The organism is Paenibacillus castaneae, assembly GCF_002884445.1.
Lineage (GTDB): Bacteria > Bacillota > Bacilli > Paenibacillales > Paenibacillaceae > Pristimantibacillus > Pristimantibacillus castaneae.
In genome coordinates this window covers 3,441,108-3,556,450 of the sequence record NZ_KZ614144.1, presented here as the reverse complement: position 1 = coordinate 3,556,450, position 115,343 = coordinate 3,441,108, and the positions used below count along the sequence as shown (strand labels likewise).

At 43.5% G+C, this 115,343-nt stretch carries 120 protein-coding genes, 1 riboswitch and 1 other annotated feature (2 of these 122 cut by a window edge); of the genes, 98 read left to right on the top strand and 22 right to left on the bottom strand.

Annotation, left to right across the window (positions count from 1 at the left end; all coding sequences use genetic code 11):
• Window positions 1-819 carry the 5' portion of an MFS transporter gene (locus CEF13_RS16125; RefSeq protein ID WP_243864333.1) on the bottom strand. 414 nt of this gene lie to the left of the window's left edge, so 819 of the gene's 1,233 nt are visible here — the first part of the coding sequence; its start codon is at window positions 817-819; its stop codon lies beyond the left edge, outside the window.
• 114 nt (window positions 820-933) lie between these two features.
• Between CEF13_RS16125 and CEF13_RS16120 the strand changes: the two genes are divergently transcribed.
• The 12 genes from CEF13_RS16120 (at window position 934) to CEF13_RS16065 (ending at window position 14,538) form a co-directional block, all read left to right on the top strand.
• Window positions 934-2,721, top strand: coding sequence for an ABC transporter substrate-binding protein (locus CEF13_RS16120; protein ID WP_102711967.1), 1,788 nt, complete (start codon window positions 934-936; stop codon window positions 2,719-2,721).
• A gap of 75 nt (window positions 2,722-2,796) precedes the next feature.
• Window positions 2,797-3,930 carry a WD40/YVTN/BNR-like repeat-containing protein gene (locus CEF13_RS16115; protein WP_102711965.1) on the top strand — a complete coding sequence of 378 codons (1,134 nt, stop codon included), beginning with the start codon at window positions 2,797-2,799 and terminating at the stop codon, window positions 3,928-3,930.
• A 147-nt stretch (window positions 3,931-4,077) separates the two neighbouring features.
• Window positions 4,078-4,500 carry a VOC family protein gene (locus CEF13_RS16110; RefSeq protein ID WP_102711963.1) on the top strand — a complete coding sequence of 141 codons (423 nt, stop codon included), beginning with the start codon at window positions 4,078-4,080 and terminating at the stop codon, window positions 4,498-4,500.
• A 36-nt stretch (window positions 4,501-4,536) separates the two neighbouring features.
• Complete coding sequence (locus CEF13_RS16105) at window positions 4,537-5,133, top strand: DUF3885 domain-containing protein (protein WP_102711961.1); 597 nt, start codon at window positions 4,537-4,539, stop codon at window positions 5,131-5,133.
• A gap of 55 nt (window positions 5,134-5,188) precedes the next feature.
• Entirely contained in the window at window positions 5,189-6,025 is an 837-nt protein-coding gene (locus tag CEF13_RS16100) for a copper amine oxidase N-terminal domain-containing protein (RefSeq protein ID WP_102711959.1), read from the top strand.
• A 485-nt stretch (window positions 6,026-6,510) separates the two neighbouring features.
• Window positions 6,511-8,808, top strand: coding sequence for an ABC transporter ATP-binding protein (locus tag CEF13_RS16095; protein WP_102711957.1), 2,298 nt, complete (start codon window positions 6,511-6,513; stop codon window positions 8,806-8,808).
• A gap of 7 nt (window positions 8,809-8,815) precedes the next feature.
• Window positions 8,816-9,367 carry a DUF1854 domain-containing protein gene (locus tag CEF13_RS16090; protein WP_244917163.1) on the top strand — a complete coding sequence of 184 codons (552 nt, stop codon included), beginning with the start codon at window positions 8,816-8,818 and terminating at the stop codon, window positions 9,365-9,367.
• A gap of 25 nt (window positions 9,368-9,392) precedes the next feature.
• Complete coding sequence (locus tag CEF13_RS16085; RefSeq protein ID WP_102711955.1) at window positions 9,393-11,627, top strand: ABC transporter ATP-binding protein; 2,235 nt, start codon at window positions 9,393-9,395, stop codon at window positions 11,625-11,627.
• Between the two features lie 96 nt (window positions 11,628-11,723).
• Window positions 11,724-12,323: a GNAT family N-acetyltransferase gene (locus tag CEF13_RS16080; RefSeq protein ID WP_102711953.1), complete on the top strand. Its 600-nt coding sequence runs from the start codon at window positions 11,724-11,726 to the stop codon at window positions 12,321-12,323.
• A gap of 134 nt (window positions 12,324-12,457) precedes the next feature.
• Complete coding sequence (locus tag CEF13_RS16075) at window positions 12,458-13,504, top strand: hypothetical protein (protein ID WP_102711951.1); 1,047 nt, start codon at window positions 12,458-12,460, stop codon at window positions 13,502-13,504.
• Window positions 13,505-13,521: 17 nt separating this feature from the next.
• Complete coding sequence (locus CEF13_RS16070; RefSeq protein ID WP_102711949.1) at window positions 13,522-13,848, top strand: DUF6054 family protein; 327 nt, start codon at window positions 13,522-13,524, stop codon at window positions 13,846-13,848.
• A gap of 111 nt (window positions 13,849-13,959) precedes the next feature.
• Window positions 13,960-14,538: a kinase gene (locus CEF13_RS16065; protein ID WP_243864354.1), complete on the top strand. Its 579-nt coding sequence runs from the start codon at window positions 13,960-13,962 to the stop codon at window positions 14,536-14,538.
• 419 nt (window positions 14,539-14,957) lie between these two features.
• Here CEF13_RS16065 and CEF13_RS16055 read toward each other — a convergent pair whose 3' ends face one another.
• On the bottom strand, window positions 14,958-15,626 hold the full coding sequence (locus CEF13_RS16055; RefSeq protein WP_102711943.1) for an AAA family ATPase: 669 nt from the start codon (window positions 15,624-15,626) through the stop codon (window positions 14,958-14,960).
• Between the two features lie 242 nt (window positions 15,627-15,868).
• Between CEF13_RS16055 and CEF13_RS16050 the strand changes: the two genes are divergently transcribed.
• Both CEF13_RS16050 and CEF13_RS16045 read left to right on the top strand, forming a co-directional pair.
• Window positions 15,869-16,294 (top strand): cupin domain-containing protein, encoded by a 426-nt coding sequence (locus CEF13_RS16050; protein WP_243864331.1) that lies wholly within the window; start codon window positions 15,869-15,871, stop codon window positions 16,292-16,294.
• A gap of 103 nt (window positions 16,295-16,397) precedes the next feature.
• Window positions 16,398-17,564: a purple acid phosphatase family protein gene (locus CEF13_RS16045; RefSeq protein ID WP_102711941.1), complete on the top strand. Its 1,167-nt coding sequence runs from the start codon at window positions 16,398-16,400 to the stop codon at window positions 17,562-17,564.
• Window positions 17,565-17,576: 12 nt separating this feature from the next.
• On the opposite strand, the gene CEF13_RS16040 is transcribed toward CEF13_RS16045, so the two are convergent.
• Window positions 17,577-17,903: a YnfA family protein gene (locus tag CEF13_RS16040; RefSeq protein WP_102711939.1), complete on the bottom strand. Its 327-nt coding sequence runs from the start codon at window positions 17,901-17,903 to the stop codon at window positions 17,577-17,579.
• Window positions 17,904-17,940: 37 nt separating this feature from the next.
• The gene (locus CEF13_RS16035) at window positions 17,941-18,738 is read right to left on the bottom strand and encodes a lipid II flippase Amj family protein (RefSeq protein ID WP_102711937.1); all 798 of its coding nucleotides are present in this window, start codon (window positions 18,736-18,738) and stop codon (window positions 17,941-17,943) included.
• A gap of 284 nt (window positions 18,739-19,022) precedes the next feature.
• Here CEF13_RS16035 and CEF13_RS16030 point away from each other — a divergent pair, with 284 nt between their 5' ends.
• From CEF13_RS16030 to CEF13_RS15960, 15 genes are all read left to right on the top strand, one after another.
• A complete protein-coding gene (locus tag CEF13_RS16030) occupies window positions 19,023-19,493 on the top strand; it encodes a hypothetical protein (protein ID WP_102711935.1) in 471 nt (156 codons plus the stop codon).
• 30 nt (window positions 19,494-19,523) lie between these two features.
• Window positions 19,524-20,333 carry a VanW family protein gene (locus CEF13_RS16025; protein WP_102716399.1) on the top strand — a complete coding sequence of 270 codons (810 nt, stop codon included), beginning with the start codon at window positions 19,524-19,526 and terminating at the stop codon, window positions 20,331-20,333.
• 67 nt (window positions 20,334-20,400) lie between these two features.
• Complete coding sequence (locus CEF13_RS16020; RefSeq protein ID WP_102711933.1) at window positions 20,401-20,739, top strand: DUF3889 domain-containing protein; 339 nt, start codon at window positions 20,401-20,403, stop codon at window positions 20,737-20,739.
• Between the two features lie 81 nt (window positions 20,740-20,820).
• Entirely contained in the window at window positions 20,821-21,132 is a 312-nt protein-coding gene (locus CEF13_RS16015) for a YbjQ family protein (RefSeq protein WP_102711931.1), read from the top strand.
• Window positions 21,133-21,323: 191 nt separating this feature from the next.
• On the top strand, window positions 21,324-23,717 hold the full coding sequence (locus tag CEF13_RS16010) for a hypothetical protein (RefSeq protein WP_102711929.1): 2,394 nt from the start codon (window positions 21,324-21,326) through the stop codon (window positions 23,715-23,717).
• A 140-nt stretch (window positions 23,718-23,857) separates the two neighbouring features.
• Complete coding sequence (locus tag CEF13_RS16005; RefSeq protein WP_102716398.1) at window positions 23,858-24,790, top strand: ABC transporter ATP-binding protein; 933 nt, start codon at window positions 23,858-23,860, stop codon at window positions 24,788-24,790.
• Window positions 24,787-25,701: an ABC transporter permease gene (locus CEF13_RS16000; RefSeq protein ID WP_243864330.1), complete on the top strand. Its 915-nt coding sequence runs from the start codon at window positions 24,787-24,789 to the stop codon at window positions 25,699-25,701. Before CEF13_RS16005 ends, CEF13_RS16000 begins: the two co-directional genes overlap by 4 nt.
• Window positions 25,702-25,768: 67 nt before the next feature.
• Window positions 25,769-27,544, top strand: coding sequence for a hypothetical protein (locus tag CEF13_RS28835; protein ID WP_166742712.1), 1,776 nt, complete (start codon window positions 25,769-25,771; stop codon window positions 27,542-27,544).
• A complete protein-coding gene (locus CEF13_RS15990) occupies window positions 27,544-28,548 on the top strand; it encodes an AAA family ATPase (protein ID WP_102711927.1) in 1,005 nt (334 codons plus the stop codon). Before CEF13_RS28835 ends, CEF13_RS15990 begins: the two co-directional genes overlap by 1 nt.
• Window positions 28,545-29,555 carry a DUF58 domain-containing protein gene (locus CEF13_RS15985; protein WP_102711925.1) on the top strand — a complete coding sequence of 337 codons (1,011 nt, stop codon included), beginning with the start codon at window positions 28,545-28,547 and terminating at the stop codon, window positions 29,553-29,555. Before CEF13_RS15990 ends, CEF13_RS15985 begins: the two co-directional genes overlap by 4 nt.
• A 122-nt stretch (window positions 29,556-29,677) precedes the next feature.
• On the top strand, window positions 29,678-31,684 hold the full coding sequence (locus CEF13_RS15980) for a vWA domain-containing protein (protein ID WP_102711923.1): 2,007 nt from the start codon (window positions 29,678-29,680) through the stop codon (window positions 31,682-31,684).
• Window positions 31,668-34,613, top strand: a complete 2,946-nt coding sequence (locus CEF13_RS15975; protein WP_166742711.1) for a VWA domain-containing protein — start codon at window positions 31,668-31,670, stop codon at window positions 34,611-34,613. Before CEF13_RS15980 ends, CEF13_RS15975 begins: the two co-directional genes overlap by 17 nt.
• A 93-nt stretch (window positions 34,614-34,706) precedes the next feature.
• Entirely contained in the window at window positions 34,707-35,219 is a 513-nt protein-coding gene (locus CEF13_RS15970; RefSeq protein ID WP_102711919.1) for a DinB family protein, read from the top strand.
• Between the two features lie 490 nt (window positions 35,220-35,709).
• Window positions 35,710-36,021, top strand: coding sequence for a rhodanese-like domain-containing protein (locus tag CEF13_RS15965; protein WP_424991946.1), 312 nt, complete (start codon window positions 35,710-35,712; stop codon window positions 36,019-36,021).
• Window positions 36,022-36,055: 34 nt separating this feature from the next.
• A complete protein-coding gene (locus CEF13_RS15960; protein WP_102711915.1) occupies window positions 36,056-36,838 on the top strand; it encodes an arylamine N-acetyltransferase family protein in 783 nt (260 codons plus the stop codon).
• 133 nt (window positions 36,839-36,971) lie between these two features.
• On the opposite strand, the gene CEF13_RS15955 is transcribed toward CEF13_RS15960, so the two are convergent.
• The 3 genes from CEF13_RS15955 to CEF13_RS15945 all read right to left on the bottom strand — a co-directional run bounded on the left by CEF13_RS15955 (window position 36,972) and on the right by CEF13_RS15945 (window position 39,091).
• Complete coding sequence (locus tag CEF13_RS15955) at window positions 36,972-37,574, bottom strand: cysteine hydrolase family protein (RefSeq protein ID WP_102711913.1); 603 nt, start codon at window positions 37,572-37,574, stop codon at window positions 36,972-36,974.
• Between the two features lie 84 nt (window positions 37,575-37,658).
• Window positions 37,659-38,624, bottom strand: a complete 966-nt coding sequence (locus CEF13_RS15950; RefSeq protein WP_166742710.1) for a Gfo/Idh/MocA family protein — start codon at window positions 38,622-38,624, stop codon at window positions 37,659-37,661.
• 257 nt (window positions 38,625-38,881) lie between these two features.
• Complete coding sequence (locus tag CEF13_RS15945) at window positions 38,882-39,091, bottom strand: hypothetical protein (RefSeq protein ID WP_102711909.1); 210 nt, start codon at window positions 39,089-39,091, stop codon at window positions 38,882-38,884.
• Between the two features lie 193 nt (window positions 39,092-39,284).
• Window positions 39,285-39,522, top strand: a binding site (T-box leader).
• Window positions 39,523-39,573: 51 nt separating this feature from the next.
• Between CEF13_RS15945 and CEF13_RS15940 the strand changes: the two genes are divergently transcribed.
• The 3 genes from CEF13_RS15940 to CEF13_RS15930 all read left to right on the top strand — a co-directional run bounded on the left by CEF13_RS15940 (window position 39,574) and on the right by CEF13_RS15930 (window position 44,503).
• Entirely contained in the window at window positions 39,574-41,454 is a 1,881-nt protein-coding gene (locus CEF13_RS15940) for an arginine--tRNA ligase (RefSeq protein WP_102711907.1), read from the top strand.
• A gap of 95 nt (window positions 41,455-41,549) precedes the next feature.
• The gene (locus CEF13_RS15935) at window positions 41,550-43,820 is read left to right on the top strand and encodes a heavy metal translocating P-type ATPase (RefSeq protein ID WP_166742709.1); all 2,271 of its coding nucleotides are present in this window, start codon (window positions 41,550-41,552) and stop codon (window positions 43,818-43,820) included.
• Window positions 43,817-44,503, top strand: a complete 687-nt coding sequence (locus CEF13_RS15930) for a sulfite exporter TauE/SafE family protein (protein WP_102711903.1) — start codon at window positions 43,817-43,819, stop codon at window positions 44,501-44,503. Before CEF13_RS15935 ends, CEF13_RS15930 begins: the two co-directional genes overlap by 4 nt.
• Window positions 44,504-44,509: 6 nt before the next feature.
• Here the strand turns inward: CEF13_RS15930 and CEF13_RS15925 are convergent, their stop codons facing one another.
• On the bottom strand, window positions 44,510-44,953 hold the full coding sequence (locus CEF13_RS15925; protein ID WP_146022723.1) for a FixH family protein: 444 nt from the start codon (window positions 44,951-44,953) through the stop codon (window positions 44,510-44,512).
• Window positions 44,954-45,166: 213 nt separating this feature from the next.
• Window positions 45,167-45,290: riboswitch (cobalamin riboswitch) on the top strand.
• Window positions 45,291-45,435: 145 nt separating this feature from the next.
• Here CEF13_RS15925 and CEF13_RS15920 point away from each other — a divergent pair.
• Genes CEF13_RS15920 through CEF13_RS15880 form a run of 9 tightly spaced genes read left to right on the top strand, consistent with a single transcriptional unit; the run spans window position 45,436 to window position 53,561 of the window.
• Window positions 45,436-46,413 (top strand): ABC transporter substrate-binding protein, encoded by a 978-nt coding sequence (locus CEF13_RS15920; protein ID WP_102711899.1) that lies wholly within the window; start codon window positions 45,436-45,438, stop codon window positions 46,411-46,413.
• Window positions 46,414-46,417: 4 nt separating this feature from the next.
• A complete protein-coding gene (locus CEF13_RS15915) occupies window positions 46,418-47,455 on the top strand; it encodes a FecCD family ABC transporter permease (RefSeq protein WP_102711897.1) in 1,038 nt (345 codons plus the stop codon).
• On the top strand, window positions 47,452-48,231 hold the full coding sequence (locus CEF13_RS15910) for an ABC transporter ATP-binding protein (RefSeq protein WP_102711895.1): 780 nt from the start codon (window positions 47,452-47,454) through the stop codon (window positions 48,229-48,231). The genes CEF13_RS15915 and CEF13_RS15910 overlap by 4 nt, the downstream gene beginning before the upstream one ends.
• A 37-nt stretch (window positions 48,232-48,268) precedes the next feature.
• Complete coding sequence (cobT, locus tag CEF13_RS15905; RefSeq protein WP_102711893.1) at window positions 48,269-49,333, top strand: nicotinate-nucleotide--dimethylbenzimidazole phosphoribosyltransferase; 1,065 nt, start codon at window positions 48,269-48,271, stop codon at window positions 49,331-49,333.
• Between the two features lie 10 nt (window positions 49,334-49,343).
• The gene (gene cobU, locus CEF13_RS15900) at window positions 49,344-49,934 is read left to right on the top strand and encodes a bifunctional adenosylcobinamide kinase/adenosylcobinamide-phosphate guanylyltransferase (protein WP_102711890.1); all 591 of its coding nucleotides are present in this window, start codon (window positions 49,344-49,346) and stop codon (window positions 49,932-49,934) included.
• Window positions 49,931-50,911, top strand: a complete 981-nt coding sequence (cbiB, locus tag CEF13_RS15895) for an adenosylcobinamide-phosphate synthase CbiB (RefSeq protein ID WP_102711888.1) — start codon at window positions 49,931-49,933, stop codon at window positions 50,909-50,911. Before cobU ends, cbiB begins: the two co-directional genes overlap by 4 nt.
• Window positions 50,893-51,705, top strand: a complete 813-nt coding sequence (gene cobS / locus CEF13_RS15890; RefSeq protein ID WP_102711886.1) for an adenosylcobinamide-GDP ribazoletransferase — start codon at window positions 50,893-50,895, stop codon at window positions 51,703-51,705. Before cbiB ends, cobS begins: the two co-directional genes overlap by 19 nt.
• A 20-nt stretch (window positions 51,706-51,725) precedes the next feature.
• Window positions 51,726-52,826 (top strand): threonine-phosphate decarboxylase CobD, encoded by a 1,101-nt coding sequence (gene cobD, locus CEF13_RS15885; RefSeq protein WP_102711884.1) that lies wholly within the window; start codon window positions 51,726-51,728, stop codon window positions 52,824-52,826.
• A 24-nt stretch (window positions 52,827-52,850) separates the two neighbouring features.
• Window positions 52,851-53,561, top strand: coding sequence for an adenosylcobinamide amidohydrolase (locus tag CEF13_RS15880; RefSeq protein WP_102711882.1), 711 nt, complete (start codon window positions 52,851-52,853; stop codon window positions 53,559-53,561).
• Between the two features lie 29 nt (window positions 53,562-53,590).
• On the opposite strand, the gene CEF13_RS15875 is transcribed toward CEF13_RS15880, so the two are convergent.
• The 3 genes from CEF13_RS15875 to CEF13_RS15865 all read right to left on the bottom strand — a co-directional run bounded on the left by CEF13_RS15875 (window position 53,591) and on the right by CEF13_RS15865 (window position 55,262).
• Complete coding sequence (locus CEF13_RS15875; RefSeq protein WP_102711880.1) at window positions 53,591-54,100, bottom strand: cupin domain-containing protein; 510 nt, start codon at window positions 54,098-54,100, stop codon at window positions 53,591-53,593.
• A 133-nt stretch (window positions 54,101-54,233) separates the two neighbouring features.
• Window positions 54,234-54,881 (bottom strand): class F sortase, encoded by a 648-nt coding sequence (locus tag CEF13_RS15870; RefSeq protein ID WP_166742708.1) that lies wholly within the window; start codon window positions 54,879-54,881, stop codon window positions 54,234-54,236.
• Between the two features lie 57 nt (window positions 54,882-54,938).
• The gene (locus CEF13_RS15865) at window positions 54,939-55,262 is read right to left on the bottom strand and encodes a hypothetical protein (RefSeq protein ID WP_102711876.1); all 324 of its coding nucleotides are present in this window, start codon (window positions 55,260-55,262) and stop codon (window positions 54,939-54,941) included.
• Window positions 55,263-55,562: 300 nt separating this feature from the next.
• Here CEF13_RS15865 and CEF13_RS15860 point away from each other — a divergent pair, with 300 nt between their 5' ends.
• From CEF13_RS15860 to CEF13_RS15850, 3 genes are all read left to right on the top strand, one after another.
• On the top strand, window positions 55,563-56,675 hold the full coding sequence (locus CEF13_RS15860) for an amidase domain-containing protein (RefSeq protein WP_102711874.1): 1,113 nt from the start codon (window positions 55,563-55,565) through the stop codon (window positions 56,673-56,675).
• Between the two features lie 95 nt (window positions 56,676-56,770).
• A complete protein-coding gene (locus CEF13_RS15855; RefSeq protein ID WP_102711872.1) occupies window positions 56,771-58,279 on the top strand; it encodes an oligosaccharide flippase family protein in 1,509 nt (502 codons plus the stop codon).
• Between the two features lie 235 nt (window positions 58,280-58,514).
• Window positions 58,515-59,450, top strand: coding sequence for a GNAT family N-acetyltransferase (locus CEF13_RS15850; protein WP_102711870.1), 936 nt, complete (start codon window positions 58,515-58,517; stop codon window positions 59,448-59,450).
• A gap of 181 nt (window positions 59,451-59,631) precedes the next feature.
• Here CEF13_RS15850 and CEF13_RS28830 read toward each other — a convergent pair whose 3' ends face one another.
• On the bottom strand, window positions 59,632-59,781 hold the full coding sequence (locus tag CEF13_RS28830; RefSeq protein ID WP_166742707.1) for a hypothetical protein: 150 nt from the start codon (window positions 59,779-59,781) through the stop codon (window positions 59,632-59,634).
• Between the two features lie 108 nt (window positions 59,782-59,889).
• Entirely contained in the window at window positions 59,890-60,783 is an 894-nt protein-coding gene (locus tag CEF13_RS15845) for an immunoglobulin-like domain-containing protein (protein WP_102711868.1), read from the bottom strand.
• Window positions 60,784-60,943: 160 nt separating this feature from the next.
• Between CEF13_RS15845 and corA the strand changes: the two genes are divergently transcribed.
• The 6 genes from corA (at window position 60,944) to CEF13_RS15815 (ending at window position 69,033) form a co-directional block, all read left to right on the top strand.
• Complete coding sequence (gene corA, locus CEF13_RS15840; protein WP_102711866.1) at window positions 60,944-61,894, top strand: magnesium/cobalt transporter CorA; 951 nt, start codon at window positions 60,944-60,946, stop codon at window positions 61,892-61,894.
• Window positions 61,895-61,919: 25 nt separating this feature from the next.
• On the top strand, window positions 61,920-62,744 hold the full coding sequence (locus CEF13_RS15835) for a hypothetical protein (RefSeq protein WP_102711864.1): 825 nt from the start codon (window positions 61,920-61,922) through the stop codon (window positions 62,742-62,744).
• Between the two features lie 39 nt (window positions 62,745-62,783).
• Complete coding sequence (gene hrpB, locus CEF13_RS15830) at window positions 62,784-65,318, top strand: ATP-dependent helicase HrpB (RefSeq protein WP_425320557.1); 2,535 nt, start codon at window positions 62,784-62,786, stop codon at window positions 65,316-65,318.
• A 62-nt stretch (window positions 65,319-65,380) separates the two neighbouring features.
• Entirely contained in the window at window positions 65,381-65,671 is a 291-nt protein-coding gene (locus CEF13_RS15825) for a DUF1294 domain-containing protein (protein WP_102711860.1), read from the top strand.
• A 77-nt stretch (window positions 65,672-65,748) separates the two neighbouring features.
• A complete protein-coding gene (locus CEF13_RS15820; RefSeq protein ID WP_102711858.1) occupies window positions 65,749-67,830 on the top strand; it encodes a HelD family protein in 2,082 nt (693 codons plus the stop codon).
• Between the two features lie 84 nt (window positions 67,831-67,914).
• Window positions 67,915-69,033: a nitric oxide synthase oxygenase gene (locus CEF13_RS15815; RefSeq protein WP_102711856.1), complete on the top strand. Its 1,119-nt coding sequence runs from the start codon at window positions 67,915-67,917 to the stop codon at window positions 69,031-69,033.
• Here the strand turns inward: CEF13_RS15815 and CEF13_RS15810 are convergent.
• A complete protein-coding gene (locus tag CEF13_RS15810; protein ID WP_102711854.1) occupies window positions 69,010-70,506 on the bottom strand; it encodes a phytoene desaturase family protein in 1,497 nt (498 codons plus the stop codon). The two genes, CEF13_RS15815 and CEF13_RS15810, sit on opposite strands and share 24 nt — an antisense overlap.
• Before the next feature lie 263 nt (window positions 70,507-70,769).
• Between CEF13_RS15810 and CEF13_RS15805 the strand changes: the two genes are divergently transcribed.
• From CEF13_RS15805 to CEF13_RS15770, 8 genes are all read left to right on the top strand, one after another.
• Window positions 70,770-71,804, top strand: a complete 1,035-nt coding sequence (locus CEF13_RS15805) for a glycosyltransferase family 2 protein (RefSeq protein WP_166742706.1) — start codon at window positions 70,770-70,772, stop codon at window positions 71,802-71,804.
• A gap of 49 nt (window positions 71,805-71,853) precedes the next feature.
• On the top strand, window positions 71,854-72,318 hold the full coding sequence (locus tag CEF13_RS15800; RefSeq protein WP_146022722.1) for a glycosyl-4,4'-diaponeurosporenoate acyltransferase CrtO family protein: 465 nt from the start codon (window positions 71,854-71,856) through the stop codon (window positions 72,316-72,318).
• A gap of 5 nt (window positions 72,319-72,323) precedes the next feature.
• Window positions 72,324-73,478, top strand: coding sequence for a DUF3900 domain-containing protein (locus CEF13_RS15795; RefSeq protein ID WP_244917083.1), 1,155 nt, complete (start codon window positions 72,324-72,326; stop codon window positions 73,476-73,478).
• A gap of 47 nt (window positions 73,479-73,525) precedes the next feature.
• Window positions 73,526-73,885 carry a Lin0512 family protein gene (locus CEF13_RS15790; protein ID WP_102711848.1) on the top strand — a complete coding sequence of 120 codons (360 nt, stop codon included), beginning with the start codon at window positions 73,526-73,528 and terminating at the stop codon, window positions 73,883-73,885.
• Between the two features lie 32 nt (window positions 73,886-73,917).
• The gene (locus CEF13_RS15785) at window positions 73,918-75,231 is read left to right on the top strand and encodes a hemolysin family protein (RefSeq protein ID WP_102711846.1); all 1,314 of its coding nucleotides are present in this window, start codon (window positions 73,918-73,920) and stop codon (window positions 75,229-75,231) included.
• 49 nt (window positions 75,232-75,280) lie between these two features.
• Window positions 75,281-76,069 (top strand): undecaprenyl-diphosphate phosphatase, encoded by a 789-nt coding sequence (locus CEF13_RS15780; RefSeq protein ID WP_102711844.1) that lies wholly within the window; start codon window positions 75,281-75,283, stop codon window positions 76,067-76,069.
• A 167-nt stretch (window positions 76,070-76,236) separates the two neighbouring features.
• Window positions 76,237-76,560 carry a transposase gene (locus CEF13_RS15775; protein ID WP_102709321.1) on the top strand — a complete coding sequence of 108 codons (324 nt, stop codon included), beginning with the start codon at window positions 76,237-76,239 and terminating at the stop codon, window positions 76,558-76,560.
• A 2-nt stretch (window positions 76,561-76,562) separates the two neighbouring features.
• Entirely contained in the window at window positions 76,563-77,477 is a 915-nt protein-coding gene (locus CEF13_RS15770) for an IS3 family transposase (RefSeq protein ID WP_102709800.1), read from the top strand.
• Between the two features lie 330 nt (window positions 77,478-77,807).
• Here the strand turns inward: CEF13_RS15770 and CEF13_RS15765 are convergent, their stop codons facing one another.
• The gene (locus CEF13_RS15765; protein ID WP_166742973.1) at window positions 77,808-78,428 is read right to left on the bottom strand and encodes a TetR/AcrR family transcriptional regulator; all 621 of its coding nucleotides are present in this window, start codon (window positions 78,426-78,428) and stop codon (window positions 77,808-77,810) included.
• Between the two features lie 132 nt (window positions 78,429-78,560).
• On the opposite strand from CEF13_RS15765, the gene CEF13_RS15760 reads away from it, so the two are divergent.
• From CEF13_RS15760 to CEF13_RS15745, 4 genes are all read left to right on the top strand, one after another.
• Complete coding sequence (locus CEF13_RS15760; protein ID WP_102711840.1) at window positions 78,561-80,783, top strand: MMPL family transporter; 2,223 nt, start codon at window positions 78,561-78,563, stop codon at window positions 80,781-80,783.
• Between the two features lie 439 nt (window positions 80,784-81,222).
• The gene (locus CEF13_RS15755) at window positions 81,223-81,672 is read left to right on the top strand and encodes a DUF1569 domain-containing protein (protein ID WP_102711838.1); all 450 of its coding nucleotides are present in this window, start codon (window positions 81,223-81,225) and stop codon (window positions 81,670-81,672) included.
• Between the two features lie 136 nt (window positions 81,673-81,808).
• Complete coding sequence (locus tag CEF13_RS15750; RefSeq protein ID WP_102711836.1) at window positions 81,809-82,297, top strand: NUDIX hydrolase; 489 nt, start codon at window positions 81,809-81,811, stop codon at window positions 82,295-82,297.
• Window positions 82,298-82,680: 383 nt separating this feature from the next.
• Window positions 82,681-83,331, top strand: a complete 651-nt coding sequence (locus tag CEF13_RS15745) for a hypothetical protein (RefSeq protein ID WP_102711834.1) — start codon at window positions 82,681-82,683, stop codon at window positions 83,329-83,331.
• 2 nt (window positions 83,332-83,333) lie between these two features.
• Here the strand turns inward: CEF13_RS15745 and CEF13_RS15740 are convergent, their stop codons facing one another.
• A complete protein-coding gene (locus tag CEF13_RS15740) occupies window positions 83,334-83,600 on the bottom strand; it encodes a translation initiation factor 2 (protein ID WP_102711832.1) in 267 nt (88 codons plus the stop codon).
• A gap of 804 nt (window positions 83,601-84,404) precedes the next feature.
• Here CEF13_RS15740 and CEF13_RS15730 point away from each other — a divergent pair.
• The 3 genes from CEF13_RS15730 to CEF13_RS15715 all read left to right on the top strand — a co-directional run bounded on the left by CEF13_RS15730 (window position 84,405) and on the right by CEF13_RS15715 (window position 86,390).
• Complete coding sequence (locus tag CEF13_RS15730; protein WP_102711821.1) at window positions 84,405-84,986, top strand: GNAT family N-acetyltransferase; 582 nt, start codon at window positions 84,405-84,407, stop codon at window positions 84,984-84,986.
• Between the two features lie 479 nt (window positions 84,987-85,465).
• Window positions 85,466-86,041, top strand: coding sequence for a hypothetical protein (locus tag CEF13_RS15720; protein WP_102711817.1), 576 nt, complete (start codon window positions 85,466-85,468; stop codon window positions 86,039-86,041).
• A gap of 79 nt (window positions 86,042-86,120) precedes the next feature.
• Window positions 86,121-86,390, top strand: coding sequence for a hypothetical protein (locus tag CEF13_RS15715; RefSeq protein ID WP_341806433.1), 270 nt, complete (start codon window positions 86,121-86,123; stop codon window positions 86,388-86,390).
• Window positions 86,391-86,460: 70 nt separating this feature from the next.
• On the opposite strand, the gene CEF13_RS15710 is transcribed toward CEF13_RS15715, so the two are convergent.
• Both CEF13_RS15710 and CEF13_RS15705 read right to left on the bottom strand, forming a co-directional pair.
• Window positions 86,461-87,912, bottom strand: coding sequence for a SulP family inorganic anion transporter (locus CEF13_RS15710; protein ID WP_102711813.1), 1,452 nt, complete (start codon window positions 87,910-87,912; stop codon window positions 86,461-86,463).
• 175 nt (window positions 87,913-88,087) lie between these two features.
• Window positions 88,088-88,705 (bottom strand): DedA family protein, encoded by a 618-nt coding sequence (locus CEF13_RS15705; protein ID WP_102711811.1) that lies wholly within the window; start codon window positions 88,703-88,705, stop codon window positions 88,088-88,090.
• A 247-nt stretch (window positions 88,706-88,952) separates the two neighbouring features.
• Between CEF13_RS15705 and CEF13_RS15700 the strand changes: the two genes are divergently transcribed.
• The 7 genes from CEF13_RS15700 (at window position 88,953) to CEF13_RS15670 (ending at window position 95,851) form a co-directional block, all read left to right on the top strand.
• Window positions 88,953-89,183 carry a hypothetical protein gene (locus CEF13_RS15700; RefSeq protein ID WP_102711809.1) on the top strand — a complete coding sequence of 77 codons (231 nt, stop codon included), beginning with the start codon at window positions 88,953-88,955 and terminating at the stop codon, window positions 89,181-89,183.
• A gap of 78 nt (window positions 89,184-89,261) precedes the next feature.
• Window positions 89,262-90,665: an MDR family MFS transporter gene (locus CEF13_RS15695; RefSeq protein ID WP_102711807.1), complete on the top strand. Its 1,404-nt coding sequence runs from the start codon at window positions 89,262-89,264 to the stop codon at window positions 90,663-90,665.
• Between the two features lie 17 nt (window positions 90,666-90,682).
• Window positions 90,683-91,612 carry a serine hydrolase domain-containing protein gene (locus tag CEF13_RS15690; RefSeq protein ID WP_102711805.1) on the top strand — a complete coding sequence of 310 codons (930 nt, stop codon included), beginning with the start codon at window positions 90,683-90,685 and terminating at the stop codon, window positions 91,610-91,612.
• A gap of 95 nt (window positions 91,613-91,707) precedes the next feature.
• Complete coding sequence (locus CEF13_RS15685; protein ID WP_102711803.1) at window positions 91,708-92,235, top strand: hypothetical protein; 528 nt, start codon at window positions 91,708-91,710, stop codon at window positions 92,233-92,235.
• A 34-nt stretch (window positions 92,236-92,269) separates the two neighbouring features.
• The gene (locus CEF13_RS15680) at window positions 92,270-92,815 is read left to right on the top strand and encodes a histidine phosphatase family protein (RefSeq protein ID WP_102711801.1); all 546 of its coding nucleotides are present in this window, start codon (window positions 92,270-92,272) and stop codon (window positions 92,813-92,815) included.
• A 1,006-nt stretch (window positions 92,816-93,821) separates the two neighbouring features.
• Window positions 93,822-95,114, top strand: coding sequence for a hypothetical protein (locus CEF13_RS29285; protein WP_102711799.1), 1,293 nt, complete (start codon window positions 93,822-93,824; stop codon window positions 95,112-95,114).
• 242 nt (window positions 95,115-95,356) lie between these two features.
• Window positions 95,357-95,851 carry a hypothetical protein gene (locus tag CEF13_RS15670; RefSeq protein ID WP_243864909.1) on the top strand — a complete coding sequence of 165 codons (495 nt, stop codon included), beginning with the start codon at window positions 95,357-95,359 and terminating at the stop codon, window positions 95,849-95,851.
• Window positions 95,852-95,947: 96 nt separating this feature from the next.
• Here CEF13_RS15670 and CEF13_RS15665 read toward each other — a convergent pair whose 3' ends face one another.
• Window positions 95,948-96,376 (bottom strand): S-Ena type endospore appendage, encoded by a 429-nt coding sequence (locus tag CEF13_RS15665; RefSeq protein WP_102711797.1) that lies wholly within the window; start codon window positions 96,374-96,376, stop codon window positions 95,948-95,950.
• Between the two features lie 199 nt (window positions 96,377-96,575).
• Here CEF13_RS15665 and CEF13_RS15660 point away from each other — a divergent pair, with 199 nt between their 5' ends.
• The 7 genes from CEF13_RS15660 to fabI all read left to right on the top strand — a co-directional run bounded on the left by CEF13_RS15660 (window position 96,576) and on the right by fabI (window position 101,309).
• Complete coding sequence (locus tag CEF13_RS15660) at window positions 96,576-96,965, top strand: DUF3992 domain-containing protein (protein ID WP_102711795.1); 390 nt, start codon at window positions 96,576-96,578, stop codon at window positions 96,963-96,965.
• A 116-nt stretch (window positions 96,966-97,081) separates the two neighbouring features.
• Window positions 97,082-97,465, top strand: coding sequence for a DUF3992 domain-containing protein (locus CEF13_RS15655; RefSeq protein ID WP_102711793.1), 384 nt, complete (start codon window positions 97,082-97,084; stop codon window positions 97,463-97,465).
• A 116-nt stretch (window positions 97,466-97,581) separates the two neighbouring features.
• Window positions 97,582-97,974: a DUF3992 domain-containing protein gene (locus CEF13_RS15650; protein ID WP_102711791.1), complete on the top strand. Its 393-nt coding sequence runs from the start codon at window positions 97,582-97,584 to the stop codon at window positions 97,972-97,974.
• Between the two features lie 270 nt (window positions 97,975-98,244).
• Complete coding sequence (locus tag CEF13_RS15645) at window positions 98,245-98,751, top strand: GNAT family N-acetyltransferase (RefSeq protein ID WP_102711789.1); 507 nt, start codon at window positions 98,245-98,247, stop codon at window positions 98,749-98,751.
• Window positions 98,741-99,484: a class I SAM-dependent methyltransferase gene (locus CEF13_RS15640; RefSeq protein WP_102711787.1), complete on the top strand. Its 744-nt coding sequence runs from the start codon at window positions 98,741-98,743 to the stop codon at window positions 99,482-99,484. Before CEF13_RS15645 ends, CEF13_RS15640 begins: the two co-directional genes overlap by 11 nt.
• A gap of 147 nt (window positions 99,485-99,631) precedes the next feature.
• Window positions 99,632-100,429: a GNAT family N-acetyltransferase gene (locus tag CEF13_RS15635; RefSeq protein ID WP_166742971.1), complete on the top strand. Its 798-nt coding sequence runs from the start codon at window positions 99,632-99,634 to the stop codon at window positions 100,427-100,429.
• A 103-nt stretch (window positions 100,430-100,532) separates the two neighbouring features.
• Window positions 100,533-101,309, top strand: coding sequence for an enoyl-ACP reductase FabI (gene fabI / locus CEF13_RS15630; protein ID WP_102711783.1), 777 nt, complete (start codon window positions 100,533-100,535; stop codon window positions 101,307-101,309).
• Window positions 101,310-101,408: 99 nt separating this feature from the next.
• On the opposite strand, the gene nagZ is transcribed toward fabI, so the two are convergent.
• Window positions 101,409-102,653 carry a beta-N-acetylhexosaminidase gene (nagZ, locus tag CEF13_RS15625; RefSeq protein WP_102711781.1) on the bottom strand — a complete coding sequence of 415 codons (1,245 nt, stop codon included), beginning with the start codon at window positions 102,651-102,653 and terminating at the stop codon, window positions 101,409-101,411.
• 314 nt (window positions 102,654-102,967) lie between these two features.
• Here nagZ and CEF13_RS15620 point away from each other — a divergent pair, with 314 nt between their 5' ends.
• Window positions 102,968-103,168 (top strand): cold-shock protein, encoded by a 201-nt coding sequence (locus CEF13_RS15620; RefSeq protein ID WP_102711779.1) that lies wholly within the window; start codon window positions 102,968-102,970, stop codon window positions 103,166-103,168.
• A gap of 68 nt (window positions 103,169-103,236) precedes the next feature.
• Window positions 103,237-103,467, top strand: a complete 231-nt coding sequence (locus CEF13_RS15615; protein WP_102711777.1) for a cold-shock protein — start codon at window positions 103,237-103,239, stop codon at window positions 103,465-103,467.
• 122 nt (window positions 103,468-103,589) lie between these two features.
• Here the strand turns inward: CEF13_RS15615 and CEF13_RS15610 are convergent, their stop codons facing one another.
• The gene (locus tag CEF13_RS15610; RefSeq protein WP_102711775.1) at window positions 103,590-104,528 is read right to left on the bottom strand and encodes a hypothetical protein; all 939 of its coding nucleotides are present in this window, start codon (window positions 104,526-104,528) and stop codon (window positions 103,590-103,592) included.
• A gap of 215 nt (window positions 104,529-104,743) precedes the next feature.
• Here CEF13_RS15610 and CEF13_RS15605 point away from each other — a divergent pair, with 215 nt between their 5' ends.
• Window positions 104,744-105,595 carry an aldo/keto reductase gene (locus CEF13_RS15605; RefSeq protein WP_102711773.1) on the top strand — a complete coding sequence of 284 codons (852 nt, stop codon included), beginning with the start codon at window positions 104,744-104,746 and terminating at the stop codon, window positions 105,593-105,595.
• Window positions 105,596-105,758: 163 nt separating this feature from the next.
• On the opposite strand, the gene CEF13_RS15600 is transcribed toward CEF13_RS15605, so the two are convergent.
• Entirely contained in the window at window positions 105,759-106,736 is a 978-nt protein-coding gene (locus CEF13_RS15600; RefSeq protein ID WP_166742970.1) for a phosphotransferase enzyme family protein, read from the bottom strand.
• Window positions 106,737-106,910: 174 nt separating this feature from the next.
• On the opposite strand from CEF13_RS15600, the gene CEF13_RS15595 reads away from it, so the two are divergent.
• The 16 genes from CEF13_RS15595 to CEF13_RS15525 form a co-directional block, all read left to right on the top strand.
• Window positions 106,911-107,387, top strand: a complete 477-nt coding sequence (locus CEF13_RS15595; protein ID WP_102711769.1) for an NUDIX hydrolase — start codon at window positions 106,911-106,913, stop codon at window positions 107,385-107,387.
• Window positions 107,388-107,423: 36 nt separating this feature from the next.
• Complete coding sequence (locus CEF13_RS28825; protein WP_166742965.1) at window positions 107,424-107,600, top strand: hypothetical protein; 177 nt, start codon at window positions 107,424-107,426, stop codon at window positions 107,598-107,600.
• Window positions 107,525-107,917 (top strand): HD domain-containing protein, encoded by a 393-nt coding sequence (locus tag CEF13_RS15590; protein WP_166742969.1) that lies wholly within the window; start codon window positions 107,525-107,527, stop codon window positions 107,915-107,917. Before CEF13_RS28825 ends, CEF13_RS15590 begins: the two co-directional genes overlap by 76 nt.
• Before the next feature lie 147 nt (window positions 107,918-108,064).
• Window positions 108,065-108,574 carry a hypothetical protein gene (locus CEF13_RS15585; protein ID WP_102711765.1) on the top strand — a complete coding sequence of 170 codons (510 nt, stop codon included), beginning with the start codon at window positions 108,065-108,067 and terminating at the stop codon, window positions 108,572-108,574.
• 28 nt (window positions 108,575-108,602) lie between these two features.
• Window positions 108,603-109,025 (top strand): HIT family protein, encoded by a 423-nt coding sequence (locus CEF13_RS15580; RefSeq protein ID WP_102711763.1) that lies wholly within the window; start codon window positions 108,603-108,605, stop codon window positions 109,023-109,025.
• A gap of 23 nt (window positions 109,026-109,048) precedes the next feature.
• Window positions 109,049-109,483, top strand: coding sequence for a GNAT family N-acetyltransferase (locus tag CEF13_RS15575; protein ID WP_102711761.1), 435 nt, complete (start codon window positions 109,049-109,051; stop codon window positions 109,481-109,483).
• Between the two features lie 85 nt (window positions 109,484-109,568).
• Window positions 109,569-110,324, top strand: coding sequence for a phosphoribosylformimino-5-aminoimidazole carboxamide ribotide isomerase (hisA, locus tag CEF13_RS15570; protein WP_102711759.1), 756 nt, complete (start codon window positions 109,569-109,571; stop codon window positions 110,322-110,324).
• Window positions 110,325-110,370: 46 nt separating this feature from the next.
• On the top strand, window positions 110,371-111,072 hold the full coding sequence (locus tag CEF13_RS15565) for a GH25 family lysozyme (RefSeq protein WP_102711756.1): 702 nt from the start codon (window positions 110,371-110,373) through the stop codon (window positions 111,070-111,072).
• A gap of 202 nt (window positions 111,073-111,274) precedes the next feature.
• Window positions 111,275-111,694, top strand: a complete 420-nt coding sequence (locus CEF13_RS15560) for a hypothetical protein (protein ID WP_102711754.1) — start codon at window positions 111,275-111,277, stop codon at window positions 111,692-111,694.
• A gap of 168 nt (window positions 111,695-111,862) precedes the next feature.
• On the top strand, window positions 111,863-112,486 hold the full coding sequence (locus CEF13_RS15555; protein ID WP_102711752.1) for a hypothetical protein: 624 nt from the start codon (window positions 111,863-111,865) through the stop codon (window positions 112,484-112,486).
• A gap of 211 nt (window positions 112,487-112,697) precedes the next feature.
• Window positions 112,698-113,147, top strand: coding sequence for a copper amine oxidase N-terminal domain-containing protein (locus CEF13_RS15550; protein ID WP_102711750.1), 450 nt, complete (start codon window positions 112,698-112,700; stop codon window positions 113,145-113,147).
• The gene (locus CEF13_RS15545) at window positions 113,134-113,625 is read left to right on the top strand and encodes a hypothetical protein (protein WP_102711748.1); all 492 of its coding nucleotides are present in this window, start codon (window positions 113,134-113,136) and stop codon (window positions 113,623-113,625) included. Before CEF13_RS15550 ends, CEF13_RS15545 begins: the two co-directional genes overlap by 14 nt.
• Before the next feature lie 90 nt (window positions 113,626-113,715).
• Window positions 113,716-113,904 carry a hypothetical protein gene (locus CEF13_RS15540; RefSeq protein WP_102711746.1) on the top strand — a complete coding sequence of 63 codons (189 nt, stop codon included), beginning with the start codon at window positions 113,716-113,718 and terminating at the stop codon, window positions 113,902-113,904.
• Window positions 113,905-113,928: 24 nt separating this feature from the next.
• Window positions 113,929-114,360: a hypothetical protein gene (locus CEF13_RS15535; RefSeq protein WP_102711744.1), complete on the top strand. Its 432-nt coding sequence runs from the start codon at window positions 113,929-113,931 to the stop codon at window positions 114,358-114,360.
• A 46-nt stretch (window positions 114,361-114,406) separates the two neighbouring features.
• Window positions 114,407-114,934 carry a cysteine hydrolase family protein gene (locus tag CEF13_RS15530; protein ID WP_102711742.1) on the top strand — a complete coding sequence of 176 codons (528 nt, stop codon included), beginning with the start codon at window positions 114,407-114,409 and terminating at the stop codon, window positions 114,932-114,934.
• 59 nt (window positions 114,935-114,993) lie between these two features.
• Window positions 114,994-115,343: the 5' end (the start) of an aminoglycoside phosphotransferase family protein gene (locus CEF13_RS15525; protein ID WP_102711740.1), read on the top strand. 568 nt of this gene lie beyond the right edge of the window; 350 of the gene's 918 nt are visible here — the first part of the coding sequence; the start codon lies at window positions 114,994-114,996; its stop codon lies off the right edge, out of view.

Genomic DNA, 115,343 nt, shown 5'->3' with positions numbered 1-115,343 from the left:
TGCTAGTACTAAGCCAAGCTCGGCATTATCTAGTTTGAGGGAATGCTTGGCAAAGAAAATAATCGTCGTATCGGCCATGCCGGAAGTTGCATTTAAGAAGATTACAGCTATGGTCATCTGGAAGAGAACCCGATTGCTGCGGAATTGTATCCAACCCTCGCTCAGCTCTCTCCAGAAGCCATTTTGACGAGCAGATTTCGGAGGCTCCTCGGTTCGCAGGAAGAGAAGCATAATGAAAGCAATGGTGAAGGCGAATGCGGTTAGAAATAAAGCATCATACAATTTAGGGAGCATGAGCAGCAGTCCTGTAAGAACCGGGCCCATAATGCCGATCAGAGTCGACATGAAATTGAAAGCGGCATTAGCCGGAGTCAGCATCGCTATGGGGAGAGAATATTTGACGATTCCTACCCTGGCATTATTGAATGCATAACCGAACAGCATGAGCAAGAACCCGCAAACATAAAGCGCAAAAATAGAAGGATTGCCGTAGGCAATGACCAGACACAAGCCGAGAAGCACAACAATTTGCATGCCAATAGCCCATAAGGACCAGCGTTTCTTATGAACACGATCTACAAGCACTCCGATAAACATAGCTAAAAGCAGATTCGGCAGAAATTCGATAGCCCGCATAGTAGACATAACAACCGCGGAATCGGTGAGATCGTAAAGGATGAGCGGCAGGGCCAGCTCATAAATTTTGTTGCCAAAACTGATGATGCCGCCCGTCAGAAACAGAATAAGAAATCCCGGATGGAACCATAGAGATGGAGAGGGCAGCGCAGTTGAGTTTGTTTTTTCTGTAATCATTTTCATGATGTAGTTCTCCTCTTTACGTTTGTAATGAAGATCATTATACTTTTGCAAAAGAAGAATAAAAAGCGAAATAAGCTTTGAACCTATTTCACCTTTTAGGAAAGGAGAGAGGGCATGGATAATGAGGTATATTACGAGCGGCTTAGGGACCGCTACTCATCCATTCCAGATCGGCAGCCCTTCAAGCTGCCGATCGACCAGCTTGCAGATGTATTACGATGTACGCGCAGAAATGCACAGCTTGTTCTGAAAAAACTTTGTGCGGAAGGTTATATTGATTGGACGTCGGGCAGAGGGAGAGGACATCAATCCGAGCTCACCTTTTTAATATCGCGGAGAGAACTGCTGTTCAAAAGGGCACAAAACCTTGTATTACGCGAAAATATTCGAGAAGCATGGCAGCTGCTGGGCTCTTTAGAGGAGCAAGCACCACTAAGAGAACAATTTGCGGCTTGGCTTACGGAGAAATTCGGTGTCTCAACGGATAAACAAGAGAAGGATATTTTGCGATTTCCCTTCTATCGCCCGGTATACCATTTGGATCCGGCCCATGTTCATCGTCGGACTGAGGCGCATTGGATCAAACAGGTGATGAACACGCTAGTTGATTATTCACAGCAGGATCAACAGCTTCGTCCTCAGCTGGCACATCTCTGGGAGGCGAATGATGATTATACGGAGTGGACCTTTTATTTGCGAAAAGGAGTTCGGTTTCATAATGGAAAGCTCTTATCGGCACAGGACATCGTTTATACCTTTAACCGAATCTTATTAGAGTCATCTTCTGGTTGGATGAAATCTATTATTAGAAATTTGTATGTTTCCAGCAAACTCGGCATCACATTTCAACTGACGGAGTCAAACCGGATTTTTCCGAATCTTATTTGTACCGAGCGATATTCCATCGTACCAGAGGGCTGGACAGGTGAGAATAACGCTATGCCAATCGGGACTGGCCCTTTTCAAATTGTGAAAAATAACGATTCGATGCTCACCCTGGAGGCTAACGAGTATTATTTCGACGGTCGACCGTATTTGGATCGAATTGAAATGTGGGTATGGCCTAATTATGATGGCGAGATGTTTGCTGTGACACCAGATAAGGATGTGCAGCTACTTTATTCGGAAGGACAAATGGATAATGGGATTAACCCAACCTTGTCTCAATTGGAACAGGGGAGTGTTTATTTAAGCATAAACAGGCGGAAAAACAATATACTGCAGGATGAAAGAATAAGGCGTGCAATTCATCTCGGCATTGACCGGGAGCGCATGATTGAGGAGCTCGGAGGTATTAGGCAGCAGCCTTCCAATGGGTTTATTCCATCCATTAATGAGCACGTGGAGCATGGAACTGATCAAAGAGATAAGGATCGACTGGACTTAGCAAGGCATCTGATTACGTCTTCAGCCTACGCAGGAGAAACGCTTACCTTATATACGTACGAAATGCGAAGCAACGAGGAAAATGCGATTTGGGTGCGAGAGGCTTGTGAGAAGTTGGGATTACGAATTGAGATTGTTGTTCTTCCAATTGAACAATTATCTAGAATAGAAAATAGGATGGAGGCGGATATGATTTTGGCTGGGGAGGTATTAGGCGAGCAGCCAGATATTACACTTATTGAGATGTACAGAGACAGCAATGGCTATATACGAAATCATCTAAGTGCTGATCAGAAGAAAGCATTGGATGAAAGAATTTCTTACTGTTTACGAATTGCAGACGCTAGTAACAGAATGGCCATTCTGACAGAAGTGCAAGAACAATTAAAAAGCAGCTATAGCCTGCTGTTCCTCCATCATAATTTACAAGTAGTGGGTCATCACCGATCACTAGACGGTATTACAATGAATGCATGGGGGAAAATTAATTATAAGAATGTGTGGGTGCGCCCTTAAGATTCATATGGATCCAAAAAGGGTATTTTCTCATATGCAGTTTTATTACAGCTTAGAGGCAGGAGGGTGAAGAGAATGAAATCATTGAAACTTAAGAGCGGGCTTGCAGCTGCGGCGCTGATTATTGGGCTTACCGCGATAGCACCGTTTACGCAGGCGGATGAAGGCTCGGCAGCTAAGGGGCTTTTCAATGGAACTCCGGCTGGTGATTCTGCTTACCATTTCAGCAATATTCAGTTTTTAACCAAGACAACCGGACGGGCTGCAGGAAACGGATTCCTAATTGGAACTTCGGACGCTGGGTCATCCTGGCAGTCGATCTACAAGGGAACCTGGCAGTTTACACAGCTTGATTTCATATCCAATACAACGGGATGGGCATTGGCGAAGTCTTCAAGTGCGGGAACGAATGCGCTTATTCATTCGACAGACGGTGGAAAAAGCTTTACAAAAATAGGAACCGGTTCAATTGCCTTAGAGCGGATCCATTTTGCAGATACAAAAAACGGCTTCGGATATACAAGAGCTTTTGCCTATAAAACAGCCGATGGTGGGATGACTTGGACGAAAATTAATACACCTGCTAATACTCGTTACGCGGAATTTACGGATGTGAAGCATGGCTGGGCACTTATTATAGTACCTAGATATGGCTATAAATTGTTTAGAACAACGGATGGCGGCGAGACTTGGTCATCGAAGTTGAACGTGAAATCAAGTGAGATAAGCGGCGGACAGATTTACACAAAAGGCAGTCAGGTATGGGTAGAATTAAATGGTGGCGCAGGTATGTCACAGCAATCCTATTCCCTATATGCTTCGTCTGATAATGGATCAAGCTGGCAGAAAGTGATTGATCAAGATACAGCAGGAGGCGGCGAGGCACCGGGCCAAGCTGTAGGAGTTGTGCAGGAAGGTCCTGCTTCACCGGGTGGTCATCCTAGCAATATGGTACTAGTGGAAGGAGCGGCTATTCTTGGTGGATTCTCCCCTGCAGGTGAAAGTATTGGAGTAGGTCGTTCACTCGATGCAGGTAAATCTTGGACCAATCTTCCGAGTATTAAAGGCTATCAGAGTGTGATTTCATTTACAAGCAAGGAAAACGGCTGGATGGCGGATACAAGCTTAATAGATCCTGCAATTTATAGAACAACGGATGGCGGTAAGACATGGTCAAAGAAAATTAGCATTCCTAGCCTTAACAACTAATTGAATAATATCCATTAAGACTAGTTTCCGAATGGGGATTAGTCTTCTTGCTTTGCAATAGCATAAGATTCCAATTGATGCAGAGGAATTATTTGTTAGTTGTCGAAATTGAAGTGAGATGACATTTTCTAGAGGGGAGGTATTATGATGAGACCACGAATTACGCTCATTACATTGGGAGTAGATGATTTGGAAAGATCGCTTCAGTTCTATCGGGATGGATTGGGATTGCCCACAGACGGCATAGTAGGCCAAGAGTTTGAGCATGGAGCGGTTGCTTTTTTTGAATTGCAAGCAGGCTTGAAGCTAGCTATATGGAATCGCAAGGATATCGCTTATGATACTAAGCTTAATAAGACGAGCCCAAGCCCTACCGAATTTACTCTGGGTCATAATGTAGGCAGTAAAGCAGAAGTTGACCAGGTTCTGGAACAGGCTGAGAGTGCGGGTGCTGTTATAACAATCCCGGGACACGACACTTTTTGGGGCGGATATTCCGGTTATTTCCAAGACCCAGACGGCCATTTATGGGAAGTGGCTTGGAATCCGGAGTGGGAGTTCATAGATTAGCTTATCTGATGGATAAAACGAAAGCGGGATAATTAGATGGAATTACCTATTGATAAGTATCTTAATGATGAATTTCCGGATTTGAAAATCGAATCACCTTTATTTTATAATGCTGATATAGGAATTCGGTTTGAGATAGGTGATACCGATCCCTATGTTTCTGATGAGAGATACAGAGAACAAGTCCATTATCGGTCTACTCAATTGTTCAAAGCAACACATTACGAAAATGATGACATTTATATTATTCTTTACTTAGACATTAAGCGAAAGCATAATAAAACTCATAAATTAAAAGTATTCAGAAATGGAGTAAAAGACAAAAATATTTTGCGAAATCTAAGTTGTAAAAGTATAATGCAGTCAGACGAAGATTACGTAGGTTGGGAATCCTATCGTTTTGTTCTGATGTGTAAAGTTTCAGAAATAAGATATATCACTTTTCTCCATTCGGACTATAACATTTTTATCATCAACAAAACGAAACATACCATTTTTCATTTTTATGATAGTAGAGGCCTTGATGTAGTCTCTAATTCTAAAGATGCGTTGCAACAATTATTTCTAAAATATAATGATTGGATACTAGATTATGATAGAGAAATAATAAATTCGGTGTTTGAGAACAAATAAACGATGTACTTTGACTATCGTACATTGATTTAGTCATCTGAAAGGATGGTCATTAATGAAAAAGAAGTGGTTGATATTTATCGCTGCGCTGCTGGTTTTCGCTCAAATCCCAACGCAAGCGCAAGCGGAGGAGACCGAACCATATCGAAATGTCCTAATTAGTATTGATCATAATAAAGTTGTAAACGGCCGCACACTCGTACCCATTCGAGCCATCACAGAAGCAATAGGTGCGCAGGTACAGTGGAATCAAGCTGATAACCGTATCGCCATTACACGAGACGATACGCAAATTATGCTGCAGACCAACTCCAAGCAGGTACAGGTAAACGGGCAATTACAGATGCTGGATGCAGCGGCAATCGTAGATAAAGGGACAACCTTTGTACCGCTTCGTTTTGTTGCTGAGACTATGGGAATGGAAATAAACGTGGCACCAAAAGCTCGATACATTTATGTCCGAGATACGCGTTCTAAGGTAGAAGTGATAATTGAGGTTAAACCACCGTTATCGATCGAGGAAGCTATTAAATTGCTTAACCATGCCGAGCTAGCTCATGATTTATCTGCTATTAAACAAAAACGGGAGTATCTTCGTCCCTATTTCACAGATGAATATATTAATTTGATCATCCGTGATGGCGGCCTTAATCAGTATAAACCAGGTCAGTCCAATAGGTTTAAAGATCCTTCCTTCCGATCGTTTAAGGATGCCAAGTATCCCAATTACACGTATGTAAATGACCACACCATGCTGCTTTCACGAAGCATTCCTATTAGTAACGGGCCGCTTGGTGCCTCCGGTTCTCTGGATGAACACGGTACGCTGGTTCAAACGGCGAACGGCTGGCGTATAGCATCCATTCAATGGGTTTTTTATGAGGCTTATTAAGTTATCTATTGAAGATTACATTAATTAGATAAAACCATTCTGAAGTATAAAGTATTTGATCTTGGAGATCAGATACTTTTTTTTTGTGATTATTTCCATAGTTGATAATTGATGTTTGCGAACGTTTGTTCTATAATTAGGTGACATCTGGGTTCGGCGATGATTTGCATAAGGATATAATGGAGTTGAAGAGGCTTGCTGATGTATTGGACGATCGTGATAAACGAGAGCTAATATACGATTTGCAATCCTGTACGAAGGAAATGGGGCGGTGGTATACTTTGTTCCAAAATCTACATTGAGATGTAACATAGCCTGATGACTAGGCGAAACATCAATAAGAGGGAGCTAGCATTGCTTGCCCTAAATCAATTTCGACAACCAAGAACAACTATAAAAAAAAATTACCTTTATATTTATGTGTTCCTTGGATTACAATAATAGAACTGGTAAATTATCCAAATACAATTGATCTCGGAGGGAATATGCCTCAAATACCTACAGGTATTGAAAGCGCTTTACAAGAAAATGGCTGTTTGCAGGAAAATGTGCTCATCGTTTTACCCTGCGATCGGAATGTAGAAGGAGGCTACGCAGAGTCTTATCTTCTTCTAGACAGGGAGCATCTATTTATCGCGACAAGTGATCAAGTGGTCCGTCACAAAACCTTCAAAGGATTCATGAACCCTTTCGGAAGAAAGAAGAGTCTTAAGCTTCCACCTGGAGCAACGAATAGCAAGTGGACATTTGAGAAAGTAAGCATCGAGATGATCGAATCTATTTCCATCGTAAATCTTGTTGCTTCAGGTTTAGTTGTGTTGAAGTCAACGGAGGAACGCGCTATTGCTGCCTTTACGAATGGGCATATGGCACAAGCGGTAAAGCTGACGGAGCTCTTCAACAAGCTGAAGAAGAACGAAGACATTGATCCGTTGGAATTTAGGGAGGATCAAGAGCATTCTTCTTGTCCCAAATGCGGGATGATTTATCCGGAGGAAGGCAGGAAAATTTGTCCCAAATGCATGAAGAAGCATGCGGTGTTTGCTAGGCTGCTGTCTTATGCTGGAAAGTATAAGCTGTCGATTACCTTCATTATATTGTTCATGTTTCTCAATTCTGCGACCGGACTTGTAATCCCTTATTTGCAAGGGACCGTATTATTTGATCAGGCGCTAGGAGAGAAGGGCAATTTTGCAGGGAAAATTGGGCTCGTCATTCTTCTTATCGTTATCTTCCGAACCTTATCCATGGTATTTGGGGTAATCTTCGGGGTCATTAATGCGAAGATGGCTGCGAACGTAGCTTTTGATCTGAAATCTAGTGTTTTTGAGGCGATGCAGCGCTTGTCCCTCAGCTTTTTTCAGAAGAAACAAACCGGTCAGCTTATGACGCGTGTCAATAATGACTCTGCAGAGCTGCAGTACTTTTTTGTAGACGGCATTCCGTACTTCATCGTTAATTTCATGAATATTATTGGAATTACAGGTATATTGTTATATCTGGATTGGAAGTTAACCCTTATCTGTTATTTGCCGCTGCCGTTCGTGCTGCTGCTCATGCGGGTATCTTTCCCTAAATTGTGGAGGCTTTCTTGGAGAAAGCATAGAGGCGTAAGCCGAATGAACGCCGTTATTAGTGACTCGGTAACCGGAACGCGTGTCGTCAAAGCCTTCGGCAAGGAAAAACTGGAGATCAAGCGGTTTGACAAGGCCAATCGTTCTTTCTCGGGAGCGGAGCAATCCTTTAATAAAACAGGCAGTACTATATTTCCGATTTTGACGATTCTGACTCAGATCGGCGGCATTATTATATGGGCATTTGGCGGCTGGAAGGTGATGCAGGGTGATTTCACTTTCGGAAAAATCATGACCTTCATCAACTATATTTATTTGTTATATGGGCCTGTTCAATTCATGAACAATATAGTGAACTGGTGGTCTTATTGCATGTCGGCAGCTCAGCGTATATTTGAAATTCAGGATGCTGTGCCAGAGGTGGCGGAGAAGCCAGGGGCGATTCACCTTGAGAAGGTAAAGGGCGAGATTAAAGTCAACCATATCACCTTCGGATACGAGCCGAACAAGTCTATTTTGAAAGGTGTTACGATGACTGCTAAGCCCGGTCAAATGATCGGGGTAGTGGGACATTCCGGTGCAGGCAAGTCAACGCTCGTGAATCTCATCTCCCGACTCTATGATGTGAATGCTGGGGAAATTCAAATCGACGGTGTTGGAGTGAAGGAACTAACGACCCGTACGTTAAGAGACAATATTGGAATTGTTTCTCAAGAGGTTTATGTGTTCATGGGAACCATCGCGGAAAATATTGCGTATGCCAATCCAGAATGTACAGTGGATGATATCGTCCAGGCTGCGAAGATCGCCAATGCACATGATTTTATTGAGAAGCTGCCGGACGGCTACGATACGATTGTAGGTACTGGAGGCCATAACTTATCCGGAGGAGAGAAGCAGCGGATTTCCATCGCTCGGGCCGTTCTTCACAATCCGCGTATTCTCATTCTGGACGAAGCTACAGCATCTCTTGATACCGAGACAGAGCTTCAAATTCAAGAAGCGCTAGAAACTTTGATCCGTGGAAGAACGACTATTGCAATTGCCCATCGCTTATCCACGCTTCGAAATGCCGATTATCTCATCGTCATGGATGCTGGCAAGGTTGTAGAATCCGGTACACATGATGAGCTAATGGCAAAGGACGGCATGTATAAAGACTTGGTAAGAAAGCATGATGAGGCACTGCAGTTGAAAGGGGTAGGCTAAGTTGACAGTGGACAATGGCATTCAAACGGTCCAAGAGGAAAAGGCAGAAGAGCAGACAGATATGGCTGATGCAACAAAGATCGTATACCTGACTACGCAGAATTGTAAATTTAGCAATACGGATGGCAATATGCTGGCAGTACAGGTAGAAGAGCAGGAACATCCGGTGGTGTATGTTCATTGCTCTTTCCCACATACCAATCGAAGAAATTATCTTTCCATTCGTACAATTGATAACAAAGAAATCGGGATCATCAAATCGTTAGATGACTTTCCTCCTGATATTATTGCCCTATTGGAAAAACATCTTGAGCTGCGATATTTTGCACCCGAAATTTCGAAAGTAATAGGAATTAAGGAAGAGTACGGGTATTCCTTCTGGGATACGGAAACGACTGCAGGCAGCTGTCGATTCACCGTCCATAGCGGCCGCACCAATGTAAGACTTGTAACCGAGAAAAAATTGCTCATTACCGATGTGGATGGGAATCGTTTTCTCATCCAGGACATCGAACAGCTAAGCGACAAAGAATACCGTATGGTTGAGATGTGCATGTAGGGAGAGAGAGAAAGGTAGGTGAAGCATGAATCTAAGTTTTGAATTAGTTGGGCCTAATAAGCTCGCCGCACATCAAGCGGTTGGAGAGTCCATCGCCTACTGTGTACCCGCCGATCTGACACTATGGGGTCATCGAACATCTGCATATTTGGTCATAGGAGCAGAGAAATGGGCATGTATTCATGAAGGAGAAGCAGTAGAAGTCGGATTGATTTCCGATTATAAGGAATACAAGATGATTCCGCTTATTGGCAATGCCATTCTAGAAGCAGTTGATATGACTGACCAAGCAAGACGAATTATTGTCCGTGTATCCATGCAGCATGCGGCTCGTCTTGCTTATATCGCACAAATCCTGAATAGTATAGCGGAAAGTAAACCGATTCGTATTTATAACAGCGAGGAAGAACATGTCTGCTCAAAGTGCGGAGGACCTCCTATTCATGGAACTACGATGTGTTCGAAGTGCATGGATAAGAAAGCGTCCATTAAGAGGCTTGTTAATATAGCAATGAGTCACTGGCGCAAAATAACAGTCGGACTACTGGTCATTATCTTGATGGCAGGTATTTCGTTGACAGGGCCTTTCTTCATGAAACTGCTTATCAATTCTGCCATTCAACCACCAGCAGGAAAAAGCCCGAGCCAGTCCATGTTTTTTGTTGCTTTGGCGGGGATGTTCTTTGGTCTTGTTGGAACGGAGATGCTTGGCATGGCACGGGGACGGATCATGGCGGTAGTAAGCTCAATGATCTCAGCTGATCTGCGCAAAATGGTATTCGATAAGATTCAGACCTTGTCCCTTGGGTATCTCAGTTCACAAAGAGCGGGCGACTTGATGAATCGGATATCACAAGATACCGACCAAATCAGAGAATTGATCCAAGAGCTTTGTACAACTGCTATTTATCAGTTCTTGGTGCTAACATCGGTTGCTGTTCTGCTGTTCACCTTCGACTGGAAGCTGGCGCTGCTCGTTGTGCTGCCAGCTCCGTTGGTTGCTTACATTCACGTGTATGTATGGCGAAGTGTGCTTAGAAAGCTTCTTCACAAGCAGTGGCGTATTTATGATAAAGCGAACTCATTCCTACATGATATTTTGAGCGGCATACGTGTTGTCAAATCTTTCGGCAAGGAAGAACGAGAAATTAAAAGATTTCGGAAATACAATAGTGAATTCGCAACAGCTACAATCAAAACGGAGGTTGTATATAACGTTCTTGCGCCAATCTCCAACTATCTGATTCAAATCGGACAATATTTAGTTCTGCTGCTTTGCTGCGCGATGATTGCTAAGGGATCGATGAGCATTGGTGAAATGGTTCAATTCACAGGCTTTGCCACAATGATCTACGGTCCACTGACTTGGCTTATGTTCATGCCAAGGTGGATGGCAAAGGCAGCTATTTCTATGGAACGTGTATTTTCTGTCATTGATCAAGATCCCGAAATTGCAGATTCCAAAGATGTAGTGAAGCTGCAGATCAAAGGTGCAGTCAGCTTTCAAAATGCGACATTTGGTTATAAGTCCTACGAGCCTGTCATAACGGATGTTACAATCGACGTAAAGCCAGGAGAAATGCTGGGGCTAGTGGGCCATTCAGGTGCAGGCAAGTCAACATTTATTAATCTCGTTTCCCGTTTTTATGATGTGAACGAAGGCGCGATTCTCATTGACGGGGTCGATATCCGAAACATCCAGCAGGAGGACTTACGCTCTCAGATTGGAGTAGTGCTCCAGGAGACATTCTTATTCAGCGGAACAATTCTAGAAAATATTTGTTACTCCAAACCAGACGCAACAATGGAGGAAGTGATTGTTGCGGCGAAGATTGCCAATGCTCATGATTTCATTGTTAAATTCCCGGACGGGTATGATACGAAGCTGGAGGAGAACGGAAATAACGTCTCCGGTGGGGAAAGGCAGCGGATTGCTATCGGTCGAGCTATCCTTAATAATCCGCGTATTCTGATTCTAGATGAAGCAACCGCATCGCTGGATATTGATACGGAAGCGGCCATTCAAGAAGCACTCAAACGAGTAACGAAAAATCGTACGACCATCGCCATTGCCCATCGTTTATCCACACTGAGCAATGCTGATCGCCTGCTTGTACTAGAGAAGGGCAAGGTGGCGGAGGTTGGTACACATAACGAGCTGTTGGAGCGCAAAGGAATCTATTACCGCCTCGTCATGGCACAGCGAAATATGGCTAAGCAAAAGAATGAACAAGAGCAAGTGTTGGAACTAGTAAAGTAAGTCAGAGAAAAGGCTGTCCGTTAGGCTTAACATGCTGATGGATTGCCTTTGTTTGTTATACGAAATATTATTACACTTTTTTGAAGGAGATTTATTATGAACACTAATACTCGTTCCGTTTCAGAACAAAATATGTTTAGCATTGACTGTAAGGACGTAATTCTAAGAGAATTCATAGTTACTGATTTGGATAAATTCCATTCACTCACCTGGCAGCCTGAAATATATGAATTTTTGCCAGGTTGGAATGTACCAATAGAGCAAAGGAAAGATTGGTTTATTAACTATGAAATTCCAGATAATGAACAGTTCTTCAATACAGTATCGAAAGGTGAAGGTATTGGTGATCTCCGTCTGCGATTGGGAATTATTTTGAAAGAGACAGGCGAATTAATCGGTTGGTGCTGCACAGGGATAAAAGATGAATTGCCGCCGCCAAACCGAGAAATCATGTATGCAATCTCAAAAGATTATAGAGGTAAAGGTTATACAACCCAAGCCTCACAAGGAATGATCAATTATTTATTTGAGAATACGAACGTTGAAGTACTTAGTGCTATTGCTCTTTTAAGTAATGTCCCGTCAAATAAAGTCATTCAAAAAAGCGGTTTTAACTTTCAAGATATTATCGAAATTGATGAAGAAAAATATAATTATTATAAGCTTGATAAGAAGGATTGGGCAGCCAAACGTTAAAAGTAGGGTTTTGAATTGATGCTGTTTTCAATAATTTTCATTCCAATGAAATTTCATTCGACCTGTAACATTCTTCCTTTGAATTGAGTCTATACAATAAATACCAATCATGAGATGAGGAGCTAGTGAACGGGATGAAAAAGAATTGGAAGCTGTTAATTGCTGTATGTGCAGGTTTCATGATTTTATCCGGATCGGTTTTGGCTTCACCTGGTCTACGGATTTATATCGATAATTCAGAATTTGCCGGCAGCGCTTTTAAGCTCAAGATGGACAATGGAACAGCCATGGTATCCTTGAGATCCATAGTGGAGCAGTTTCGTGGGAAATTGATTTATAAGGACAATAGTATCTATGTTACTATGCCTGAAGCAGCCCATTTGTCTAACCAAAACCGCAGCTTGGAGAATGCGTTAAGAGCTGAATCTCCTGAGGAAGCCGTTCAAACTTGGATCCGTGGGGTACAGAAGAGAAGCGGAGCATTGCAATATGCTGTCTTATCTCCTACACTTCGGCAGAAAACGGTTGATGAATTCGAAGAAAACTTTTGGGTAACGGGCGGTTCAAGCCCACATATGGGAAAGGTTGATAAACTGATTGCTAAGGAAATAACGTCTGATAAGGTTCAATTGTCATTTGATTATCCGCTTGTTGTGATGAATGAGGTCATTGAATCCGGTCATGCCACTATCGTAGTTGAGAAGATAAAACAGGAGTCATTTGATTACTGGGCTATTACCGATATTATTTTGAAGGATCCGGGAGATACAGGATTAATGATTGGAGCTAATTCTGAAAGCGAAGCAAATCGTATCCCATATGAAAATACGAAATATACGTTTACTCTTAAGCTTCCCCAGAGCTGGGAAGGGAAATATGAAGTGAAAGAGCGTATTAGCGCTAAAGGAAACAATTTTGATTTCATTAATAAAGCAACTAAATATGGTATCTTATTTACGATTTCGATATGGGATAAACAATCTTGGATTTCCAGTGAAGAAGAGATCAGAGGACAAATACCTATCACAGAACTTGGGGAGAAGGGTGATGTCGTCTATTTGTTCCATACGCCAACAGATGTACAATATGATCCAAGTGATGATAAGTCAACAGCTGATTACCAATCCATGTTCAATGATGTTAAAACTATTATTAAATCCTTTGAGATCAAAAAAAAGTAGAAAGTGGGAGCGGAAAAATGAGTAAAGACAGTTTTAATATTAGCATTGCGCCCATTGAAGCACTGCATTTGGTGAGAGATCAGCAAAACGCTGATCTGGTACATGAAGAATATAATGAACTAGGTGAAGGTAGGTTTATTGGTACTCAAATTTATGAGAAGTATTATATCCGTTCCAAAAATCGCGCTGCATTAATTGTTATTATCGACAACATTAATGGTGTAACGAATGTTAGAGCCATCTCAACAGGAAGCTCAGAAGGAATTATTTTCAATTTTGATTGGGGCGCAGCAGACAATTTCGTTTCCTCTGTGGAAAAAATTTTAGGGGAATATATCATTTAGTGAGCATTTGAATGATTAGCTCTAGAATAACCGCGCCCTGCGCGGTTTTTTTAGCATGTTTGCAATATACTCATAATATCCATGGGAGAGGTAGCTTTGGAACATAATGTAATGGTTTTATTGAAATCTATCCCGACAATAGAAAAGGGAAATCGACTTATTATCGGCATAGATGGATTAAGTCGTTCCGGAAAAACGACATTTACAAATAAGCTGAGTCACTTATTTCATAAGGAAAATAGTAATGTATGCGTTCTTCATATGGATGATTACATTGTTGAACGGAATAAACGATATAACACCGGTCATGAGGCATGGTATGAATATTACACCTTACAGTGGGACGTGGGATGGCTAAAAGAAAATTTGTTTGAGAAACTGAAGGAGGCAAGTATGCTAGTCCTTCCATGTTATGATAATGAATCTGATAGTCATAGCATGCAGAACATCAAAATGGCTGACAGCTGCGTTTTGCTAATTGAAGGAGTATTTCTACAACGCAAAGAGTGGAGAAATTTCTATGATTATGTAGTATATTTGGATTGTCCTAGAGAAGAAAGGTTCGCTCGTGAAAGCGTTTCCGCTCAAGATGAAATTAAAAAATTTATGAATAGATATTGGAAAGCAGAAGATTATTATTTAGCGACTGAAGCCCCGGCAAAACAGGCTAATATCGTATTAAAGAATTAAGTAATCACTACATTTTACTTGAAATTCGATGGAACAATAAGGGGAGAAGGAGGAATAATTATGGGGAAATACAGGAAAATGGCAATCATTATTCCAATCGTATTATTCATAGTGATTATCTTACATCAGTTCACCTTCGTACAACATGTCACTGCACGTTTTACAACTTCAACTTACATCGCATTTAAACATAAAACTATGGGTTTTAAATATCAAAGCATCGAATTTTCTCCTCAGTTCGGAAGTTATTTCGTAGCATACAAAGCCGAGAATCAAAAGATTTACAATTTCGAAGTAAAACCTAAAATGATTCCATTTATAGTAATGTATAATCCTGTGAATCCATAATTTTTGATGCCTAACCGGCTGTAGAGCAGCCGGTTAGCTAGTTTGCAAAATAAGAGATAAGATTTCAGAGATTAATTGTTTTTGTTAATACGTACACAATCATCAACAAAATGATTGATACGCTGGTTGTAATCATCCCAATGGTAGTCATTATTTTCGATGATTAATTTTGGTATATTCCATTGGTCAACAACAGCGCGGACAAATGTCTGACTTTTGTCCCATACTTCACCTGCTTGTTTAAAGTCTTCATCCGAATGAAGGGAGACAGGTCCCCAATCGTTTCCTCGAACACTGCATATGAAACGCCATTGACCCTCCACATCCATATGATAATAGTAAATGAGGATTGGGTTCAAAGGCTCCAATATCGTCTGTAGTCTTGAACAAAGCTCAAGCAGCTTCGGATGGCTCATTCCCATAAGATGAGACACATTAATCGCGTCTTGCAGCAAAACGCTTTCTATGATGATGACTTCATGAATGCTATTTAATTGATGCTGAACAAAATGACTAAAGCGTGAAGTAAGCAAATGAATGAACTGATCTGCTTCTTCCTCATTTTCAAAGGAGTCAAATTTTGGTTCAGCAATCAAAAGGGGATGCGATTCTTCTTGCTCTAAATAACACCTAGTATTTATTTGTTGAGCTTCCAATCGCTCCAGAATGCTGCTGGCAGTTGTCGTTTTTCCCGAGCCTGGTATTCCATCGATAATAATCAATCTTTTTTGTTTATTCACTACGAGTTCCTCCCCTGTTTTTTTATTAAGTTAGGGATTAACTCTCGGTTTCAGACATGAAAAATTAAAATTCGCATTAATCATCATGTGTAAGACCTCCTCGGATTTGTTTAACATCATTATTCGCGAAAAACATTCCTTTTACCTCTTTTTTGGTGTAATTTGTAATTAAAGTTATTTCGTTAATGGCAGATTTGAGAGTGAAAACTTGGATCATATAAAAGCAAAGGGGTGGATTGAGAATGTCTAATTCATATAAACATAATTTCCTCTCTTCTTTACTTCATGGGCAAACGCTTGAACCTACTGGAGCAAACATGGCAATTGCAGAGTGGACAGCCCCAGGTACTTCTGTAGGCAATAAGCCTGAATGGATTGCGCCATTGCATATCCATCATCATGATGATGAAGCTTGGTATGTCTTAAAAGGTACGCTAGGTTTCAAAGTAGGGGAAGAAATGTTTGAGGCAAACGCACATGACGCAGTCATAGTCCCGCGCGGAACTCCCCACACATTCTGGAACCCAAAACAGGATTCAGCACATTATCTTATTATTATGACTACAAGAATCAAATCATTGATCGATGCTATTCATGCGTCTGAACTACGTGACTCTGAAACGATGAAGGAACTATTTAAGAGATATGACTCCGAATTGCTTGGATAGTTAATTGCATGTAACCAAAAAAGAATAACTTCTTTTTATATTGATAAGGTGGAATTAGTAGACGAAGAAAAATAACTATTAAATGGAAAAGAGGCTGACTAATATGCTAACAATTGTGAAGGGACCGTACTTGCAATGGCCAACTGGAAATTCGATAACTATCATGTGGGAAACATCAGGGCCTGCATCATCTTATGTGGAAATTTTGTTGACTGAAAGAATACATAGCGGCTATCACGGAAATTACAAGAAACCGGAACATGTACGGGCAACTGTTAGTAAAGAGGAGTATTCAACGATCCATCAAATTAAGGTCGAGCAATTGGAGCCAAGCACTGTTTATTTTTATAAAATACGTTCGGAGAATGAGCAGGATGAGACCGAAGCTGGTCCTCATTTCCTCAAGACTGCTGTGCGAGAGGGTGAGTCGTTTTCTTTTACGGTGACGAGTGAAACAGGCGGATATAGCGGTTTTGATCAATCCAACGGGCAAATTAATCGGAATATATTCAGTCAAATGCAAAAATATCGCCCTGATTTTTCCTTATTTGTTGGAGATATTGTTAACGACGGCCATCAATACGAAGATTGGGAAAAGTATTTCTTCGGCCCGGGAAAGGAGTTTTTGACGAATACTCCTTTTTATAGCTGCTTAGGCAATCATGAGGATAATGCTTCGTTTTACTATGACTTTTTTGCGTTCGATTTCCCCAAAAATTATTACTCCTTCGATTATGGAGATGCTCACTTTATTTGCTTGGACAGTACACAATTTGTTAATCGTGAAACGTATCCAAATAGTTCAGGTAAGATGGCAGCTGGAAATGATCAATATGATTTTTTAGTTCGTGATTTACAAGCAACCTCTGCAAAATGGAAAATCGTTTTTTTTCATTATCCTCCATATGTATCGGGTGGTTATCAGGTGGAGGATTTGCGACAATTAAGCCCTTTATTTGAGCAGTATGGTGTTGATTTGATTATTAACTCTCACACCATTGTGTACGAACGAAGCCACCCGATCCATAATGGGAAGATCGATTTGGATAATGGAGTCATTTATGTAGTTGCAGGCGGTGCAGGCGCTATGCCGGAATGGCTATTGCCGAAAAGAGAGTGGCATACCGCACAATCGTTAGCTGTACCCCATTTTCTTCAAGTCGTTACGACTGCTAATTCGATGGAACTGCAGGCAATAGACGAGCAGGGAAGACTATTTGATAAATTCCGCATGTTAAAGGATTCTTTGGGCAAAAGAATACACGTTTAATGACGATTATGCTTAACTTCTAGGTGCCCAAAGCATAATCGATACTCCGACAACACAAACAGCGGCTCCGATCCAATCATACATATCAGGTGTTCGTTTATCTACCAACCATCCCCAAAACACAGCTAGAACGATGAATACACCACCATAGGCTGCATAAACTCTTCCAAATGATGGGAAGCTCTGAAATGTCGGGATAATCCCGTATAGTACGAGGATTACACTCCCTGTAATACCATACCAAAAGGGCTTGGATTCTCTCAGCCAAAGCCAAACGAGATATCCCCCGCCAATTTCAGCAAGCCCTGCTATTAAAAAAATAAGTATAGATAACAACAATTGCGTTTGCTCCTTTCAAATCACCTTCATGAACATATTATAGTCTAGAAACAACCCACAAAATCATATAAGCAGCTGGAACAAGAAATAGTTGTGCAACAATCGTTCCTAGCAGTCGAGACAGCATGAGGAGAGCAAATATTTTATTCAAGGCTGCAAGCTTTTTTTCTCCTTGTATAACTTTATCGGTCAGAAGACCGATGTGGGGATCGATAAGTAGAGCAAGCATGACAGTCGCTATCCCATTAATTAGACCAGATGCCTGATCAGCCGCAATCGAGTGTTCTTTAGTTAGAGAGGAAGCTAGCAAAGCCGCTAGTACTCCAATAGTATAGATCGCCGTAACGATTACGTTCAATAGAAATAATCGTTTCGGAACACCGCCAATTCTCAAACGTGAGAGCATCTCCAATTTCGGAAGACGGAAGTGAGAGCGTGAATTTTTTATTTTCTGAATGGATACCGTCGTGCGAAGCAGACCAGGGATAGAGCCTGCTGCTTCCAAGTGGACAATAACTCTTCTAGCGAGCAGCACTGCGGAAGGAAACGCTAGAATGGCCGCCAGTGTTCCTAGTCCAGCGCATATGATTATTGTGCGAAGCTGCTCAATCAGAGAATTGTCCATAGAGTGTCTAGCAGAATCGATGAGTGTTCCCATCAGCGGCGCTTGCACCATGTTGGCGGTTCGAGATATCAGCAAAATAATACCAGTCAGCGATATAGCAATGGCCAGTTTCCCAAAACGTACCCCCGCCAATCGAAGTGAGTAAGTAATGGTCTCTGCAAAATGAATGATAAATGTGAAGCTGCTGATTAGGAAGATTTGTTGGAGCATCGTCGCACCTCATTTTTTTTATAATGATACGAATTAACCTTCTTCCATTTAAGAGGAAATGCAGCGATAGATAAAGTGAAACTATCATTTGGGTAATTTCTTATTTAATGCAATGTGAAAATTAGAACCAGCTGAATGAGCATATTTTAGCTCAACATGTTTGACAGAAATGATATCGGTTTGCAACTAATAAGGTTGGATAAGCGTCTAATTTGAAAAATACATAAATGGTAATGTAAGTAAAAATGAAGACTGGAATCAATTTGAATTGCAGAGGTGTTTTCGTGGAAATAGGTATGAAGGTATTAATATTTATGTTCATTATAAGTTTAAGTGCTCTTATGTCCTGCAATCATGATGATGCTCAGCGAGTAACAACTGAGAAAAAAGTAGAACAACTGAGTGAAGGGCCTTTAGCATTAAAACAAAATATGCAGCTCCTCTTTAGTAAGAAAGAGAGAAAATCTTATACGGCTTTTAAAAAAATAACAGATGATGAAATTGCAACTCAATTGTTGAGCTGCTTTGCAAAAGTAGAGTGGATAGATGCCAAAGCAGACATGGCAAGGGAACCCGACTATAAGTTAAAAATAATCAATACGGACCCAACTATTTCTTTTGAGCCGATCACCTATGCTTTGTGGCGTACTCCGATAACAAAAAGCTTTGAAGTGATCATGGAAGGCCATAATAAGTACGGTAAATTATCGGAGAGCGATAGCGAAATAATGTTCGCTATATTATCTTCACTTTAATTAAAGGAGTGAATGTCAGTGCTGAAGCAAATGCGTCATCGTCCGGTTAAGCGCTCGAAGGCGAGGCTGATAGCAGGCAAATGGTGGTTTACTTCTAAACGATATGCGAGATGGTGGCTGCTAACCCGTAAAGGAATGGCTAAGGAAAGGAAAAGCGATCATCTTCCTTATGTCATTTTCACTCACGCTACACCGCTAATTCGAAAGCTGCTTAATGTGGACATGTGGCTGCACATGAACAAGGTCATTAATCTGAAAGCAGCAGCGGGTCAGCTTGACGGTATTATTTTGAAGCCGGGAGAAACCTTTTCTTATTGGCGCACGATTGGTAAACCGACCAAAAGAAAGGGCTATGTAGATGGAATGGTACTCTATTATGGGAACTTTAAGACGGGGATTGGAGGCGGACTTTGTCAGATGTCCAATTTAATTTATTGGATGACCTTGCATACGCCACTTATCGTTTCAGAACGTCATCGTCATAGCTATGATGTGTTCCCGGATGCAGGAAGAACACAGCCTTTCGGCAGCGGAGCAACCTGTGTATATAATTACTTGGATTTGCAAATCCACAATACAACTCCTCATACCTACCAGCTTCGAGTACGTGTGACTGACGATGAATTAATAGGAGAATGGCGTTCCACTGCTTCTTCTGATCTCCAGTATGAAGTATATGAGAAAGAACACCATATAGCATCCCAGCCTTGGGGCGGTTATTTGCGGAGCAATGTTATTCATAGGTATATTCGAAATAGTGAGAATGAGATTATTTTGGACGAATATGTGACCGAAAATCAAGCGTTGATGATGTATGCTCCACTGCTTGAGCAGTCCTAAACGAATAGGACGGATTAGATTAGGCGACCCTATTGCTATCAAATAGTGGAAGACAGGTGGTCGTATCATGCTGCGTCATATTGTGATGAAGGTTGTTCTCGTTTTGCTAAGTCTTACACACACTGAAGTTATGGCATCCGAGGCAACAGCTAAGCATGCCGAACCTTCGTATGCGAAGTGGGGGAAGCTGGCTTTGCAGGAAGCTTCCAACGCATACCAGGATGCGTCAATATTGGATTATAAGTATGAAGGCAGACATAAGCTTGATCATGGACAAGCAGAGGAACGTTTCGTGCTTTGGGTTCGCAAGGACTCACGTGAATTTGGCGTAGAAGTCCGTATTAAAATAAATGCCAGTTCGGATGAGCTCATTCAAGTTGGCATGAAGGAACTGACACAGAAATAATTTGAAACAAGAGCATAGGCTTCTCCGTATGAGCTATAAATGAAATCATAGGCTTCAAGTTGAAGCGAGAGGAGAATGAATATGTTAATTTCGACAACGCCGACGATTGAAGGACGTCCAATTCAGGAATATGTAGGAGTAGTTACCGGCGAAGCCATTATGGGGGCCAACGTTGTTCGTGATTTTTTAGCATCGATTACTGACATTATTGGCGGACGCTCCGGCGCTTATGAAAGCAAGCTGAAGGAAGCGCGCGATGTCGCGATTAGTGAAATGAAGGATCAAGCATCAAGACTGGGAGCAAACGCGATTGTTGCTATTGATATTGATTATGAGGTTATTCGGGAAGGTATGCTGATGGTTGCGGTAAGCGGTACGGCTGTTCGGTTATAGGCTGAATATAGAAATAACAAAAAAACGGGAAACTTTCGTAATTTATGGGCTTCGCTCATGATCTCGAGCGTTTCTCATTTTTTTGTATCTTTCTGAATCAATTGGAAAATAAAGCAACCTTTCACTCGCGAAATTCGTTAAAATAAGGATGATCTGTAATATGCATACCAAAACGAGAGAGGGGTCAGAAGGTGAACCGATTATATCCAATAAGAAGTCGAGTCGTCGCATTAGCGGTCGCACTCTTCGTACTAGCCGCTCTAATGCTGCTGCCTTGGAAAGCGCAGGCTGCTCCACAAGGAAATGGAATTAAAGTGGAGTCGAAGGCAGGCTTTCAGGGCTACATGAAACAGAATGAATGGTTTCCGATTAGACTATCATTAACGAATATGACCGATAAAGATTTAAAAGGAGATCTAGTCATTTCTGTCGTTTCCGGCAATAACGGAAGTGTGACGGATTATTTGGTTTCTGTGGAGCTGCCAATAGGGACAGCGGTGAAGACAACGGTTGGTGTTCCAGGTGATGTGCTCAATAAGGACAATAATAAAATAACTTTTTATAAAAATTCATTTAATGATAAGGAAACGATTCCGCTTATTGGCAATGATTACATAGATATAAAACAAACAGGCAGCTATACGATAGGTGTCATTTCAAGAGATCCGGATACGCTTAATTTCATGCCTACTCTAAATCAACGCGGCTATGATATTAATGTCATTCCGATTACAGAAGAAGAGCTGCCGGAAGACCCGCTATTGCTTGATATGTTAGACACACTTGTTATTAATGACACCGCTACCTCTGGCTGGAGTGAACGAAAGGTGAAGGCCATTAATGAATGGGTTCATCTGGGCGGTTCTCTGGTTCTGTCCGGCGGAGCTGGTTACAGTAAAACCGCAGAAGCCTTCCAGTCCTTAGTTCCTGTTCAAGCAGGAGGCGTGTCAGAAATCAGTTCTGCGTCGGCGCTCTCTAATTTCAGCGGGAGCGACATGGATTTGAAGCTGACTAAACCTATCACTATATCAACCGGAAACCTAATAGATGGACAAATAGAGCTGGCTGAGGATGGTGTGCCATTAGCTGTCACTCGCAAGATAGGATTCGGAAAAGTTGTATTTGCCGCATTCGATCCATCATTAGAGCCTTTATCCACATGGTCTGGCAGCGCTATGCTCTGGGCCAAGCTGCTTCAGCAGCATGCCAATCCGATCAATGGAGGCATGATGTACCGCTCCGGCAATATGTATTGGAATATGCAAAATATTATCGATCAATTTCCATCCATCAAGCCTCCTCATTTTTCACTGCTGCTACTTATGTTTGTTGGTTACATGGTTGTTGTCGCACCTGTGCTTTATATCATTTTGGCGAAAACAGATCGCAGAGAATGGGCGTGGTGGGTTATTCCTTCTCTATCTGTCATAACGGCTGTTTCCATCTTTTACTTTGGCGCTGAGGATAAGCGCACTTTGTCTGCACATACGGTTGAAGTAATAGAACTGACTGGCCAGGGCGACGGCGTTCGATCAGGTGCGACCGGAATATTCGTACCCACTGGCGGTAAAATCAGTATGAATTTTGATGAAAAAAGGGGCTTAATAACCTATTCATCTGACTTACAGCAAGGTGGTTTGACACTATCGGGAAAAACGCAGGTTGTTTCGGAAGAAGATTCCACTACCGTTGTATGGCGTTCTGTACCGTATTGGTCCACTCGCAAAACGTGGTTGGAAAAAAGGCTCATAGAAGGTGGAGCAGGACAGTTTGCGGTTGTCTATAAGCAGGTTCAAGGCTCCGGCTCCGTACAACTAACGATTAAAAATGAAACCAAGTCAGATTTAACAAATGTCTCTGTGCTTATAGACGGTCAATCTAAATCGATGGGTGATTTAAAGGTTGGAGAATCCGGCCAAGTCGTAATTGCAAGCACTCAAGCACAGCCGTTTGGTTATAATTCTTATGGACAAGGGGTATTCCCCTATTCATCCAATCGGTCAAATGATGTCTACAGCAGGCAGCGAGAACTGGTAGATAATTATATGAATATGAATAATAACGGTATTGTAGCTCCTTCTCCTCTTATTGTTGGATTTAGCATCGATCATGAGGCGGGCTATACGGTGAATGGAAATGATGTGAAAACAGACCATTTGATCATGTGGACTCAGAAGCTAAGTGAATCGTATATAGACGGCAATAGAGCAATCATTTCAGTCGGTTCTCTTAAACCTATCATTATCGAGAACAAATTGCAGAGAATGGACAACTATGGAAACGGCGTTATTTCTATGGGCGCGGGAGAGCTCATCTTCGAATACGAAATTCCGAACACTCAGGATGTAGCCTATGACAAGCTAGATATTAGGCTTGATAACGGCTTTAATAATCAAAATCTGGCTTGGAGCGTTTGGAATGATGCAAGCGGTGAATGGATGGATACAGCATCAGTCGATGTTGATCATGACCCAAGTTCATTATTAATTCAACATCATACTTTGCGCATGAAGGTAACGGTTACAGCTGATGCGGATGTCACCCTGCCACAAATCGGACTGGAAGGAGAGGTGAAGAAAAAGTGAATGCAAATGACGAGATTGAAATTATAAAAGTAGAAAATAAAAATGCGAAATATAACAATTCCAATAACACGAATCTACATTTGAATGCAGAGAGCAAGAAGGAATCGGATTCTAAGGTTGAATCGAAATTAGATATTCCGATGATTGAGATTAAGGGACTCGCCAAATCATTCGGAACCTTCGATGCTCTCAAAGGAATTGATTTGACGATTGCGAAGGGGACTGTATTTGGTTTTGTCGGACCAAATGGTGCGGGGAAATCAACAACGATGTCGATATTGGCAACTTTAATGGCACCGAGCTCAGGGTATGCGAAGGTGGATGGCTTCGACGTCACAGAGTACCCTCATGAGGTGCGCAAGCGAATCGGTTATATGCCGGATTTCTTCGGGGTGTATGATCAGTTTAAAACAGTAGAGTATTTGCATTTCTATGGAGCCAGCTATGGCATTCCGAAAGCGGAGCGGGAACAGCTTATTCCTCAGCTGCTGGAGCTTGTTAATTTAAGCGACAAAAAGGACGCTTATGTGGACACTCTCTCGCGCGGCATGAAGCAGCGACTTTGTCTGGCGCGCTGCCTTGTACATGATCCAGAGCTGCTCATATTAGATGAGCCGGCATCAGGTCTTGATCCACGCGCACGAATAGAAATGCGTGAAATTTTGCGAGAGCTGAAAGCAATGGGCAAGACGATTATTATTTCATCTCATATTTTGCCGGAGCTTGCCGAGATGGTAGATGAGATTGGTGTAATTGAGCATGGACAAATGATTGCGCAAGGAAATGTGTCGGATATCCAAAATAAATTGCGAGTGAAACGCTTTTTGCATATCCGATTAATGGGTCGTGAGGAGGAAGCAGAAGTTTTTTTGCGAGACCGCCCTTTTGTGAATCGGCTCCTACGGGACGAGCGCGGAATTCAAGTTCATTTCGGCGGACAGGATGAAGAGCAGGCGGAGCTTCTGCATGATTTATTCGCTGCAGGCTTCAAGCTGGTCTCATTCAGTGAAGCGCAAACGAACTTGGAGGATGTATTTCTAGAAATTACAAAAGGAGGCGACGCACTTCAATGAAGGAGCAAGCAGCAGGAAGAAGCGGCGGAATGAGCTGGCGAAACAAGCTGATCAACCCGGTACTGAACAAAGAATTCAAGCTAAGAATGCGCTCGCCCCGTGCGATGTGGACGCTATTTTTCTATTTATTCGCAATCGGCTTGATGGCGCTTAGCGCCATATATTTAACACAATTAAATTCGCGCGGCAGTCAGGGATTTAACCCGGAAGAAAGCAAGCTTTTGTTTTATTTTTTGAGTATGGCCCAGCTTGGGTTGATTGCGTTTATGGCTCCCGGCCTTACGGCGGGTGTTATTAGCGGGGAACGTGAGAAGCAGACGCTTAATTTACTGCTTACGACTCAACAAAGCTCAGCGACCATCGTATTGAGCAAGCTGGTATCCTCGCTTAGCTTTATGATCCTTATTGTCATTGCTACAATCCCTGTCTACAGCATGATGTTTCTATATGGCGGAATTTCGCCAAAGCAGCTGTTTCTCATTTTCTTATTTTATTTATTCATAATGGTCGTGCTTGGCTCGTTCGGCATCTTGTTTTCTTCACTTTTTAAACGGACGATGATTTCCGTCATTGTGAGCTACGGCGTGACACTGTTTATTTTTGGAGGCACAGCGATTTTGTTTTTCGTGTTAGTTGGCATGATGAGTCAGGCAGCAACGCAGCCAATTGCGAATACGTACAGCTGGATCGGACATGTGATTGCTTGGAATCCCGTTGCAGCATTGTACAGTATTTTGGAACCTTCTATATCAGAGCAAGCTTTTACCGTTAATATGGGGAATTCATCTGTTAAACGGGCTCCAATAGAGCTGTGGCAGGAATTTATGATTATATATTCTGTTTTATCTGGATTATCTCTATGGTTAGCCATTAGAAAGCTGCGTCCGAGTCTTAAACGTCGCGGCATGTAAAGCATGGCGCAAAAGATGTATATAGACCTAATCGTACTTAAATGAAAACGATCTAAGGAGGGCGGTTATGCAGAGTAGATCGCTACTTCAGTTGCTGCGGCCGGTACGACAGAGGCTTACTATGTTTTCGGTTAGCCGCTTGTCGCTGATAGGTTTGCTGGGTGGCGGCGCTGCGGGATTATTGCTGCTCGGTGCGAGCAGGCTTTGGCCTATACTCCATATTAAGCTGATATGGTTCGTGGTTGTATGTATAGGATTAGCAGCCGGCATAGCGATCGGAATATGGAAGCGGGCTACGCTGAAGGAAGCTGCAAGAGCGATGGATCGTCATGATACGGAGGATGCGATTACAACCGCGCTTGAGGGCATGCTGCGAGAGGACGGCGAAACACCGCCAATTGTGCTTTGGCAGCGCGAAGGTGCGATAGAGGCCGCGGAGCAATATGTGAGCAGATTGCGCACACGTATGCCATGGCCGGCTTGGCCTCGCTGGCGTTCACTTGTTTATGGCGCAGCAGCAGTCTGGATACTGACGGCAGCGCTGCTCGTCATGCCTAATCCGCTCGATGAGCGTGCGGAAGCGCTGGCTCAGGCGAAGAACCGCCTGGAGGCTATGGAGCGCGAGGCGGAGAAGCTTGCCGAGCAGGTACAATCTGCGGAGCTGCCGAAGGAAGCGAAGCAAGAGCTGCTTAAGCCGCTAGAGGATCTGCGAAGCCAGCTTGATGCGAATAGCGGCGATTCTCTTGAAGCGCTGGAGCAGCTGGAGGCTGCGATAAGTGAGCTTGAGCAAATCGCGGAGGCGGCGGAGCAAGCCGCGAAGCGGATGGATGCAGCGGCGAAGGCGATGAGTCATGAGCCGACCTTGCGGCAGCTCGGTCAAGCTCTGCAGGACCGAGACGCCGCAGGCATGCGGCAAGCGATCGACGATATGCGATCGCAGCTGCAAAGATTGTCGCCAGAGCAGCGTGAAGCGCTGGCGGATGCACTTGAGCGGCTGGCAGCAGAGCAGCCGCAGGAAGAGGGCGCCGCACAGCTTGCGGCGGCGCTTGAACAGGCGGCGCAGCAAGCGCGCGCCGCAGGTGCTGCCGGGGCGGCGGATGGCGAATCCGCCCCGGGCAGCGGCAGCGACGGCGATGGACTCGCCGCGCTGGAGCAATCGCTCGCCCGCGAATTATCGCAGGGCGAGCTGGAGCGGCTGGCCCGTTCGATGGCGCGCCAGCTGGGGCAAAGCGGGCAGCAGCTTGCTCAGCAGCTGGCTGCGCAGGGCGGCGCAGTGCCGCCGGCATGGTCCGGCGCTGCAGCCGCTGGCGGTGGTGCCGCAGGATCAAGCGGCACTTCTGGAGCAGGCGGCCAAGCTGCGGGTTCAGCCTCTAACCCAAGTTCTAGCTCCGGCTCCGGCTCTAACTCTAGCTCGGGTACTAGTAGCTCCGGGTCTTCGGGCACAAATACTGGCTCTGGATCTGGATCTGGATCTGGATCTGGCTCTGGCTCTGGCACAGGCTCGGGATCTGGCTCGGGCAATGGATCTGGATCGGGGTCTGGCTCTGGCTCAGGTTCAGGTGGTCAAGGAGCAGGAACAGGCATAGGTAGTCGGAATCTGGTGACTACGCCGCGCAATATGGCAGGCAGCGGAAATATCCAGCAGGATGGAGGACCTTCTTCTGGCGGCCAAACGGAAACGGGCGGCAACTCTCCAATGCTTGATGGGACGACAAGACCTTACGAGGAAGTTTATAACGAATATGCAACAGAGGCGAAGCAATCGCTCGGACGCTCGCAGCTTCCAGATAGCATGCAGGAGAAGGTAAAGGAATATTTCGAACAAATTCAACCGAACCGTTAATGGAGGGAACCGATTTGATTGAAACAAAAGCGCAATTAGAATTAGCTTCCGCACGAATTGCTGCGTTGAAAGATGAAATCGGACGTGTTATTGTCGGTCAGCAAACGGTCGTGGAGCAGCTTCTTTGGTGTTTGCTTGCAGGCGGTCACGCATTGCTTGAAGGTATTCCCGGCCTTGGCAAAACGATGCTGGTAAGAACCGTCGCGGATACGGTAGCGCTGCAATTTTCACGTATACAATTTACGCCTGACCTAATGCCTTCAGATATTACAGGTACGACACTGATCGATTTCGGGGCGCAAGGAACGACATCGCATCGTTTCCAGCCTGGTCCAATATTCGGTAATCTAGTGCTCGCTGATGAAATAAACCGTGCAACCCCTAAGACACAAAGCGCACTTCTGGAAGCGATGCAGGAGGGCACCGTAACAGCGGGCGGAGAGTCGCATCAATTGCCGAAGCCTTTCTTCGTGCTGGCAACGCAAAACCCAATTGAGCAGGAGGGAACATATCCGCTGCCGGAAGCGCAGCTCGATCGTTTCTTACTTAAAATAGGAGTAGAATACCCAAGCCGAGCTGAGCTTAAGCAAATTGTGCAGCGAACGACATCGCTTGAGCAGCCTAAAGCATCTGTCATGATGACTGCTGCTGAGCTGATGGAATTACAGCTTGCCGCCAAACAAATGCTAGTTGCCGAAGATATTCTCGATTTGGCTGTAAAAGTTGTGATGATGTCGCATCCCGGTGAGTCTGACGCCCCTGACGAAATTAAGCGGTATGTTCGATTTGGGGCAGGACCGCGTGCGCTGCAGGCAATTATCTCGGTTAGTAAAGTAAGAGCATTAACGTCAGGAAGGCTGCATGTATCTTGGAATGATATTTGCCAAACTGCGCTGCCCGTCCTTCGCCATCGTATTGTGCTTAGCTATGAAGCGCAGGCGATGGGACTCTCAAGCGACAGAATGACCGAAGCTATCCTTCAAAAAGTAGAGGCAGAACGATGACCGACAGCTTAGACAACATACGCTTGCCAATATCAAACACGCTGTCCGCCGAAGATTCGCTTAAGCTGTTGTTTCCAGATGTCTCGCTGCTTTCGCAGCTAGAGAGAATGAGAATTGCTGCTGGAACGAGGATAAAAGGAATGCTGGCGGGCAAAAGACGATCAAGCTCGCTAGGTGGTTCTCAGGAATTTGCGGATTACCGTCCCTACGCACCTGGAGATGACATCCGCCGTCTGGATTGGAATGTTTATGGCCGTACAGGCAGAGCCTATATGCGTCAATATTGGGACGAGCAAGAGCTTCATGTCAGTATGTATGTTGATGTTTCCCGTTCTATGAACTTTGGAGGTGGGAGGAACAATAAGCTGCATTATGCCGTTAGATTTGCAGCCTGTGTAGGCTATGCCGCGCTGAGCGGTGATGATCGTGTATCCATTAAACTATTTGCCGAACAAATCCAAAAGGAGCTCCCGCCGCTGCATGGACGTGTTTCTTCAACTAAACTATTCCAGTTTCTCGCTGAAGCAATGTCAAGAACAGAACAATCCGAACCGCGCAAAGGGAATATGGAAGCAGCATGGGGAATGTCAGCGCTAGACTCAAGCATGGCGGCTCCTTTCAAAGTCGCTGGTGCTCTTCCAAGACGTTCAGGTGCTGCATGGATTTTCACCGATGCGATGTTCGAGCATGGTGTAGAGGAGACCATCATCTCTCTGCTGGCAGCAGGCCAGAGAGTTGTACTTGTTCATCTTTTGTCTCCGGATGAGCTTAGTCCGGAGCTTAACGGCGAGCTTAAGCTTATCGACAGCGAGCTTGGAACGGGCAAAGAAGTTGCTATCGGTCATAAGATTCTAACAGATTATCGGCAAGCCGTCGGAAATTATCGCAATGAACTGCAGCGAATATGCGCTGAGAGAGGCGTCGTTTATATTTTTGTCAATACGGAAACTCCGCTTGAGCAAACAGTCAACCATACACTGCTTTCTGCTCAGGTGCTTAATCGATAATTCATTATTTTTTACATATCCGCATGAAAACTAATTTTCCATCAAATTACTGGAAAACAGAATTCACGAGTAAGATTAGCTGGAGTTTTTCCCTTTAGTGTTAATTAGAGAGGAGGGAACGGATGCCGTTTTTGTCACTCGCTTCAGCTTGGTTTGCACTGGCTTTGCCGGCTATTACGGCTTTATATATTTTGAAGAGAACTTATCAGGATAAAGAAGTTACCAGTCATCTGCTATGGAGACGGGTATTGCAGGAGCAGGAAGCGAATCGTCCTTGGCAAAAGCTTCGCAGCCGTTTGCTTCTTATTTTGCAGCTGCTTGCAGCTCTTTTCATCATTCTTGCGTTGATGGAGCCTGTTATGAGTAAGCCGGCAGTGTCGACAGGCCACGCTGTTCTGCTCATTGACCGTGCAGCAAGCATGGCGATTAAGCCAAATACTCCAAACCATAGCGGAACCCAAGCGGCAACACGTCTAGAACTTGCCCTTGAACAAGTAAGCCAATGGTTGAACGAGCAACCAAGAAATAGACCGATTACAATTGTAACAACAGGCGCACAACCGGAGGTGCTTGTCTCACGAGTGACGAATAAAGAGCAGATTAATAAACAGCTGCAAGCCATTTCGCCTTTTTATGGTAAATCGGACCCTATAGCTGCACTCTCTTTGGCAGATTCACTTCTGCAAGGAGACCCGACTGGCGAGACTGTTATTTTTACCGATGGCAGCTGGCAAGGGATCGAAGAGACTAAGGAATTGAATTTGCACGCACCAGTTGATCTTCATTTGATAGATGAGCAGGAACCTCATCCTTATCTATCTATATTGTATTTTGGCATTAAAGCCGACCCCGTAGGAAATGGAACCAATAGAGGTACTATTACGGTTCGAAATGATAGCAAGCTCGACCAAAACGTCCAGCTGGAGGTACTAGCAAAGCAGGACAGCACAAGCCCTACACTTGCTGCGGAAGCTTCCGTATTGGTTGCAGCAGGAGAATGGCAGAGTGTTGATGTAGATGGTTTGCCCGAAGCGGATTATTATAAAGCGCAGCTTCGAAAGCCGATACATGCAGCGTCTATGAATGACAGTGCATACCAATTCCCTACTGTTCCGCGGACAAAACAAGCATTGCTTGTATCAAAGGGCAATTTATTTCTAGAGAAGGCGCTTATGCTGGCCGGAGTTCAAACGGTCAAAATGATTCCGAATAGCATGGTTCCGACAGGTCAGCAGGCAGATGCCATTGATTTTATTATTTTAGATGGCATGGACAATAGGCTGCTCGCCGATTCGAACTGGTCTAAGCTGCTTTCAGAAAAGCCGATATGGATGATAGACCATCCTGAGCAATCCGACGAAGCTGCAGCTGTGCCAGCTCATTCCCGAGTTGTGACGAAAGAGCATGCTGTTACCACTTATATTACTTTTGCAGATACGCATATTGGCAGGCTAGCCAAGCCTAATTCATCGGAGCTGTCATGGGGCGAAACTGTACTTACATATGGTGACATTCCTGCGATATATGCTGGAGAGGCAGATGGCAAGCCAAGGCTTCGCTTTACATTTAATTTTCAAGATACGGATCTGCCTCTGCGGCCAGAGTTTCCTATACTCATTGTTCAAGCTGCACAGTGGATGAGCGGCGGCTCAGAGCTGGCTATTGGCACGCGGACAGCGGATCAGCCGATGGAGCTTTCATTGCATTCCGAAACGGTGAAAGCAGCCTGGCAGGCGCTTGAACTAACTGGAGCTGGCTTGCCTTCTGAGCAAGCGCTACTAAAGCAGCCGCTCAAGCTTGATCTATCTGCGTTAGGTCTAACAACAGCCCCGCCAATACCAGGCTTGTACCAGCTTATTGAGCGCAATGCAGCGAACACGATTATAAGCAGCCGCTATCTAGCGGTGACTGCAGAGTCTACGGAATTTATGAGCAGCAAGGAAATGGAAGCCTCAGGCGTTCAGCTCCTGCGTTCCTTGAAATCGGATGCGGTAGACGAGACTTCTTCCGATTCAATAGATGAGAATGGTAGAGAACAGCAGGTATCGCTTCAAATGTGGGTCGCATTGTTTGTACTGCTGCTTATGGCTGTCGAATGGGAGGTGTATCGCCGTGGGCATTCAAGCTAACACGCCGTGGGCGCTGCTGCTGCTCATTCCGTGGCTCTTGTCTATTTGGTGGATGTACAAAATGACAATCCGTTTACGTGGCAAGCGCAAAATACTTTCGATTACAACAAGAGCTCTCATTACTTTCATTTTAATCGCAATTATCGCGCAAGCTCAGCCTTATTTAGCACTAAACCAGCGCAGCATGGTTTTTGTTGCCGATCGCTCGGCAAGCATGAGAGCGGATCAGCCTATCGGGGAATGGATAACTGCGGCATGGCATGCCAAAAAAGAGGAGGATCGCGGCGGAATCGTTTCCACGGGCCTGCATGCAGCAGTGGAACGTACCGTTTCAAGCCTTCCTCTTGCGAATGAAAAAAGCTTTGCATTCCGAGCAAATGTGAATAGCAGCTATACCGATTTATCACAAGGATTGCAATTAGCGGGGGCTCTGCTTCAAAAAGAAGGCGGCGGGCATATCGTGCTGCTGTCTGATGGCGCTGAAAATACAGGTGATGTTCGCCGTCAGGCGCGGCTCCTCAAAAATGCAGGCATTGCCGTCGATGTAGTACAAATGGAATCCTCCACTGTGACGGATGCTGCCGTCGAGGAGTTGAATGTTCCTTCTTCGCTGAAACAAGGGGAGACCTTCACCTTTGAAATTGCAATAAGCAGCAAGACGGCAGCTCCTGCGCAGCTTCGACTTTTTGCCGATAATAACGAGCTTTCGGTTACAGAGATCCAGCTTGAAACGGGAGAAAATCGTTTTGCTCTGCAGAGCGTCGCGCTTGAGCCCGGCTTTCATCGGTTCCGAGCGGAAGTATATGTCTCTGGAGATGAGCAGCAGGCAAATAACACCGCATACGCATTTAGCCATGTGAGCGGCCCTCCATCCGTATTAATTGTAGAGGGCGTTCCCAACTCTTCTATCAATATTGAAGCGGCTCTAGAAGCTTCTATTATTCGTTATCAGACGATTATGCCTGAACAGCTGTCGGTTGAGCTGGCGGAATACGCCGCATATGACAGTATCATATTAAATAATGTATCGGCGGCGCGAATTGCTGAGAAGCCTATGGAATGGCTGGCGAAGGCTGTAGGAGAATATGGAGTAGGCTTGATCATGCTTGGAGGCTCGGACAGCTTCGGCCTTGGCGGATATTTCAAAACACCGATAGAGCGGGCGCTTCCCGTTTATATGGATTTGCAAGGAAAAAAACAAATTCCTTCGCTTGGCCTCGTACTTGTCATTGATCGTTCAGGCAGCATGTCTGATGGCAAAATTGAGCTTGCCAAGGAGGCGGCTATGCGCACAATTGAGCTGCTTCGCGACATCGACACCGTAGGCGTTGTCGCCTTCGACTCAGCGCCATGGTGGGTCGTGGAACCGACCAAGCTGACAGACAGGGATGACGTACTGGAGAAAATCAAGGGCATTCAAGCAGACGGCGGCACTGAAATATATTCAGCGCTGAGCGCGGGGTTTAAAGGGCTTGATCTGATAGAAGCGGAACGCAAGCATATGATTCTACTAACAGATGGCCAGTCCGCAACGAACAACAACTATAGTGCCATAACAGATGCGATGAACGAGCGCAATATGACCCTGTCTACAGTAGCAGTTGGTGACGGCGCGGATCAGCAATTACTGAAACGGCTGGCAGAAGCGGCTAAGGGAAGGTATTATTTTACGAAGGATCAGAGCACGCTTCCTGCCATCTTCAGTCGTGAGACGGTCATGATGTCACGAACTTATGTTGTGGAGCAAAGCTTTACGCCGAGTATCGGACAAGCGGGCGATTGGTCGTCCCTTTGGCGAGACGGCATCCCGTCCATTAACGCTTATATTGCAACTACGCCGAAGGAAACAGCTGAGGTTGCCCTTTGGACGCCTGACGGTGATCCGCTTCTTGCTCGCTGGCCGTATGGTTCTGGCCGAACCGTAGCATGGACGAGTGATTTAACCGGGAAATGGTCGAGTAATTGGGTGCAATGGCCGGCGCTTCCGAAAGTATTTGTGGAGTGGGTGAAATGGACTTTTCCTCAATTTGAGAACGCACCTTATACGATTACGACGGAAATGAACGGCAGTGAAGCGAAGCTGCGCATTCAATCGGAAGCAAGCGGACAGGCTGCAAGCAGCGGGCTTGCCGCAAGCATCCAGAATGAAGAGGGTCTTAACGAGCTGAAGCGACTCATGCCGATTGCTCCGGGCGAATACGAAGCAAGGCTGACGATGGAGGAGCCGGGTGTTTACTTGGCACAAATAGGGCAGTGGATGGAGGGCAGCTCTGTTCAGAATGGGACGACAGCAGGCTTTGTTATTCCCTATTCGCCGGAATTCCGTATTTCTAATGTGGATGGATCAGCTTTGCTGCAGCAAGTGGCAGAAATGACGGGGGGCCGGATACTGAAGCTAACCGACCCCGATGAAGCATTTCAATTCGAGCCTGCTCCTTCACGGCAGATCTATAATTGGACCCGTGGGCTGCTCATTGCGGTTCTGCTGCTTTGGCTGCTGGATATCGCTATTCGAAGAGTCACCTTGCCTTGGGCACGGCTTGCCGCTCTGGCAGCAGCTCCTCTACGCAGCAGAAAAGTTCGGAATCAGCTTGATCCGTCTAATCCTGCACTCGCGCCGGCATCTCAATCTTTGTCGCGTTTAAAGAAGCGAACAGCAGAGGCAAATCGCTTCTATGGTACAAGTGCATCTGAAAGCGCGTCTATAGCTAATAAGAAAGATCATCATTTAGTCGGACATGTTGAACCAAAGTCAAATTCTAGTAAAGCTCCTTCGGAAAATAAGAGTGGGGATGATCACAATTCTCCCACAACGGCTGCGCCTTTGAAACCAAATCATAATGATTTGAATCTCGGTCAAAATTCTGATCGATCAGGCAATGCGGCTATTAATCGATTACTCGCAGCGAAAAACAGAAACAAACGGTAGCTGCAATCATTTTTTTGATAGGAAGGAATAGTGTAATTATGAACAATAGTGATAAGCTTGGTCTGAGTGAAATAAATGGGAGGTTGAGATAATATGAGACCCGAACCAACCGAATATGTTCCTTTAGCGGAGAAGTATATCCAATTAGTACCAGAAGGCAGACTGCATGAAATCTTGCAGCGCCAGCAGGAACAAACAGTATCTTTATTGCAGGATATATCCGAAGAGCAAGCGGGGTATCGGTATGCAGAAGGCAAGTGGAGCCTAAGAACCGTACTTGGACATATCGCAGATGTTGAGCGTTTGTGGAATTACCGTATTTTCCGAATTGCACGTGGCGACGCTCGGGAGTTAGCCGGCTATGATCGAGATATTTTTGCTCATAATGCGCCTTTCGAAAGTTTGCCCATAGCAGAGGTGCTGCGGGATTATTCGGCAGTACGGCAGTCAACTATTAGTCTTATTACTCATTTGAGTGACGAAGCTATGCTTCGCCTAGGAGAATTCAATGAGCATCCGTTATCTGCGCGTGCTGCTGCATTTATTATAGCGGGTCATGAAATTCACCATATTCAAATCATTAAAGAGAAATATTTACGGATGTGAGTAGTGCGGAGTTCGGAGTGGGAAAGGGAAGGCTGCCAAGGCTGGTCGTAGACCAACGGCGGCCTTCTCTTTATTTTGATAAGATGCGAAGTTTTTGTTGATAAGGCCTACATATTGCTGCTTCAGCACGAGTAACTAGTAACTAGTCTTGTCTCGCTGGCTCTCACATGTTCGAGATAGTGCCCTCCATTGATTTTGCCTGACTCTGCCGCCAGTGCTAAAGCGACCAACTCCATTCGCGTTTCACCCATTTGATAATAGCTGTACTATCCGAGAAGCACTCAAGCATATCCGAAAGATTGGCAGCTGGAGTAAATAAGTCATGTTAGAGAGCAAATAATTTCACAAAGGGCTTAGGGCTTCAACTGGTACTAATAAAATTTGAATTAGCTAATAGGGTGCTAGGCGTGCAAGTGGACTTTGCTGCGGCTACGCGATACAATTTAATGAAGCCAGTATAAATTGAGCAACATCTGAAGGGATGATTCATATGTATCCAGAAATAACAACAGCTGAGCTGGAAAGCCAGCTTAAAGAAGGCAAATCCATTAATCTTGTTGATGTGCGTGAACCAGATGAATGGGAAGCTGGTCATATTAAGGAAGCACGCAGCATACCGTTATCTGAGCTTCAGGATAGATTGGATGAGCTTCAACAAGGTGAACAAGATATCGTACTTGTTTGCCGCAGCGGCGGACGCAGCAGTAAAGCATGCGACTTCCTGAATGCGCAGGGCTATAAGGTTGTCAATGTAACAGGCGGCATGCTTGCTTGGCCAGGTGAAGTAGTGTACGGCGAATAACCTAACCATGATATGAGAAGGAAATGATGATACGATGAATGATAACCGCAGCCATTTGAAGCCGGAAGTTCGCGCTTATCTTGACCGAATCAAGTATGACGGTCCTCTGGACATGAGCACCAAAGCGCTTGCCCGATTACAGGAATGTCATCTTCATACCGTACCTTATGAGAATTTTGATATTTTGAACGGAATTCCACTTTCCTTGCAAATTCATGATTTGGTTGACAAAATTGTTGTTCGCCATCGCGGAGGCTATTGTTTTGAGCTCAATGCCTTGTTCGGCTGGCTGTTAAGGGAACTTGGTTTTCCTGTGATAGACCTCGTATCGCGTTTCTGGCGAGACGAAGACCAATTGCCTCCAAAGCAGCGCCATCATGTTTTGAAGGTTGAGGCTGATGGTGATTTCTATTTATGCGATGTGGGTGTTGGAGGAATTGTACCGTGCCGCCCAATTATGATGGTGGAGGGTGTGGAACAGCAGCAAGCCGACGAGTGCTATCGATTGGAGAAGGATTCCCTATACGGTTGGGTTCTTACCGAGTGGCATCGGGATCAATGGAGTTGGATTTATTCGTTCACAGAAGAGGCTAAGCTGCCGAAAGATTTCGTAATGGCCACCTATTGGTGTGAAAACGCGCCTGATTCAATCTTCAAAAAAAGCGCTATGGCTGCCATTCGCACGCGAGAAGGACGTAATTCTTTAGCTGGCGAACAGTTTCGAATATTTACGGCCAATGAGGTTTATACGAAAACCCCTCCAACCAAAGAGGAGTATAAGCTAGCTTTGCTTACATATTTCGGAATAGAGCTTTAATGGTGAAGCCAGAGGCTTGGGATTTACGAAAGTGCCGGGTTATGTTTGTCTATATAAAGCCAATTTTCTGGAGTTAGGTACAAACACTTTGGAAAGTTGGCTTTTGTATGTTAGATGTACGAAGTATTGGAAACTACCAACGGCAAAATTGTATGAGGTTTATTTTTGTTAGTGTTGCTTTGTTTCGTGTTCCAGGACTGTTAAGCATATGCCAAGCCGTGTATTGTTCGGCATAAGGATTGGCCGCAGTCATCCCATCAACAGGGATAATAACATTAAACCCTCGAAACGCAGCACTAGTTGCTGTGTGAAGGACGGCTCCATTGGCAGCATAACCAGTGATAATCACGGTTTTAACAGAATGCTCATGTAATATTTGTTCTAAATTGGTGTTATAGAACTTATCTACATTGGATTTCACAATAGGCTCTCCCTGTATGGGACTTAGCTGCGGGGCAATATCAGAAACATTTCCTGTATGTGTTAGGCTATAGACAACTAGCATGCCTCGTTCACGCGCTTGAACTAATAGATCGTTAATTTTACAGATGGAAGCAATACAGCGATCATTATTGCATATCGTGGTCTCCATATCTAATACGAGGAGCGCACTGCTTCTAGGGTCCAAACAGATTGCTTTTAACTCAGGTGCTGGTGGAGCGTTAATGCCCTTCCATTCGTCAATGATAGTATGATCCTCATGCCAATTACCGCACACAGGACAATGATATATCATGGGACTCCTCCTTGATGGCTATGTACTTATAGCCTATGTAGCGAATGAGGAAAGGTGAAATATACACTCACATATAAGTGAGGATTACTTCTCAGTATTAATGTGAATCGGCTTTTTAGATTCTAGAGACTTAAATACGGCGTCTTGTATTTTCATCACTTGAATTGCAGAAGTAATATCGAGAAACTCACTTTTTTTGTCATGTTCCAAACAATCTTTAATATGATGTATAACTTGCTCATAATCATCCATCATTTGGGGATTTAACACTTCTTTACTTCCATCATTATGATAAATCACAAATTCTTCTGTTGTGTTTATCCCATATTCAGCTTCAAAATGAATAGAACCTTTTTCGCAAATAATCTCAAATCCTACACAGAACGGTGAATGGTTAGGTAAATTTGTGTAACTCTCAATGACTGCAAATTTATTTTCATAGTTCAATGTTGTTATTGCAACAGATTTGTCTCCCAAGTCTATACCATTTGAAAGGACAAGTTCAGGCATCCCCAAAATTTCAATCAAGAAATCGAAGTTATGTATGTGGAAATCAGATACGTTTTTTTGCAACCCCAGGTTTCCCCAAATTGGAGCGGTTTTATTATACGAATGAAATGATCTTACCTCACCTAGTTCAAGGCTTTTGATTTTATTTATCGCTATTTGATGAGGAGTCGAGAATTTAAAAAACAAATCAACAAATACATTTTTCTGATACTCTTCTGAGGTACTTAAAATATGTTCAGCCTCATCTAATTGATAGGATAATGGTGTTTCACAAAAAACATGCTTTCGATGCTTTAATGCCTCAATTGCCCATTTAGCATGAAGGGTGGTAGGCAAGCAAATATCAACTAAGTCAATCTGATCATTTTGAATGATTTCGTATATATCTGTTGTAGTTCTAATATTCAGAGTCTCATTTATTTCTCTTAATTTATTTTCATCACGACCATATATTAGAACCACCTCAAATCCAGTTGTTTTTTTATACAATTCTGCATGATGTCTTCCAAATCCCGTTCCCAAAATCCCAACTTTAACCACAAAAATTCCTCCATGATAACAAAGTAAAATTCATTCCGTATCACAAGATGCCATTCCTTTACAGAACAAATGTTCCCTATACAATATTTTACAATTAACCCTATTTAAAAGCAACAATGATTTTGAAAGGAGCGTATTCGAAAAAAGACGACTCTCATCCCAATAAGGAATAAGAGTCGTCTATTTTTGATGATTACTCTCCAGATACCTCAATAAACCGTAAGTTCTGAAGTGGATTGTGAGAAATTTACTCTTTTTTATACAAAAAATGAATTAGCAGCTCTATGGATAATACTACCATCTGACATGCGGATCGAATCGTCGTTATATCCTATAATGGTTGAAGCTGGTCTTATTTGCATACCGTTTTGCATTGCTGTAATGGTTGTTTTTTGTGCAATAGCAACTTCAAAGTCTTTGTTTGTAATCAGTTTTTGACCAGCTATCAGTTTGATTTTTTCTTGCATGTTTGGTTGCCTCCATAAATCTGTATGTGTACCATTTCAAGGTAAAATCATACACCATTAACTTAGAAAAATGCAATGGAAGAGATTAGTATTAATTGGGAACAGCAACAGGGCGACGAGTTGTTCAACATATTCTTGACACTAGTAACCAAATCATGTATAAATATGTCTAATCCATATTCACACAATAAATGGAACATTAATGAATGGGACAGTAGTCTATGACGGATAGTTACAGCGAGCCGGGTCAGTGGAAGCCGGTACGGATGTCTTAGATGAAGCGGGCCCAGGAAATGGTTTGCCGAACCGAAAGAATGAATGAAGAAGTAGGCAAATCCGGTCATAGACCGTTACGAAAGCGAGTGGTCGAGCTGTCATAGGCTTGACACTTAGAGTGGTACCACGGGAACTTAACGGCTCTCGTCTCTTATTTTAGAGACGGGGGTCTTTTTTGCATTCAAAGCAGAATGGAGGAAAGGGAAATGATTAATGAGAAAATTATAGCTGCAGTCGAAGACATTACACAAAGCCTATTACTGGAGGGCAAGCTGGCACGACCGGATCAATTGCGAATTGCTGTGGAGCATCCGTCTAATCTGGAGCACGGAGATTATAGCAGCAATATAGCGATGCAGCTTGCTAAGCTTTTAAAGAGATCACCTATACAAATAGCCAATGAGTTTAAAGAAAAGCTAATCAGACATTCAAGCTTTGCTTCTATTATTGACAAAATAGAGGTTGCTCAGCCAGGCTTTCTTAATTTTTTTATCAATTGGCCGCAGTGGGCTGTGTATTCGGAGCAAAACACTCACGTTTCGTTTCCTCCAAACCAAACAAAAGTACTGATTGAGCATACGTCGATAAATCCTAATAAATCTGCTCATATCGGCCATTTGCGCAACTCCTGTATTGGAGATTCGCTTTCGCGAATGCTGAAGAAGGCAGGCTATGGCGTTGAGGTTCATAACTATATTGATGATCTTGGAAATCAGCTTGCAGATACCGTGGTCGGTATTCTGAATGTGAAAACGTCGCTGCCTCATGAAAGATTTGGGGATTTCTGCTGGGACACCTATTCCAAAATCAATAAAGCGTATGGAGAGCGGCCCTCCTTGCTGCAGCAGCGCACGTGCGTCTTGTCTGAATTAGAAGAGGGCAACTCCAATATCGCTTGGATGGGATTGCTCGTTGCGGAAAGAATTGTGCGGGAGCATGTGGAGGAGATGAAGCAATTCGGTATTAAATATAATGTTCTTGTATGGGAAAGCAGCATCGTGAAGGAAGGCTTCTGGACACAGTCATTTGAGCTCCTTAAGAAAACTTCTATTTTTCAACAAGAGCAAGATGGAAAACTGAAGGGCTGCTGGGTGCTGAAGCAGTCAGAACATGATGAGGAAGTGCCTGAGCAAGAGCAGCTGGAGTTCAATTCGGATAAAGTATTGGTTCGCTCCAATGGCATCTTGACCTATACAGCTAAGGATATTGCCTATCATCTATGGAAGTTTGGGCTGTTGGACTCTGATTTTCGTTACAAAAAATTCGCAGACGGCCTTTGGTCAACGGACACCAGAGGAATAAGGAAGAAAATAGGGCATGCAGATTTGGTCATTAACGTAATCGATCAGAGACAGGAGTATCCGCAGACCATGGTCAAGCAAGCCTTGGCAGCTCTAGGTTATGAGAAGCAGGCGGAGCAGCTTAAGCATGTCAGCTATGGCGTTGTTTCACTAAGTCCGAATACAGCTAAAAGCTTAGGGATCGACACAACCGATGGAAAACACGCTTATGCAATGTCGGGCAGACAAGGAATCGGCATTAAAATTGCTGATTTCATGAAGCATATGGAGCAGATTATCGAGACGAAGCGCAAAAGTAAAGCTGGCCTATCCAGCCGTGCAATTGCAGCGGCATCCATTAGATATTACTTATTGCGTTTTCATTTGCAAACGGAGGTCGTTTTTGATTTGGAGCAGGCAGTGGAGGTTACAGGCAATACAGGTGTTTATTTAATGTATAGCTATGCGCGCTCCTGTCGTGTATTGGAAAAAGCAAAGGAACCAAAGGCAATGCAAGTGGATTCAATGCTTATTGAGAAACTGCAGCCGCAAGAACACAATTTAATGAGACAGCTAGCCTACTGGCCAGAGACGCTGCAAGCAGCTGTTAAGGAGCTTGCTCCGAATCAGCTATGCACGTATGCATATGAGTTGTCCGCTTTATTTAATCATTTCTATGCAGCCTGTCCCATCTTGAAGGCTGAGGGGCATGATAGAGCCTACCGCCTATGGCTTACAGAGAAGTATCAAGAAACGATGCATGAAGTGCTGGAAATAGTAGGGCTGCCAACGCCAAAAAGAATGTAATAGCACGTTCCATACATGCATTTCAAATGCCCGTCATATAATTGAACGCAGAGGTACAGGCATGGAAAGCGATGTATGGAAGGCGGGTGCTTCGGATGGAGACGGTAGATACTGCCGATGGAGTAGTAGAAACAGGCGTGACCATAGATTTTGCTGTACAAGGCATGAGCTGCTCAGCTTGCGCGGCGCGGATCGAGAAGGGTATTGGCAAAATGAAAGGTGTTCAAATGGCAGCAGTCAGCTTCCCGCTGCGCACGGCGTGGGTGCAATTTGAGCCGGATTTGCTTATGCCCGAGCATATAGCTGAGCGAGTCAAGCAATTAGGCTTTGAGGCATTAATGAACGAATCGCCAAGGCATGGGCTGCAAAGAGAGCATAATACGCTGCGGTTAAGGCTGCTCACATCAGCGGTTCTGACTGCGCCGTTATTAGTGAGCATGATTCAGCATCTGCCGGCGCTTGAACCGCTGCTTCGCCTATTACCGATTTGGATGTCTTTGCCGTGGGTTCAGCTTCTGCTAGCGACTATTATTCAATTTGTCATCGGTGCTCCATTTTATTTCGGAGCCTACCATGCGATTCGGCAGAAAAGCGCGAATATGGATGTGCTTGTTGTGCTGGGAACAACAGCTGCTTATCTATACAGTCATTATGAAGTATTTCAAGTCGGATTGCTTACGCCGATGCTTGCAGCTTCTCATGCGCCTCCACTTTATTTCGAAACATCGGCTGTCGTTATTACAGCAGTTCTGTTAGGCAAGTATATCGAGACGGCAGCGGCGCTGCGGGCACAGCAAGGCTCTGACGGATACGGACAGCTGCAAAACCAGCTGGCAACGGTAGATAGAGCGGGGGAAATACTGCAAATTAGAACGGAATTCGTACGTGCGGGAGATGTCGTCATTGTCGCTGCCGGCGAAATCGTGCCAGTGGATGGAATCGTAATCAAAGGTCTTTCATCGGCAGATGAGTCTTTGCTTACCGGGGAAAGCCTGTTTATTACGAAGCGTGAGGGTGATCCGATATGGGCTGGAACACGGAATGTGAGCGAGCCCTTGCGAGTTAGAACGAAAGCCGCAGGCCATGATACGATGCTGAATCGAATCCAGGAGCTGGTGAGGCAGGCGCAGCGGTCGAAATCGGTTATTCAGCGTAATGTGGATATGGCTGCCGGTTGGTTTGTGCCGGCCATGCTCGTATTCGCTCTTTTGACAGTAGTGATGTGGTCGGTTTTTCTGGATCCCGGCAACGTGCGCCAAGCTTTTATTTGCGCAATTGCTGTACTGTTGGCCGCTTGTCCTTGCGCACTCGGATTAGCAGCTCCGATTTCACTCGTGATTGCTTCTGGCAGAATGGCGAAGAAGGGAATTATTTCGAAAGAAGCAGGTGCACTTGAACGATTGGCCGCTATCCAGACCATTGTATTTGACAAAACAGGTACAATAACCGAGGGTAAACCGGTGGTCAGCGCTATACGGGCAATGAAAGGCAGTTCATCAGCGGTGCTTCGGTTGGCTGCGGCGGCGGAAGCCCAGTCCGTGCATCCGCTTGCCGCTGCAATTAGGCAAGAAGCGCTTAGGCAAGGTCTAGTTATTCCGAAGGCGGAGCAGCATCAGTTTACGCCAGGTGGAGGGATGGAAGCTGCAATCGAGCGGCAGACCTTCGGAATCGGAAATGTCCGCTTTGCGCAAGAACGGAACTGGCACATAGGCGTGCATGCACAAGACTTCGCAACCAGTCGGGAAAATGCCGGAGAGACTGTGCTTTATGCCGCGATCGATGGAGAATGTGTCGGAGTAATCGCGTTAAGCGATATGGTCAAATCAAATGCAAGAGCAGCAATCAAAGAATTAAAGCAGCTTGGCGTTTCTGCGCTGCTGGCAACCGGTGATCACGCGGCACCTGCTCATGCTGCGGCGAAAGCAGTCGGGATCACGGAGGTACATGCGTCTATGCTGCCGGAAAGCAAGCTGGCGCTAATCGAGAAGCTCAAGGGGCAAGGAAGAAGGGTGGGGATGGCAGGGGATGGCTGGAATGATGCTCCTGCATTAGCCGCCGCTGATGTAGGCCTGGCAATGGGGGATGGAACAGATGCAGCGCTCAGCGCAGGCCATATGACATTGCTCTTCTCTCGGTTGAAGGCGATCCCTGAAGCGATCAGGATCAGCCGCTTAACGATTCGCAATGTGCGGCAAAATTTAACATTCGCTTTTTTATATAATGTTATTATCGTTCCGTTCGCGGCTTTCGGTTTGCTTGAGCCTTGGATGGCTGGGACGGCGATGGCGCTTAGCTCGGTATCCGTTGTCGGCAATTCTCTTCGGCTGACGGGCCAGCTTAAGAAGGCTGCGGGTAATGCCGAATGATTATCACATGGCAGCAGATTGGCTTAATCATGTTGACAGGACTTTTCAGTGCGCCTCATTGTATTGGAATGTGCGGTGGAATTGTATCTACCGTGTCATTGAATTCGGCAGCGACTGTTCGTAAATCTACACTTCTGTATAATGCAGGACGGATATTCTCTTATTCCTTGCTCGGTGCTGTGATGGGAGCTGTTGGTTCTTTTGTAGATGTTGCGGGGAAGCTTGCAGGTGTGCAGGGGCTTGCCTCCATTATAGGCGGTTGTTTTCTGCTGCTTTGGCTTTGGCGCAGATTTCAGCTTCCTATGATGAACCGACTGTCTTCTTTCCTACATAAAAGACTTGCAGGGGGAGCGAGCCGATCGCGCGGACAAGAGTCGGCGCATTTGCTGGCAACAGGCATTGCCTTCGGTTTTCTTCCTTGCGGTTTGACTTATGCGATGCAAATGACAGCGGCTGCTACGGGATCCGCGCTGGCAGGGGCTTTCGTAATGGCCCTCTTCGGATTATCTACGTTTCCAGCTTTAGCAGCCGCAGCTTCAATTGCCGCGTTCGCCAATAAACGTTGGCGGCGATTTATGCGAAGGGCAAGCGTCATTACAGCGATTGCAGTAGGCCTGCTGTCTATCATGCGAGGTCTGGCTGCTAATGGCATTATTCCTACGATAAACCCTTGGCTTTGGTAGAGGTGTTCAATGAATGGCCTGCAAATGTCTAACTAGCGTATAGGTCTGATCCTCAGATACAAGAGTTAAGGTTGCCTTCCACATGCCCGCCATCAGCGGTACACCCTCACCCGTATATAAACCGGGAGAAATCTCTTTAAGGTTGAAGACAAAATCACCGCATACCATATTCAACATATCAAGCTTGATTTCGAGGGTAGCCCCCCGTAGAGGCGCTCCGTTTCGATCTGTTAGCATTAATGAGAACAGATTGTTATGAAGTGCTTTTGCAGGATAACCCTCGATTGTCCATTCCACATGGCCTTTATCGAAATCATGCTCTGTTATAGGCGGAGCAGGCGCTTCGCCGGAACGAAGCCAGCCTATAACGGCGACAAGGAGAAGCGCAATAAAAAGGAAGATAATGAGCAGCCTGTAGAACGGAATATGAGGTTTATTTGGCATAGGCATAAGCAATGATCACATCCCATAAATTGAATTTGCACGCCATTCGTTTTCCATGTCGCAAAGAAAAGCTTATTACGTACTTATGCAGCTTGAGAGCGGTACAGAACGCGCATTGGAAGAGGGAAACTAGTGGACAAATTAAATAAGGGAGTGTATAGTTACAATAATTTCATAGTGAATAAATAGGTGCTGAAACGAGCAATGAACGTTGATCCAGACTTTCGTCGAATAATCGTTGAAGCTTAATAGGGAAGTCCGGTGAGAATCCGGCGCGGACCCGCCACTGTAAGGAATAGTGTATATTCCAAGTCAGAAAATCTGCCTATTTATATAACGCTTTAACCTACGTGGTCTTAGGGAGGTGTTAGAGAAGCTTTTTGGTATGCATTCTATTTATGAGGCGTATAAGAGCATTTCTGGCACAATTGCCGGAAATGCTTTTTTTTTATTTATACGAAATAATAATTATAGGGGTGTAGAGAAAGATGAAGTGGAATAACCGCAATATGATGAAAATGATTGTTGGATTACTATTGACGATGATGCTTATAATTACGGCAGCATGTGGAGCAACAACAGATAATAAGCCGAATTCCGCTGCTTCGAATTCGCCTTCGTCTTCACCTGCTCCTTCTGAAACAGCGACTGTCTATCCATTAACAATTCAGGATGAAACAGGAACTGAGATGACGTTCCAGCAGGCGCCTGTGAAGATCGTTACGCTTGCGCCTAGTGAAACGGAAGTCGCCTATGCAATCGGCGCAGGCGAGCTAGTTGTCGGTGTCGATGCTTACAGCAATTACCCAGAGGAAGCGACAAAGAAACCGCAGGTTGGCGATATGACGACGGACATTGAAGCTGTTATTGCACTTAATCCAGATTTAGTTCTAGCTTCATCTTCAATGAATACAGCAGCTATTAGCAGGCTTCGCGAGTTGAATGTTAATGTATTCGCCACTGACCCGGCCACTTATGATGCGGTCGTAGCGAAGATCGAAACTTTAGGCATAGTAATGGATAAGCAGCCTGAAGCTGCTGCTGTCGCTGACAACATGCGTTCGGCGAAGGAGCAGGTAACGGCAGCTGTTAAGGATGCTGAGAAGAAGCGTGTATATTTGGAGTTCTCACCAGGCTGGACAGTTGGTTCAGGTACATTCCTGGATGAACTGATCACGCTTGCCGGCGGTCAAAATATAGCTACAGATACACCGAGCTGGTTTGAAGTAAATGCGGAAGAGGTTATTAAGCAAAATCCGCAATTGATCATTTATCCCGCAATGAAGGAAGATCCGAATCCGATTGTTGCTGGCATTGAAAGCCGCCCGGGCTGGGATGTCATTGACGCTGTGCAAAATAAACAAATGCATGCTGTAACGGAAGATCCGCTCGTTCGCGTTGGCCCACGATTAGCAGAAGGATTGCTTGAGCTGGCTAAAGTGATACATCCGGATCTCATTAAATAAGCCTATGAATAATAAATTGTTTTGGTATGGAGGAGCAGCTATGCTCCTTCTTGCTGTTTCTATTGTTGTTAGTTTATCGATTGGCTCGGCTGGCATATCGGTTTGTGATGTATGGGGTATTCTAATCCATCAGCTGCCGTGGCTTTCGGACAAAGCTGTGCCTTATTCCGCTGGCGAGATAGCTATTGTAACTCAAGTAAGGCTTTCACGTGTACTGCTGGCTGTTTTGGTGGGCGCTTGTCTCGCTCTTGCCGGCACGGGCTTTCAAGGGGTGCTGCGCAATCCGCTAGCTGATCCTTATACGCTTGGCGTTGCTTCGGGAAGCTCAGTGGGGGCAGCCTTTATTATTTTGTTCGGGCTCCAGACGGCTATTGGCTTGTGGACAATACCGCTAGTTGCTTTTGGGACGGGAACCATTACGCTGCTTGGCGTTTTTTGGCTGTCACGAAATAATGGAACAATGGGCATTGAAACGCTTATTTTATCAGGAGTTATTATTCAGGCTTTCCTTGGTGCGTTCGTCTCGTTCATGGTGTCCATGTCGCAGGGCGTAGTCAACCAAATTTTGTTCTGGCTTATGGGCTCGCTTGCGATGAGAAGCTGGGATCACGCCTTTATGCTTATCCCGTTTCTGGCAATCGGCTTGCCGGTCTTGCTCATTTACGGACAGGCGCTCAATTTATTTGTACTTGGCGAGCGGCATGCGGCTCATCTTGGCATTCGGGTCGAACGAACGAAGCTGATCGTCTTAATCAGCTCCACGCTGCTAACAGCTGCAGCTGTTTCAGTGTCAGGAGTCATCGGCTTTGTCGGACTTGTTGTACCTCATTTAATTCGATTGCTGGTCGGTCCGGACTATCGGCTAATTACCCCTTTATCAGCGATTGGCGGCGGTATATTTGTGCTTTGGGCAGATACGCTGGCTAGAAATCTAATGGTGCAAAAGGAAATACCGCTTGGCGTCGTGACAGCCTTGATCGGCGCTCCTTTCTTTGCCTATTTGCTCCATCGCCGCAAGCTGAAGCAAGGAGGAGAGATATGATTGAAGTAAACGAAATTAATCAGAACGTTCAAGGGAGACAGGTTCTGAATCAGTTGTCTTGTTCGTTTGGGAAAGGCCGAATATACGGCATAATTGGCCCCAATGGCGTTGGGAAATCTACATTTCTTGATATCCTCTCAGGCGTGGAGAAGCCGGCTCAAGGCAAGGTGCTTCTTGACGGGAAGGATATATTCACTTATCCGCGCAAGCAGCTTGCGAGAAAAATGGCGGTCCTGCAGCAAGGAGGTCTGCCTCCGGTAGGCTTCTCGGTTCGTGAGGTGGTTGGGATGGGGAGATATCCGTTCCAAAGCTGGCTTGGTGGAGATATACTAGAATCGGAATCTATTATTGATACCGCAATACAATCAATGGGCCTCAAGGAGCTGACGCATCGCAAGATGGATCAGCTAAGCGGTGGAGAACGGCAGCGCGTCGCGCTTGCAAAGCTGATGGCACAGGAGCCTTCTGTTATTTTACTCGATGAGCCTACCACCTACTTAGACATCGGGTACCAAGTTCAACTGCTCGATAAGGTTCGAGCTTGGCAGAGGGAGCGTGATCTGACGGTTATTGCGGTTTTGCATGATTTGAATTTAGCGTCGCTATATTGCGACGAGCTTGTTGTTCTTCACCAAGGAACGGTTGCTGCAGCAGGAACACCGCAGGAAGTACTAACGGCTGAACTCATTGAGCAGGTGTACGAAACGAAAATATCGGTGTCCGCCCATCCACTAACGGGATCGCCGCAAATTATGCTGCAGCCGAGTGAATATTAACGAACAAGAACGGATTGAGAAAGAAGGAGTTCATGAGATGAAGGAAAAAGTGTACATAGAGCTTACGGAAATAATAAATAGCATCAAACCTTTTCACGAAGAGACAGCACAATTAGCGGAGCGGCATTCCGACTCCTTGACGAAGCCTCCTGGAAGCTTAGGCAAGCTGGAGGCCATTGCCAGACAGCTCGCAGGTGTTACGGGAGAGCTGTGGCCAAATTTATCTCGAAAGTCGGTCATCGTGATGGCTGGAGATCATGGCGTATGCGAGGAAGGAGTCAGTGCATTTCCGCAGGCTGTGACACCGCAAATGGTCATCAACTTTTTGAATGGCGGCGCTGCCGTTAACGTGCTTGCTCGTCAGGCTGGCGCAGAAGTTGTATGCGTTGATATTGGCGTCAATGCTGATTTAGAGCATGACCGGCTCGTAAGCAGGAAGATTGTAAGAGGTACGGCAAATATGGCGAAGCAGCCGGCCATGACGCGTGAAGAAACGCTTCAAGCGATTATGGTTGGGATCAGCGTAGTCAAGGAGCAGGTACAGCGCGGTACTCGGTTGTTCGCAACAGGGGAGATGGGGATTGGAAACACAACTTCAAGCGCTGCGATTACGACGGTATTAACGGGATTGTCTCCGGAGGAGTCTGTCGGAAGAGGAACGGGCATTAATGATGCGAGCTGGCTGAACAAGATCGATGTGGTAAAGCGTGCTATAGCAGTCAATAAGCCTGATCCTTCGGACCCTATCGACGTGCTTGCAAAGCTCGGAGGCGCGGAAATTGCCGGATTGGTAGGAGTCATTTTAGGAGCTGCAGCCAGCGGCTGTCCTGTCGTCATTGACGGTTATATTTCATCAGTTGCCGCTTTGGTGGCATCAAGACTCGCAGCACAAACGAAGCCTTATATTTTAGCGTCACATTTGTCACAGGAACAGGGACATTTGCGCTTGCTTGAATCGATTGGACTGTCGCCAATGATTCAATTAGAGATGAGACTGGGAGAAGGCACGGGTGCGGTATTATGCTTCCACTTTATTGATGCGGCACTTCTGCTGATGCAGGAAATGGCTACTTTTGAAAGCGCAGGAATATCGAAGGGATAGGTGAGAAGGGGTGGCAGTACTTGTAACCGGCGGTGCACGCAGCGGTAAAAGCTCCTTTGCTGAACAATATGCGAAGCATATTGGAGCTCACGGCATTTATATCGCAACCTGTCAGCTTTACGATGAAGAAATGAAAGAGCGGGTAGGGAAGCACCGTCTTGACCGAGAGGCGGCAGGCTTCAATTGGGAAACAATTGAGGAGCCTTATGAAACGATTCAACTTTTGCAACGTTTGCGGGAAGAATTTGCTGGAATAGTGCAAAATGGCGATAAGCCTCCCGTTGTATTGCTGGATTGCTTGACGCTATGGCTGACCAATTGGATGCTGCGAATCGATCACGAGTCTCTGGGCGAATTCAGGCTGGAGGAAGAAACGGACAAGCTTCTAGATGCGTTCCGAGCTTTCAGCTATCCCCTTATAATCGTTACGAATGAGGTAGGGGATGGCATTGTTCCCGCCTATCCGCTTGGTAGGAAATTTCGAGATGAAGCCGGTCGTTTGAATCAAAAGGTCGCGGCACTTTGCGAACGTGTTTTTCTCGTTACAGCAGGCATTCCTATTGAATTGAAATCTTTAGCTTTTCGATGGGATGAGCTATGATTTTTTATTCCATAAAGGAGCTGCTTCTGCTGGCGGCAGCCGCGATTGCTATTGATTGGATCGTAGGCGATCCGAAGTGGCCCACACACCCCGTAATTTGGATTGGAAGACTTGTACGCCTGCTAGAGAGCAAGCTTGCACCCGAGCTTAAGAAGAATCGGCCTGCAGCAGTGAAGGGATTAGGTATTGTACTTACTTTGGCTACGCTGCTTCTAAGTACAACCGTTATGTGGGCGATTATCTGGGCAGCGAATGCCATTCATGTGTGGCTCGGTTATGCGCTTAGCGCTTGGTTCATTTCCACAACAATTGCGGTTAAGGGATTGAAAGAGGCTGCGATGCTCGTATATAACCCGCTGCTTTCAGGAAACCTCGATGAAGCGCGCAAATATGCAGGTTATATTGTTGGGCGCGACACAGATCAGCTTGATGCTCGTGAAGCATCCCGAGCAGCGATCGAGACGGTTGCCGAAAATATCGTTGATGCACTAGTTTCCCCTCTGCTTTTTGCTTTAATAGGCGGTGCGCCGCTCGCCATGCTCTACCGTGCTGCCAATACGCTAGATTCTATGGTTGGTTATCGCAACGATAAGTATATTAACTTCGGCTGGTGCTCAGCTCGCACGGATGATGTATTGAATTACATACCTGCACGGCTGTCAGGCGCAATGATTGCGATTTCAGCATTATTTAGCCCCAGTATGAAAGCTGGCAGAGCTTTTCATTCAATTTATGCCTTTGCGTCTAGCCATCCTAGTCCGAACAGTGGAATTCCTGAAGCGGCGGTCGCTGGAGCACTTGGCATCGAGCTTGGCGGAAGAAATGTGTATTTTGGGGTGCCAAGTGAACGTGCCCGGATGGGTTGGCCAACCCGTGAACTACAGCCAGAAGATATCATACTTACTGTTCGTATACTTTATTGTGTCAGTTTTATATTATTTGCGGGAGTGATCGCAGTATGGTTCGTCATACGTTAAAGCTACATGTTCAAGCCTTAATTGCTGCTTTTCAGTTTTTAACGAGGCTTCCAATTCCCGTCACTGTTCCCTTTCATGGTCCTGTTCTTTCTAGGAGTGTTATTTATTTCCCTCTAGCTGGTGCTTTCATCGGGGGATGCTTGGCTGTTATTACGTGGCTGCTGCAATTGTTCGTGCCTGCATGGCCAAGCGCAGTAATCGTGCTTGCTCTTTGGACGGCTCTTAGCGGTGGATTGCATCTTGACGGATGGATGGATACTGCAGACGGCGTCCTCAGTCATCGTTCGAGAGAGCGAATGCTGGAAATTATGAAGGATAGCCGTGTTGGCGCGATGGGCGTGCTTGCTGCGGTATTGCTGCTTCTGTTCAAAGCTTCGCTGCTGGCGGAGTTTATGAATGGGGATAAAGCGGCGATTTATTTACCTTTGCTTATTCTATGTCCCATCTGGAGTCGAGCATGGATGGCTGCTGCTATTGCAGGCTGGCCAAGTGCAAGACAAGGAGAGGGGATTGGTGTATTATTTAATGAGGTTAAAGGTCTTCAAGCTTCTGCAGCTCTGCTTTTATCTTCTATTCTTACATGTTTGATCTTAGGATCAGCTGGAATGAATGCAAGTGTAATATTCGGATTGCTTATGATCGGATTCGTCCTTACCGTGTCTTGCGGCGGATTGATTGCCGTTTGGCTAAACCGAAAGCTTGGCGGTTTAACCGGCGATACTTACGGTGCGATGAATGAAGCAATTGAAGCGCTGCTGCTATTTGCAGTTGTCGTATGGTTAAATGCCCTATAGAAAAGGAGTTGAAACAGTCGGTGTTAGAAAGATATGGACACGGTGGTGACTTACGAACAGCAGAGGAAGCTTTCGGACGATCAGCCGATCAATTTATAGATTTCAGCTCCAATATGAATCCCCTTGGGCCACCGAGTGGGGTGAAGCAAGCCTTGTATGCTTATGCGGATATCATCAACCAATACCCGGATCCTGCTGTAAGAGGGTTAAGACGAGAACTGGCACAGCGGCATGTTATTAATGAGCAGGCTATCGTGGTTGGCAATGGAGCAGCTGAGCTTATTGATTTAATTGTAAGAGCCTTGCAGCCGAAGTTAACAACACTCGTCATTCCATGCTTTGATGAATATGCGGATGCGGTTCGGAAAATAGGCGGTGCTCTGCGAGAAATTCAATTGTCATCAGACAAACAGTTTAAACTGGCTTTAGAAGATGAACGCTTGTTTGAGGAAGCTGGCGAGGAATCGCTGATCATCCTTGGTTCACCAAATAATCCGACTGGTCAGCTTGTAGATCCCGAATTCATTAAACAGCTTTTGACTAAAGGAGCCTATGTTGTCGTGGATGAAGCCTTTATGGATTTTGTCCCAGAGGAATCACAATTCAGTCTCGTTCAGGAGGCTGCTCTTCATGAAAGACTATTTGTCATTCGTTCGATGACGAAATTTTATTCCATACCAGGCATTCGGCTTGGCTATATTGTCGGCATGCCAAGATCACTTAATCCATTAAAGCGTCTGCAGGTGCCTTGGAGTGTTAATTCGCTGGCACAGCTCATAGGGGAAACGGTATTAGGTGATAGCGAATTCGCCAATCGCACTCTGGGCTGGCTGCAAAGTGAACGTCCATGGCTCACCGCAGAGCTTCAAAAAATGGGGTTCGAAGTCATTCCAAGCGCTGCTAACTATCTACTGCTGCGTATTCCACGGGAGCTTGGACTTAGCGCAAGCATGCTTCAGTTGGAGATGGGTAAGCTCGGCGTTCTTATACGAGATGCTTCCCGATTCCCAGGCCTTGATCATACTTATATTCGTGTTGCGATTAAGCTGCGTGAACAAAATGGACAGCTGCTTCATGCGTTAGATCAGTGCATGAAAGCGAAGAGCGGTCATGATAAATGAAAATGGAAGAAGGAGGGATGAAGAATGACTCAGCCTTTCCGAGACGGCGATATTTATCATTCCTCGATTTGGAGCGGTGTGAGCTTAAAGCTTCTGGACAATCGAATTGAAACACGCTGTAATGAACGGCTATACTCGTTAAGCAGCGCCATACATCCCGGAGGATTCTCCTACTCTGATCTAATATTTAACTGGAAAGTGCCACTTGACTATGTGGGCAGCGATCCTGTATCTGATATTGTGAAACAATGCGAGGCTTGGGACTACGACCTTGAGCATAGTATCGGTTTTCTAACTGCGGCCAAGCTAACTCATGCTTCAATAATAGAGTTTGAAGGCGATAAATTTAAACTGCTTTGCTGCTCGACTGTCGGTACTAGAAACGCTGCAAGATCCGGAATAACGCGCAGTACATTCTCAGCCTATTCTCCTGGAACGATTAATACGATTATACTAATTGATGGACAAATGACAGAGTCTGCAATGGTTAATGCAGTTATTACGGCTACGGAAGCAAAGACAGCTGCTTTGCAGCATTTAGGAATTGTTGAGTATGACAATGGACAATCCGCCACCGGGACGACAACGGATGCTATTGTAATCGCCGTCAGCCAAGCTGAGCATTGGCAAGCCTTGCATGCCTATGCGGGTACAGCGACAACAATCGGCTGTGCAATTGGAGAAGCAGTCTACGACACCGTGCTCGAAGCAGCAAGCACACAGCATGAAGACTGACGAAGCAGGATTGCGAAATGTAATTGCTTTTAGTTATTCATTTTCCAATAAACCATTAGAGGACCTTCTTCACCAAATAAGGGATCTTTCTGTGGAAAAGGCACATTAGCGATTTCTTCTAGAACGAGTGGTCTTTCTCCTTGTTTCCCTGTTCTCAGATTATAATCCATGCCATTCGGGTAAGCGCCTACCACACTGAAATCTGAGCTTGATGACATTTTTTTATGTCCTGTTCCAGCTGGAAGAAGGATAACGTCTCCGTTTCGCACTTCGATTTCTCTGCCAGCTGCGCCACCAATTTGAAGGAGAGCAGAGCCTCTGATTACGCCAAGCACCTCATGGCTGTTGCTATGATAGTGGTGATAATCAAACACTCCGTTTGTCCAGCTGTTCAACCAATTATTCCGATTAAAGATTTGCTCCGCTTGATCTTCTTTGCCCTGCAATGCCCCTTTATAAAGGAGTGTCGGCAAGAATGGATGATTAGGAATCACTCCATCATCTCTGAATTGAAAATCTTTAACTTCTATTTGAGTCATTTCTCGATCCTCTCTCTCACAAAATACAATATTACTCCTCTATTAATAAACCATATATAAGAATAACTAAACCTAAAAATATGTAAAAACAGGTCAAGTACAATCGTTATTGTAATTGACCTGTTTTTGTCATCTAAGGAGCGTTTTTGATCGTGCACCCCTTTGTTTCGGACTTTCGCTTTGTATATACGACTAATCTTTTCTGGTACTCTTTTGTTTCTCGGATAAATGTCCCGGTGCATGTAATTAAATTTAAGCGAGATTCATTTGTTGGACCAAAAATTTTAGAGATAGGGGCTTCTGATGTTTTATATGTTTCAACTGCTTCGACGGAAAAATCGATGCGACAGCCTTCTTTATTTTTTATTATAACCGTGTCACCTTTTTTTATTTGCTTTAATCGGTAAAATACAGCTGGACCTGTAGGGCTGTCCACATGGCCGTCCATTACTGCGTTGCCAATCGCTCCCGGCATAACCCCATCTGATGATTTAGATAATATGCCTACTCGTCTCGTATAAGCAGGTACGTCCATCTGACCATCGTCGGTTATGCTGACCGGGTCAACCAGCGCTAGAATTTTCAGAGCGGGAATGTACAACTTAACAGGAATAATTCCATCAACCATTAATGGGGGCTCACTTGGAACTGCCGATGGCGTATTTGTATAAGTAATAATCGGTTTTTTGACCGAATTCAATTGCGTATGGTCTTCTTTACGTTCACTTGTATCGGTACAAGCCGTACTTCCGGCAATTACGACTACAGATAAAAAATACAATATCAACTTTTTCATAACGAATAAAAGAGGGGAAGCGATGTTCCCCTCTTACGTTAGTTATTCCGCTTGTTCGCTTGCGCCGCCGAAGCCGGTCTTCGGCATTTGTGTAATGTCTTTTGCTTTCAAGCTTTTTGAATGTAAGCTTTTTGAATGCATACTTTTTGCATTCATTTTATGTTTTTTACTCGGATGCGTGCTTTTAGCATGTATTTTATGATGCTTCTTAGCATCCATCTTCTTCACATGCATTTCATGCTTCTTTTTGGCTTCCATTTTTTTCATATGCATTTCTTTCTCAGATACAGGGGCAGATGCATAGACCGCAGAGCTTGCACTAAGCAGCATACATGCAGTAACAATTGCGATAGCAGTTTTTTTCATGAAATTCAATTCCTCCTCAAATTTGTGTTGTGTAGATTGCCGTACCTATATCATGATTTCCTGTTGTTAAAGGAATCATGAATGTAAACCTTTCCCTTTAAAGATAAGCATTTACGGAATAAGCTGACTCATGGTATGGGAATTGCAGAAGAAAATTGTTTGAACATTCACGAATGGTTGAAGCGGGAATGAGTCAACCTAATGGAAATGGATACTTCATAAAATGATACCTTTACTGTGGAATGACAGAATAGGTGCACCTAAGTTAAATAACGAAAAGCAGCAAAGATGGAGGCAGGTATGCGGAAATTAAAAAACAATTGCTTTGTTTTTACTATCGTTCTTTTTGTCACCTTCGTTTGTAATGGTCATGTATCTGATGCCAAATCAAATCAAGAAAAAGAGGTGAAAGCCTTTATAGATGAAATTTTTGCAGTTCGTTCTAGTTTATTGATTAATAAGAACACGAATATTGAAGATTATTATGTACGGGGATATCGACTAAGTGAGCATGCGCTGCGTTTAGAGCAAAAAAGAAGTGAGTATCTTCAGGCATGGGGAGAGAAAAGGGCTATACATTTCGTGGATGCGTCCAGCCAAATTCGAATCATTCGACTCCAAATTGAGGGAGATACAGCAAAAGTATCGCTTGCTCATTCTCAAAAGCTGAGCTATATGTATGCAAACAAAATTTTGCCTCTGCAATCTTTTGGAATAGGCACTAAACATGCCTTAACATTGAAAAAGCTGAATGATGAATGGTATGTATACAAGGAATGGTACCTCGATCCGCTTGACGAGAATCCAAGCCTCATTCCGGAGACAGCGGATGGAGTCGTTGATTTTCCTATAAAGTCCGATGATGTCCGTGATGGTGAAAAATACAAGCGTAAACAAGCAGTAGCCTATGCTAATAAATATGCTGGCGTTGAATGGATGAAATTCAAAGGCCTATATAATAAAAGATATGTAAATTATTCAGGTAAAGGCGGAGACTGCACAAACTTTGCTTCCCAAGTAATCGGAGACCAGAAAGAGGGCGGAGGTCTCAAAATGTTTGGAGCCTGGCGTTATATTTATCCCTCTGGCGGTACAAAAACGTGGGTACAAACCGATGCTTTTAAAAATTTTATTGTGCATTCGGGATACGGAAAAGTCATAGCGACTGGCTACTTCACAGAGCTTATTGAACGAACAGAAAAGCATCCACAGAGTGCATTTGCAGAGCTTATGCCCGGAGATTTAATCGCTCATGTTATGCAAAATGATGTCGATCATTTTTCTGTTGTTACTGGTTTTGATGATAATGGTTATCCGCTTGTTAATTCCCATACGGCTGAGCGTTACCGTGCTCCATTCGATTTAGGATGGGATAGAAATACCAAATACATCTTGATTCATATCAGAGATTAATAGCATCAGCCGCTTCATAATCTAAATTGGACATACCTTAACCTTATTTCTCATAAGAATGTAGGGACATGTTATGAACAGTTAGAGGTGAAGTGATGAAACTCCCGCTGCTATTTAAACAAATGACAGTAAGAAGCGGAGCAATTGTAATTGTCAAAGCGATGGGCTTAGTGGGACGAGTTTCATTAACAAGGTTAATTGGTGCGGAAGGCATCGGGATATATCAGATTGCTTACTCCTACTATGGATTGATCCTTATGATCATAACGGGAGGACTGCCGACGACTTTGGCGATATTCACAGCGAAGCATCCCGCTCATGGCTGGACCTGGTTTAAGCTGTTCTCTCTGTTATTGATGATTGTAGGCGGAGCATTAAGTTTGCTTTCCTTTTGGTTCTCAGACCAAATCGCAATTACTCTAGGTAATTCGGACATTTATTATTCAATACGATGTTTAGCGCCAGCTATATTTGCAGTACCTTTGCTAAGTTTGCTTAGAGGATATTTGCAGGGGTTGGAACAATATGGTCTAATAGCGGTATCTGAGCTTGTCGAACAAATGATAAGAGTCATATCCATGCTCTTATTAGCTTTGTTCCTCCTGTCCAATGGGCCAGCGCTCGCAGCAGGAGGAAGTATGCTTGGGACCCTGCTCGGCGGTATCATTTCTTTCGCCATGCTGATCATTTATCTAATGTTCTATAATAAAAGGTTTAATACAATTCCCCATCACGAAGTAGTACGTGTAGACTATAATGCTACACTCAAGTGGTTTCTTCAAAGTTCGCTCATCATATCTTTCACAAGGCTGCTGGTACCTTTCTCAGACGTTCTTGATGCCATTATAATACCAAATAGACTGCAGGCTGCTGGATATTCTCCATCGCAAGCAACGGCAATGTTCGGGATACTTACAGGCATGGCTATGATTGTTGTCTATATGCCAACTATTATTACTGCTGCGCTTTCGCACACTATGACGGTGAAGATCGTGTCTGAATGGAGAGAAGGAAAGCATGCTCATTTCTATCGGCGAACACGAATCATCCTTGAATTTGGTTGGGTATGGGGATGTGCGTCTAGTCTGCTGCTTTTTGTCTATCATAAAGATCTTTCTATGCTCATATTTGGAACGCCAGAAGCAGGTGAACCCATTAAATATCTTTCTGTTATACCGCTACTAGTCGGTTTGCGAGAATTAACAACAAGTATTTTGTGGGCGCAGGAACGTAGAAAAATACCGTTTATCGGACTTGCAGTAGGAATTAGCTGTGCGGTAGTTCTTCATTACTTTCTGATTGCTATTCCTGGCTTCAACTTTGGAGGAGCTGCAGTCGGCATTCTAGCCTTAGAGCTGCTAGCTGTGATATGGAATATTCGAACGATTTTGGTTGAAATTAAGGAACTGAATTATTTTAGATTGCTGCTTGACCTGTTCGTTATCGGCGGAATTATGATTCTGGTTCTTTTGATCTTCGAAACTTCCATTGCTCAGCTGTTTTCAGAGCAGATCAGAGCTTGTTTAGGAATGTTCTTATTTGGCGGAAGCAGTGCGATCTATATATTTTTCCGCTTTCAACGGCATTATAATATGATTTCTTAGCTAACAGAGTAATAAACAACTATAACTATTTTTTATTTGAATGATTAGTAAAAAACGGATGTATACTTGGTATATCCATTATTTAACGTAAAATCTATCATTTATTGATTAGATTAAAAGGAGTGGTTGGTGTCATGATTTTGTTGTGCTCGATATAACAGTCGTGGCTGCGAGTGAACAAATGTTCATTTTGCAGCCTTTTTAAATATTAGATTCACATTGAGGAGGCTATCGTATGCAATTAATTGATTGGTCTGAGGAAATAGAATCATATAATTTATCAACTGAGTTTTCTATTCACAAGGCAGACACTAAATTATGGGGAGCGTATTGCTCTGTCTATTATAATATGCTTTATAATGGATTTTTTAGAGAAGAAGGCTATCAAAAGGCTAACCGAAACGCTTTTTGGATTTATAAGGGTGAACACAGAATAGGAGGAGTTCGGTTATCACCAAATCGAATCTATCATTTGTTTTTTATTCCTCCGTTTAACGAAAAGCTTGAAGTAGTAAAATTGCTTAAACAAATTTTATTACAATGGTCAGATCGAACAACAGCCATTAAAACGTTTGAAATCCTTCCTGATCAGGTCCATTTGTTTGCGCGTGCAGGCTTTTGGCCGGACGAGTTCAGATGTCGCTGGATGCAGCGCCCCACTGATCAATTCGATGTTAGCTTTGCTGATCATCTTAGAATTGAGTCGCCACGAATTGAAGAAAATGAGACAGGCACTAAGCGATTCATTAACGAAGATGAGATAGGTGAATGCGATTATAGCAGCTTCGCAGGAAGTATTGAAGCAGTGAGGAGAAAGAAATTTAATTTTGAGGATTTCCGTCCGACAGAAGATCCGAATTATACGAACGATTTATTGATGCAAGCGTCTACACTTGTATACGATAAACAAAGCGGCAAGCTCGTTGCCAACTGTCGTCTTTGCTTACAAGATAATTATGCTGCTATTTACTCCATTGGAGTTATCCCTAGTTTTAGAGGGCAAGGTTTGGCAACAAAAATGTTGAAAAGAGCTATGACTGTTATTAAAGATGAGTATCCGATTTTGCGATTGTATGTTATGGAAGGCAATGCTGCAGAGTCAGTTTATCTGAATTTGGGATTTGTTCCGGGAGTGCAGGAAGTGCAGAATATGTATATTCCCGCTCTTTGAGTGGTGTAGTAATCTCTGTAGAGAGGAAGTACTAGAATAAAATGATGATTTCCTTTGAAATGGAATCGAAGAAATTTCAGTACAGGGCAGCCAACATCATTATAAGCGTAAGATGAATTTGAATGGCAAGCACAAAAACGTCAGCTTCTTGGAGATATCCAAGAAGCTGACGTTTTGTGCGTTATTGTATCTCTTCGTTTTCTTTCTCCGCTGTTGATGACTCGATCGCGGGCTTATCTTTTTTTATGTATTCATCTTGGTCGCTTCCCCAGACATAATCATAATTCGTAATGTCCGGCTTATAATCGGATTGTTTGTTTTTGTCGTCCATATAGGTCACCGTCCTTTCTCGGTAAGTATGTGGAAGCGGGGTTGGATTTATGCACGTCAAAAATACTTGCACCGTCTTTCTAGTATGTTCAATACGATAAAAGTGCTGTTAGTGCAGCTCGAAATCTGCAGCCAGACTGACGCTTAGATCGGTCATAAACCCTTCGATCCTTTTCACAAGGCGATAATGGCCAGGCATCATTTGGCCTGGAAAAGTGATCATTTCCTCATAAGTACCACCCGGCCCTGTATTTATGCCTATTGCAATGACTGCACGATCATCCGGAACAGGCTTCCATTCTGTACCGTCCTTACTATAAAGCGAATAATCCTTTCCGAAAAAAAGTGAGGTTGACCCTGCATTGTATAAAGTTAGCTTGGCCACGTTAGAGTCTTCAGTAGCTGTATCTACTGTAAGTCTTGCGTTAAGCTCATGAGCTGGGACATAAAGAGGAATTAAAAACGTATCTTCTACAACATCATCTTTCGAGAGCATCTCGATGCTAAGCAAATAATTAACGTTTGAATTACCCGGGAGAACGGGAGCAAAGTCCGCTCTGCCATAAACAGGATCTCCTTCGCTAGTCATATATTGTGCAATGAGAGCCTTTCGCCTGCCAGATTCGTCCCGGCTTGTAAGCTGAAAGCGAACGGTACGGTCTTTAGGAACCTCGCTTATTCCCGCGCTAACGGTATTGCCGGCCTTCGTTTCGCCGCTCGTATAGGAGGTTAGGAGATTGAATCCGTTCTCATCTTCAAACCATACACCAGTTCTAGCCCCATAATCATCAGCAGCCTTCAATGCCGCCTCATGCGAGAGCATAGCAGATGGATGAAGCGTATTTGGATCGCCAATCATATTCTTTAAGCTTGCTATATCCAATTGATCCAGAAAATTTGTTTCATTAGAGGATGGTACAGGTCCTTTTTCGAATCCCGAATCCTCTCGGCCGCAAGCTGTTGCAGCCATTATTATCATTATCAATATAATGACGATGCGCATCACGATCACCTCTTTCTTCTCAGACGCAAGCTGTATAGAGATAGTTGCTGCAAATAGCCTATAATATACTTACAAGCGTTATGCTTTCGTGTAAAATAGATAGGTCTCTTCATCATGCTTCATTTACATAGCTGGAGGTAAGAACGGGAGGAAAGATCCATTGATTCGAATAATTGGTTATACGAAAGATAAGAAATGGGTGACGGACTTAACGATTGAACAAGTGAGGTCGACTGAGCTTGAGTGGTACTGGGTCGATTTCATCGGTCCGAAGGAAGAGGAGTGCACTCTGCTCGAAACCTTTTTTCACTTTCATCCGTTAGCAATAGAAGATTGTTATCACCTGCTGCAGCGTCCGAAAATAGATCATTATGATGATGTTCACTTTTTTGTGCTGCATGAAATCGAGCGCAAAACTTTAAATGTCAATGAAGTGAATATGTTCATTGGACCCGATTATGTTGTAACGTTTCATTATGAATCCTCTCCTGCAATCGACGATGCACGCATGAAGCTAATGAACCGTGTGAAAGTCGGAGAAAACGGTCATTTGCATGCTGCATATTCCATTATCGATCAGCTGGTCGACGACTATTTCCCTGCGGTCAATGAGCTGGATGAGCTATTGCTGGATATGGAAATTGATAGCGACGATGGGCCCGACCAGACGGATATGAGCGATATATTTACTATTCGCTCCAGGCTGCTGCGACTGCGCAAAACGATTATTCCGATGCGAGATTTACTCTATCGTCTCATTAATACAGACCGTATTGACGGAATGAAGGATTATTTGGCTTTCTATCATGATATTTATGATCATTTGCTTAAGCTGTCAGAGATGATGGATTCATGCAGAGAAATGACGGCGGATTTGCGTGACAGCTATATTTCGTTTAATTCAAATCGTATGAACAGCATAATGAAAACTCTTACCGTTATTACAACTATATTTATGCCATTAACGTTTTTAGCTGGCATTTATGGCATGAACTTTTATAATATGCCCGAAATTCAGTGGAAATGGGGATATTTGACGGTCATCCTATTGATGACGTTCATAGCGATCAGCATGTTCGCTTGGTTCAGATCTAAAGGCTGGTTTAAATGAAAGGCAAGAAGGAGAGCGTTAATCTATGGAATCAAAACCAACGGAACGCATGAGCAGAAAACGAATCCTCACCATTATTGGTATTATGGTGGGGATTGTAGCTGCGCTTTCGATCATGCTTTATTTAATGGTTATATCACTAACCAATCGGTCAACGTCAAATCAAATGGGGTTGGAGAATGCGCTGCATTATAGCTATTTCTCGGAAAAGGCACCAAATGGAATGAAGCTGCATGTGTTGAAAACAAAGCCTGCATATGTGACTTTGGAGGCTATACATAATAATGTAACCTTGTCTGAGAAGGTAGGAATCAATGGCGGATTCTTTTATAATGATCAGCTGCTCAGTATCGGTGTAGTGAATAGCCTGCCAGTTAATGGTGAGATTGGAGCATACGGCGCAGGCAGCGAAAACGTGAAATACGCGCGCGGAACGCTAGTTTGGGATGGGGCTGCGGATGCTCTAAGCGTACAAGTGGTTAGCCTTGCTTCTCAGGTTAAAGTGAAGGATCATACTCGTTTCTGGGCACAGGGCGGGATCAGCATGAGCCTAGGCCATGATGAGCAATGGATTGATCAAGCAACGGCTGAGAATGCTCCGTTTCCTACGGATGATCGCTTGCGATCTGCTGCTGCTTACGATCATAATGGCGTATTATATTTAATTGTTAGTGAAACGAAGGGAACGCTAGCCGCATTCAGAGAAGCAATCGTAGAGGCAATCGGTGACGGTCAGCTTGTCGATGGTGTTTTCCTAGATGGTGACGGCTCCTCGCAGCTGTTAAGCAAGGAAGCGTCTATTCCCGGTGACAATCGTCCGGTTGTACAAATGATGCGGATCGTCAAATAAGGTAGCTAGGCATGGACAAGGAGTAATGAGATGAATGAAATGCAACTGCCAATTGATGCAGTGCTGCCAGAGCTGCTCGCATCTCTGGAATACGGAGTGAATGCCGTGCTGGTCGCCGAGCCTGGTGCAGGCAAAACAACACGCGTGCCCCTGGCATTGCTAAATCAATCATGGTTAATGGGCAAAAAAATAGTGATGCTTGAGCCGAGAAGGCTTGCTGCACGCTCTGCTGCTCAGTTTATGGCGAAAGCGCTTGGTGAGCAGGTAGGTGAAACCGTTGGGTATCGCGTAAGATTGGATACCAAAGTAAGCGCTCGAACACGAATCGAGGTCGTAACAGAAGGCGTGCTTACACGAATGCTGCAGGAGGACCCTGCACTTGAAGCAGTAGGAGCTATCTTATTCGATGAGTTCCATGAGCGCCATCTGCATGGTGACCTGGGACTCGCGCTTTGTTTGCAATCGCAGGCGCTGCTGCGGGAGGAGTTACGTTTAGTCGTCATGTCGGCAACTCTTGATGCCGATCCGATCTCTGAGCTGCTTGGAGGAGCACCCGTAATAAGGAGCGAAGGACGAGTATTTCCTGTTGATACGCATTATTTGCAAGAACGGGCATCCGGACCGATCGAGCCTCAAATGGGACGTCTTATTTGGGAGGCACTACGTGCTCATGAAGGTGATGTGCTAGCATTTCTGCCCGGAGCTGCAGAGATAGGTCGTACTGCCCGGTGGCTCTCCGAGGCCGGTCTCGATGCTCATATCCGTATCGAAGAGCTGCATGGCAGTCTTCCGCTGGACAAACAGGATGCAGCCATATCACGCTGTGTGAGCGGTGAACGCAAGGTCGTGCTTGCTACTTCGATTGCAGAATCTAGCTTAACTGTGGAAGGGATCACCATTGTGGTGGACAGCGGGCTTATGCGTGTTCCGCGCTTCTCTCCGCGTACCGGCATGACGAGATTGGAAACGGTGCCTGTATCTCAAGCTTCCGCCGATCAGCGCCGAGGAAGAGCAGGGCGGCTTGCTCCAGGAAGCTGTTATCGTTTATGGACTGAACGCGAGCATTCCTATTTGCCTCCCCAAAGCTCGCCTGAACTGCTCGAAGCAGACCTTGCTTCTCTCGTACTGGAGCTAGCTGTCTGGGGAATCCAAGACCCGCTTGAGCTGGACTGGTTGACACCGCCGCCAACTGCCGCTTATGAGCAGGCGTTCTTCATGCTGCAGCAGCTGAGGGCTATTGATGAAAGCGGCAAGCCTACAATGGCCGGTATAAGTATGGCAAAGCTTGGTTTGCACCCGCGGCTTGCTTCGATGATTATACAAGCAACGAATATCGGAGCTGCAAGAGAAGCGTGCGAATTAGCTGCTTTACTAAGTGAACGAGACATGCTTCCACAGGAAAAGAATGTGGATATTCAGCTTCGATTGGAGCTGTTCTATTCATTAACGGGAAGAAAGAAAGGTACACAAACCAGTTTGAAATCCCATCATCCCAGCACGGGAGCTGCGTATCGAATTGCTGCGCAAGCAGAGCAATGGGAGAGGATGTGCACAAGTTCTTCAGGCGCTTCGAGCACATCGCTAGTTGGGATGGAACTAACGCACCCGCCGGTTCCTGTCGGTGTACTGCTTGCTTATGCTTATCCTGACCGCATCGCGCAGCGAAGGAATGACGGCCGCTACTTGCTTGCAAACGGAAGGGGAGCAGCGCTTCCCGAGCTTCAGCCCCTCTCGCGTGCCCCTTACCTAGCTGCTTGCGAGCTCGATGATTCAGGAACTGACAGCCGTATAAGGATCGCGGCAGAACTATCGCTGCAAGACATAGAATCCTATTTATCTTCTTATTTATCCAATGAGAATGTTATAGAGTGGGATAGCCCGGCTCAAGCAGTGCGTGCAAGAAAACGGACCCGTCTGAGTGCGATTACGTTGAAAGAAACGATCCTTCAGCAGCCTGACGAGGAGGAGGTGGCGGATACGCTTCTTGCCGCGATCCGACAAGGTGGTCTCGCCATGCTTCCAATGAGCAAGCAGGCATTCCAACTGAAAGCACGTATGAAGCTTATGGCTCTTAGTGGTGATGACTGGCCCGATGCCTCCGATGAGGCGCTGTTGGAATCCGTGGATAAATGGCTGAAGCCGCATATTTATGGACTTAGAAGCCGGTCAGACTTGCAGAAGCTGCCCATGCATCAGATTCTTGAAGCCAAGCTGAGCTGGAACCAGAAGCAAGAGCTGGATGATGAGGTTCCGACGCATATTACCGTTCCGAGCGGTTCTCGGATTCCGATTGATTACAGCGATCCAGACTCACCTGTTCTAGCGGTGCGGCTGCAGGAGCTGTTTGGTATGAAGGATACGCCTCGGCTTGCAAGAGGCAAACTGCCAGTAACGCTCCATTTGTTATCTCCCTCACAGCGTCCCGTTCAAGTCACACGGGATTTGCGCAGCTTTTGGGAGCAGGCTTATTTCGAAGTGAAAAAGGATTTGAAGGGGCGTTATCCTAAGCATTACTGGCCCGATGATCCCTATACAGCAGCGCCTACGAATCGAACAAAGCCTAGGCATACTTAAATCGAACCAGCCGCTCAATTTAAGGGCGAGACACTCACACTAAGTGAGGAAGGAGTAATAGTATGGCTTTCTATTTATTGATCATTTATCTCCTACTTATTAACGGCTATACGTTCCTATTGATGGGCTATGATAAGCAGCGGGCGAAACGGAATCGCAGACGTGTACCTGAGAAACGGCTATTTCTGCTCAGCGCTTTGGGGGGAGCAGGCGGAACGGGATTAGGCATGAAAACGTGGAGGCATAAGACGAAGCATCGTTCCTTCACGATAGGTATTCCATTTCTTCTTGCTTTAAATATATTGCTTGTTATTGGTGTGATTTGGCTGATTGGAATGAATGCCAAATCTTAATTGCTTTGCGAAGTCATCCTATGGTATAGTGGGGCTTCGCTTTTTTTTCTTTACAAAAAACTTAGGAGGTAACTGACATGACAGTTCAAAGTGCCTATCAAGAAGAGCAGGAACGGTTAACGCAATCGCTTCAGGATATTTTGGCGCAGCTGCAAGAAATTGGGCCGCGCTACAAAGGTGACGATTTCACGGAGCAGATGCTCGATTTACAGCAGGAGGAACGGAGATTAAGGCTGGAAATATCGAAGCGCGAGCCTTATTTCGGTCGGATCGACTTTCAAGAGCTGCCGGTTGGCGAGGAGAAGCCTTTATATATTGGCAAGGCTGGTGTGGCGAAGAAAGGCAGCAATGAGCTGCTTGTTATCGATTGGCGCGCACCTGTTGCCAGCTTGTTTTATTCTTTTACAGGCGGCGAAGCATCAGTGTCATACGACTCGCCGGATGGCGAAATTTCAGGGTACATACATTTAAAGCGGAATCTTATGGTTCGTCAGGGAGAGATTGTCCGGATGGTCGACAGTTATGTGCGCGGCCAAGAGGAAGGCTCGGTTACTGACGAATTTCTTTTATATAGACTAGGCGAGAACAAAGACAATAAGCTTCGTGATATTGTATCGACGATTCAAGGCGAGCAGGATCTAATTATTCGCGCCGAACGTAATAAAGTGTTATTTATTCAAGGGGTTGCCGGCAGTGGGAAAACAACCGTTGCTCTTCATCGGCTTGCTTTCTTGCTTTATCAATATGCCGATCGCATGAGAGCGGAGCGAATGATTATTTTCGCGCCTAACCAGATGTTCCTTGATTACATATCAGGTGTACTGCCGGAACTCGGCGTAGGTGATATTCAGCAAACGACTTTCAGTGATTGGGCCGTGGAGCTGCTTGAGAAAACGATTACAGTGAATGATTCCTCGGAAACGATGGCGTATTGGTTTGAGGAGAAGCGCACGCTACAAGAAATCGAGCATGCATCAGGTCGTTTCAAAGGCAGCTTGGCTTTTAAGGATATAGTCGATGAACGTATTTCTGACTTTGCTCAAAACATATTGCCAACGACGTCGTTTTCTCCAATCGAAGGCTTTGAGCTCTCGCCTGAGCAGATGCGCGAATGGTATGACACGGATTACGGCGAAGAGACGCTCATGAAGAAACGAGATCGCCTAGTTAGCCGTATTCGCCGCTGGCTGGAGTCTGAGCTTAAGATGAGGCGCATAGCTGATAAGAAATTAAGAGCCAAGGCGCTGACGAAATTCAACAGTTATACGAAGAAGATTCCGGCTTATACAGCAGTTCAGCTGTATGCTTCCTTATTCTATGGGAAGCAGACTTCTGACCGCATTCCGAAGGTAATCGCCAAGGATACGGCTGAGCGGTTGAAGAAGGGGGCGGCGGCAGCAGAGGATTTAGCTGCACTCGCTTATATCCAGCTTAGGCTGTTTGGCTTGCCGAAGCAATCTTTTGACCATATCGTAATCGATGAAGCACAGGATTATTCGCCTTTCCAGCTCATCGTACTGCGTATGTGCCAGCATACGGCTTCGATGACGGTACTTGGTGATTTGCAGCAGGGGATACATGCTTACACCGGCGTTCAAAGCTGGTCACAGCTGACAGAGCTGTTTGAAGAGGAGCAGATTGGTTTCTATGAGCTGAATCGAAGCTACCGATCTACGATGGAGATTATTGAATTTGCGAACAAAATATTAGGCGGTATGACCGGAGGCGTGAAGCCTGCAGTACCAGTCTTCCGAAGCGGCGATCCTGTCATCACTGAAGCAGCTGCTAAAGAAAAGTGGCTTGAATCTATAGAAGCCTCTGTCCGGGAATGGCAGGCGAAAGGCGAATATGAGACGATATCTGTCATTGGCCGGACAGCATTAGAGTGTGATCAAATTCATACGTTCTTAATGGATAAAGGTATTGAGGCCTCGCTCGTACAAAGCAAGCAGCCTGCATATGGCGGCGGTCTTTCGGTAGTTCCGGTCTATTTGTCCAAGGGATTGGAGTTTGATGCGGTTCTCATTGCGAATGCCGGCTCAGATGCCTATCTGCCTCTCGACGCTAAACTGTTGTATGTTGGCTGTACAAGGGCTCTTCATAAACTCAAGCTGCTCTATCTTGGAGATCTAACCTCATTGCTGGGCGAAGACACTTAAGTTCGGTATAATAGGTAGCAAAAGATTAGGATCTCGAATCAGGAAACGAAGATTGTGGTTCGGACTGCTGGAGGGCGAGGCATCATGATTACAACAACAGAGGAAATAAATATCATCGACGCAGCGGCAGCTTTCATCGGCGAAGCGTATTTCGAGCTTGGCAAGAACGAGGAAGAGGCAAAGCAGCGAATTGAAGAAATATCAAATGAAATTGCCCGAACGGGCTCTTATACCCACACCTACGAAGAGCTGAAGCACGGAGCGAAGATGGCATGGCGCAACAATAATCGCTGTATCGGACGTTTGTTTTGGCAAACACTAGAGGTATTTGATGCTCGCGATACGATGGATGAAGCTCAGGCTGGCGATCGCATATTTCAACATATGCAGTATGCGACGAACAATGGTCGGATTAGGCCGGCGATAACGATCTTTCCGGCAAGCCATACGAAACATAAGCTGCGTATATGGAACCATCAGCTTGTCCGTTATGCAGGGTATCAGACGGAAGAGGGGATTGTAGGTGACTCATCCTCGCTTGCTTTTACGAAAGTATGCGAGGAGCTTGGCTGGAGAGGCAATGGTACGAGATTTGATCTGCTGCCGCTTGTCATTCAGATGGGCGAAGCGCCGCCGAAGCTCTTTCATTTGCCGAAAGAGGCCGTATTGGAGGTGCCCTTATCCCATCCAGATGAAGTGGTGTTCGAGCAGTTGGAGCTGCGGTGGTATGCTGTACCTTTTATATCCGATATGGAGCTTGAGATCGGAGGCATTTCCTATGCCGCGGCACCATTTAACGGATGGTATATGGGCACAGAAATTGGAGCTCGGAATTTATCGGATACGAGCCGTTATAACCAATTGCCGATCGTTGCCAAGCTGTTTGGAATGAATACTTCAACTAACACTTCCTTATGGAAGGACCGCGCATTAACGGAATTAAATGTGGCCGTGCTTCATTCGTTTAAGAAGCACGGCGTGAGCATTGTTGATCATCATACAGCCGCCGAGCAGTTTCTGCGCTTTGAGAAGCAGGAGATCGAGGTCGGCAGAGAGGTTACCGGGCGTTGGTCATGGCTCATTCCGCCGATGTCTCCCGCAACTACTGGAATATGGGAACGCAGCTTTGATGATACGGAGCGGAGTCCGGCCTATCGTCATCAATTGCCTCCTTACAGCTTAAATAACAGCTTGCTTAAGTAAATCCTCTTGGATTAAATCAGCTGTTAATTGACCGCTTAAGGTTACCATTGGCACACCGCCGCCTGGATGAGTTGAGCCGCCTACGAAGTATACATTGCCAAGCATCGAACTGCGAGATGCGATCTTGAATCCGCCATTTCGTTTGCGGTCCGTAACGATTCCATAGATCGATCCGCCGTTTGAACCATATAGCGAGCGAATATCGTCCGGCAAAAATTCGTGCTCCCATTGGATATGGTCTCGCAGTCCGTGAGCACCCATCCGCTCCAGCTTATCTAGAACGAGCTCACGATAAGAGTCGCGGTAAGTATGCCAGCTCTCTCCTTCGCGAAGCGGCGGAACGTGAGTAAGCACGAACCAATTCTCACAACCCTCCGGTGCCTGCGATGCATCGCTCTTGGATGAAATCCCGACATATACAGTAGGGTCAAGACTTGGCTTCTTAGCTACGAATATATCTTGGAATTCCCGTTCAGGCTCTTTGGAGAACAGGAAGTTATGATGTTTAAATCCATCATAGACACGATTTACTCCGAGAAGCATTACATGTCCGGAGACAGATGGCTCAAATTTGGCTTGCTTTTGAACCGTGGCTGCGCTTTGCGGATGATGAGCAAATATGCTCTTCAGCGCAGGCACAGCTTCAAGGTTGCATACGATAAGATCACAAGGAATGGTTTCATTATGTAATCGAACGCCGGTTGCTCGTCCTTGTTCCGTTAGTACTTCAAGAACCTCACTGCCTGTCCTCACTTCAACGTCCATTTCCTCTAATAGACGAAGCATGCCTCTTGCTATATTGTACATCCCGCCTTCTACATAAAATATGCCGAGACCCATCTGAACGTATACGAGCTGTGAGAGCGCTGCAGGCGCTGCATAAGGGGATGAACCGATATACATCACCATAAAGTTGAACAGCTGCTTTAAATGCGGATGACGCAGGAAATGATCCGTTTTCTGGGCCATCGATTTCATCGGGTCCATAGCAAGCAGCTCTTTAAGTGTATGCTGCTGGCGCATATCTGAAATACCAGTTATAGAACGTCTATAGATGCTCTTTAGGCTTAGTTCATACTGCTCACGGCAATAATTTAAATAACGCATAAAATGCTCCCGATCCGCTGGAGATAAAGAACCGATCTGTGCCAGCATATCTGGTAAATCTCCAAGCACATCGAGCTGGGTTCCATCCTCATACTTGGCACGCCACTGCGGTTCTACACGCTTCAGTGTCATATAATCCTCGAGCTTCCTGCCTGCCGAATCGAAGAGCTGCTCGAGCACCCAAGGCATAGTTAGAATAGAAGGGCCTGTATCAAATCGATAACCCTCTCCCTCGCGAATATTTAATTTCCCGCCGGCTCTCTCATTTTTTTCTAGTACGAGAACGTCATGTCCGTCTGCGCGCAGTCTGATTGCGGCGGATAAACCACCGAGTCCTCCTCCGATTACGACAACTTTTTTATTCAATTTTGATATACCTCCTGATTTGAATACAAAAAAATAGTTGATAATAGGTACATACCCTATGTTTCTGTCTATTAATCCCATTCTGCTCGCTTTGGCGGCAGGAAATACTATTCGCAATACGATTTTAATAAAAAGCTAAAAAAATAGATTGGAGGAGAATGAAACTGCTTCACTATGTATGGGATATATGCTGTCTTGCAGTTGGGTTTCTATTATTTTGTCCCCTCTGGTTGAGGGATAGAAGGCTGAGGAAGCAGAATGTGGTGCATAATGGCGAATCTCAGCGGCTAGATGGCAAAAGCATACGGTCCCGGATCAGCGTTATTATTCCCGCGCGGAACGAAGCAGAAAACTTGCAGGTTCTGCTGCAGCTCTTGAAAAATCAGACGATGCAGCCGAATGAACTTATCGTCGTGGACGATGGGTCAGAGGATGGCACCTCGTCCACAGCGGCTGCTTGCGGCGCTGCGGTAATTATAGCGCCGCCTCTGCCCCCAGGCTGGATCGGGAAGTCCTGGGCATGCTGGAATGGAGCGTTGAAAGCGAAGGGAGACCTGCTTCTATTTCTGGATGCGGACACACGCCCTTCTTCAGAATTTATCGAGCAAATGATGAGCCATATAAGGCAAGCTGAGGGATTAATAACAGTACAGCCTTCACATGCCGTACCTACCTCACGAGAGCAATGGTCAGCATTTTTTAATCTGGTTATTACTGCAGGTTCCGGCGCAAGCAGTGCGATTCCGATTCGATCAGCTGGCTTCGGCCCATGCGCGGCATGCAGCAGAGATCACTATATGGCGACAGGCGGCCATGAAGCTGTACGTTCCGATGTTTTGGAGCATTTGCAATTGGGTAAACGATTTAAAGCGAATGGTCTTCAATCCTGCCTAATGCTTGGAAAAGAATCGCTGCAATTCCGTATGTATCCGAAGGGCTGGAGCTCGCTCATTCAAGGCTGGTCCAAAAGCATCGGACTAGGTGCTGGATCAACGCCAATCATCGCTTTATTGCTGGTTATAATATGGTTTTCTGGACTGGCAGCGGCTGCTATTCGATTGCTTTCTCAAATAGGAGGGGAATCAATAGGGAAGCTGCTTCTAGCAGCGGCCATCTATGCGCTCGCCGTTGCAACCGTATCTCGGGGATTGCGAGAGAGTGGAACCTTCAAATGGTATACAAAGCTGTTCTATCCCGTTTATATGTTGTTTTTCATTGTGCTGTTCAGCTATTCCCTAATCCTCTCTTTTATTGTGCGAAAGGTGAGTTGGAAAGGACGGCAGATTAATGTTCCTTGACTTACCTTCCTATCTAATCTGGCTGCTGAACATTGGAGGATTAGCTTTCATGCCTTTAACGATCAGCTATGCCATCATTCGGATGCCTGATCAATGGTTTGCGCGAGATAGGGGAGCAGTGAAGCTGTTTCCCTTCGAGCAAGGAGGTAAATGGCATGAACAGGCGCTGAGGATCAGAAGCTGGAAGGAATGGCTTCCAGACGGCGGAGCATGGCTGCGGGGAGGCTTCTCGAAGAAGCGTCTGCATGAGAGGTCTTCCGACTATTATGAGCAATTTGTGAGAGAGACCCGGCGGGGCGAATGGGCTCACTGGAGTATGCTACTTGCGATGCCTATTTTTGCAATATGGAATACGGGTTGGAGCATTCTTATCCTATTCTTGTATGCATTAATGGCTAATCTGCCATGTATTGCTCTGCAAAGGTATAACCGTGTTCGTTTCCTTCGCCTGATGTCCCGAAGAGGCGAGATATGCTATGCTAAGGAGATGACATTAGTTAGCATGGAGGAATAGTAGACGTGGATTTTAATATGCAATATTTATCCTTTTTCGTAATTCATACAGATGGTGAAGAGAGCGCAACTTCTTCTGGAAAACGGTTCAAGCATTATCAAACGCTCGATGAGGACTCTTACGAGGATAGTGAAATACAGAAGTTTCTGGATGATGAGTTTAAACGCATCGTGAAAAGAAAGGTTGAGCGCAATCCCAATTCAGCAGGCGCTCCAACTAAAATTGGCCGCTTTATGGTAGAGCCCGGCTATGAGCTAGGAAGCAATCAGAACTATAATTTGTTTCAGAGACTTCGTGATGCGGATTCCAAGGATCGATTCATCGGCATCGCTGATGAGCTCGTTCGAATCTATATGGATACGAGCGCGGTTAGAGGCGGGGCATTTATTATAGCTCTGTCCAAGCTGAACACGTATTTCGACGAGCCGTTTTTGTTTTTGTTGAAATGTGATTTCGAGCCGAAAATTGCTCGGATTTCGGATGAGCGCAATCTCATCTCACAGGTTGAAATGGCCATTAGCGCTCGCAGCATTAAATCTATTCAATATCCGCATATGCCCGAAGAAGGGATGCTCGAGCATTGGGAATTGAAGATCCATCAGGCATCGCACGCCAGATATTTCGAGGATTTCTTGAAATATGTATCCTATGAAAAGCCGCTTCCTGAGGTGATGGGTGAGCAGGTCGTTGAGATGGTGCATCAATATATTGCCGATAAGTGGAAAGAGGATGAGAGCTCGGAGCGGCGTGAAGAGGAAAATGCGGTCGAGGTATGGGCAGCGAGCGAGAAGCGCGACCTGCAGGAGTGGTGGACACCTGAGCAGGTAGAGGTCGCTGCAGCCGCGTTAGTTGAGCAAAAGCCTGATTTGCCGTTTTCATTCAAGCTCGATAGCGTTACGGTGAAGGGGCTGCTGGCAGACTTCGGGGCGTCAATCCATTTCGCCAAGCATAATGGGCGATATTTGGTCGTGATCGAAGGCGATGCCTTCCAATTCGATAAAGGAATGTCACCAGTTGAACTGATTCAGCCGCTTGATCTAACTGATATTATGCCTCTCATAGGCAGCAAGCAGCCGTCAGATGATTCGCAATTTGCGGGGAATGACCAAATAAATGATATCAATACGGAAAAGAATGAGAATGATGACGTGCCTTGGTAATGAAGCCGTTAGGTATTTAATGAGATCATAAAGGAGAGGCTGTTTAAGTGGACAACTTATTTTTTATAGAAATTGGCATGGGATGCGATCTTCACGGTCAAAATATTACAAAAGCATCGGTGCGTGCCGTGCAAAATGCGATTCATCACAATTCGATGCCAGGTCTTCGGTCTGTACTGCCGGGCGGCAGCTTAGATCATATGAAGGTAAGGGTAAAGCTGGCTCTTCCGTGCGACGAAGAGCTTCTCGATATTGAGCAAGTAAAAGCAGTGCTTCCTTATGGTCAAGTAACCGTTGAAATTTCGAGTGGCGGTATGCTTACAACAAGCGGTATTGTGCTGCCGGATAAGGATGACAAAAACGACTTGATTTATGTGGTTATTGCATCCGTTGAGGTAGGCTATTAATTATCATCATGATTGCGGAAGGGGAGACAATGATGGTTCTGAAGCTTTTCATATTTGTGCTGCTGCTGGTCTTTACAGCCTTCTTTGTCGCGACGGAATTTGCTATTATCCGGATGCGCTCTAGCCGCGTTAATCAGATGGTTGCAGAAGGAATTAAAAACGCGAAAGCTGTTGAACAGGTAACAAATAAATTAGATGGTTATTTGTCAGCCTGTCAGCTTGGGATTACGATTACAGCGCTTGGACTTGGTTGGCTCGGAGAGCCAACCGTTGAACAATTTCTGCACCCGATCTTCGATCGTTTGAATGTTGCAGCTGAGCTAAGCACCGTATTATCATTTGTTATCTCATTTATTACTGTTACTTATTTGCATGTTGTACTTGGCGAGCTTGCTCCGAAGACCGTAGCCATCAATAAAGCAGAGCAAATAAGTCAATGGACAGCGCCAATTATTATTGTTTTCTACAAAGCGATGTATCCTTTTATTTGGTTATTAAACGGATCTGCGAATGGGCTCGTGCGCCTTCTAGGTTTAAAACCAGCAAGTGAGCATGAGGCGCATTCGGAGGAAGAAATTCGCATTATTTTGTCCGAGAGCTATGAAAGCGGAAAAATTAACAAAAGCGAGTATGGCTACGTTAATCGCATTTTTGATTTCGACGAAAGGCTTGCAAAGGAGATCATGGTGCCCCGCACTGATATGGTCTGTCTGTATGTTGATCAATCGAAGGAATTTAATTTAGCTGTTATTAAGAAAGAGCAATATACGAGATTTCCTGTTGCCAAAGGCAGTAAGGACAATATAGTAGGCATTCTAAATACGAAACAATTTTTCTTGCGTTACGACACGGATCGTGATGTGGATGTTAAATCGCTGCTGCAGCCGGTTATGTCGATTCCTGAGGTGATGCCAATCAATACTCTGCTTCGCAAAATGCAGCTTGAACGTGTTCATATTGCTATACTGCTTGATGAATATGGGGGCACAGCAGGACTTATAACAATCGAAGACATTCTTGAGGAAATTGTCGGCGATATTCGCGACGAATTTGACGCGGATGAGAGAAAAGAAATTGAAATGATTGAGAATCAGCGCTATTTAATTGATGGTAAGGCATTAATTGAGCATGTAAACGAAGCGACGGGAACGGATCTTGAAAGCGAGGAAGTAGATACGATAGGCGGCTGGTTGTTTAATCAAAAGCCCGATCTGCCTATAGACGAGCCTTGGATCTGTGGTCAAATGACGATAATCATTCGTGAGCGTGATGATAATCGGATACGCAAGATCGAGATTCAGACCGATTTCTCAGAAAATGAGATGAGCACATATGGACATGCATAAGCTTATATAGAGGTATGCTTCATGTCTATTTGTGAGGGGGAATCGGGCATTGATGGATTTAATAAATGCCATTATTATGGGCGTTGTCGAAGGCTTGACCGAGTTTTTGCCTGTCTCGTCAACCGGTCACTTAATTTTAACCGGTGAATTATTGCATTTCACTGGGGATCGTGCGAAAACATTTGAGGTCGTTATCCAGTTTGGCGCGGTACTCGCTGTTCTGGTCCTGTATCGGAAGAGGTTCGCGAATCTGCTTAATTTCAAAATTGGCAAGGGATCGGGCTTGAATGCTCTTCATATCTTACTTGCAATGGCCCCTGCAGGCGCATGTGCAGTACTGCTGCATTCCTTTATTAAGCAGTTTTTGTTCGGACCTCAGACGGTGCTCATTGGCCTTTTTGCGGGTGGTTTCTTGATGATTGCCGCGGATCGAATGAAGAAGAAGGTGGTCGCTGAGGAGCTCGATGACATTACCTATAAGCAGGCCTTTGCGATCGGCTGCTTCCAGGTGCTTGCATTATGGCCAGGCTTCTCCCGCTCCGGATCGACCATATCCGGCGGCATGCTGCTTGGCACAAGCCAGAAGGCGGCGGCGGAATTCACCTTTCTCGTGTCAGTACCTATTATGGCAGCTGCGAGCGGTATGGATCTGATCAAGAGCCGCGAGTTTTTGACTGTGACAGATCTGCCTTTATTTCTAATCGGCCTCATTGCCGCTTTTATCGTTGCTATGATAGCAGTTGTAACCTTTATCAACTTGATGAAGAAAATAAAGCTATCATGGTTCGCCTATTATCGTTTCGCGCTGGCTGCACTTTTTTACTTTATTATTTTGTAAAGAAAGGGCAGACACCAAACTTTGATAACTAATCGCGGAATAGAGCTAGAAACTAGCTCTATTCCACAAACTAAGCTTGTTTAAGGGGAAATAGCTATAAAGCCCCCTAAACCACTTGGACACTTTCTGCCACTTCAGATACACTAAACGAAGTGAGGAATAGATCGATGAAAAGAAGGTTTAGGTGCCCTGTTGAAGCAAAGAAGGAGTTTGTCGTAGAGGTGCTAGCCGGCTACCGTACAGAGGTGGTGGCGAGAAAGCATGGTATGTCTCCTAAAACGCTAAGCAACTGGGTTCGTCAATATCAGGACGAGGTGGGCGAGCTAATGGTCAAGAGACAAGATGATGTGGAGAAGCTAAAAAAGGACGCAGCTAAACTTGATGGGCTTCAAAAGAAATACAACGAAGCGATGAAGCTGCTGGGCGAAAAAGAATTGGAGAATAACATTCTTAAAGATCTGGTTAAAAAAAAGTACCCCGACTGGAAATAGCGATGTATTGGATTAGCCTAGGTTTTCCCATCCGTACGGTTCTACGCATCTGCCAGGTGCCACGCTCTTCGTACTATTATCGCCTGAAGCATTCTGAACCTCAGAAGCCAATCGGTAAAGGGCGGCCCATTCCTGGTTTCTCTTTTGACATCAACGGTAAAAAAGTGGCAGACACGCGGATTAAAAGCTACTTAAGGCAACTGATCGGCGGCCCTAACGAAGCGTTTGGATACCGCAAGTTGACGGTTCTTCTACGTCGAAAATATGGACTCGTGATTAACAAGAAAAAGGTCTACCGCCTCTGTAAAGCATTATATATCCTAGCGCCGCAAAGGGAACGTACAAATAAAGTACCTAAACGTGTAGCGAATAACCGAGTGGTAACGGGACCTAACCAATTGTGGCAAATGGACATTAAGTACGGTTATGTAGCAGGTAAACGGCGTCATTTCTATTTAGCTAGTATTATTGATGTATTTGACAGAGCCATCGTCGCCTATTACAAAGGGAAGGCCTGTAATACGCAGGCTGTGCTGCTTACCTTACAAAAAGCGCTGCTGAAGCGAAATGTGAATGTACAAGACCATGCTTTGGTTATTCGCACAGATAATGGACCGCAGTTCATTAGCAAGGCTTTCTATGCCTTTTGTGAACAGGCTGGCATTGAACATGAACGTACGCCAAACCGAACCCCTAACAAAAATGCTTATATTGAGTCCTTTCACAGCATCTTGGAAAGAGAATGCTACCAACGTAATTGTTTTGAGACTTACGAAGAAGCTTTTACCGAGGTAGATCGTTTTTTGAAGTACTACAACAACCATCGTATTCATGGCAGCCTCAAGGACTGGCCACCTAAGGAATATCTTTCTTTAGTCAAACAAGGATTGATAAAACCTAAAGATATTGCGCTATGATGCGAACTTATTAGAATGAACGTGGTAGTGTCCAGAATTAGGGGGTTAACCCGATAGAGCTAGAAACTAGCTCTATTTCCAAGAAAAGTAGCAGATATGAGCTCATACGACGAACATTAAGCGGAATAGAGCTAGAAACTAGCTCTATTCCACAAACTTAGCTTGTGTAAGGAGAAATAGAGCTAAAAACTAGCTCTATTTCCCAGATAAGCATCAGATATGAGCTCATGTAATGAGGGCGTATAGTAAGGGCTGTCCAAAAGTCATAAAGCCTTGAGGTGGTAATCCCAGGTTTTATCATCTAAGGGACATCCCTTTTTTTGTACCCACTTACTTACTTCGAGAAGACAAGCCTTTCCATAATATTTCAATGATTTCAGCTGCTGCTTGTTCAACCGGTTTCTCTTTATTGATTATTTCTGAACGGTTTTTGACCGTGAGCATAGCCGTGAATACATGTGCGAGCAGCAGAGGATCGCTAGCAACAATTTCTCCTTTATCCATCGCTTTCTGAAATACATCAGCCATTAGCAAATGAAGAGCAAGCTCACTTTCACGAATTTTTTGAATTTGTTCTTCACTTAAGCTTGGTGAAGCTTCACGCATCATCGTTTCAAACTCAACATGGGTATTTTTCATATGCCCTGTAGCAACCTGCTCCAGCCGTTCCTGAAGCGTTCCGTCGCCATTAATTATTTTGGCAGTTTGGTCATGAGCAATTTTCAAAACAAAGAGGAGGCATTCCGTAAACAAAATCCCTTTGTTATTAAAATAATAATACACACTAGCTTTGGTTATGCCGCAAGTTTGAGCTACACCTTCCAAAGACACTTTCTCAAACCCTTGTTCCATAAATTGGTGAGCAGCTGTTCGTAAAATATGCTGCATCGTCTGAATCGATCCGGTGCCCTTGGGCCGGCCTGGTTTGCGTTTTATTTGCTCATCGCTCATCGCCTTGCCCTCCATTCATCATTTTGTAAAAAATATGATTGATTAATTAACCTTCGGGTATATATAATTAATTCATAAGGTGATTTCATTTTATACGAAATTGACTCAGAAGTGAAATGGAGGATATACAAAATGATCGAAAAGCTTGCCGGAATGATTGCTGGCCCTCGCACGCGTTGGATTACATTAGCCGCATGGATTATTATTGCCACGCTTCTTAGCGTATTTTTGCCTGCAGTAGGGGATAAAGAGGAAAGCAATGCTCCCGACTTGAAAGCAGATAGTCCGTCCGTCGTAGCAGATCAGCTTATTAAAGACAAATTTCCCAGCTCATCAGGAATTCCTGCCCTAGTTGTATGGCATCGGGAGGGCGGGTTGACCGATGAGGATTATGCGCTCATACAGAAAACAACTCAAACGATTGTTGACAAGCCGTTGCAGGAGCAGGGAGATATAGTTCCGCTGCATCAGATGCCTTTGCCAGCTTTGCATAAATTTGCATCCGAAGATCAGTCGACGCTCGTGCAGCCAATTTCTTTCGCGGAAGATTCAAAAACAGAAGTGCTGAAAGAAAATATAGAACAGATTAAAGTGATCATTCAAGAAGCATCTGGCAAAGATCCTTTCACAACAGGGATTAATGATGCTTCTGAACTCAGCGTAAGAGTGAGCGGTCCGGTTGGGATTTCGGTAGATGCGACGGATTTGTTCAAGGGAGCAGACGTTTCACTGCTTATCGCAACCGTACTAATTGTGCTTATTTTATTGCTGCTTATCTATCGTTCGCCTATTTTGGCTATTATTCCTCTTATCGGCGTAGGCTTTGCTTACGGGGTGACGGGGCCGCTGCTGGGGTGGATGGCAGGAGAAGGCTGGATTACGGTAGACGCTCAAGCTATCTCCATTATGACCGTGCTCCTATTCGGTGCAGGAACCGATTATTGCTTATTCTTCATCTCGCATTTCCGCCAAGAGCTCTCGCGTGAGAGTGACAAGATGATGGCTCTCAAACGAGCTTTCAAGGATTCATCAGGGGCCATTGCGATGAGCGGCTTTACGGTAGTCCTATCGCTTCTGGCTCTGCTAGCTGCTAAATATGGCGCCTATATACGTTTTGCAGTACCGTTCAGCTTGTCCATATTCATTATGGGTATTGCCAGCTTGACGCTAGTACCTGCTTTGCTGTCTATAATCGGAAGAGCATCCTTCTTTCCTTTTATTCCGCGTACGGAATCGATGGAGCAGACACGTGCTGCAAAAAAAGGAAAAACGTATCAAAAACCAAACCCAGATAAAAAGTTTGGTTCGAAGATTGGCAGCATCGTTATTTCGAAACCATGGACAGTCGTTATTTCATGTGTAATTGTGCTTGGACTGTTCGCTACATTCTCTACGCAAATCAAATTCACCTATGATATATTATCGTCATTTCCAGAGGATATGCCGTCTAGAGAGGGCTTTAAGGTCATTTCAGAAACGTTTACTCCAGGTGAGCTGGCACCTGTAACAATTGTTGTCAAAACCGACGGAGCAGAGCCTGACCTTGCAGGAAAACTGTCCGGTATGTCGGTAGTCGACCATGTACAGGCAGCTGTACCTAGTAAGGATGATCCAGAATTATGGTCATACTCTGTTATTTTGAGTACAAATCCATATTCGCAGGAAGCAATGAGCTCGATTCCGCTGCTATACGAGGCTGCTGAAGCTTCCCTCACTAACGTCAATATTGCTAATGCGGATGAAAAGGTATGGATTGGCGGACAAACCGCGAAGCAATACGATACTAAAGCGCTGACGGATCGTGATAATAAAGTAATTATTCCTCTAGTCATTGCACTTATAGTGGTTCTGCTACTTGCTTATTTACGTTCCATTACAGCAACTCTTTACTTGGTTGGTACCGTATTATTGTCTTATGGTGCCGCTCTGGGGCTTGGCTGGATCATTCTTCATTATTTCATGGGTGTAAATGCGATCCAAGGAGCGATTCCATTATATTCTTTCGTGTTCTTAATCGCGCTTGGCGAAGATTATAATATATTTATGATTTCGAGCATATGGAAGAAGCGGAAGACCATGCCGCTGCGCCAAGCCATTAAAGAAGGGGTAGGCGAGACAGGCGGTGTGATTACATCAGCGGGGCTTATTCTTGCAGCTACATTCGCGGTGCTCGCAACATTGCCGATTCAAGTGCTGGTCCAGTTCGGTCTTATAACGGCAATAGGCGTATTAATGGATACCTTTATCGTTCGTCCGTTTCTTGTACCGGCGATCACTGCTTTGCTCAGCAAAAGAGCGTTTTGGCCAGCAAAAGCTGAATTGATCGAGGAATCAAAATTAAAAGCAAAAAACTAAGCTTACTAATAGGGAGGAGCTGTTCTGCAAGTAGATCATCTACTTGCAGAACAGCTCCTTTTCATTTGGCTTATTTCAAAGCAAGTTGCGCTAACGGGCAGTATAATGAACAAAAGATAGAATGATGGAAAATGGGAAATATTAGATTTACAGCATGCTTTCAAATTGTTATGATGCATTCAGGATTACAATAGACAAACCAGAGGATCCCCTCTGAGATGGCTATCTATAAGGACCACCAGACCGATCGACGCACAAAGCTGGTTGAACTTACTCCGAAAGGTGCAGAAGTACGGGGCTATCTACGAACAATGTGATGAATGGAGCCGGTATCTAATTACCAAACACGACCCATAAGTGATTATTGATGTTTCTAGATTCTGAAGGAAATCGCATCGGACTACAGCATATGTGAACTTCCGCAAAATGGAGTGTACTAATGAAAAATATATACAATCAATTGCATACAGCAGAAATACTGAACCGCATCGACAATTTAAATCCAAATTCAAAACCACAATGGGGAACAATGAATGTAGCTCAAATGTTGGCTCACTGCTCATTGTTTCAAGACATCGCAAATGGAAATTCCTTTCCCCCTAGATATTGGTTAGGAAGGTTAATAGGCAGGTTTGTGAAATCTATTTTTTATAATGACAAGCCGGTACCACACAATATGTCAACAATTCCGACCATACTTATTTTAGAAGACAAAGATTTTGAAACAGAAAAAGAAAAACTGAAACAAAAGATTATAACATTCCAAAGTAACGGTCCGGAGAAATGTTCATCCCATCCCCATCCTTTTTTCGGCAAATTTACTCCTGAGCAATGGGGTAAAGGGATTTATAAACATCTAGACCATCATTTAAGACAATTTGGTGTTTAGTATTTTGGCCATTTCGAACGGGGGTTTAGCGCAGCAGCACCACTTCGCTTTGCTAACGAAGAACGATGGTTAAAAGTTATAACATCAAATTAAGACTATATTTTCTAGTCTATCGATCGTATTAGGAGGTCGTGAAATGGCGTTTCCGACACATATTGTATCAGCAGGCGGAATTGTAGAAGATGGAAATGGAAATATCCTATTAGTCAAAGCCCATGACGATGGTTGGGTGTATCCTGGTGGGATAACTGAAGTTGGAGAAAATCTGATTGATGGCGTGATTCGTGAAATCAAAGAGGAAAGTGGAATAGACGCCACTGTTAGCCATTTAATTAGTGTTGTTTCGAATACAGCGATCCATAAGTGGTATGACGGTGTGACTGATGTTCCAACGAAGGTCATGTTTGATTTCGTGTGCAAAGCTGTGGGTGGAGAGTTAGCTACTTCTGATGAAACGAGCGAGTGCAGGTGGGTTCCAAAGGAAAATGTTCTGGATTTGATTACTTTACCCGCAATCCGCATGCGTTATGAAGCTTTTTTGAACTTTAACGGCTCTGTGAATTATATAGAGTACGTCACTGCGACAACGTCAGAATGTAATATCAAGCTTCAAAGACATGTTTAGTTGTACGTGGGCTCGTGTTTTAAAAATCTTTGCACTGACGGAGAACTATAGCTATTAATCACTAGGAAGAGGCTGCCCGTATGAAGGGCAGCCTCTTTGAGCAACTGGCAGATTTCTTTAATGTGGTGCGCAGTTTTCCTAGAAGAAGATTGATTACTTTCGCGAGACTTTCAAAATGAGATTTCTCCTGCTTTTGAGTTTGTGAAGAGGGGGAACTATGCGTTTGAGGCGTTAGCCGAGCTGGTTTAAATTATAAAAAAATATTAACCTGTCGTAATGGATGAATATGAGGTTTCCAATACAATATCGAATACAGTTCAGATTAGTTTTTTTGCGCTTCGATATTCAATTTGGAAGCCTAAACGAAGGGAGAATCATTATTAATGACAGAAGGATCTAACCCTATTCCTGGAGTGGCTATCAGAGGAATGGCTTCGGGGGTTATATTCATGGCTTTTTTCGGAACGCTTTGGGCGTTTATGGGAGTTATGGGATTGCAGGGTTGGGGGACTGCATTGTTGTTGATTATAGCTGTGGCGATTGGCGCCTCCTTGTTCATCGGTGCAGGCTCGCTTACACGTGCATCGAGAAAGCTAACGAATCAAGGCTTGAAGTCGGATTCCAGGTTCAGTAAAAAAATCAAGCTGAAGTTTAACCTGATATTCGCAGGGGAGGGCATCGCAACCTTTGTTGTGGTTGCCATATGCAACGCCATTGACCGCAGTGAGCTTATTCCAATACTTATTGCTATTATTGTCGGCGTTCATTTTTTTCCACTAGCCCTTTTATTTCAGGTGAGGCTCTATTACATTACAGGCGCGTTGCTTTGTTTGCATGCGGTTTATACCTGGTTGTTCGTCCCTGTAAATATTTCATTCGGAGATCATCAGATTCTCGCCTATATGTCCATCGTCGGCTTTGGCTCTGCTATCATTCTATGGGGAACAGGCCTTGCTGTATGGTTATTAGGGAAAAATCTTCAATCGACTGCAGTTATCCAGCAATCAAGCCCTGATGCACCCAGAATCCAATAATACTATGCTTGAATGTTTTTTTTTAATTGTTTTAATTCAGTTAATAAATAGTCTAACTGTTTTTGCGATGCTTCTAACTGTTTTAAATGTTTGTTTTGGGTTTGAGAACTCTTATTACTGGTTTTTACTAATGCTTCTAGGGCAAGACCAGCAGCGATTGCTGTTATACCATCCCCTAATGTAGTGATAGATGCTCCAATAAATGCAAGTTTAGCAACCTGAATATCTGCTGTATTAGATGTTCCGTTTTCGCTTTTATTGCTATTCATAGTCATTATCTCCTTTCGTAGATAAAAAGCTTGAATATATTGATCATCATCATTCTTGAGCGGCCAACTATGGCTGCTTTTCTTTTTAGGCCTCCCCTATGTACTTCGATATTCAATATTTATCAGCAAGCATCTTATACGTAGAGGCTATTTTCAAATGATGTATAGGCAATAACAATGTATGCTAACGTCCTAAATGAGGTGACAATTGGAAAGCTCGTTTGTCAGTTGAAAAGCTCACAAATAAAAAAGCATGAACACCGTTTGAATACAGAGGGAGATAATGAATGGATAAAATCGCAGTATTAAACAGTCCGAAAATCGTTGATTGGTCCTGTACGGGTGAGGAATGTGAGTATGTCCTTGCCCAGAAATCTTCTTGTCGCTCAATAACATCGCTTGTGATACGGGATCTTACGTCCCAACCAGCCTCATTCATGGTCATGACAAGTAGGGGTGAACATTATTATAGCGCCCCTACATCAAGTCCCACGGGCAGTTTAACGCAACAAATCCTTCTGAGTATTCGTATAGAAAGGAACCATGCTTTCGCGGAGGTTATAAATGAAAAATCAATTAATAAGTAAAGTTATTGTTATATTAATACTAATTACTTGTTGCATCCCCTTTCTTTTATTTTGGTGGTTATATCATATTCTGAATTCTCCCATGATTCCGTGACCCAAATTGTTTATTAAACTAACTTATTAAGCTAATGGCAGGATCATGTAATGAGTTACTTGTGATCTCTATAGTAAAATAAAGTAATATGGGATTGTAATAATATCAAGGAGGAACCGCATAATGACTAGCAGTTGGACAGAGCAATTGGCAGAGATTCAAATCGAAGGTCGTGATATTTTTTTGAGATTTGCTCAGGAGTCCGATCTGGATGATTACTTTACTTTTTTACAAGATCCTGAGAGTAATCGGCTGACGGGCTCACAAAGAGAATTCACCCGTGATGAAATTGCCGCTTGGATTAGGAAAATCAGCGTCATAAATAGCGATCGTGTTGATTTTGTGATCCTATTGAAAAAAACTAACGAGCTGCTGGGCGAGGTCGTGTTAAATGAAATCGATTCTATCAACCGAAGCGCGAGTATCCGTATTGCAATTCAAGGGAATCAGCATCGAGGTAAAGGTTATGGTACGGAAGCTATGATCCAAATGCTTCGAGTTAGCTTTAACGTGTTAAAGCTGCATCGAGTTTATTTAGAGGTTTATACTTTTAACCCACGAGCGATCCATGTTTACGAGAAAATCGGTTTTAAACGAGAAGGGTTACAGCGGGATGCTCTGTATATGAATGGGGAATTTCATGATATGATCACGATGGCTATTCTCGAAGATGAATTCCGATCATTACATAAGACGCTACGCTAACGGGTAGAGTTGGCACAATAAAACAGCGGCAGTCTAGGACTTAATTTTTTTCGTCCAAGGCTCTCCGCTGTTTTTATTGATTGGGCAGTCTAATACGTATTTCACGAATATTGACGGTATTATAATTTGAAAAGCCTCTTGGATCAGCATATCTCAGCATATCTAGTCTAATGCTATATTTTCTTTCCACACTAACTCCTTTAAGGCCGTGCCATCCGCGGTTAATCGATACATACCGAGCATAACGGGATTCGTTTGTATCAATCCTTCACGCATAAAATCTTTAAGCGACTGATTTACTTGGGGTAAATCTCCCCATTGTTCCGGAAGCCTATCAGCAATTTGTTTTGGTGTGGTACAGTCCTTTACCACGTTCTGTAGACGCCGTTCTTTATGCAGCAACTATTTCCAGTGTCTATACGTCTTAACTTAAAGGCTTAATTAAAGCAACTATAGAGAAATGCTGGGGGGACACTGAAATGAAAAGAATGCAATGGTATTTCGCTTATCTGTCGTTCTTGATAGTGGCAGGGAGCTTTATCATTTTTCCAACTGATGCGCATGCATGCTCGTGTGTGCAATTAGACACCGTTCAAGAGTATAAGGATCGAAGTGACGCTGTGTTTGAAGGAACCGTAACTGCTATCAAATCTTCCTCCATGTCGTTATTGAAATCTACTGCTGACCCAGTCAAAGTGAGCTTTCAAGTTAATGAGGTATGGAAGGGCCATGTAAAGTCTGATATGGAAGTATTGACTGCTGAAGGAGGAGATAGCTGTGCCTTTGGATTTAAGGAAGGCGAGCGCTATTTGGTATATGCGAGAAATACAGGCAAGTCGCTAGAAGTAAACCTCTGCAGCGGAACAATGCTTCACAGCCAATCAGCCGAGCATGTATCTTATCTTGGAAATGGTTCAATGCCGCCGCAGGCTGATGAAGGGATTTATCAGGCAGACGGTAATGTGTTTCAATACATACTTATCTTATCGCTAATTATCGTTATACTAAGTGTGCTATTCTTCTTTTATTCCAGACGTAAAAGGATTAATCCATAATGCTTCTGACGGCGGGCTGTGGTATGATTATACAAGCAGGTCTATCGGTTAATTTATGGAAGAGGAAGGAAGATTACACGTGATTAATATTCAAGTTCTAGATGCTTCAATGACGTATTCGAAAGAGGATGGACATGTAGGCAAGGTGCAATTCGGAGTCGAGGGTCATGCGAATCAATATGAAATTACTCTGCACAGCAAGAAGGGTAATGAATGGGGATACGGCCTATTTTTCTTGCATGAGTCGGGCAAGGAAGAGGAGCTGCTCGCTCTAGAGGATTTACTGGAAGAGGACGATGAGCTGTTTGATTTCCTAGTGGATACCGCTAAGGAAAAGCTTGTAAAATAAATGAATACGAATATGAAGAAAGCTCATCCTGTCCAGCACATAACGTGCAAGGAAGGATGAGCTTTCTTTGTTACTTTCCGCTGGATGAGGTTAGTCCAATATTTTTGATAATACGCTTACTCTCTTCATTGAGTCCAATGAACGTAACCTGCTTGTCCAGCTGCTCGTATTTCGATTTCACCTTAGCGATTGCCGTCACTGCGGATTGATCCCAAACATGCGAGCTGCTGAAATCAATTGTAATATGACGCGGATCGTTTGAATAATCGAACAGGGTTACAAAGCTGCTTGTTGTGCCAAAAAACAATTGTCCTGATATTTGATAAGTTCGTTGAGTAGCATTCGTTTTGGTTGTGAATACACGAATTTTGGTGTTTTTTGCGACGAACACCAGAGCACTGAGAATGACTCCTGCGAGAACGCCTTTGGATAGATCATGAGTAAAGAGCACAATAACGACGGTGACGATCATAATGAAAGCATCCGTGCGGGGCACCTTATGAATTTGAAAAACAGATTTCCAATCAAATGTGCTGATGGCTACCATGATCATGACTCCGACTAAAGCTGCCATAGGAATTTTATTGACCATATCGCTTAAAACAATAATGAGAAAAAGCAGGAAGGCTCCCGAGACAAGCGTTGACAGCCTTGTTCGGCCTCCCGATTTCATATTAATGACCGATTGTCCGATTAAGGCGCAGCCGGCCATGCCGCCGAAGAAGCCAGTTACGATGTTAGCAAGCCCTTGGCCGCGTACCTCTTTGTTCTTGTTGCTAGGCGTATCGGTAATCTCATCAAGAACGGAAGCGGTTAATAAAGACTCCAATATGCCGACAATTGCAAGAGATAAGGAATAAGGGAAAATGATCTTCCATGCATCAAAGGAGAACAACACTTCAGGAATATGAAGCGTAGGAAGGGTGCTTTCGATTGCGCCCCGATAATCAACTGTTTTGAGATCGCCGCCGATCATAACCGCTATAACGGATACGATAATAATAGCCGCTAGCGTAGAAGGGATAACCTTCGTGAATTTCGGGAAAACGTAAATAATTAATAAGGTTAATCCGACTAATGTGTACATAATCCAAGATGCGCCAACGAAGTGTACCAGTTGTGTAGTGAAAATAAGTATGCCTAACGCATTGACGAAACCTAGCATAACGGATTGAGGGATAAATTGCACAAGCTTACCGAGCTTTAATACCCCCATAATAAATTGTAATACTCCTGCCAAAATGGTAGCTGCGAACAAATACTCGATGCCATGATCTTTGACAAGTGAAACCATAATAAGAGCCATGGCCCCAGTTGCGGCTGAAATCATTCCGGGTCTGCCGCCAAAAAAAGCAGTAATGACAGCGATACAGAAGGATGCATATAGTCCAACCATTGGACCAACACCCACCATGAGCGAGAATGAGATGGATTCTGGGATGAGCGCTAATGCAACGGTAATACCAGCTAACAGATCACCGCGGATATTGGAGAACCAATTATGTTTGATCGATTGAAGCAAAAGAAAGAAACCTCCTTGTTCCTATAATTAGGTTGACTTTCCACTCTCAGAAAAGTCGGGTCCGATTCACACTGTGCGTTATTATACAATAAATGAAGTCAAAAATGAATAAACGAAGCTGAATTAATAAAAAAAAAACACCGTATCTAATGAACGGTGTCTTCTAATAAAAGGATTATAGCGGCTTTTCTATTCCATCCTTTTCTTCTTTGCCTTTAATCAGCTTATACATGATAAAACCTAAAATAATAGCTGCTAGTGCATAAATAACCCATACGCCATAACGATAAATATGGTCTGAAAGGTCTTGTACTTTATCGCCGACGAGTGTTCCAATAATGAAATAAATAAGTGTCCATATGAATGCTGATGGATAAGCGAAGAGAGCGAAGCGTTTATAGGGCATCCGATTCATACCCATCACATAGGGCGTTACATGCCGCAAGAAAGGAAGGCATAAGCTTATGCTCAGCGCATATCCGCCATAACGATCACTTAAATCCTCCGATTTGATCATAAATTTGCTTATATTTTTTTTGCTGCTAAACCATTTGGAAAGCTTGCTTCCTGAAAATATACCCACACTGTAGCCAAAGGTCATAGCGGAGCATATGCCTAAAAATGTCATGACATAAGCGGGTACGTAGGATAATACACCGGATTCCGCTAAAGCGCCGCCTGTCATAATGACCGCTTCATTCGGTATAGGAAGCCCGATCAAGCCAAAGCATAGGACAAGAAATAAAGCAAAGTAACCGAATTCTTCTATGATAGACAGCAATAAATCATACACTTAGCAACATCCTTACCTTTCAATAAATAAAAAAATAAAATGGTTTTCTTCAGCTAGATTAACACAAACGAATCATAAAGGATACCGTCATCCATACAAGCATCATACAAGAAAGTTTACATTTTAACCAATTCGTAACTAATTACCGCTATACACCTATTACACTTAAGAATAGATTTTTAAGCGTATGAAGGGGCGGCTGTCGTCATGTTGGATTTTCAGCAAAAGGTTGATACTTTAAGGAGGTATGAATCGCTTTGTTATAATTTATGCGTTACATTGCTTGTCGAAGAACAAACAGCTTGTCAAATGGCCGAACAAGTTTTATGCCGGTTATTTGCGAATAACGAATTTTGGCAGACGGACGATGCTTCACGGCCTGCATTCATTTTACGATTATGTACGAATGAGTTTATCGTTCAAAAACAGGCAAGTGCTGCTAGGACTCATGAATTTGAATTTGTACATTGATATTTAACGCCTCAAGCGTTCATAATAGAAGGATATTATTTCAATCATTCTATTCTTGTTAGATGGCAAGTCGAAAGGATAATCAATGAACGCAAATCAAACTCGCCGTAAAGTAACCATTGCCTTATTTGTCGCTACATTCCTCGCAGCAATCGAAGGCACCATCGTCAGCACCGCAATGCCCAGCATTACTGGAGAGCTCAATGGCGTCCAGCAATACAGCTGGATAATATCTATTTATTTACTGGCTACAGTTATTTCAACCCCTGTGTATGGCAAGCTGTCAGATTTATATGGACGGAAGAGATTGTTTATTATCGGAGCAATCATCTTTCTTGCAGGCTCCATGTTGTCCGGGTTAGCACAATCGATGGATCAGCTTATATGGTTTCGTGCGCTGCAGGGACTGGGCGCAGGCGCTTTGACGACTATTCCGTACACCGTTATCGGAGATTTGTATCCCTTCGAGCAGCGGGCTAAGGTACAGGGCTGGATGTCCAGTATTTGGGGAATTGCAGGCATATCAGGTCCTTTGATGGGCGGCCTGTTGGTTGATTTCATTTCATGGAGAGCGATCTTCTATATGAATCTTCCCTTTGGTATTGCTGCTATTTATTTATTGTCAACATCACTGCGAGAAGCCTTTGAGAAGAAGAAGCGCCATATTGATTATCCAGGAATCGTTACGTTCTCCATCGGAATGTTCTGTTTCCTGTACGCTATGGCATTATTGCGAGATGCTGGGACTGGGGGAAGTCCTAATTGGCTTATTGCGTTGTTATTCGCTTTGGCGATCTTATTTATTGTCCTGTTTGTAGGCATCGAACGTCGCTCTCCGGAACCGATTATTCCATTTGAGCTATTTCGTATTCGGATGATCAGCATGGCGAATCTGGTCAGCTTTCTGCTTTGTGTGATTACTGTTGTCATTATATTTTATTTGCCATTATGGATACAGGGTGTGTACCAAAAGTCGGCTACCTATTCAGGACTTCTCATGATTCCGCTCTCGGTCGCTTGGCCGCTGGGCTCAATTCTTGCGGGTAATTGGATAGCGAAGAAAGGACTACGCTACATAAGTGTAATAGGTTCATGCTTTCTGCTAATAAGCGGCTTCGGATTTTCACTTATGACGTCCTCAACTTCGTTAGTGCTATTTATTATTTATGTATTCATGGCCGGCTTGTCTTTTGGTTTGTCTTTGACTTCACTTACCGTAGCTGTATCATCCTCGGTTGGCTGGGAACTGCGCGGATCAGCGGTGGCCAGCAATAACTTCATACGAACGTTAGGCCAAACCATTGGCATTACCGTGTTCGGCTTGCTGCTTCATACCGGAGAAGCGGACAAAATACTACCAACCGAGCTTGCAGCCAGCTTACATACGATCTTCATATGGATTGCAATGATAGCTATTGTTGTATTACTTCTAGCACTTGGATTGCCGAAGCTGGAACAGGGTGAACAGCAGCAAAGAAACGCTTCTTAGGAAAGGTCGATTAGAGGATGAGTTCTTTGGATTTAGAGGCTTGGAGCAGGCAATTAACAGAATGGAAAATGAAATCGGTCATTGTCCTTCAAGGTCAGCAATTTATTGCTGAATGGCATGACAGAGGAAGCGATAGGGTTGGACCGCTCTATTCCTGTACCAAAAGCATATTATCTGCACTAATCGGTGTCGCACTGGATAAAGGCTTCTTAACGAGCGTAGATCAGCCCATTACGGAATATTTGGAGCATCCCGTTGAAATAAGCGATGCCCTAAGTGAAATAACGATTAAACATTTACTTACGATGACGCCTGGTTTTGATTGGCCCGATTTCGATAAGCCGTATAAGACATTTAAGCAGGCAGCAGATCCCGTTCGTTTTGTTTTCGAGCAGCCGTTAATTTCAGAACCCGGAACAGCCTTTACTTATAATTCAGGAGGCTCTCATTTATTATCTGCCATATTGACCAAGGCGACAGGCAAGACCGCATTACAGTTCGCGAAAGAGCATTTATTTGATTCGCTTCAATTTCGCAGCGCACGCTGGATGGAGCGTGCTGGGGTGAATGAAGGCGGTACGGGACTTTTTCTATATGGAAGAGATTTAGCCAAATTCGGGCTATTATTTGCCATGAACGGCCGCTGGGACGATAAACAGCTTCTCTCATCTGAATGGGTTCAACAATCCACTAAGCTTCATCATCGAGGGCTGCTTCAATATGAGCCGCCGATCTATGGCGGTTATGGTTTCCATTGGTGGCATTCGCCGGAGAGCCATAATGGACATGTCGATTGCTATTTTGCTTTCGGACATGGCGGTCAATATTTATTAATTTCACCGGAGCTTGAGCTCGTTATCGTCATTCGCAAGGAAGTGACGAAACGAAATGATGCGATCCTCTCAAGGAATCTGATATTCGAGCATATCATTCCGGCTTTCAAATAGGCTGTTTTGACAATGGACATGTTATTCGTCCTTGCAGGACGGCCTTTTTTTTGCAACTTAAGAACATACTTTTAAATAGATAAGGCGGAGACCAAATGGAAGACCATAATGAAAGAGCCAAGGAGCTGTTTGCTGCTTATTACGGCAGCTATTTTCAAATGCATCGTGCTGGTTATTATAACGAATACCAAAAGTATGAGATTTCCAAGGATACTGAGGCGATCTGGCTCGAGGAAATGATTGTGCAGCGCACAAGTGAGCTTTCGATTAGAAGCTGGGAGGCTGTACATCAATTGCTTTCAATTGCAAAGAATAATCCGGATAGCCGTATTTTGGATGCTGTCATTAGCTTTACTACTCGTCATTTGATGTCTTCCGATAGTGTGGTGAAACTCATGTACGCTGAAAACATAATAGAAATCATTAAATTAGTGAAGGGCAAATGCACCATTGAACAATTACATGAAGCCTGTAAGGTTACAGCACTGCTGTTGGAAGATATTATCGCAAAGCCGTTAATTATTGATCCCGGACATGAGCTGATCTTATTCCAAATTAAAGATAAGAGAGCTTTAAATCTGAGAGCTAAGAACAATATTGATCTGATCAAAGGACTTCTTTAGCAATAACAAATAAACAAAAACGAAAGGAGCAGCTATGAAATCTATTTATTTGATTAGACATTGTAAAGCGCTCGGGCAAGAGCCTGAAGCCGCTCTAACAAAAGAGGGGCAGCAGCAAGCGGAAGCATTGGCTCTTTATCTGCAGGATAAGGAGATCGAATATATAATATCAAGCCCATTTGAAAGAGCTGTACAAACCATCATTCCGTTAAGTCAATGCTTGGGTCGGAATATTCATATCGATGATCGCTTGGCAGAGAGAGTATTGAGCACAAGTTCTATCGAAAATTGGTTGGAAGTATTAGAGAAGACATATTCAGATTATGAGTTAAAGCTTGAAGGCGGAGAATCTTCACAGGAAGCATCCGAACGAGCATTACATGTCATCGAGGATTTGATGAAGAGACCTGAAAAAACAATTTGTGCAGTAACTCACGGGGCGCTGCTCTCTTTGATCATTAAACATTTCAATGCTGATTTTGGTTTTGAGGATTGGAAACGAATCACAAACCCAGATATTTATCTATTAAGAATAGATAATGACCACACTGCAATAGAGCGGGTTTGGGAATCCAATTAATATTCCGCTATGCCCGACTAATTAGGATGCTGATATGCATAAACGGTTACTCGCTGGCCATGATTGTATTGGGTGAAATAATAAGCGGTCAAACATATATTGATTTTGTTATGTGATGGAGAACCTTTTGAACCTCTTGGGATGGATAAATCCTTCTATAAGGTACCGCTGGAGGCTCGTGAACATGTCGTATGTCGTGTGATGGATGCGTCTTGCGCGGAATGGACAGAAGTTTTTGAACGGCGGTAGTTACATGGGAGCTCGAAATGTTAGTCCAGTACCAGTCAAGGAAATGACGCGCATTCAGATACCTATTCAGATTGGGGTGCGGCAGGCTCGTTTATTTTGTGTAGATCCCATTTTTTAAGACGGTTAACGTTCATTTGTGTGTTGAGCCCAATCATGAGATGCCATTTAAAAATATGTTTGTTGATTATTTCAATAATACTGTTTTGGCAGCAATTGTACGATGTAAGTATTAGGTTTTTGCTAAATGGCTAAATTCAGGAAAAAGAACATTAAGGTAATAAAAACTTAAAAACCAGAGAGTCACAATGTCTTCTTTAAGAATAGTGCTCTCTTTTTTTTGTGCGTAAATGAGAGGATTTTGAGAGAAAAGAGGCTTGAGTACAATCAAATGAAGCGGGAATTTCATTTACTAGTGATAGAGATGATATGGAGTGACACAAAAATATACACATCGAAATTCGGTGAAGCGGACGTTGGTTCCGCTATTTTAACTAAACCTTTGTTTTCGTCTATCTGTGGACATCCGATTCGTTAACCGGTTGTGAATTCATCATAAATTCACAAATTCAAATTAAGAAGCGAATAAAGGAACCTTGTCCGCAAAGACGTCTAAATAACGCTTTTGAAAGATTGTAATGGGTATAAGATCCTAGTCAACATCCAACTTCTTCATCCGGATTGTTTTGAGTTAAATCTTATTACTTTCTTTTTTTGATCGGCACAAAGTTGCTGATGTTGGACTGAAGGGATGATTGAAATGTATATCAATGCTAGTGACTATAATGACTTTGAATGCTCCTGTTCATCCAAAGATGATTGTTCTTGCTCCGGTGGTTTATATTGTTGTGGGTTATCTTCCAAGAAAGGAATTACTGGTGCGACGGGAGCGACTGGAGCAACTGGATCTGGAGGAGCAGGAGCAACAGGCGTCACGGGAGCAACGGGTGTGACGGGAGTGACTGGAGCAGCCGGAGCAACGGGAGCGACGGGCGTGACGGGAGCGATGGGCGTGACGGGAGCGATGGGCGTTGCCGGAGCAACAGGTGCGACAGGTGTAACGGGGGCGACGGGTGCGACAGGTATCGCGGGAGTGACTGGCGTCGCGGGAGCAACGGGTATCGCAGGCGTGACTGGAGTTGCAGGAGTAACGGGAGCAACGGGAACGACTGGAGTCACGGGAGTAACGGGTGCGACAGGTGTCACGGGAGCAACGGGCGTGACGGGAGCGACAGGTGTCGCGGGAGCAACGGGAGCGACAGGTGTCGCGGGAGCAACGGGAGCGACTGGCGTCACCGGAGCAACGGGAGCGACAGGTGTCGCGGGAGTCACGGGAGCAACCGGAACGACTGGCGTCGCGGGAGTAACGGGTGCGACAGGTGTTACGGGAGCAACAGGCGTGACGGGAGTGACAGGTGTCGCGGGAGCAACGGGAACGACAGGTGTAACGGGGGCGACAGGTATCGCAGGAGCGACTGGAGTTGCAGGAGTAACGGGAGCGACGGGGGCGACAGGTATCGCGGGAGCGACTGGAGTTGCAGGAGTAACGGGAGCGACAGGGCCGAATATTGCAGCAGAAGGATTTTCAGCATATTTAGCTAATTTAGCTTTATCGACTACTGGACAATTAACGAACTGGTCTGTAGCGAGCCCTTATTACGGAAATGCGAATTTCAATCCGGTTACTGGAAACTACACGATTTCAGTAACTGGAAGGTATTCAATTTTGGCAACTATTAACTATTCCACCACGGCAGCTATTACCGCTGCCCTTGGTCCCGGAGTTAATCCTTATTTTCTTGTACAAAGAACATCACCTACAACGACTACTTTGGTTAGTGGGCTCTTACCTGTTTTAAATGTTAATATTGCATTGCTTTTAACGTTAAGAGCTATACTCGGAAACGGAACAGTGACTTTGGCAGGCGAAGTTACACTAAATGCAGGTGATATTATTGGGCTTTTCTATAATGCGAACGGATTGACAATCACGCTTAACGTAGGTAGCGGCGTAGCGAATGGAGTTGTTTGGTCCATGCATGAATTAACTTGATTTTTGTACTACTAGATTCAGTAGCAAAATGATATGAAAAATATGCGAATTATCATAGTACTATTGCCTGTCCCCGAACATCTTTATCTGAATACGATAACCATATATAAGCAAGGACTAATGATTATATGAATTTTTTGAATTTAAAAAACCAAAGAGAATTTAGTGTCTTAAGCTTAAACTGAATTCTCTTAATCTATTCAACAGGCATCTTATAAAAATATATAAAGGTTGTGGTTATGGTGTCTCAGAGAATTTATGTAAATAACTCCCGTTTTTCCTGCTGCCAAGGAAGCACAACTCCTATAGTAAAAACGTTTGGTTTTGCGGATTTTTATGCCTTGATGCCTTCTGATAATGCAGCAACAGTTGCTCCTGGTACAGACGTAAGTTTCCCGCAAAATGGGCCTACTAGTGGGACTGTTATTACCCGTATTGGAACTAGTACGTTTAACTTGTCCGCAATTGGCACTTATCAGGTCTTGTTTCAGGTTAGTGTGACCGAAGCTGGCCAACTGATTTTAACTCTCAATGGCACTGATCTAGTCTATACGGTCGTCGGGCGAGCAACAGGTACGACTCAGATTGTAGGAATGGCTCTTGTCCAAACAACAGTCCTCAATTCTATACTCACTGTACGTAATCCTGCTGGCAATTCCACGGCACTTACAATCACTCCTCTCGCTGGAGGAACAAGGCCGGTATCAGCACACCTTGTTATTACGCAACTTGCATAGAGGGGAAATAGAACAACATAAATGAGACCCGTTTCCCATTAGCCCTCCATATCCCCGACTCTACTTCGCATTTGATGTATGGACTAGCTACATTTATTATGAACTTCTCGAGCGAATCATTAATTCGAACTTGCCTTTGCAGAATTTATCCTCATCGTTGTTTTTGGTACACATTATTTTAAAGTCTTTAATAGAGCCTATAACAAAAGTGGATTCCTGATATTCATCTATTGTCTGCTCAATTATTTTCCTTTTAGAGCCCAATTGAATGATAGCTTTCATTTGGCAATCCGAGTCGTTTTCGATTTTTAAGACACTTGTGGATGGTCGGTGAATACCTACAGTACGAAAGTAAACACGGACATTTCCATCACATTTTTGAAAAATTCGTCCGCATATTTTTTCGCATACAACAAATCTTCTTTTTTTTCTGCATTTCCTCTTTTTCCTCTTTGATGAGCGGCAGCAGCCTGTTGTAACATTAACAACTGTCTTTTGTCGTGTTGTTTGAGTAATTGCTTTCATATATCCCTGCCTCCTAATAAACCAACCTTTGGAATTTAGTTTATTGATGCTATGGGTAAACCGTACTAAGACAGATAACCATTTATTGAATACGGGTTGCAAAGGGGCGTATCATCACGGATACAAGCGGATACAGGCTATACAGTAGCTACGTACTTATATATCCAATACTGATTTATTTGAGGAGGAAATTTAATTAATGTGTGGATGTAGCAGTAATAATCAAATCTTAGTGGCAGGAAATCATGAGTGTTGTAGTCAAACCTCATTCGTACAGGATAAATTATGTGCTCCCTATACCATAACAACCGCTGCAGCTCAAGTCATCTATGCTCTTAATACAAATCCATCTAAAACGTTTGTATCCGGAACAATATCATTAGACAGCGGACCGACCGGTGGTGATGTAACCGTAACTTTTCTGCTTGGTGCTACTATTGTGGAAACTGATACCCTACCTGTAGGTGCTAGTCTTGCATTTACCAAAAGCGGCTTTACTTCAATAACATTAACAGGAACCGGAGCTGCGCCATTTACACCTCCATACCAAGGAGAGTTTTGTTTAACCCCACGTTATCCATTAGGCTAATTATCGGATAGACAAGGCAATTAGGCGCGTTATCACGTATACGAGTGGATTGAGGCTGTACTATGGTAAATATTGATAACTTAAAAACGGATTTATTAGAGGAGGAAACCTAATCCATGAGTGGATGCAGCAGTAATAATCAAACCTTAGTGGTAGGCAATCATGAGTGTTGTAGTCAGACCCCATATGTGCAGGATAAATTATGTGCTCCCTATACTTTAACAACCGCAACGCCTCAGGTCATTTATGCACTAAATACAAATCCAACTAAAACGTTTGTATCCGGAACCATATCATTAGACAGTGGACCGACTGGTGGAGAAGTAACCGTAACTTTTCTGCTCGGAGCAACAGTCGTGGAAACGGATACTCTACCTGTAGGTGCTAGTCTTGCATTTACCAAAAACGGGTTTACTTCTATAACATTAACAGGAGTTGCTCCATTTGCACCTCCATACCAAGGCGAGTTCTGTATAACTCCACGGTATCCTTTAGGCTAATTATCGGTTAGGCATTGAAATTGGGCATGTTATTACGATATCAAGTGGTTACAGGCTGTACCGTAGTTGTGTTTTCTATAATCATTACTGATTTATTAGAGGAGGAAATTTAATCCATGAGTGGATGCAGCAGTAATAATCAAACCTTAGTGGTAGGCAATCATGAGTGTTGTAGCCAAAGATCATTTGTGCAGGATAAATTGTGTGCTCCTTATACTATAACAGCCGCCACACCTGACATCACCATCTATGCACTAAATACAAATCCAACTAAAACGTTTGTATCCGGAACAATATCATTAGATAGTGGACCGACTGGTGGTACAGTAAACGTTACATTTCTTCTCGGTGCTACTACAGTTGAAACTGAAACACTAACTGTAGGAGCTAGTCTTGCATTTACCAAAAATGGCTTTACTTCAATAACATTAACAGGAACAGGGGCTGCTCCATTTACACCTGCATACCAAGGAGAGTTTTGTTTAACCCCACGATATCCTTTAAGCTAACGGCATGGAGTTGTAAATGGAAAAGACGATTCGGTATTTGTGACATATCTACTCCTGTATGGATAAACTAGAGGAGAATTACTAAATGATTCGATGTTAATCAAAGAACGGCTCTATCGCAGAAGCTGCGAAAAGAGCCGTTCTTTTGTCACTTTTTTCGTGAAAGTAAAATGGGGTTGTCTTGACGATGTAAAAAATGGTTGAGATTGGTTCCGTAAAAATATAAGCTGGAGTTAGCAGATGAAGTTAAAATATTTGGAGGCGAAACCAATGAAAGATATAGATAATAAGCTTACCTTAGATGTTCGTCTTGCATCTATTGATGATGGAGAAACGATAGTCAAGCTTTGGCAGGATTCGGCCAGATGGCTGCTTTCAAAGGGTATCAATCAGTGGCGTCCTGAATATTTCAATGTATCGCAGGTTAAGGATTGGATTGATCATAACGCGGAAATTTATTTGGCGAGTCTAAATAATGAGATTGTTGGAACTTTGTTAATCTGTTGGTCTGACCCATCGGTATGGGGAGAGCTGGATGATGATGATTCGGGTTATATTCATCGGTTTGCAATAAGCAGAAATCATGTTGGTTCAGGAATCGGAGAATCCTTCTTAAAATGGGCAGAGAACTATATCCGTTTAAGTGGGAAGTCGAAAGTAAGGCTGGATTGCATGGCCGCAAATGATAAACTTAATCAATATTACCAAAGAAATGGTTATCAATATGTAAAAACGACAGCTGATGAAACTTGGCGTGCGAATCTATATGAAAAATGATAAAGGAGGAATAGATTTGGAGGGAAGAATCGCTAAAATAAGAGAAGAAGAAAGAAAATATCATGAATCCTGTTATGAAAATTATAAGCTGTTTGAAGCAGGGACATGGCTGCACAAGCCAGTGAAAACAGTAATGGATCATCTTATGCAATTTCAAGATAATGAAAATATTTCAATACTAGATTTAGGCAGCGGAGTTGGAAGAAATAGTATTCCAATGGCGGAAACGCTTAAGCACCGGTCAGGCAGAGTCGTGTGCGTAGATATTTTAGAATCTGCATTAAATAAATTAATGAATTATAGCGATCATTATGATGTAAAGCCATACATAGAACCTGTTTTATGCGAGATAGAAGATTACAATATTACTGAAAATCATTTCCACTATATAGTAGCGGTATCCACGCTAGAGCATGTGAAATCAGAGGCATTATTCGTTGAGGTACTAATGAATATGGCGGCAGGCACACTGCCAAATGGTATAAATTGCATCATTTTTAATACGAACTGTAGAGAAACGGATATACGAACAGGACAAGATCTACAGGTATTCATGGAAGTGAATCTGTCTACAGAAAAAGCAATTCATCTATTTAATGACGCGTATAAGGGATGGCAGGTCATCGACATGATCATTAAAAAATTAGAATTCACAATTGAACGTAATGGCGTGCCAATACGGTTAACTAGTGATTGTTTAACCTATGTTGCGAAAAAAAGATGCCAAGCCTAATGGGGCAGACGGGAACGAGGAGAAGGTTCAACAGTTGATTCCATCCTTAGAGCTAAACGGATCCTCAAGAAAAAGGAGTGATCATATATTAATTTAAAGCCATCAAGAATTTATACCATCCTCATTATGTCATTTTCATTGGGAGTTATGAACGCAGTTCTCCAATTTATAAACATTTATATTTATGACGGTCCTGAAATTTGGGGATTTATCGTCTTCCTGGCCGGAATAGGATCTCTTACTATACTTATCATCATAATCGTAGAGCTTATAACGAACAAACCGGATAAAATTAAAGTTAAAATTGTAAGCAAATATAATAAATCGATTTATGTTCTTCGAGAGGATGGAAAAATTAAACGGTATGCCATCGTATCACATGACATTTTCGAGAACATCCAAACGGATCAGCTCGTGGAGCTTACCCTTTCTCAAATGACTAGAATCCCGCTTCACCTGAATCAATTGAATCGTGATGCTGGGCTTTATGAAGATCGAGATCTTCAATTAATGGTGGCGACGGAGCAGCATCTTGAACAATTAGCGTTGATGAATAAACAATTAATTGAAGATGAGGGCAGTTTAAATGAAATGACTCACTCGGAGCTCTTGCTTAGGATGCAGGAATGGCTGAAGGGGGATTGGCAGATTGACCTTTTACTCAAGGATGAAGCAGTTGTAGGCTATGCGCTGTATCGGTTTAATGAGCACGCCATCAAGGCATCGAATACTGAAATTTATCTACGTCAATTTTTCATAAAAAGAGAATGTAGAAATCAGGGCCTTGGAATTGCTGGAGTCCAATTATTGTTGAAAAATAGATTCTCAAGCGCAAACGCAATCGTTATTGATGTACTAGAATCCAATCCTAAAGGCATGAATTTTTGGAAAAAAGCCAGTTTCCATTCGTATTATACGAATATGAGATTAGAGAAGAAGCAATAATTTCGTAATACCTATGGTTGAATCCATCTAAGGTTATCGTTTAGTATAGGATAGTGCCATTATAGAGTATGATAAGATGTGATGAACAACTAGGAGGAACAGCATGTCAAACTTAATGCAAAATAAAGTAATCGTAATTATGGGTGTAGCAAATGATCGAAGCATTGCCTGGGGAGTAGCGAAGTCACTTCATAATCAAGGCGCCAAGCTTATATTCACATACCGTAAAGATAGATCTTTAGAAAAACTTAAGAAGCTTCTTGATCAGCATGGCATCGATGCGTTGCAAACCGTATCTTGTGATGTGCTCGATGACAACAGCGTAGTAGCAGCTTTCGCTGAAATCGAAAAAACGACAGGAATTATTCATGGTGTCGTGCATTCGGTAGCTTTCGCCGAAAAGGACGAGCTTCAAGGTGAATATTTGAATACGACGAGGGAGGGCTATTTGCTTGCACAAAACTCAAGCTCGTATTCCTTAGTAGCCGTTGCCCGTGAAGCGAAAAAATTGATGGCGGAAGGCGGCGGTATCGTTACTCAAACGTATATTGGTGCTGAGCGTGTCGTGAAAAACTACAATGTTATGGGCGTAGCGAAAGCTGCGCTGGAAGCAAGCGTCATGTATTTGGCAGAGGATTTAGGGAAGTACGGCATTCGTGTAAATGCAGTATCTGCGGGTCCGATCCGTACTCTTGCAGCTAAGGGTGTATCAGGCTTTAATGACATCTTGTCTACAATTGAAGAGAAAGCTCCGCTTCGCCGCCAGATTGACCAAGATGAAGTAGGCGATGCCACAATGTTCTTGCTCAGTCATTTATCCAGAGGGGTAACCGGTGAGGTGCTTCATGTGGATGCTGGTTATCATATTATGGGCTTGTAAGCCTTTATAGGGCACGTTGTTGCAATCTCAAAATAATCCAATAGAGCTCTCTTTCAAACAGGTTGTATACAAACCTTCTTTGAGGGAGGGCTCTATTTTTTATTTACTGGCTAATGCAGCTTTAATTTGTTCATTTATTGCCTTAACGTCAATGCTCTTAACAGCGGAATCGTTCAGTTCATATTTCATTTTCAACTTCAGATTGCGATAAATACTATCATCCAGCCTGCTGACACTAACCGCTCCGTCGGTTACACTTTTCTTCAATGCTTCAAGAACAGCGGTTTGCTGCTTATAGTCATGTCCAACAAGTAAAATATCGGTACCCGCTAATACAGAACGAACTGCAGCATCACCAATATCATTATGCTTTGTAATACCGCCCATCGTCATGTCATCGGTAATAACAACGCCGTCGTAATGGAGTTCGTCTCTTAACAAATCCGTAATGATCTTTTTGGATAGGGAAGCGGGATTCTGATTATCTATGCTAGGGATAAGCAAATGCGCAATCATGACAGCATCAGCATTCTGCTCAGCAGCTTCGATGAATGGCAGAAGCTCAAATGATTTAAGCTCTTTTAAGCTTTTATGCACGACTGGCAGCTCCAGATGGGAATCAACTGATGTATCGCCATGGCCGGGAAAATGCTTCACGACAGCTGCCACTCCGGTAGATTGGATGGCGGTCATCGTTTCAATGGCATGCTTGATCACGGTATCCGGATTAGTCCCGAATGAACGATTCCCAATAACCGGATTTTTGGGATTGCTGTTAATATCGAGAACAGGCGCGAAATCCATATTGAAGCCTAGAGCGTGTACCATATTTCCTAAAGCTAGTCCGATTTGATGCGTATATTGTGTATTATTCTTTTTTCCTATTTCCAGTGCAGCCGGAAGCTTCATGAATTCATCAGGCATGCGGCTAACTTTACCACCCTCTTGATCAATGCTTAACCACAAAGGAGCTTGATTTGTTTTGTTTTGAGCTTTTAATTGATTAAGCAGGGCCAGCGTTTGTGGAGCATCTGCAATATTATCCTTATATAATATGAAGCCGCCGACATGATAGTTGTCGATCATTTTCTTGGCTTCCGCTTGCATGATCGTGCCGTCTAATCCTACAATGACCATCTGACCAATTTTTTCATCAAGGGACATGTTGGCTATTTGGTCTTTAATCGGATCGGTTGGTTCAGGAGATGAAGTTGGTTCAATTGAAGGGGAGGCGCTTGTGCTTGGCGTAGTTATTCCATTGTTTACATTTGCATTTCTACTGCAGGCTGCTAACATACAACAGATGAGCACTACGGTTAGCATTATCATCTTTCGTTGTTTCATCCAAGTACACTCCCTTATTGTAAAATCTTTATAATGGGTTTAATATACCCATATTTGAGTTCATTATAAACGATACAGAAAAACGTACAAGCATGATTCTTAGCGGCGGAAGAAGAGTGGATTGGTACGAAAATAATAGTTCTTCATTATCGCTTGTGTTTTGTTTTTTACTATGCTATACTACGTTTATAAACAAATTAAACCTTGAATTCACATATTGAAAAGGGTGATCATTTGTATGGTACCTTTTTCAATGTGTGATTTTTAGTTTCGTACAAAAAAAACATGTTAATAATTTAGTGGAGGTTTTTATAATGGAAAAAGGCACAGTAAAATGGTTTAACGCAGAAAAAGGTTTCGGTTTTATCGAGGTTGAAGGTGGAAATGACGTATTCGTACATTTCTCCGCAATCCAAGGCGAAGGCTTCAAATCCCTTGACGAAGGTCAACAAGTTGAGTTCAACGTAACTCAAGGCAACCGTGGACCACAAGCAGAAAACGTTGTAAAACTGTAGTACACAGTTTGAAAAGCCCTTAACATTCGTTAAGGGTTTTTTTTTATAGATCGAAGGAGGAATAGACTATGTATTTTCGAAGAAAATCGTTAGAAGAGACTCCTCAAGAAGACACTATGATTTGGACTTGTGAGAGTGAGGGCTGTACTTGCTGGATTAGGGACAATTTCGCTTTTGAATATGTACCTGCCTGCCACCAATGCTCATCCAATATGGTTAGCAGTATGAAGATGCTGCCGACAATCAACAACTCGAACAAGGATATGAAGCAGTTAAAAAAAGGCCGACAGATTTCATAAAGAACCTGCAGCCTTTCAAAATAAATATGAATTCATCAACCGTGAACCGTGAAGCAGCGGTTTTTTTTCTGTCTACACTCCTTGTCGATTGTTGGTAAGCTCATTGTGGCTGCGGAAATTTATTAAATGAGTCTATCCAGACCAATTGCACTAATCAATAGCCGTTCTTTCCTGCTGCCTAACATATTTTGTGTCCAATCGACAAATCCACCATCACCAATAGAATACTCCGTTTCACCTATAACTGTCTTTAAAGTGAATTGCAATCCTTTGTAATACTGGTTTTCCTTATTCGGCTCTCCTGTACTTACCGAAACATTCATTGACAGTTCTTGCCCGTGTTTTATAATCCTAGATACCAGACCAGCAGTATCTTTGTAGCCATTACGCTCACTTAAGATGATCTCGATTTCAGATCCGAAAAGGGTTTTGAATATACTTTGGTAAACTTTGATATGTTCCCATAATGATTGTTTCTCGAAGCTGTAGGAGCCTTCGTCTACACCAGAAGTCACCATACAAAATAAATGGAAATGTGGCAGCATCCCTGGAACATCTCCAAAAAATTGCGCGCGGACATGCCTATGAGTAGTACAAAAACGAATAAATTGATTTCGTATATTTTTTGAATAATTTTTTTTAATTAATTCACTGATATGCAATGCTAAGAGATTAGTTGCGTCGGATACAACTTCTGTTCCTCTAAGGGCTGAGATGACTTTGTTTTGATCAACCGATCCTAGCACAGAAGCGCAACCCAAAGGTGCTGCGGGAGATAATTGAATTGGCGAAATAGAATGTTTTGAAGCAATTTCTAGAACGTCCATCTCTAACTTCTTAAGCAGGATTACATCGACCTCAGCTGGGTGTACAAAGCGGTTTTCCTGATATCTTTTAAGTAGATCATTAGGAGAAGATGATTTTGTTTTCTCGCTGAACACTTTTAAAAGTAATGAATTCAAATCGCTTGAGGGTATCCTATCGACTAAAACATTAATTAAATCAGCTTTTTCAAGTTTTCGCAGTATTCTTTCAAGATCGGCTGTAAGCGTTGGTTCCATAAATTTCACCCTCTTTGCTAAAATAAAAACGCCTCAAAATATATAAGAAGAAGTGATAGGATTAGGCAACCATTTGGCACTAATGGGATAACGTTCACTTTGTCATTTGGTGCATAATAAGGATACGGTGTTCGGCGTGACGTTCTTCATATTAGGAGCTGCTGTGGATGGATCACCGATATTGTCGATCTACTGGAGCAAATGGAGGATTTTATATGCAAAAAGTAATGTTGAACAATGGTGTTGAAATGCCTATACTTGGTTTTGGTGTTTTTCAGATTGCAGATCAAATGGAATGTGAACAAAGCGTTTATGATGCTATTATATCAGGCTATCGGCTGATTGATACCGCTGCATCTTATTTAAATGAAGAAGCAGTTGGCAGAGCAATCAAACGCAGTGGCGTTCCGAGAGAGGAATTATTTGTCACTACGAAACTTTGGGTTCAGGATGCTGGTTATGAGCGCACAAAAAAGGCATTTGAAAAATCACTGGAAAGATTGCAATTGGATTATTTAGATTTGTATTTAATTCATCAGCCATTTGGCGATGTACATGGCTCTTGGCGCGCTATGGAGGAATTGTATCGTGAAGGAAAGGTCCGTGCAATTGGCGTTAGTAACTTCCATGAGGATCGTCTGATCGACTTGATTATTCATAATGAAGTAGTTCCTGCTGTAAACCAGGTTGAAACGCATCCTTTCAATCAGCAAATCGAAAGTTCAAAATTTATGAAAGAGAACAATGTTCAGATTGAGTCCTGGGCCCCTTTTGCTGAAGGAAAAAATAACTTATTCCAGAATGAAGTATTAGTATCTATAGCTGAAAAGTATAATAAATCCGTTGCCCAAGTGGTTTTACGTTGGTTGACACAAAGAGAAGTTGTTGTGATTCCAAAGTCTGTTCGTAAAGAAAGAATTATCGAAAACTATAATATATTTGATTTTGAATTAAGCCAAGAGGATATCGAGTCGATTACTACGTTAGATACGAAACAGAGCCTGTTCTTTTCACACCGCGATCCTGAAATGGTGAAATGGATCGGGACCCGTAAACTCGATATCTAAAGGTCATATTCATAACGCTGAATGTCATCTAGCTTCGATGTAGACCCTTTAAGTCAACATAGTTACTATTTCTTTTAAACAAAAAATAGAGGCGATTAGCTCATATAATGAGCTAATCGTCCTCTATTTACTTTACTATAATTAACTTTGATCACTACATATACTATAGATTATGTTCTTTCACCCAAGCCTTCAGAAAGTTAATCTTATTGTCAAAATAACCATCATCCTGCCATGCTCCCCACACACCGCTATTTCCAGTATGCAGTCCCATCAACCAGAGCTGTCTTGCTGCTATGAATACTGGAATCATACCGAGATCAAGCTCGCTGAGCGGTCTTTCCTTCACATACGCCTCGATAAAGGCATCCCAGCACTCATCCTTTAATTCATCCTTTTCGGATCTGCCACAAACCCGATCCCAGAGAAACACAGATAAATCGTAGGAGCGCCAACCGAGTCCACAGCAATCAAAGTCGAAATGAGTCAAGCTGCCATCCTCCGAATGGAACACATTCCAGCCATGCAAATCGCCATGACAAACGCCCCAATCCAGAGAGTCATTAGCAGAATCAAGAATACGTTCTTTCAAGCGGCTGGATAAATCGGTTACAAATTGCGTATCATCGGGCCGATGCTTCAAAGAGGGAAGTATTTGCTTAAGCGGCTCATCAAGGAGATGAGTGGTATCAAGTACAAATCGTTCGTACTTAGGCACATAATTGTCCATTGCTTGATGTAAGAGAGCTATTGAATGGCCATATCTTCGGCTTGTTTCTAGATCCCCGTTGCCTTTCCCATCAGCATGCGTGAACAATACCGCGTAACGTAGCCCTTCCGGTGCATCAAGCTCTGTCAACAGCTCGCCGTCAGTTCGAGCAATAGGATAGGAAAGTGGAATGCCGCAATCTATTAAATACAACAACAGATCAAGTTCAAAGCGGATTTCGGATTCGGAGCGCCAATTCTTTTTATAAATACGTAATATAAAAGGGCCTTTCTCCGTCTTGACTAGATAGGTATCATTCAAACCATTGGAGACGAAGGTGGTGCTTATTGGAGTACCAATATCGTAAACGGCGGCTAATGCGTTAAAAAGCGCTTCTTTATCAAAAACAGAATGTACAGCAGCAATATGCATCGATGGATGACACCCTTTCATATGTATCGTACAATATTCTCTTTATCTTAACTGAAAATGAGTTAGTAGAGAATGGAATAAATAGATATAATTATACGTTACCATTTAAGGCTACGCAGCAAAAGCGTGTTTGTGGTAATATATTCCTACTAAGAGGAAGGAAATAGGTGATATATGTTTGCGAAAATAATGAATATGCTGCCTCGTGACCTGCTTGTATTTCTTTATAAGCATACGCCTTTTGTTGGCCTAAAGAACTGGATTGTATATCGTGCGCAGCATAAATTTTTGGTTGCCGTATTAGGCATTTTCACGAACGAAGCCGGACAAATCCTATTGCTGAATCATGTTTATCGCAAGGAACCGTGGGGAATACCAGGCGGTTGGATGGAGTTGGAGAAGCCTGAGGATGGGCTGAAACGGGAAGTTCTTGAAGAAACGGGTCTTGAAATACAGATAGACGGCATAGCAAAGGCGCTCTATAATCGAAATCCAAACCGGGTAGATTTAATATTTACGGGGAAGGTTATTGGCGGAACGTTCAAGCCATGCAGCGAAATTTCACAAATCTGTTTTTGCAATATGAATGAATGGCCTGCCGGTATGCCGGTTTCCCAACAGAAGCTAATCAAAGAGATTTTGATAAAGTAGAGATAAGGATAAAATTCACAAGAGGAGGCCAACCAAATGGATTTAGAAAAAATGAATGAGATCGCCTTCAAGTCGATGGGAAAGAGGAATAGTATCTTCAAAGAGAAAAAGGATTTATTTATTACCATGCACAGCGAGTGGCAAAGCTTTCTATCAATCTTAGGAAACGCTTATTTCCAGATGAAGCTAGCAAAGATGATGTTATATATGTAGGCGCACTTTTTCATGATGTAACCAAAGGGATTGAGCCTCATCACGTGACAGGAGCACATCTTGTGAAGTCTCTGTTAGCAAATGAGTGTACAGCAGATGAATTGGAACATATTTCTACTATAATTTTATTACATAACACTAGAAAACAAGAAGACCAGCCGTACTATATCAAACTCGTGCAGGATGCGGACATACTCGATCATTTTGGTTCTAACGAGATATGGCTGAAATATTTGTACAGTGCCCATGTCGATGAAAACGTGTTTGATTCGATTCGATTCGGCATTGGGAAAGTGACGATTATAAGCAATATGTGAAGAAGTCACGTGAAGCATTGAATTTTGACTTATCGAAAGAAATATTTGATCAAAAGCAGGCATTTCACTTGGATTTTCAAAAGAGATTTATGCTGGATGCAAACGGGGAAATTTAATTAAAGCTAAAGGGAGTGGTCACACATTTCTGTGAATTCGAAAAGCTTGCTACTAGCAATGGGAACCATTATTTTAATCGCTATCCTCATTCCACTTCTTTTTCATTTGCTCAAAGAAAAACCGATCTCTTTGCATCAGTTTAACGAGAACCTTTCGGCTGAAGACATCTATATGGGATTAAGCGAAGCGGATCTCATTAAAGCTTGGGGACAGGGTGAATACATAGAAGGCTTTGGCGGTCATTTGAGGAAATATGGTGAGAAATCAGTTGAAATAGGGATTTCAGGCGATAACGATAATGATTTGTATGATTCCATCAGTTCCTTACAATTTACCAATCCTGATTTCAGCATTTATGGTGTTAAGATCGGTGAGCTTTACGAGACTGCAGAGCATAAGCTTAAACAGTCCAGATTCAAAAATGAAAACCCGGAATATTTCACGCATGGAGAATGGGTGATTATATTACGGGGGAGTAAAAACGTAGAAACTATCCAAATTTATTTTAATGATAAGGATCTTCTAGATAGGTCTTACTAAACATTTTGAATATGCTGGAGAGGCGGAAATGAACATGAAAACAAGCTGTTTGGGATGTGAAATTGCTAATGGAATCGTAGAAGTGAATGTCGTTTATGAGAATGAATACATCTCATGTGTGCTTGATATTGCACCTTTTAATGAAGGCCACATGATCATATTGCCCAAGGAGCATTTCCATGATGTAGATGAGATCACGCCAGAGGTGTTAAGTGCCATCATGAATGCTTCAGTGAGAATGACTAAGCTTCTGAAGCAAACCTTTCAACCTGATGGCATAACCATTTGTCAAAATGGCGGTATATTTAATGATCTTAACCATTATCATATGCATGTTATCCCCCGTTACGCTGATGATGGCTTCACTTGGTCAGAACCTCTCACAGATCATGGAGCTGGTTTGAGACTGAAAGAAACTCGGCAGCGATTGATTGATGAAATGACACTATAATTTAGGAAAGCAGGAGATTATCTATGCACATTCCATATAAGGAGTACATCATTAGCGATGACAAAAAATTGCTTGATATCGCTGCAATTAAAGAGTTATTATCGAAATCTTACTGGGCAAGCAGCAGGTCGGAAGAAAAAGTAGAGAAATCGATTCGAAATTCAGTATGTTATGGGGTTTACGACGGCAATAAACAAATTGGATTTGCCCGTGTCGTAACTGATTTTGCGACTATGTATTGGTTATGCGATGTTATTGTTGATGAAGCTTATCGCGGACAGGGCATTGGGAAAAAGTTAGTAGAGAGCTTGACGTCATCGGATGAACTCAAGGATTTGTCCGGTATTTTAGGGACCAAAGATGCGCATGAGTTGTATGAGCAATTCCACTTTTTCACCGATAAAGAGCGGATGATGAGAAGAATGCCGGATTATACTCGAAACGCGGGGTCTCATTAATGTTATAATAAGGGGAAATATATGCAATAGGCAGTTGGTCAGCTCTAATACCGAACATAGAATATAACAGAATAGAGGAATCGCATTGAAGTTTAGACCTTGTATTGATTTGCATGACGGGAAAGTAAAACAAATCGTGGGCGAAACATTGAACACAGAAATCATTGAAAATTTCGTATCCAAGCATGATTCGGCTTACTATGCGGAGCTGTTTAAAAAGGATGGATTGACTGGCGGCCATGTCATTATGCTAGGCGGTGGCAATGAAGCTGCTGCTGTTAATGCCATAGAGCAATATCCAGGCGGACTGCAAATTGGCGGCGGCATTACAGCAGACAATGCAGCGTCCTATTTGGAGCGTGGCGCATCGCATATCATTGTAACTTCTTATATTTTCAAAGACGGAAAACTAAATGAAAACCATTTGTCGCGCATCGTATCCGAGGTTGGAGTGGACCGCCTTGTTATCGATTTAAGCTGCAAAGAGAAGGATGGCAAATGGTTCGTTGTTACGAATCAATGGAAGCAGTTCAGCGACTTTGAAGTGAATAAAGAAAACATTCAATTTCTTGAGCAATATTGTAATGAGTTTCTTGTTCATGCGGTTGATGTGGAAGGCAAGCAGCGTGGAATTCAGGAAAGTCTAGTTAGTGCGCTTGCTGACTGGGTAACGATTCCGACAACTTATGCAGGTGGAGCGAGATCCCTTGCGGATATGGAACAATTCCGAAAGCTGTCGAACGGTAAATTAGATCTTACGATTGGCAGCGCACTTGATATTTTCGGCGGGGAACTTCCCTATGAACAGGTTGTAGCATACAGCAGACAACAACAAGAATAAAGCAGACTGGTCGTAAACCGAAAGTATTTTCCAATAAGGAGGTACTATGAGGTTTAGAAAAACAGTTATTATTTTTGTATCACTCATCATTTTACTAGGTTTTTTTGAATACAAGGGTTTTATTTGGCATAATAGTATTTTCGCTATGAACTACAAGGTTAGAGGGCTTGATGTTTCCCATTATCAAGGGAACGTTGATTGGAAGACGGTTGCGGAAGCGGGAAAATATGATTTCGTTTATATGAAGGCTACAGAAGGCCATGATTATACGGATGATACATTTGAGGGGAATTGGGAGCAGGCTAAAGTCAGCGGATTATTAGTTGGTGCTTATCACTTTTTCTCCTCACGGAGTACGGGTGAACAGCAAGCGGATCAGTTTATAGCTGTTGTTCCTAATGAAGAGAAAAGTTTGCCTCCTGTTATTGATCTCGAAATTGCATTGACGCATGATGTCGACACGATTCAGAGAGAGCTAAAAGCTATGAGCGCAAAGTTAGAAACGGCTTACGATAAGAAGCCCATCCTTTATGTTACTTATGATACTTATAATACGTATGTATCGAATGGCTTCGACGATTACGACATATGGATTCGAGATATAGTGAAATATCCAACCTTGAAAGGAAAAAAGGAATGGATGTTTTGGCAATATTGTAATAGAGGCAGAGTAAAGGGAATTGATGCCTATGTTGATATTAATGTATTCAAGGGCAGTCAATCCGAATTCGATAAGAGGTTTCTATAATGTTTAGGCCTTTATGGATGATTCTAGAGCTTTGACAAGGATCATCAGTATAAGCTTTCTCATAAAGCGACACGTGTTTTATTAGATCTATCAGGATCATGCATACTGTTGCCGTTATTTTTGAAGAAGTTAAAGGTTTAACTTTGATAGAGATAGAGTTTATAGCTAGTATGAAGTAGTAGTATGTGGAGGCAGAGCAGCGATGAGACCGGATCATTATGCATTACTTTATGAATTTCTGAATTGGGCGGGCGATCAGACGCCTATAGCAGGGATTGCATTAGTCGGAAATTGCGCCAGTGACGAGGACAACGAAGAACAATCGGATATGAATTTTCTTATTATTTCAGATAAAAAGGCCAAAACGTTAGAAGCGATCCTAAATCAATTCCCATTCGATAGGGTAGAGGAGGCGACTAAGGACGAGCGTGGCTCACTCCTTTCTTTGCGTATCTTATATGCGAATGGGTTAGAGGCAGAGTACGGGATTGTCGAAGAAACATGGTTTAATGAGCCGCTGGATGAGACTCTCAAAGAGGTATTAATGAGAGGCTTTAAAGTGATATGGGAACGTGAAGAGCTATTTAATCCGATTACCGAGTTTATCTCCAGACATAAATAACATATAAATAGCAAAACAGGTCTTTTGTACATAGTTGTGCAAAGGGCTTTTTTTATGAAGTATCAGTTTAGATTTTCTAATTTGCGAATTATAGGGGATATAGATAACGAGCAGCATAGTGGAAAGTGTGGAAATGTTATGGTAAAGTGTTCCAAAAGGAGTGGTTTAATGCGTTTAATTGTTTGTGTTTTGATTTTATTGCTATCTTTAACGGGGTGCACAGCGGAATCCAATATGTCTGTTCTTAAAAGCAAGGATGAACCTGCAAAAATAACACTTACGCCCGTTGACCTATTCAAGGGTGAAGGAGCAAAGTTTCAACCGTTCTTAGGCCCCATGACTGGAGCATTTAAATTACGCTATGAAGGTAATAAACCGAATGCAAGCTTGGATATTGATATATGGCAAAATGGCAAGAAAACAGCATCATCCGGCTCAATCGGTGACTTATTCTTTAGTTCGGGCGATAAAGAAAATCATGAAATTGAAGTTATTATATCAATTGATACCGTATTTAATGAAGGTGAGGATAGCTATAACAAGATTAAAGTTAGTACGATTAATGACTCTGGATCAAGCCTCGTTACTTTTACGACTGTATGGGATAAAGAGTTCACCACACGAGGGCTAATTTATTATAATGAACCGCGTACATTTGTGACAGACCAATCTGCTTATGTATGGGGGATGCAAGCAACGAGCACAAATACAATGCAGACGGCTGACTTCTCACCGGAAGCATTAAGCGGACTCGAAAGAGCTGTCATTTTCACCTTGCGATTTGAAGATTGATTTCAAAATCATATATTCTAGATAAATTTTGTTATCCTGTTGAACTTTCAACAGGTTTTTTTATTCGTGTTGGCATGAATCGCCGATAATATCTTCACCAAAAGGTTTATTTTCTATCTACGTTACGTAGATTTTGGTATTCCCATGGTAGCATGCTCATAATTGCAACTTTTTGGAAAATTTAAAGTCTATATTATGAGGAGTGAAATTAATGAAAGTGAAAATGATATATAAACTTAAAATGCTAGCCCTTAGTTCATTCATATTAACGTCAATATTAGGCTCTTCCGTAGCTTCGGCTGCTAATCAGCAGAATAAGATTTATGTGAATGGCGAATTGTTTCAAGGTGATGTGGCTCCAGTGATGGTTAAAGGCAGGATTCTCATTCCAGTGCGTGCCTTATCAGACTTACAACTGAGTTTCCAATGGGACAACAAGTCAAAAACGGCAACAATAATTAACTCAAGAACAAAAGATACATTGAAACTAACTGAAGACAAATCGGTTGCTTTCAAAAATGGTATAGCCATAACATTAGATATACCGGTTACATCAATTAAAGGGAGAACGATGGTTCCTTTGAGATTTATTGCTGAGGCATTTGGAGCTGAAGTGGCAATGGGAAAAAAACATAAGTGCTGTTCTTGTGAAAAGTTCTGATAAAATTCAGCTTTATAGATCACTGGAATCTGGGAACTTAGTAGATGCACGCAAAGCAGCCGTATTATTACCTAGAACAGAATTAAACAACCCTCTTTATCCAAATGATGCAAGGGGGGCAACAACGTACTACTATTTCCCAGAAGGAGAAGCTTTACGTTATTATACTCAATTTGAGGATATTAAAAGTTATATTATGATTAATACATATGGTCTTAAGGAGGTTGTATATCAAGCACGTACAGATACAACTGGGAATGTTGTCGAGGAGAGCGGTACAAAACCATCTAAAGATGATCTAAATAAAACGTATATCTATTTTGCGGATACAATTTTTGCTTTAGGAAAAGTCGAATATGGTAAAGTTGAAAAAAATGGTGCCATGACAAAAATAGGTGATAAAATATTTTCTGAGAGTAATACACCGGTAGAGTCGTTTATACAGGAAATTCCTGATGAGATACGAGTTGATGGATAGAGGATGCAGCTTTATATCAGTTATTCGTCTTTCATCATGGAGCGTCTTAAATTAACGTTAATAGCCTATTTTCGACGGGGGGGAGATTAAGTGGGAGCTATTAAACCGAGAAAAAGGTTTATGGTTTTTTTAGGTGATTTTTTTATAACGACAGCAGCTATTTATTTGTTAACCACATTACTAATTCCTGAAGATGATAAGAAAAGGCTATTCATCATTTCCATTATTATTTCTCTTCTAATTGCCTTTGTTCAAGCTTACGTAAAGATAAAAAAATGATAAGCAACTAACGAGGTAACTGATATGGCATTAGCGTTGATGATTATAATAACTGCTGTAATAGGAACTACTGTGATGCTGATATATGGAATAGCGAGTATTAAACGGATCGTTATTCCGTTATTGATGTTATTTGTAGGAGATTTTTTGCTACTATATGCGAAATTTGTTGCGGGTGACGATTTTTTAACTATAGTTCTTTACCTGCCCGCAGGAATTATCCTTCTAGTTTCGCTGATATGGCTGCTTATTCTATTTATCCAAGTGATAGTAAGAAAAGAGAGCAAGAAAAAGATATTCGCAATTTTGCTATCCTTCATTATGACAACTGTAATTGTTACTGTTCCATCGCTAACGCAAATCGATAAAATGAAAATGTATCAAAGCGATTATTTTTTGGTTTCGAATGCTATTTTCCAGGCCTATGATGAGGGTCAAATCGCAGTTGGATTATAGCCCGAGAAAGTCCAATACTTATAAGATCATGGAGGAGGTATTGTTAATGAAAAATGATATTGCTTTGCTTGTAATTGATGTTCAAAACGGCATGTTTGAAGAAACAGACCCCGTATTCGACGGGCATGGCCTGCTTGAGCGTCTAAGTGGACTTATTAAAAAAGCTAGAGCATGTGATACCCCCGTTATATATGTCCAACATAATGAAGCGGCAGGTGAACCTTTAGCTACGAATAGTCCAGGTTGGAACATACACCCCATAATAACCCCTGTTAGCGGGGACATTATTATTCAGAAACATACGCCCGACTCGTTCCATGAAACGAATCTCCAAACGGAATTGGTGAGGCTAGGGATTGAGAAGGTTGTTATAACGGGTCTTCAAACAGATTTATGTATTGATGCAACATGCCGTCGAGCCCATGATTTAGACTATCATGTGACTGTGGTCAAAGACTGTCATAGTACATGGAGTCAAGGCAATCAAAGCGCGACACAAATTATAGCACACTACAATGATCAATTCGGTGCTTTCGCGAACAATCTAGAATCATCAAATATTGAATTTTGCTAGGATTAAAAAAACGTATAAAGCCCTCGCAGAGAGGGCTTTATTACGGAGAGGAGGAAAGGATGAACAAACGTTATGCTTTCGATCAAAAAGAAATAGAAAATATTAATAACCGGTTTGGTGAAGATTTTTATGGAAAAGTTACGAGAGATATTGAATTATATGCTGACAGATGGGCTTTAACTTCTTTTCAGTTCATTCCTTCCTATTCTGCAAACCTAGTATTGAAATGCTATTCAGAAAGCTTTGGAAACGTAGTTCTTAAAATAGGCAATCCGTCTTCCCGAGAAATAGTTACCGAATTCAACACTTTATCTCAATATAACGGCAGACGATTTTGCAAAGTCTTCGAATCAGATCTAGAGAATGGCATCATACTTGAGGAATGTATACAGCCTGGGACCCCTTTACG

Coding starts and splice junctions, on each gene's coding strand:
- CEF13_RS15615 (WP_102711777.1), top strand. CDS start 103,237: ATGTATTTTCGAAGAAAATCGTTAGAAGAGACTCCTCAAGAAGACACT.
- CEF13_RS15815 (WP_102711856.1), top strand. CDS start 67,915: ATGATTACAACAACAGAGGAAATAAATATCATCGACGCAGCGGCAGCT.
- CEF13_RS15650 (WP_102711791.1), top strand. CDS start 97,582: ATGAGTGGATGCAGCAGTAATAATCAAACCTTAGTGGTAGGCAATCAT.
- CEF13_RS15660 (WP_102711795.1), top strand. CDS start 96,576: ATGTGTGGATGTAGCAGTAATAATCAAATCTTAGTGGCAGGAAATCAT.
- CEF13_RS15765 (WP_166742973.1), bottom strand. CDS start 78,428: ATGAGCGATGAGCAAATAAAACGCAAACCAGGCCGGCCCAAGGGCACC.
- CEF13_RS15745 (WP_102711834.1), top strand. CDS start 82,681: ATGACAGAAGGATCTAACCCTATTCCTGGAGTGGCTATCAGAGGAATG.
- CEF13_RS15785 (WP_102711846.1), top strand. CDS start 73,918: ATGGTTCTGAAGCTTTTCATATTTGTGCTGCTGCTGGTCTTTACAGCC.
- cobT (WP_102711893.1), top strand. CDS start 48,269: ATGAAGGAAAAAGTGTACATAGAGCTTACGGAAATAATAAATAGCATC.
- CEF13_RS16065 (WP_243864354.1), top strand. CDS start 13,960: ATGGTTTTATTGAAATCTATCCCGACAATAGAAAAGGGAAATCGACTT.
- CEF13_RS15755 (WP_102711838.1), top strand. CDS start 81,223: ATGAAAAATATATACAATCAATTGCATACAGCAGAAATACTGAACCGC.
- CEF13_RS16075 (WP_102711951.1), top strand. CDS start 12,458: ATGAAAAAGAATTGGAAGCTGTTAATTGCTGTATGTGCAGGTTTCATG.
- CEF13_RS29285 (WP_102711799.1), top strand. CDS start 93,822: ATGTATATCAATGCTAGTGACTATAATGACTTTGAATGCTCCTGTTCA.
- CEF13_RS16050 (WP_243864331.1), top strand. CDS start 15,869: ATGTCTAATTCATATAAACATAATTTCCTCTCTTCTTTACTTCATGGG.
- CEF13_RS16035 (WP_102711937.1), bottom strand. CDS start 18,738: ATGCTCCAACAAATCTTCCTAATCAGCAGCTTCACATTTATCATTCAT.
- CEF13_RS15645 (WP_102711789.1), top strand. CDS start 98,245: ATGAAAGATATAGATAATAAGCTTACCTTAGATGTTCGTCTTGCATCT.
- CEF13_RS16045 (WP_102711941.1), top strand. CDS start 16,398: ATGCTAACAATTGTGAAGGGACCGTACTTGCAATGGCCAACTGGAAAT.
- CEF13_RS15880 (WP_102711882.1), top strand. CDS start 52,851: ATGACTCAGCCTTTCCGAGACGGCGATATTTATCATTCCTCGATTTGG.
- CEF13_RS15945 (WP_102711909.1), bottom strand. CDS start 39,091: ATGCAAGAAAAAATCAAACTGATAGCTGGTCAAAAACTGATTACAAAC.
- CEF13_RS15560 (WP_102711754.1), top strand. CDS start 111,275: ATGAGACCGGATCATTATGCATTACTTTATGAATTTCTGAATTGGGCG.
- CEF13_RS15910 (WP_102711895.1), top strand. CDS start 47,452: ATGATTGAAGTAAACGAAATTAATCAGAACGTTCAAGGGAGACAGGTT.
- CEF13_RS15965 (WP_424991946.1), top strand. CDS start 35,710: ATGTATCCAGAAATAACAACAGCTGAGCTGGAAAGCCAGCTTAAAGAA.
- CEF13_RS28835 (WP_166742712.1), top strand. CDS start 25,769: ATGCAGAGTAGATCGCTACTTCAGTTGCTGCGGCCGGTACGACAGAGG.
- CEF13_RS28830 (WP_166742707.1), bottom strand. CDS start 59,781: ATGGACGACAAAAACAAACAATCCGATTATAAGCCGGACATTACGAAT.
- CEF13_RS16005 (WP_102716398.1), top strand. CDS start 23,858: ATGATTGAGATTAAGGGACTCGCCAAATCATTCGGAACCTTCGATGCT.
- CEF13_RS16100 (WP_102711959.1), top strand. CDS start 5,189: ATGAAAAAGAAGTGGTTGATATTTATCGCTGCGCTGCTGGTTTTCGCT.
- CEF13_RS15915 (WP_102711897.1), top strand. CDS start 46,418: ATGAATAATAAATTGTTTTGGTATGGAGGAGCAGCTATGCTCCTTCTT.
- CEF13_RS15685 (WP_102711803.1), top strand. CDS start 91,708: ATGGAAGACCATAATGAAAGAGCCAAGGAGCTGTTTGCTGCTTATTAC.
- hrpB (WP_425320557.1), top strand. CDS start 62,784: ATGCAACTGCCAATTGATGCAGTGCTGCCAGAGCTGCTCGCATCTCTG.
- CEF13_RS15985 (WP_102711925.1), top strand. CDS start 28,545: ATGACCGACAGCTTAGACAACATACGCTTGCCAATATCAAACACGCTG.
- CEF13_RS15690 (WP_102711805.1), top strand. CDS start 90,683: ATGAGTTCTTTGGATTTAGAGGCTTGGAGCAGGCAATTAACAGAATGG.
- CEF13_RS15860 (WP_102711874.1), top strand. CDS start 55,563: ATGCGGAAATTAAAAAACAATTGCTTTGTTTTTACTATCGTTCTTTTT.
- CEF13_RS15730 (WP_102711821.1), top strand. CDS start 84,405: ATGACTAGCAGTTGGACAGAGCAATTGGCAGAGATTCAAATCGAAGGT.
- CEF13_RS15865 (WP_102711876.1), bottom strand. CDS start 55,262: ATGAAAAAAACTGCTATCGCAATTGTTACTGCATGTATGCTGCTTAGT.
- CEF13_RS15700 (WP_102711809.1), top strand. CDS start 88,953: ATGAATCGCTTTGTTATAATTTATGCGTTACATTGCTTGTCGAAGAAC.
- CEF13_RS15530 (WP_102711742.1), top strand. CDS start 114,407: ATGAAAAATGATATTGCTTTGCTTGTAATTGATGTTCAAAACGGCATG.
- CEF13_RS15940 (WP_102711907.1), top strand. CDS start 39,574: ATGATTAATGAGAAAATTATAGCTGCAGTCGAAGACATTACACAAAGC.
- CEF13_RS16105 (WP_102711961.1), top strand. CDS start 4,537: ATGGAATTACCTATTGATAAGTATCTTAATGATGAATTTCCGGATTTG.
- CEF13_RS15665 (WP_102711797.1), bottom strand. CDS start 96,376: ATGAAAGCAATTACTCAAACAACACGACAAAAGACAGTTGTTAATGTT.
- CEF13_RS15955 (WP_102711913.1), bottom strand. CDS start 37,574: ATGATATATCATTGTCCTGTGTGCGGTAATTGGCATGAGGATCATACT.
- CEF13_RS15535 (WP_102711744.1), top strand. CDS start 113,929: ATGGCATTAGCGTTGATGATTATAATAACTGCTGTAATAGGAACTACT.
- CEF13_RS15760 (WP_102711840.1), top strand. CDS start 78,561: ATGATCGAAAAGCTTGCCGGAATGATTGCTGGCCCTCGCACGCGTTGG.
- CEF13_RS15695 (WP_102711807.1), top strand. CDS start 89,262: ATGAACGCAAATCAAACTCGCCGTAAAGTAACCATTGCCTTATTTGTC.
- CEF13_RS15640 (WP_102711787.1), top strand. CDS start 98,741: ATGAAAAATGATAAAGGAGGAATAGATTTGGAGGGAAGAATCGCTAAA.
- CEF13_RS15550 (WP_102711750.1), top strand. CDS start 112,698: ATGAAAGTGAAAATGATATATAAACTTAAAATGCTAGCCCTTAGTTCA.
- CEF13_RS16080 (WP_102711953.1), top strand. CDS start 11,724: ATGAACACTAATACTCGTTCCGTTTCAGAACAAAATATGTTTAGCATT.
- CEF13_RS15970 (WP_102711919.1), top strand. CDS start 34,707: ATGAGACCCGAACCAACCGAATATGTTCCTTTAGCGGAGAAGTATATC.
- CEF13_RS15930 (WP_102711903.1), top strand. CDS start 43,817: ATGATTATCACATGGCAGCAGATTGGCTTAATCATGTTGACAGGACTT.
- CEF13_RS15720 (WP_102711817.1), top strand. CDS start 85,466: ATGAAAAGAATGCAATGGTATTTCGCTTATCTGTCGTTCTTGATAGTG.
- CEF13_RS15600 (WP_166742970.1), bottom strand. CDS start 106,736: ATGCATATTGCTGCTGTACATTCTGTTTTTGATAAAGAAGCGCTTTTT.
- CEF13_RS28825 (WP_166742965.1), top strand. CDS start 107,424: ATGGATTTAGAAAAAATGAATGAGATCGCCTTCAAGTCGATGGGAAAG.
- CEF13_RS15845 (WP_102711868.1), bottom strand. CDS start 60,783: ATGCGCATCGTCATTATATTGATAATGATAATAATGGCTGCAACAGCT.
- CEF13_RS15740 (WP_102711832.1), bottom strand. CDS start 83,600: ATGAATAGCAATAAAAGCGAAAACGGAACATCTAATACAGCAGATATT.
- CEF13_RS16070 (WP_102711949.1), top strand. CDS start 13,522: ATGAGTAAAGACAGTTTTAATATTAGCATTGCGCCCATTGAAGCACTG.
- CEF13_RS15960 (WP_102711915.1), top strand. CDS start 36,056: ATGAATGATAACCGCAGCCATTTGAAGCCGGAAGTTCGCGCTTATCTT.
- CEF13_RS16120 (WP_102711967.1), top strand. CDS start 934: ATGGATAATGAGGTATATTACGAGCGGCTTAGGGACCGCTACTCATCC.
- CEF13_RS16020 (WP_102711933.1), top strand. CDS start 20,401: ATGCTGCGTCATATTGTGATGAAGGTTGTTCTCGTTTTGCTAAGTCTT.
- CEF13_RS15925 (WP_146022723.1), bottom strand. CDS start 44,953: ATGCCTATGCCAAATAAACCTCATATTCCGTTCTACAGGCTGCTCATT.
- CEF13_RS15990 (WP_102711927.1), top strand. CDS start 27,544: ATGGAGGGAACCGATTTGATTGAAACAAAAGCGCAATTAGAATTAGCT.
- cobS (WP_102711886.1), top strand. CDS start 50,893: ATGGTTCGTCATACGTTAAAGCTACATGTTCAAGCCTTAATTGCTGCT.
- nagZ (WP_102711781.1), bottom strand. CDS start 102,653: ATGAAACAACGAAAGATGATAATGCTAACCGTAGTGCTCATCTGTTGT.
- CEF13_RS15610 (WP_102711775.1), bottom strand. CDS start 104,528: ATGGAACCAACGCTTACAGCCGATCTTGAAAGAATACTGCGAAAACTT.
- CEF13_RS15835 (WP_102711864.1), top strand. CDS start 61,920: ATGGAATCAAAACCAACGGAACGCATGAGCAGAAAACGAATCCTCACC.
- CEF13_RS15565 (WP_102711756.1), top strand. CDS start 110,371: ATGAGGTTTAGAAAAACAGTTATTATTTTTGTATCACTCATCATTTTA.
- CEF13_RS16025 (WP_102716399.1), top strand. CDS start 19,524: ATGCGTCATCGTCCGGTTAAGCGCTCGAAGGCGAGGCTGATAGCAGGC.
- CEF13_RS16015 (WP_102711931.1), top strand. CDS start 20,821: ATGTTAATTTCGACAACGCCGACGATTGAAGGACGTCCAATTCAGGAA.
- CEF13_RS15980 (WP_102711923.1), top strand. CDS start 29,678: ATGCCGTTTTTGTCACTCGCTTCAGCTTGGTTTGCACTGGCTTTGCCG.
- CEF13_RS15935 (WP_166742709.1), top strand. CDS start 41,550: ATGGAGACGGTAGATACTGCCGATGGAGTAGTAGAAACAGGCGTGACC.
- CEF13_RS15605 (WP_102711773.1), top strand. CDS start 104,744: ATGCAAAAAGTAATGTTGAACAATGGTGTTGAAATGCCTATACTTGGT.
- CEF13_RS16085 (WP_102711955.1), top strand. CDS start 9,393: ATGAATCTAAGTTTTGAATTAGTTGGGCCTAATAAGCTCGCCGCACAT.
- CEF13_RS15775 (WP_102709321.1), top strand. CDS start 76,237: ATGAAAAGAAGGTTTAGGTGCCCTGTTGAAGCAAAGAAGGAGTTTGTC.
- cbiB (WP_102711888.1), top strand. CDS start 49,931: ATGATTTTTTATTCCATAAAGGAGCTGCTTCTGCTGGCGGCAGCCGCG.
- CEF13_RS15750 (WP_102711836.1), top strand. CDS start 81,809: ATGGCGTTTCCGACACATATTGTATCAGCAGGCGGAATTGTAGAAGAT.
- CEF13_RS15655 (WP_102711793.1), top strand. CDS start 97,082: ATGAGTGGATGCAGCAGTAATAATCAAACCTTAGTGGTAGGCAATCAT.
- CEF13_RS16115 (WP_102711965.1), top strand. CDS start 2,797: ATGAAATCATTGAAACTTAAGAGCGGGCTTGCAGCTGCGGCGCTGATT.
- CEF13_RS15920 (WP_102711899.1), top strand. CDS start 45,436: ATGAAGTGGAATAACCGCAATATGATGAAAATGATTGTTGGATTACTA.
- CEF13_RS15595 (WP_102711769.1), top strand. CDS start 106,911: ATGTTTGCGAAAATAATGAATATGCTGCCTCGTGACCTGCTTGTATTT.
- CEF13_RS15770 (WP_102709800.1), top strand. CDS start 76,563: ATGTATTGGATTAGCCTAGGTTTTCCCATCCGTACGGTTCTACGCATC.
- CEF13_RS15850 (WP_102711870.1), top strand. CDS start 58,515: ATGCAATTAATTGATTGGTCTGAGGAAATAGAATCATATAATTTATCA.
- CEF13_RS15580 (WP_102711763.1), top strand. CDS start 108,603: ATGAACATGAAAACAAGCTGTTTGGGATGTGAAATTGCTAATGGAATC.
- CEF13_RS15555 (WP_102711752.1), top strand. CDS start 111,863: ATGCGTTTAATTGTTTGTGTTTTGATTTTATTGCTATCTTTAACGGGG.
- fabI (WP_102711783.1), top strand. CDS start 100,533: ATGTCAAACTTAATGCAAAATAAAGTAATCGTAATTATGGGTGTAGCA.
- CEF13_RS15855 (WP_102711872.1), top strand. CDS start 56,771: ATGAAACTCCCGCTGCTATTTAAACAAATGACAGTAAGAAGCGGAGCA.
- CEF13_RS15800 (WP_146022722.1), top strand. CDS start 71,854: ATGCCTTTAACGATCAGCTATGCCATCATTCGGATGCCTGATCAATGG.
- CEF13_RS15825 (WP_102711860.1), top strand. CDS start 65,381: ATGGCTTTCTATTTATTGATCATTTATCTCCTACTTATTAACGGCTAT.
- CEF13_RS16110 (WP_102711963.1), top strand. CDS start 4,078: ATGAGACCACGAATTACGCTCATTACATTGGGAGTAGATGATTTGGAA.
- CEF13_RS16000 (WP_243864330.1), top strand. CDS start 24,787: ATGAAGGAGCAAGCAGCAGGAAGAAGCGGCGGAATGAGCTGGCGAAAC.
- CEF13_RS15635 (WP_166742971.1), top strand. CDS start 99,632: ATGAACGCAGTTCTCCAATTTATAAACATTTATATTTATGACGGTCCT.
- CEF13_RS15820 (WP_102711858.1), top strand. CDS start 65,749: ATGACAGTTCAAAGTGCCTATCAAGAAGAGCAGGAACGGTTAACGCAA.
- CEF13_RS15620 (WP_102711779.1), top strand. CDS start 102,968: ATGGAAAAAGGCACAGTAAAATGGTTTAACGCAGAAAAAGGTTTCGGT.
- CEF13_RS15680 (WP_102711801.1), top strand. CDS start 92,270: ATGAAATCTATTTATTTGATTAGACATTGTAAAGCGCTCGGGCAAGAG.
- CEF13_RS15875 (WP_102711880.1), bottom strand. CDS start 54,100: ATGACTCAAATAGAAGTTAAAGATTTTCAATTCAGAGATGATGGAGTG.
- CEF13_RS16095 (WP_102711957.1), top strand. CDS start 6,511: ATGCCTCAAATACCTACAGGTATTGAAAGCGCTTTACAAGAAAATGGC.
- CEF13_RS15575 (WP_102711761.1), top strand. CDS start 109,049: ATGCACATTCCATATAAGGAGTACATCATTAGCGATGACAAAAAATTG.